Raw genomic sequence first — 113,192 nt, 5'->3', positions numbered from 1 at the left:
ACCCCAGATTCCGCGACTGGCGCGGGCCAGTTCCAGCATCGGCCCCGGCGGCTGGCCGGTGACCAGTGCCTGGCCGAAGTTGCGCACCGAAGCGCCGAAGGGCGTTGCGCTGCGCTCGAAAACCGTGACCTTGAGACCGCGCTTGGCGGCGGCATACGCGTGGGACAAACCCAGGATGCCGGCGCCGACGATCAGCATGTCGTTGTGTTGTGTCATGGAGTCTTGTCCTGAATTTGAAACCGCTTTCGCGAGCAAGCCCGCTCCCACATTGGAATGCGTACTCCTGTGGGAGCGAGCTTGCTCGCGATGAGGCCCTTTCAGCCGATAAAGATCTTACTTGGCCGCCACTTTCTCGGACTTGCCGTCATAGCGCTTGCGCCACTCGGTCAGGATCTCGTCGCGGTTCTTCGAGGCCCAGGCGAAGTCGTTCTTGATCAGGCGCTGTTCGTAGTCGGCCGGCAGTTCGGTCTGTGGCTTGGCGATGCCAGGCTGGGCGAGCACGGCGAAGTTTTCCTTGTAGAGCTCCATCGCCTCAGGGCTGGCCGAGAAGTCAGCCAGTTTCTTCGCCGCCTCTTCGTGGGCAGTGCCCTTGATCACGGCAGTCGCTTCGATCTCCCAACCCAGGCCTTCCTTCGGCAGGATGATGTCCAGCGGTGCGCCCTGGCGTTTCAGTTGAACAGCCGGGTACTCGAAGGAAATACCGATCGGGAATTCACCAGCAGCCGCCAGTTTGCAAGGCTTGGAACCGGAGTGAACGTACTGGCCGATGTTCTGGTGCAGGCCATCCATGTAGGCCCAGCCCTGCTTCTCGCCGAAGGTCTGCAGCCAGGCGCTGACGTCGAGGAAACCGGTGCCGGACGATGCCGGGTTTGGCATGACGATCTTGCCTTTGTACTCAGGCTTGGTCAGGTCCTGCCAGCTCACGGGCTTGGTCAGGCCCTGCTTCTCGGCTTCGACGGTGTTGAAGCAAATGGTCGCGGCCCACACGTCCATGCCGACCCAGGCTGGTGGGTTGGCCGCGTCGCGGTAGTTGGCGCCGATCTTGCCCAGGTCTTTCGGTGCGTAGCTTTGCAGCATGCCTTGCTGATCGAGAATCGCCAGGCTCGAAGCGGCCAGGCCCCACACGGCGTCAGCCTGCGGACGGGCTTTTTCGGCCAGCAGTTTGGCGGTGATGATGCCGGTGGAATCACGCACCCATTTGATTTCGACGTCCGGGTTGGCCTTTTCGAACGCTTGCTTGTAGGTCTTCAGTTGTTCGGCTTCGAGAGCGGTGTACACCGTCAACTCGGTTTTCGCCGCAAAGGCGTTCAGGCTGAAAGCGGTGAGGACAGCAGCGGCCAGGGCCATAGGCTTGAACATGATCTTTTCCTGTTTTTGAGTTGAGGGGGTGTGCAGATTCAATGACCGGGTGTGGTCTGCCGCCAGGCCTGGGAGCGGCGCAGCAAACCGCGCGAGGCCCAGGCCAGCAGCAGGGACACGCCCGCCGAGGTAATCAGGATCAGGGTCGACATCGCTGCCGCACCGCCGACGTTGCCGGCGTCATCCATGTTCAGCACCGCCACTGCCGCGAGGATGGTGTCGGGGCTGTAGAGGAAGATCGCGGCCGAAACGGTGGTCATGGCCGAGACGAACAGGTAGCGCACGATGTCCAGTAGCGCCGGCAGGCAGATCGGCACGGTGACGCGCAGGTAGTGGCGGTACAGCGGCGCCTTGAGCGACAGCGCGGCGGCTTCGAACTCGGCATCGAGTTGACGCAGCGCGGTAGTGGCGGTCATTTGTGCGGTGGTCAAATAGTGAGCAATGGTGCAGACGATCAGCAGTGTCATGCTGCCGTAGAGCACATGCAGCGGGTTGCCGGTGAGGTTGAAGAAGAAGACGTAGCCCAACCCAAGCACCAGGCCCGGCACCGCCATCGGCACGAAACTGAGCATGCGCAGGGTCAGGTTCAGGCCGCGCTGACCCTTGGTTTTTTCCATCAGGTAGGCGCCGGTGAAGATCAGCAGGCTGCCGATCAACGCCGTGCCCAAGGCCATCTTCAGGCTGTTGCCATAGGCCAGCCAGCCACCGCCGGCGGTTTCGTTGAACTGATAATGGTTGAGCGACAGCGACAGGTTGTACGGCCAGAACTTCACCAGGGACGAGAACACCGCCATGCCGAACACCAGCAGCAACGCGGCGCAGATCAGCAGGACGATAGCCAGGTAGCAGCTGTCGCGCAGCTTCGACGGCGCGGGTTTGAACACCTGGGCACGACCGCTCATGGAATCACCGTGACGCCGACGCAACCAGGCATCGACCCCGAAGCTGAACAGCGCCGGTAGCAGCAACACCATGCCGATCAACGCGCCACGACCGAACTGTTGCTGGCCGACCACCGCCTTGTAGGCCTCCAGCGCCAACACTTGATAGTCGCCACCGACAACCACTGGTACGCCGAAATCAGTGATGGTCAGGGTGAACACCAGACAGAATGCGGCGAACACGGCCTGACGGGTCGCCGGCCAGGTGATGCTGCGGAAGGCTTTTGCAGGACTCGCGCCCATGCTGGAGGCGGCATCGAACAGTCGTGCATCGGCCAGGGACAGGGCCGACAGAAGAATCATCAAGGCGTGCGGGAAGGTGTAGATGACTTCACCAAGCACAATGCCCCAGAAGCCGTAGATATTGTCCGAGAGCAGGCCACGCAGCATGCCCTGGTTGCCGAACAGATAAACCAGCGCGATGCCGGGCAACATCGACGGCGCCATCAATGGCAGCAGGGAAATGCCCCGCCAGATGCCTTTGGCGGGAATCAAGGTTCGTTGCAGCGCGTAGGCAAACAGGTAGGCCAGCGGTACGACAATGGCCGCGACACTGAGGGAAACCTTCAGGCTGTTACCGAGCAACCAGTGGAAGTTCTCGCTGGTCACCAGCTCTTTCGCTGCGACCCAGCCACCGCCCTGCCCGGCCTCGGCGCTGAAACCGCGCCAGAAGATCGCCAGCAACGGCATCAATACGGCAACGCCCAACAACACCAGCATGAGGACTTTGCCGCCGACCACGAACAACCGGTCACCGATCTCGGCGCGAGTGGTCTGCCGAACCTGCTTGTGCGGCAGCGGCAGCGCGATGTTCGCACTCATCAGGCAAACACCTGCAGGCTACGCGGCGGCAAGGCGACCATGATCTGCTGGGCACCAAGGCGCGGCATGGCTTCTGGCGCCAACTCCGCCAACAGCGGGTGCCCCGGCAACTGATCGAGCTCGAAGCTCATGCGGCAGCGATTGCCGAGAAAGGTGATTTCACGAACCTTGGCCGGGAACAGGTTTTCCTCGTGGACCAGTGGGTTGACGTTGATCGCTTCCGGACGGCAGAACAAACGGCCCGACGCGGACTTGGCGCTGCCTTCGGCCAGACGCATGTTCATCCCGCCGACCTGGGCGTGGCTGTCGCTGTTGCGCTGGAAGGGTAGCCAGTTACCCTGGCCGACGAACTCCGCCACGAATGGCGTGGCCGGGCGGTTGTAGATTTCCTGCGGCGTGGCGTACTGCTCGACCTTGCCGTTGTTCATCACGGCGATACGGTCGGCCATCAGCATGGCCTCGTCCTGATTATGGGTGACCATCAGGGTAGTGATGCCGAGGTTGCGTTGCAGTTGGCGCAACTCGGTGCACAGATGCTCGCGCACCCGGGCATCGAGGGCCGACATCGGTTCGTCCAGCAGCAATAGCGAAGGTGCCGGGGCCAGGGCGCGAGCCAGTGCAACCCGCTGCTGCTGGCCGCCGGACAACTGGCCGGGATACTTTTTCTCGCTGCCGCCCAGGCCGACCAGTTCCAGCATCTGGCCGACTCGACGGCGCACTTCGTCACGACCGCTGCCGGCAAGGCCGTAGGCAATGTTCGCTTCGACGGTGAGATTGGGAAACAACGCGTAGGACTGGAACAGAATGCCGTAGTCCCGCGCCTGGGGCGCCAGGTGGGAAACGTTGCGATCGCCCAGGTACAACTCGCCGCTGTCCTGCTTCTCCAGACCGGCGATGCAGCGCAGCAAGGTGGTCTTGCCACAGCCCGACGGCCCCAGCAGACACACCAGCTCACCGGCCGCTACGTCGAGGGACACGTTATCCAGCGCGGTGAAGGCGCCAAAACGCTTCTGTACACCGCGCACTTTCATCGGTGCGCCGGGGTTGGTCAGGGCAGTTGCGATCGGGTTGTTCATGGACGGACCTCATCGAGCAGATGGGGGCCATCCTAGAGTTGTAATGAGTCCGTCATGTGGCAGTAAGGCAAAAACTGCCGATAGTGGTATTCGAGGATTTTGGTTTAAGTCTTGTGTTGCCTGAACTGGCCTCATCGCGAGCAAGCTCGCTCCCACAGTGGATTTGAGGTGAAACACAGATTGTGTGAACACCCAAAATCCCTGTGGGAGCGAGCTTGCTCGCGATGAGGCCGGTACAGGCACCACAGAATTCAGGCCGGGGACATTTCCTGCGCCAACCCCAGAAACGCCGCCGGCAGCCGCGCGTTTTTGCGCTCCTTGAGGCAGTACAGGTATTCGGGAATCTGCGGCGCATTCTCGATGGTCAGCACCCGCAGTTGCGGATCATGGGGCACTTCCTGACGGGCAATGATGCTGATACCGATGTTGCGCAGCACTGCTTCGCGGATCGATTCACGACTGCCGATCTCCAGTAGCGGGCCGAAACACACCCCGGCACTGGCCAGCAACTCTTCGGTCAGGCGACGGGTGGTCGAGCCCGGTTCACGCATCAGCAGGGTATGCCCGGCCAAGGCACCGAGCGGTACGTGATCATGAACCGCCAGCGGATGATTGCGATGCACCGCCAGCACCAGCGGATCGCTGCCGAGCACCCGGCGAATCAACCGCGCATCCTCCAGTAACTGCGAAGAGGCGGCGACATCGACACGGTAATCCTCCAATGCTTCGAGCACTTGCTGGGAGTTGCCGATTTCCACTGACACCTCCACCTGCGGCAGGCGCTCGCGGAACGTTTTCACCAGGTCGAGGATGTAATACGGCGCCGTGGCGGCAATACGCAACGTACCCTGGACCTGGCCGCAGTTACGCAGGAAAAACTCGATGTCGGCTTCTTGCTGCATCAGCACCTTGACCATCGGCAGCAGCCGCGCGCCCTCCTCACTGACGCTGAGACGCCGGCCGCCGCGATAGAACAGCTCGACCGAGTACTGACTTTCGAGGTTGCGGATCTGCGTCGTCACCGTCGGCTGGCTCAGGCCGAGCTTTTTGGCAGCCTGGGTAATGCTGCCCAGGCGGGCCACCATGTAAAACGCCTTCAGCTCGGCACTCAGCACAACCGTCCCTCATCCTTTACTTGCGCAGCAGGCGCAAACCGTTGAACACCACCAGCAAACTCACGCCCATATCGGCGAACACTGCCATCCACATGGTAGCGATCCCGGCAAAGGTTACTCCAAGAAAGATCGCCTTGATGACCAAAGCCAGGGCGATGTTCTGTTTGAGGATGCTCGAAGTCTGCCGGGACAGGCGAATGAATGCCGGAACTTTGCGCAGATCGTCGTCCATCAGGGCGACATCGGCGGTTTCGATCGCGGTATCGGTGCCCGCAGCGGCCATGGCGAAGCCGATTTCGGAACGTGCCAGTGCAGGCGCATCATTGATGCCGTCGCCGACCATGCCGACCCGATGCCCTTGAGCATAGAGAGTTTCGATAGCCTGCAATTTGTCCCCCGGCAACAGGTCGCCCTTGGCCTCGTCGATGCCGACTTGTGCTGCAATGGCCTGCGCGGTGTGGACGTTATCGCCCGTGAGCATCAGGGTTTTGATACCCAGGTCATGCAGTTGCCGGATCGCTTCGCGGCTGGACTCTTTTACCGTGTCCGCCACGGCAAACAGCGCCAACGGGCCGGACGAATCAAGCAGCAGCACCACCGACTTGCCCTGCTTTTCCAGGGCAAACAGCTTTTCTTCCAGCGCTGGCGAACACAGGCCCAGATCCTCCACAAGACGATGGTTGCCCAGATGGTAGAGCTGGCCGTTGATCTCGCCGCGCACCCCGCGCCCGCCCAGTGCTTCGAAGTTATCCACAATCAGCGTCGCGGTCTGTTTATCCACAGCCGCCTTGGCGATGGCCAGGGAAACCGGGTGATCCGAGCGCCCGGCCAGCGCGGCGGCAATGGCGGGCGCCGAGTCGTCGGCGGTCGGGTCCAGCGACAGGTAATCGGTCTGCACCGGTTTGCCGTGGGTGATGGTGCCGGTCTTGTCCAGGGCCAGGTAGTCGAGCTTGTAACCGCCCTCCAGATAAACGCCGCCCTTGACCAGAATGCCTTTACGCGCCGCCGCCGCGAGGCCGCTGACGATGGTCACCGGCGTGGAGATCACCAGCGCACACGGGCACGCCACCACCAGCAGCACCAGCGCCCGGTAGATCCAGTCGAACCACAACTCGCCCATGAACAATGGCGGGATCACTGCCACGGCCAGGGCCAGGACGAACACTGTCGGGGTGTAGATTTTCGAGAAACTGTCGACGAAACGCTGGGTCGGCGCCCGCGCGCCCTGGGCCTGCTCGACGGCGTGGATGATGCGGGCCAGGGTCGAGTTATCCGCCGCGGCGGTCACCTCGTACTCCAGGGACCCGGCCTGATTGATGGTGCCGGCGAAGACTTTGTCGCCGACGGTTTTTTCCACCGGCAGGCTTTCACCGGTAATTGGCGCCTGATCGATGGTCGAGCGACCGGACAGCACTTCGCCGTCCAGGCCGATACGCTCGCCGGGGCGCACCCGCACCCGCGCGCCGAGCCCAATGTTTTTGACATCCTGCTCAAGCCAGCTCCCGTCAGCCTGCAACACCGTTGCCGTGTCCGGCGTCATCTGCATCAAACCGCTGATGGCATTGCGCGCGCGGTCAAGGGACCTGGCCTCGATCAACTCGGCCACGGTGAACAGGAACATCACCATCGCCGCTTCCGGCCACTGGCCGATCAGCACCGCGCCGGTCACGGCAATGCTCATCAGCGCGTTGATGTTCAGATTGCGGTTTTTAAGGGCGATCCAGCCTTTTTTGTAAGTACCGAGGCCACCACTGAGAATCGAGACCAGCGCGATAACCGCCACCACCCAGTTCGGCGCGAAACCGGTGAAGTGGATAACTTCTGCCAGCAATGCACCAACACCGGACAGTGCCAGGGGCCACCACGGCTTTTTCCGGGGCGCGGGCGCCGGGGTTTCATCACCCTGGTCCATCGGCTCGGCCTGCATACCCAAGGATTTGATGGCCTCGACGATCGGCTCGATACCGGGCAAATCGTGGGTTACGCCGAGCACCCGATTAATCAGATTGAACTCAAGCTGCTGCACGCCGGTCAGTTTGCTTAGCTTGTTCTGAATCAGCGTCTGTTCAGTTGGACAGTCCATTGCCTCGATGCGGAAACTGCTCAGTCGGGCTCCGGGCGTCGGCGATTCGCTCAGTTTTACCAGCGCAGGCGCTGCCGCTTTAGATGAGCAGCAGGCGTCGCCGTGACCGCCGTGGCCATGTTTTTGCACGGGCTTGAGCTTGTGGCTGTGCTCGTGCTCAGCCCCGGGTTTGTGGGAGTGCAGGGAATCGCTCATTGGTTGCGTCCATAAGAGTGCCTGTTGCCAAGTAAAGACCCTGTAGCCACTATAGGGTCAAGCACCCTTTCTGGAGTTTTGGAGATTGGCGTCATGAAAATTGGAGAGTTGGCGAAACTCACGGACTGCGCCGTGGAAACGATCCGCTACTACGAGCGCGAGAACCTTCTGCCGGAACCGGCCCGCAGTGACGGCAATTATCGCGTCTATACCCAGGCCCACGCCGAGCGCCTGACCTTCATCCGCAACTGTCGCACCCTCGACATGACGCTCGAAGAAATCCGCAGCCTGCTGGCGTTTCGCGACAGTCCGCAGGATCAGTGCGAAAGCGTCAACGCGCTGATTGACGAGCACATCCACCATGTAAAGGCGCGGATCGACGGCTTGCTGGCCTTGCAGACGCAACTGCTCGACCTGCGCCAACGCTGCGGTGAAGGGCCAAGTATCGATCAATGCGGGATTTTGCAGCGGCTGGAAGTGAGCGGCGGGGTGGTGGCGACGGAGGTGGAGCATTCCCATGTGGGCCGTAGTCACGGCCACTGAAAACAACACCTACCCCCTGTAGGAGCGAGCTTGCTCGCGATGGTCGTGAACGATGACGCGTATTGTCTGAAAAAACGCGTCGTCCTTGAGTCCATCGCGAGCAAGCTCGCTCCTACAGGGGGATGGCGTGAAGCGTCAGACCGCCATCGGCGCGGTCATTGGCGCGTGGTGTTCGTAGCCTTCCAGCGAAAAATCGCCCGGTTCCACCAGCTCCAGCCATTCCGGCTGGTAAACACCCGTCTTGGCAAACTCCGGCACACGGTCGGAAATCACCAGTTTCGGCATCGGGAACGGCTCGCGCTTGAGCTGTTCGTTGAGCATGTCCAGGTGGTTTTCGTAGACGTGGGCATCACCGATGAAATAGGTGAACCAGCGCGGCGTGTAGCCGGTCAGGCGACCGATCAGGCTCAGTAGCGCAGCGCCTTCGGTGAGGTTGAACGGCGTGCCCAGGCCCAGGTCGTTGGAGCGGATGTAGAGGGTCAGGGAAATCTCCCTGGTCTCGACATTCGGGTGGAACTGATACAGCAAGTGGCACGGCGGCAAGGCCATTTCATCGAGCTGGGCGCAGTTCCAGCCGTGGAACAGGATGCGGCGGCTGCCCGGGTCCTTGATGATGGTATCGACGCACTGGCGAACCTGGTCGATGGCCTTGTACAGCACCACGTAGGCCTGACCGTCTTCCTCGCCTTCGGCAATCTGGCGATAACCCTGGCTCAGGGTCTGCTCGATGGCAGCCGGGTTGCTGAGCGGAATCTGCTTGTACGCCGGCCATTTGCGCCATTGCACGCCGTAGATTTCGCCGAGGTCGTCTTCGCCCTGGCGGAACGGGTTGGCCAGCCACTGGGCGTTTTCGTTGGCGTTCTGGTCCCAGACCTTGCAGCCCAGGGCGCGGAACTCGGCAGCGTTATTTACGCCACGCAGGAATCCGCACATTTCGCCGATAGCCGATTTGAAGGCCATTTTGCGCGTGGTGATCGCCGGGAAACCTTCCTGCAAGTCATAACGCAGCATCGCACCGGGAAAACTGATGGTGTTCACGCCGGTACGATTGGCCTGTTTGGTGCCGTTCTTGATGACGTGGGCGACCAGTTCGAGATATTGCTTCATGAATTACCTGTGTCCTTGAACCCGCAACCATCGCTGCGGGGTTCGAATTTTATACGGCTGCCGCTGGAGTCGCCGGGGCGCGGTGATACGCCAGCCAGATCAGGAACAGCCCGCCGACGATCATCGGTACGCACAGCACCTGGCCCATGGTCAGCCAGTTCCAGGCCAGATAGCCCAACTGGGCGTCCGGTACGCGGACGAACTCGACGATGAAACGGAAGATGCCATAGAACAGCGCGAACATCCCCGATACCGCCATAGTCGGCCGCGGCTTGCGCGAGAACAGCCACAGGATCAGGAACAGTGCCACGCCTTCGAGGGCGAACTGGTACAGCTGCGACGGATGACGCGCCAGTTGCGCCGGATCGGTCGGAAAGACCATCGCCCACGGCACGTCGGTTGCCTTGCCCCACAACTCGGCGTTGATGAAGTTGCCGATACGCCCGGCGCCCAGGCCAATCGGCACCATCGGCGCAACGAAATCCATCAGCTGGAAGAACGACTTGTTGTTCTTCTTGCCGAACCACAATGCCGCCAGCATCACGCCGATGAAACCGCCGTGGAACGACATACCGCCCTTCCACACTTCGAAGATCAGCGTCGGGTTGGCCAGATAGGCGCCCAGATCGTAGAACAGCACATAACCCAAGCGCCCGCCGACAATCACCCCCATCGACATCCAGAACACCATGTCGGAGAGTTTTTCCTTGGTCCAGGTCGGGTCGAAGCGGTTCAACCGACGGGAGGCCAGCAGCCAGGCGCCGCCGATGCCGATCAGGTACATCAGACCGTACCAGTGGATTTTCAGCGGACCGATGGCCAGGGCCACCGGGTCGATCTGCGGGTAAGGCAGCATTGCGACTCCTCGTTAGAGTTCAAATCTTAAAAATTCCCGGGCGACGCTGCCACCTCAGGATTAAGCCAGGATTGCGCTGCCCGTCAGAGCAGATGCTTCAGACTAGAAAGTTCAGGCCAACGCAGAACAGCAAAGCGGCAAACAGCCGTTTCAGCAACTTCGGCGACAACCTGTGGGCCAATCGCGCGCCCACGCGGGCGAACACCATGCTGGTCAGGGCAACGCCCAGCAACGCCGGCAAATAAATGAAACCGAGACTATGGGCCGGGAGCAACGGATCGTGCCAGCCCAGAATCATGAAACTTAATGCACTGGCCAGGGCAATCGGCAGACCGCAGGCCGATGAAGTGGCCACGGCTTGCTGCATCGGCACACTGCGCCAGGTCAGGAATGGCACGGTCAACGAACCGCCGCCAATGCCGAAAATCGCCGAAGCCCAGCCAATCACGCTGCCGGCCACGGTCAGACCGAGTTTGCCCGGCACGGTTCGGCTGGCCTTGGGTTTGACCTCAAGCGCCAGCTGAGCGGCGATCACCAGGGCGAAAACACCAATGAGCTTCTGCAGGTTGGGGCCGGAAATCGCTTCGGCCGTCAGCGCGCCAAACCCGGCACCGACCAGAATGCCGACGGTCATCCACATGAAGATCGGCCAACGCACGGCGCCACGGCGATGATGCTCGCGTACCGCGTTGACCGAGGTAAAGATGATCGTCGCCAGGGAGGTACCCACCGCCAGATGCGTGAGGATCGACGGATCGAACCCTTGGGCCTTGAAGCTGAAAACCAGCACCGGGACGATGATGATCCCGCCGCCCACGCCAAACAGCCCGGCGAGTACACCTGCACAGGCGCCGAGCGCCAGATAGAGCAGAAATTCCATGTCGTCCCGCCCGCATCCCCAAAACCGGAGCGGCATGGTAACGGATGCATGGCCTCAAGCTCCACTGCGCAAGGCGATGGATCGATGAGCGATGTCTGCGTAGAGTGAGCAAAAAACACACAAGGACAGCCTGATGTGCCTGATTGTTTTTGCCTGGCGACCGGGTCATGCCCAGCCGCTGGTCGTGGCGGCCAATCGCGATGAATTCTACGCCCGCCCCAGCCTGCCCCTGGCGCCATGGCCCGAAGCGCCGCATGTGCATGCCGGGCGCGACCTCGAGGCCGGTGGCACCTGGCTCGGTGTCGGTGCCAACGGACGATTTGCGGCGCTGACCAACATCCGCGATCCCCATCGACCGCCGGGACGCAAGTCTCGTGGGGAGCTGGTCGCGCGATTCCTCGAGGGTGATTGCTCGATTGATGACTATTTGGCCGACGTTGTCAGACGTTCGCCTGAATATGGCGGTTTCAATCTACTGGTTGGTAACAGGAACGAGCTCTGGCACTTCAACGCCCGGGAATCGGAAGCCGTAATGCTGCAACCGGGAGTCTACGGCGTGTCGAACGCCGGGCTGGATACGCCGTGGCCGAAGCTGCTCAAGGCCAAGGCTGCATTGAGCGAAGTGCTGGATGATCCGCAGCCTCAGGCGCTGCTGGCGTTATTGAGCGATGCGCAGACCGCGCCGTTTGCCGAGTTGCCGGATACCGGAGTGGGGCTGGTCACCGAAACGTTGTTGTCGAGCGTGTTCATTGCCAGCCAGAGTTATGGAACGCGGGCGAGTACGGCGTTGATTGTGCAGGCGGATGGGGCGCTGCATATGGTCGAAAGGAGTTTCGGGCCGTATGGCGGGCATCTTGGGGAAGTGGAGATCAGGCTCTAGTCTTGTGTTGCCAGCACAGGCCTCATCGCGAGCAAGCTCGCTCCCACAGGGGATTTGCGTCGTTCACAGATCCAATGTGGGAGCGAGCCTGCTCGCGAATGGGGCGCCGCAGCTCTTAGAGGGGCTTGATTGCTGCCGGATTGATCATCCGCGCCAACCCGAGGTTCTTCAGCGCCAGCTGCAACGAGCTGTGAATCACTTGCGGGTTATCGATGGTCATTAGCTCCGCCAGCAATTCCCTGGCCTTGCTCAGGTTGATCTGGCGCAGCATCCACTTCACTTTCGGCAAGTTGGTGGCGTTCATCGACAGGCTGTCGAACCCCATCGCCATCAACAGCACCGCCGCCGCCGGATCACCGGCCATTTCACCGCAGATGCTCACTGGCTTGCCTTCGGCGTGGGCATCACGCACCACGTTCTGCAACGCCTGAAGCACCGCCGGATGCAGGTAATCGTAAAGGTCGGCCACCCGCGGGTTGTTGCGGTCCACGGCCAGCAGGTACTGGGTCAGGTCGTTGGAACCGACCGACAGGAAATCCACTTGCCGCGCCAGTTCTTTGGTCTGGTACACCGCCGCCGGAATCTCGATCATCACGCCAATCGGCGGCATCGGCACGTCGCAGCCTTCGTCGCGTACTTCGCCCCAGGCGCGGTGGATCAGGTGCAGCGCTTCTTCCAATTCATGGGTGCCGGAGATCATCGGCAGCAGAATCCGCAAGTTGTTCAGGCCTTCGCTGGCCTTGAGCATGGCACGGGTCTGCACCAGGAAGATTTCCGGGTGGTCGAGGGTGACGCGAATGCCGCGCCAGCCGAGGAACGGGTTATCTTCCTTGATCGGGAAGTACGACAGTGACTTGTCGCCGCCGATGTCCAGGGTACGCATGGTGACGGGTTGCGGGTGAAACGCAGACAGTTGCTCGCGGTAGATCGCCAGTTGTTCCTTTTCGCTCGGGAAACGCTGGTTGATCATGAACGGCACTTCGGTGCGGTACAGGCCCACGCCTTCGGCACCACGCTTCTGCGCACGCGCCACATCCGCCAGCAGGCCGGTGTTGACCCACAGCGGCATGCGGTGGCCATCGACCGTCACGCACGGCAGATCGCGCAGCGCATCCAGCCCCAGGGCCAGTTGTTTCTCTTCCTCGACCACCTCGGCGAACTGCTTGCGCAGCACTTCACTCGGGTTGGTGTAGACCTCGCCGTGGTAGCCGTCGACGATCATCTGGATGCCGTCGACCTTGGAGTACGGCAGGTCGACCAGGCCCATCACGGTCGGGATGCCCATGGCGCGGGCCAGGATCGCGACGTGGGAGTTACCGGAACCGAGTACCGACACCAGGCCGGCCAGCTTGCCTTCCGGCACCTCGCCGAGCATCGCCGGCGTCAGTTCTTCGCTGACCAGAATGGTGTTGTCGGGGTAGACCAGGGTTTGCTGGCGCTCTTCCTGCAAATAAGCCAGCAGGCGACGGCCGAGATCCTTGACGTCCGATGCTCGCTCGCGCAGGTAAGCGTCGTCCATCAATTCGAAACGGTTGACGTGATCGGTGACCACCTGGCGCAACGCACCCTGGGCCCACTGGCCGGTCTTGATCACGGTGGTCACTTCGCTGCCCAGCGCAGCATCGTCGAGCATCATCAGGTAGACGTCGAACAAGGCCCGCTCTTCCGGGCGCAACTGCGTGGCAAGCTTGGCGGACAAGGTGCGCATGTCGGCGCGCACGCCCTCGATGGCGGTCTTGAACAGCCCCAGTTCAGCGTCGATGTCGGTGATGGTCTTGTCCGGCACCACGTCCAGGTCAGCGGGCGGCAGCATGACCACCGCAGTACCGACCGCGGCACCCGGCGAGCCCGGCACACCGACGAACTTGGCTTCCTGGATGCCCTTGCCCTGACGACCCAGGCCACGGATGGAGCCTGTGGCCTCGGCATGGGCGATAACGCCGGCCAACTGCGCGCTCATGGTCACGAGGAAGGCTTCTTCCCCTTCATCGAACTGGCGACGCTCTTTTTGCTGGATGACCAACACGCCGACGACGCGACGGTGGTGGATGATCGGCGCCCCGAGGAACGAAGCGAAACGCTCTTCACCGGTTTCGGCGAAGTAGCGATAGCGCGGGTGGTCCGCGGCGTTTTCGAGGTTCAGAGGTTCTTCACGCGTGCCGACCAGCCCCACCAGACCTTCGTTCGGGGCCATGCTGACCTTGCCGATCGAGCGCTTGTTCAAGCCCTCGGTAGCCATCAGTACGAACCGGTTGGTCTCCGGATCAAGCAGGTAGACCGAGCAGACCTGGCTGCCCATGGCCTCTTTGACGCGCAACACAATAATCCCCAACGCCGCCTTGAGATCCTTGGCGGAGTTAACTTCCTGGACGATCTTGCGCAGCGTATTGAGCATGGCTCGGGGTCGAACTCCGTCGTCAGTCGCGCGCTAAAAGGCGCGGGGCAAGCTCTTTGAGAGCGCGTCGATACACCTCGCGCTTGAATGTCACCACCTGGCCCAACGGATACCAATAGCTGACCCAGCGCCAGCCATCGAATTCCGGTTTACCGGTCAAATCCATCCGCACCCGCTGCTCGTTGGAGACCAGGCGCAGGAGAAACCATTTCTGTTTCTGGCCGATGCACAGCGGTTGGCTGTGGGTACGTACCAGACGTTGCGGCAAACGATAGCGCAACCAGCCCCGGGTGCAGGCGAGAATTTCAACATCTTCGCGCTCAAGGCCCACTTCTTCGTTCAGCTCGCGGTACAAGGCGTCTTCTGGCGTCTCTTCGGGGTTGATTCCCCCCTGCGGAAACTGCCAGGCATCTTGATTGATTCGGCGAGCCCATAGCACCTGGCCGGCGTCATTCGTCAGAATGATCCCGACATTGGGGCGAAAACCATCGGGGTCGATCACGGCAACAACCTCGCAAACGCATGTCGCCGCATTGTTCCACAAAGGTTGTGAAGGCGGCAACGAAGGTTCCTACCTTATGTGCACTCTTGTGAAAAGACCGTATTCTTGTCGCCTTTTTACTGACTTTTCAGCGGGTAACTGCAATGCGCCTGGCTTTATTCGATTTGGACAACACCCTACTGGGCGGTGACAGCGATCACGCTTGGGGCGATTACCTGTGCGAGCGCGGCTTTCTCGACGCCGTCGCCTACAAGGCTCGCAACGATGCGTTCTACCAGGATTACCTGGCCGGCAAACTGGATAACGCTGCTTACCTGAACTTCTGCCTGGAAGTACTCGGCCACACCGAAATGGCCACGCTGGATCAGTGGCACAGCGATTACATGCGCGACTGCATCGAACCGATCGTGCTGCCCAAGGGACTTGAGCTGCTGAAGAAGCACCGCGATGCCGGCGACAAACTGGTGATCATCACTGCGACCAATCGCTTCGTCACCGGGCCCATTGCCGAGCGCCTGGGGGTCGAAACCCTGATCGCCACAGAATGCGAAATGGTCGATGGCCGCTACACCGGGCGCAGCACCGACGTGCCGTGCTTCCGCGAGGGCAAGGTAACGCGCTTGAATCGCTGGCTGGAGGAAACCGGGTTTACGCTGGAAGACAGCTATTTCTATAGCGATTCGATGAATGATTTTCCGTTGCTGGAGCAGGTGACCCATCCGGTGGCGGTCGATCCGGATCCGAACCTGCGGGCCGAGGCCGAGAAGCGTGGCTGGCCGGTGATCAGCCTGCGCGGCTGATATCGCCTTACTGTAGGAGCGAGCTTGCTCGCGATGGTCGTTAACGATAACGCGGGGCACCTGATGCCCCGCGGCGATCTTGAGTTTTTCGCGAGCAATCGAGCGTCGACCGGCTGCTCCTACACAGGCTTGGCGCCCATCAACCCCGCAATGGCGACAAAGCAGACAAAGCTGAACAACGCCAAGGCAAAGGTGAATTTCCCCACGCCTCCCGGTGTCTTGCGCAGTTTGTTGAGCCGCACCAGCAGCCAGAACCACGCCAGCGCCGCCACGGTGTAAAGCACGCTGGAGGCCAGCAACCAGGTCTGCCCCAGCGGCCAGCCCACCAGGTGCACCATCCACCAGCCGGTAAACGGCATGCTCAGCAGCGCCAGGCCCATCAGCAGCCAGATAAACACCCTTGGCCGCTGCAAGGTGCGACTACCCGCCGTCGCGTCACCCTTGCGCCGCGCCAGCAAAACCCAGACTCCCAGCCCCAGCGCACAAGCCAGCAGTACAACTGTCGCCACCATGTGCGCCGCTTTCAGAGCAGTTAACGTTTCCATTGTCAGATTTCCTTATTGCCTTGCCCGTCAGCGTAGCCGTTCAGCCAAGAAACAGCTGATAGGCCGGGTTGTCGCTTTCGTCCCAGTACGGGTAACCGATTTCTTCCAGCGCCGCCGGCACCAGGTGGCGCTCGTCGTGGGGCACCTGCAGGCCCGCGACGACCCGGCCATCCGCCGCGCCATGGTTGCGGTAGTGGAACATTGAGATGTTCCAACGCCCGCCCAGCTTGTTGAGGAAGTTGAACAGCGCGCCCGGACGCTCCGGGAATTCGAAACGCAGGATCACTTCGTCGACCACATGCGCCGCACGCCCGCCGACCATGTGGCGGATGTGCAGCTTGGCCAGTTCGTTGTCGGTCAGGTCCAGCACCGGGAAACCCTGCTCGCTCAGGCTGGCGATCAGCGCGCTGCGCGGGTCGTTTTCCGGGTGGGTCTGCACGCCGACAAAGATGTGCGCTTCGCTGCCGGTGTTGTAGCGGTAGTTGAATTCGGTGATCTGGCGCTTGCCTATGGCCTCGCAGAACGCCTTGAAGCTGCCCGGTTTCTCGGGAATGGTCACGGCGATGATCGCTTCGCGGCCCTCGCCCAGCTCCGCACGCTCGGCGACGTGGCGCAGGCGATCGAAGTTGACGTTGGCCCCGGAGTCGATGGCCACGAAGGTCTGGCCGCTGACGCCGCGCTGCTCGACATACTTCTTGATCCCGGCCACGCCCAAGGCGCCGGCAGGTTCGGTGATCGAGCGGGTATCGTCGTAGATATCCTTGATGGCGGCGCAGATTTCATCGGTGCTGACGGTGATCACTTCGTCGACATGGTCTTTGCAGATGTCAAAGGTGTGCTGACCGATCTGGGCCACCGCAACACCGTCGGCGAAGAGGCCTACGGTCGGCAGTACCACGCGCTCGCCGGCCGCCATGGCCGCTTGCAGGCAATTGGAGTCATCCGGTTCGACGCCGATGATCTTGATGTCCGGGCGCAGGTACTTCACGTACGCCGCGATGCCGGCGATCAGGCCGCCGCCACCCACCGGGACGAAAATCGCATCCAATGGCTGCGGGTGCTGGCGCAGAATCTCCATCGCCACGGTGCCCTGCCCGGCAATGGTGTGGGGATCGTCGTACGGGTGAATGTAGACGTAGCCTTTTTCGTCGACCAGTTTCAGCGAGTAGGCCAGGGCTTCCGGGAACGAGTCGCCGTGCAGCACCACTTTGCCGCCACGGGAGCGCACGCCTTCGACCTTGATCTCCGGGGTGGTCTTGGGCATGACGATGGTCGCTTTCACGCCCAACACCTTCGCCGCCAGGGCCAGGCCCTGGGCATGGTTGCCCGCCGACGCGGTGACCACGCCACGAGCGCGTTCTTCGTCGCTCAACTGGGTCAACTTGTTGTAGGCGCCGCGAATCTTGAACGAGAACACCGGCTGCAAGTCTTCGCGCTTGAGCCAAATGCTGTTGCCCAGCCGCTCGGAGAGCTGGCGGGCAGACTGCAACGGAGTTTCTACGGCAACGTCATAAACGCGCGAGGTGAGGATCTTTTTGACGTACTGTTCAAGCATCGGAAAGCATCACTGAGCGGGTTGGGCAGGACCAAGGAGTCTAACCCGGCTTTCAGGCGTGCGACCACCCTGTAGGAGCGAGCCTGCTCGCGAAAAACTCAAGGGCGACGCTGGCTGTCCGGTTTTACGCGTTATCGTTCACGACCATCGCGAGCAGGCTCGCTCCTACAGGGAACAGTCACGACCTGCCAATCGGGCAATGACCTTCCCCGCCCCGAAGCCTATAATGCCGGCCTTTCGTCCCCTCCCAGGCACCCCGGAGCCCGCATGAACCAGGATCAACTCAAACAGGCAGTGGCTCAGGCCGCCGTCGACTTCATCCTTCCGAAACTCGACGACAAGAGCATCGTCGGGGTCGGCACCGGCTCCACCGCCAACTGCTTCATCGACGCCCTGGCCAAGCACAAGGGCGCATTCGACGGCGCCGTCGCCAGTTCCGAAGCCACCGCCGCGCGCCTCAAGGGCCACGGGATTCCGGTGTACGAACTGAACACCGTCAGCGATCTGGAGTTCTACGTCGACGGCGCCGATGAAAGCGACGAGCACCTGAACCTGATCAAGGGCGGCGGCGCTGCCCTGACCCGCGAGAAGATTGTCGCGGCCGTGGCCAAGACCTTCATCTGCATCGCCGACGCCAGCAAACTGGTGCCGGTCCTCGGTACTTTCCCGCTGCCGGTGGAAGTGATCCCGATGGCCCGCAGCCACGTGGCCCGCGAACTGGTGAAGCTCGGCGGCGACCCGGTTTACCGCGAAGGCGTGCTGACCGACAACGGCAACATCATCCTCGACGTGTTCAACATGCAGATCACCAATCCGGTGGAGCTGGAGACACAGATCAATGCGATCGTCGGCGTGGTCACCAACGGTTTGTTCGCGGCACGTCCGGCGGATCTGTTGTTGCTGGGGACCAGCGAAGGCGTGAAGACCCTGCGCGCTGAGTAACCAGGACCGCCCACATTTTTGTGGGCAGATGAAAAAACCTGTGGGAGCGGGCTTGCTCGCGAAAGCGGTCTCTCAGTTGATATCTCTGTCGACTGACACGACCCCTTCGCGAGCAAGCCCGCTCCCACAGTCGTTTTGGGGTGTTAGTCAGAGTTGCGTGGGTTTCTTGAACACGTAGAACAGGTTCGGCTCGCTGACGAGGTACAGCGTACCGTCGTCATCCACGGCGATCCCCTCCGCTTGCGGCACGGTTTTTTGCAGGCCATGGCGCCCCTTGCTCAATGACATTGTGCTCAGCGGCCGCCCATCCACATCCAGCTCCAGAATCAATCGCGACTCATCCGACAGCGCCAGCAAATGCCCGCTGCGCTCATCGTATTGCAGGCTCGACAGATCCCGCACGAACATCCCGGCATCACGCTTGGGGTCGTTGATCACGTGCACCGAGTAGGATTCTTCAGGATTGAAGCGCGGAAAACCGTGCACCTCGTAGATCAGCATCGGGTTGCGCTCCTTGGCGACGAACAGGCGCTTGCCCACTGAATCGTAAGCCAGGCCCTCGAAGCCCTTGTTGCCGCCCATGTGAACGCCAATGGTCATCTGCTCGGCATCTGCCGCATCAACGAAGGTGGTGTCCTGCTCCAGACGAATCTTGATCAGCCGCTGCTGACTTTCGTCAGTGACCACGTAGATGTCTTCGCTGATGAACTCCACCGCCTCCGGATCGCCGAAACCGACCAGCGCCACACGACGCAAGATCCTGCCGTCGAGGGACAACTCGATCAGCTCGCTTCGTTTGTTGGTGACGGTGAACAGGCTTTTGCGTACCGGGTCGTAGGTCAGCGCTGAAACGTTGTCGGCCAGGCCATCGATCACCTGCGCTTCGGTCACGACCTGATACTGGTCCAGGCCCATCGACCGGGAACTCACCGGCTGCCACAGCGTATGCAGATTGAACCAGGTACGCTCGAACAGGCGCATGTACTGGGCGATCGCTATCAATGCGATCAGCAACATCACCAACAGAATCAGAATCAGGGATTTGGGGCGGGCAAATCGACGCATTCGGGTGGGCTCGGGGTCAAAACAGGCGGATGAAATATCACGCCCGTCTGAACTGAAGCTTAATGGCCGCTGGCCTTTTGCGTACAGGCAATCAGCGCAGGCGTTGGTTACTTCTGTTTTTCAAAGCGATAAAACAGGTTCGGTTCACTCACCATGTACAGCGTGCCCGCTTCATCCATGGTCACGCCTTCGGCACGGGGAATGGTATTTTTCAGGCCGTTGAAGCCACGCAGCAGGGTGATGAAACTGACCTGTTCACCCTTCTTGTCCAGCTCCAGCAACAGGTGCGAGTCGGCAGACAACACCAGCATGTGGCCAGTCCGCGGGTCGACGGCCAAGGCAGACAGGTTGCGCATGTCCAGTGCATGGCTGGCCAGCTTCAGCTTGTCGCCGATCAGGACCTTGCCGTCACCTTTCCAGGCAAACAATGCCGGCGGGCGCTCTTCGCCCAGCAGCAGTTGCTGATTGCTCGGGTCCCAGGTGACACCCTCGAACGCCTTGTTCTGGTCGTTGGAAGGCCCGAGGTCGTATTTCGGGAAGTCGGCCATATTCAATTCGCGGGTATCGGCATCAACCTTGACGATAGAGATCAGATGCTCGCGCTCATCGACAATGGCCAGCCGGCCGTCGCCCAGCACGGTGACGCCCTCAGGGTTGCTCCAACCCACCAACGGCATTTTGCGCAGCACATCGCCCTGCAAATTCAATTCGACCAGGAACGGGTTCTTGCCCATGACCGAAAACAGAGTCTTGGTCTGAGGGTCGTAGACCATGTCCGATGCTTCATCCTTCTCCATGCCCGGCAACGGCTTGGCATCGATCACCACCCGGTAGTCCGCAAGCCAGATACTCGCTTGGCGCTCGGCCGGGCTCTTGAATTGTTCCTTCACCCAGAGCACGCCCCGCGAATCCCAGTGCATGGCGAATGCAACGCCGTAGGCGACAACAGCCACCAGCAGCAGCCAGGTGTGCCAACGCAGGGCGAAGCGCGAACGGCGAACAGGTTCAAGCGTGGAAAGCGGAGAAGTGGCCATCGGGGAATGCGTTCCAGAAATTCAGGCTAGGGGTAATAGCACAGTTTGGGGCCGGCTCAGAGGCCAACAGCCCTGAAATTATCCAGACTGGATGTGAAAAAAACGGGAAATGACAGGGTGAGCCATCTACAGGCCACCACAAAACCAATGTGGGAGCGGGCTTGCTCGCGAAAGCGGTGTGTCAGGCAACACTTAGTCGACTGTCACGCCCTCCTCGCGAGCAAGCCCGCTCCCACAGGGTTTGGCGGTGCCTGGACTAGCGAACGCTGCTGGTGAAACTGCTGGCGCCCGGCAATTCCAGAACGATCTCGTCACCGACATTCAGCGGGCCAACGCCCACTGGCGTGCCGGTGAGGATCACGTCCCCGGCCTGCAACGAGAAGCAGCCGGCCATGTGCTGGATCATCGGCACGATCGGGTTGAGCATCGCGCTGCTGTTGCCGTCCTGGCGCACTTCACCGTTGATGGTCAGGCGGATGCCGATGTCGGTCAGGTCGGCAAACGTGCTGCCGGACACGAACGGAGCAAGTACTGCCGCACCGTCGAAGGACTTGGCGATTTCCCAGGGCAGGCCCTTGGATTTCAGCTCGGCCTGCTTGTCGCGCAGGGTCAGGTCCAGGGCTGGAGCGAAACCGGAGATGGCGTCGAGCACTTCTTCGCGGCTCGGTTTGGTCGACAACGGCTTGCCGATCAACACCGCGATTTCCGCTTCGTAGTGCACCGAACCGCGCTCGGTCGGAATGCTGAAACCACCTTCCAGCGGCACCACGCAACTGCCCGGCTTGATGAACAGCAGTGGCTCGGTCGGCACCGGATTGTCCAGTTCCTTGGCGTGTTCGGCGTAGTTACGGCCGATGCACACCACTTTCCCCAACGGGAAGTGAATGCGCGTACCGTCGACATACTGGTGCTGATAGCTCATTACCGACTCCTGCTTCGTTGGCTCTTAAAGTTCGAAAATCAAACAGCGAAAATCTTGCCCGGGTTCATGATGCCGTTCGGGTCGAACACCGCCTTGACCGCTTTCATGTACTCGATCTCGACCGGCGAGCGGCTGTAGGTCAGGTAGTCACGCTTGGTCATGCCCACGCCGTGCTCGGCGGAGATCGAACCGTTGTACTTCTCGACGGTTTCGAACACCCACTTGTTGACGGTGGCGCACTTGGCGAAGAACTCATCCTTGCTCAGGTTATCCGGCTTGAGGATGTTCAAGTGCAGGTTGCCGTCGCCGATGTGGCCGAACCAGACGATTTCGAAATCCGGGTAGTGTTCACCGACGATCGCGTCGATTTCCTTCAGGAATGCCGGAACTTTCGATACGGTGACCGAAATGTCGTTCTTGTACGGCGTCCAGTGGGAAATGGTTTCGGAGATGTATTCGCGCAGCTTCCACAGGTTCTGCAACTGGGTTTCGCTCTGGCTCATCACGCCGTCCAGCACCCAGCCCTGCTCGACGCAGTGTTCGAAGGTTTCCAGGGCGTGGTTGGCCACTTCTTCGGTGGTCGCTTCGAATTCCAGCAGCGCGTAGAACGGGCAATCGGATTCGAACGGCGCCGGCACATCGCCACGTGCCATGACTTTGGCCAGGGCTTTGTCGGAGAAGAATTCGAAGGCGGTCAGGTCAAGCTTGCTCTGGAAGGCGTGCAGCACCGGCATGATCGAGTCGAAATCGGCGGTGCCGAGGACCATGGCGGTGAGGTTTTTCGGCGCGCGGTCCAGGCGCATGGTCGCTTCGACCACGAACCCGAGGGTGCCTTCGGCGCCGATGAACAGCTGACGCATGTCGTAGCCGGTGGCGTTCTTGATCAGGTCGCGGTTCAGTTCCAGCACGTCGCCCTTGCCGGTGACCACTTTCATGCCGGCAACCCAGTTACGGGTCATGCCGTAGCGAATCACCTTGATCCCGCCGGCATTGGTGCCGATATTGCCGCCAATCTGGCTCGAACCTGCCGAAGCGAAGTCCACCGGGTAGTACAGGCCGTTTTCTTCGGCCACGTTCTGCAGGTGCTCGGTGACCACGCCCGGCTGGCAAACGGCCGTGCGGTCAGTGAGGTTCACGTCGAGGATCTGGTTCATGTAGTCGAACGACACGACCACTTCACCATTGGCCGCCACCGCTGCTGCGGAAAGACCGGTACGACCACCGGACGGCACCAGCGCCACCTTGTGTTTGTTGGCCCACAGGACAATGGCCTGGACCTGCTCGGTGGTCTTGGGGAACACGATGGCGGTCGGGGCCGGGGCGAAATGCTTGGTCCAATCCTTTCCGTAAGCATTCAGGGAGTCGGCATCGGTCAGCACCTTGCCAGGCTCAACCAGGGTCTTCAGCTCTTCAATCAGGGCAGGATTGGTCATCGACAGAACTCTCGAACAATTCATGGTCATCCTGAGAACGCTTCACGTCGCAGGAATGAGTGTTTAGCGGGGTGCATATGCTAGCATAACGACCCCGCAGGATAGTGCCCAAGGGCTGTTCTGCGGTGACGGCTTTCCTGCCGTGCGGGTCAGCTCCGGGCTGCTCCCTTTCCTGCCATTTTTCTCCGGGATACAGGTTTACGCAGATGAGCAAGACTTCTCTCGATAAGAGCAAGATCAAGTTCCTTCTTCTCGAAGGCGTCCACCAATCGGCTGTCGACGTCCTCAAGGCGGCGGGCTACACCAGCATCGAGTACCTCACTGGTTCTCTGCCGGAAGCCCAGCTCAAGGAAAAGATCGCCGATGCTCACTTCATCGGCATTCGCTCCCGCACTCAACTGACCGAAGAGATCTTCGATCACGCGAAGAAGCTCGTGGCTGTAGGGTGTTTCTGCATCGGCACCAACCAGGTCGACCTGGACGCGGCCCGCGAACGCGGCATCGCGGTGTTCAACGCGCCGTACTCCAACACCCGTTCCGTCGCGGAGCTGGTGCTGGCCGAAGCGATCCTGCTGCTGCGCGGCATCCCTGAGAAGAACGCTTCCTGCCACCGTGGCGGCTGGATCAAGAGCGCGGCCAATTCCTTCGAGATCCGCGGCAAGAAGCTGGGCATCGTCGGTTACGGCTCGATCGGTACTCAACTGTCGGTCCTGGCGGAAGGCCTGGGCATGCAGGTGTACTTCTACGACACCATCACCAAGCTGCCACTGGGTAACGCCACTCAGGTAGGCAACCTGCACGAGCTGCTGGCGATGTCCGACATCGTTTCGCTGCACGTACCGGAAACCGCCGCCACCCAGTGGATGATGGGCGAGAAGGAAATCCGCGCCATCAAGAAAGGCGGCATCCTGATCAACGCCGCCCGCGGCACCGTGGTCGAACTGGACCACCTGGCGGCTGCCATCAAGGACAAGCACCTGATCGGCGCGGCCATCGACGTATTCCCGGTGGAGCCACGCTCCAACGACGAAGAGTTCGAAAGCCCGCTGCGTGGCCTGGACAACGTGATCCTGACCCCGCACATCGGTGGCTCCACCGCTGAAGCCCAGGCCAACATCGGTCTGGAAGTGGCGGAAAAACTGGTCAAGTACAGCGACAACGGTACTTCGGTATCGTCCGTGAACTTCCCGGAAGTGGCCCTGCCGGCTCACCCTGGCAAGCACCGCCTGCTGCACATCCACGAAAACATTCCGGGCGTGCTCAGCGAGATCAACAAAGTCTTCGCCGAAAACGGCATCAACATCTCCGGTCAGTTCCTGCAGACCAACGAGAAGGTTGGCTACGTGGTAATCGACGTCGACGCCGAGTACTCGGACCTGGCGCAAGAGAAGCTGCAACACGTCAAGGGCACCATCCGTAGCCGGGTGCTGTTCTGATCGCGACTTGAGCGACAAAAAAAGGGAGCCTTCGGGCTCCCTTTTTCATTCACGCTACAACGTTACTTGACGTTGACGGTGATCTTCTCGGAAACGATCGGCGGATCGAACGGCATGTGGTTGCTATCGCCCAGTTCAAGCTGCAAGGTGTGTTTGCCCGGCGTGAGCGTTACTTCAGCCTGGGTCTGCGCGTTGCCGAAATGCTGGTGGTTGGCATCTTTGGGAATCGGCGCACCGGCGGCTGGCAGCTCGTCGACGTCGATCAGCAAGTGGTGATGACCGGTGTTCTTGGTGGTATTGCCCGCCGGTGCCAGGGCAACGTTCTCGACAGCGAACTTGACGACGACCGTCTGTGGAACCGTCGCACCATCCTTGGGAGACACGATGGACACTTCGGCGCCCTTCGGAGCCGGCGTTGCACTGGCCAGCACCGAAACACCCATCAACAGGCCAGCCAAAGCAGCACGTGACATAAAGGTTTTCATTCTCTTCTCCAGTTTTTCCGTAAAATTCGCGTGGCCATGACAACTTCACGGCCATTCGTTGTCGAAGGCACTCGACAACCATAGCAAAGCGAGCCTGAATCAGAGGATCGCGATAATAAATTCAAAGGAGTGACCATGCGCTTTCTGCCTGGCCTGATCTGCCTGCTACCCCTTCTGAGCCCTTTGGCTCATGCCGAATTGATTGATGACGTCAACGACCGGGGCGAATTGCGTATTGCCGTTGAAGCCAACACTCCCCCGTTCAATTTCAAGGATGACGACAAGCTCACCGGCTTCGAAATCGAGTTGGGCCAACTGCTCGCAAGTGAACTCGATGTCCGGGCCGACTTCGTCGTCACCGACGGCAGCGATCTGCTGACCGGCGTCGAAAGCGGCAAATACGACATCGCTATCAACCACATAGCAGTGACCCCGGATCTCAAGGATCGTTTCGACTTCAGCGAACCTTACATTCAAACCAATGCGCAATTGATCGCGCAGAAAGAAGAGCCTCGCTCCATTTTGCTGGTCCAATCGCTGACGGAAGAGAAGCCCAAAACCAACCCGGCCGTGAACCTGGCGATTCCGTTTCAGAAGGGTAATCCGGCGTTCCAAGCCAGCCTGGAAAACGCATTGCAACGAATCAAGGATGACGGGCGACTGCAAGCGCTGGAACAGAAGTGGCTGGGGGCGGATGCGGGTGTGACGCCCAAGCCGAAAGAACAATGAAACCCAACTGTGGGAGCGGGCTTGCTCGCGAAGGCGGTGTATCAGTCAGCATCCCTTTCTACTGACATGCCCCCTTCGCGAGCAAGCCCGCTCCCACATTGGTTTTGTGTTGGTTGTCAGTCCAGCGTCAATAAAGCCTGTGCCGCCTGCGGCAACTCCAGCTCACTGAACACCTGCACCCCGTGACGGTTGAGTAGCGCCGCCGTCACGCCCTCGCCACTGACTTTCACGCCGCTGAACGTCCCGTCATAGGTCAGCAAATTGCCGCAGGACGGGCTGTTGGCCTTGAGGACGGCGATGCGGATGCCATGTTTTTTTACCAGTTCCAGTGCCTGATACGCCCCCGACAGAAACTGCGCACTAACGTCCTCGCCCTCGGTGGTGATCACCAACGCCTGGCCATCGAGGACTTGCGTGCCCTGCCCGTCTGGAATTTCCGCCGCCGCCCGAGGTGTTGGCAATCCACCAGCCACCTCCGGGCACAACGGCACGACCCGCCCCTCATCAAGCCACTGCTGAAGCTGATCGAAAGGCCCGCTGGCCCCGCCGTCGTAACGTACGCGGTGGCCCAACAGGCAGCGGCTGACGAGAATTTTCTGCATGATCAGAACGGCTCGTTGCCGCGCCGGCGGAACCAGCCGGTCAGCGACAGGCGATCCCGGGTCGCGGGCAGGACTTCGTGGGGAACCTCGCCGGAGAGAAACACCACCAGGCAGCCACCGACAGGTTCCACGTCGTAGACGCGATCATTGTCGAGGTACATGCGCAACTGGCCGCCGTGTTCGGGAAGCCAGCCGTCATTGAGATAAACCACCGCCGAAACCATGCGCCGGTCGTCATCGCGAAAACGGTCGACGTGCTTCAGGTAGAAGGCGCCGGGCGGGTACATCGCAAAATGGCTTTCGAAATCCTCCAGGCCGAGAAACAGACCGCGATTGATCGCCTCGCGCAGGCTGTCCATCAAACTCAGATAGCTGTCGCACGCCTCGGCCTGGCCGGGGTCGATCCACTGGATATGGTCGCCACGAATCCCTTCGCGGATCTCCGATGACGGCCCACGGCCCACGGCGGCCGGAGCCAGCTGACCCTCGGCAGCACGTTTGCGACACTCGGCCGCCAGCTCTCGGGTCAAGTCCTGAGGCAGGAAAATATTCTGCTGCGACCAGCCGTGCTCGGCCAGGTCGTCGACGATTCGTAGCAGCAGCGGGTGATCAGAGGATATTTGCATGGCGCGCATAGTATTCCTGTGCCCGGAAATCCGACAGAGCCGCGCAGCGGGTTGATACGAATTCTCGACAAGCAGGGGTGCCACACGGAGAATAGTCGCCTGCTGACTGGAGTCCCTATGCGCCGTTTGCTTTTATCCCTGCTGATGTTCTGCGTTTTGCCCGCCTGGGCAGACGGCCACGATCAGTTGTACAAGGTCGCCGGCTGGCCGGAACAACGCGCGCATTTCAGCGATGCCCTTTCGGCTGCTCAGCAACGCTACCAGGGCAGCCTGCCCCCGGCGGTGTTTCAGGCACTGGTCAGCAACAGCAATCAGCGTTTTTCCCCCCAGGCCGTGGACCAGCGCGCCGAAGCGCAATTGCGCAAGAACCTCGCTGACCCCAAACCCGCGCTGACGTTTTTCCAGTCGCCCCTGGGCAAGAAAATCGTCGCCGCCGAGTTGCTGGCGACCCGTCGCGACCAACTGGCAAAAAACGCCAAGGGTCTGCCGAAGATGCAGGCCAGCGACAGCCGCATGTTGATCATCGGCCATTTGGCACAAGCCCTGCCCGCGCGCGAGGCCGGCGCGGAAGTCAGCCTGGCGATTGCTGGCGTCGCCGCCGATAGCTTGAGTTCAATGATCCCGGGATTGCTCGGTGCCGGTCAGGCCCAGGGCATGCTCAACGGCCAGCGCCAGCGCCTGATGGAGCAGATCGGTAGCGACCTCAACAACACACTGCTGTATGTCTATCGCGACCTGTCGGACAACGAACTGGAAGAGTTCGCGACCTTTGCCGAATCGGCGGAAGGCCAGGCTTATTATCAAGCGGCGCTGGCGGCGATTCGGGCGGGGTTGGCGGTGGGGCAGAGCAATTCGAACCTGACCCAGTGATTTTCGTTTCCAAATAGACCGCTTTCGCGAGCAAGCCCGCTCCCACATTGGATCTGTGCACACCGCCCCTCTGTGGGAGCGGGCTTGCTCGCGAAGGGGCCAGAACAGTCACTAGGGATTGCGACCCTTAATCCGCCTGGTCAAGAACCCGAAATACTCCTGCCGCATCACCAGCGTCTCATTCGCCAGATGATGTCGTGCCTCGGGCAGCATCAGCACCTGAGGCCGATCAAACTTGCCCCGCAACACTTCCAGGTTGTGCTCCCAATCCACCGTCATGTCGGCCTGCCCCTGCACGATCAGCGGCCGGCGGGTGCTCATGGGTGCGGCCTCGATGCGTTTGATCCAGCGCGCCAACGCACCCACCCAGGCTGTCGGCAGGCGCAACGGCTGCAACGGATCGGCCTGCAGAAACGGCAGAAAGGCCGGGTCATTGGAGTTCTCGCTGAAACGCCGGGCGATGGCTTTGACGAAAGGCTTGAGCAGGTAGTAACTCAGTTGCGACCAACCCCACGCCCGCGGCCGCACCAGCGGCGACAGCAAAATCACCTGGCCCTGGGCCGGGCTGCTCGCCCCCGCATTCAACACATGATCGATCACGATCGCCCCGCCGGTGCTCTGCCCGCACAAGTGCCACGGCTGCGGCAAGTCGAGGGATTGCGCCTCGCGGAACAACCCTTGCAACGCGTCCTGATACTCGGCGAAATCCTTGATGCTCGCCCGTTCGCCACTGGACAGGCCATGCCCCGGCAAGTCGCAGGCAATCACCGCAAAGCCCTGGTCCAGCGCCCACTCGATCACATGCCGATAGAGCCCGGTGTGGTCGTAGAAACCGTGGATGACAAACAGCGTCGCCTTGGCTCGCTCGGGCCACCAGAACTGGCTGACCAGCTCATAACCGTCGACCTCGAATCGCCCAAGGCCGCTGCGCACCTGACGCGAGGCAAAATCCAGCCCGTAGAATCGCTGGTAAGCCTGCGCCTGCGCCGACAACGGCTGCCCGGCAGCCAATGGCAGCAGGCTTGCACGTAGAAGATCAGGGTCGAAAGTAGCCGGCATGGACGATTCCAGAACGTGAAACGGACTTTATAGGCCTGCGATATTCATCTGTCGCGGCAAGCATGGCAAGCTAGCCACCCTTCGAGGATTGAACCGATGCGCTCGCCCCTTCGCGCCCCCCTGTTTGCCAGCCTGCTCGCCGTGGTGTGTGCTGGCGTATTGTGGGCGGCCTACGACTGGTTCCAGGGGCGTTACCTGCGGGCGTTCAGCGAGCACACCGCGATGTTTTCCGGTGATCCGCTGCGCCTTCCCGAATCCCTCGCCGGCCCTGGCGCCATCCGCCTTGTGCATTTCTGGGACCCGGCCTGCCCGTGCAATGTCGGCAATCAACAACACCTGACCAAACTGGTCGAGCGCTACGTACCCCATGGCGTGGAATTCTATGCCGTGCAAAAACCCGGTAGCCACGGCCAATTGCCGAGCAACTTGAGCAGCCTCAAAACCATCGACATCCTGCCCGGCTCCGAACAGATCCCCGCCAGCCCGGCCGTGGCGATCTGGGATCGCAGCGGCAAACTGGCGTACTTCGGCCCCTACAGCGAAGGCCTGACCTGTAACTCCAGCAACAGCTTTATCGAGCCGATCCTGCAAGCGCTGGATGAAGGCCGTGCGGTGAGTGCCACACACACACTGGCGGTGGGGTGTTACTGCCCGTGGCCTGTCGATCCAACTAAATAGGGAAAGACGCGGTAATACGAATCCCTCCTACGGGCGATGCGCCAAATCGGCACCCCGTGTTACACAGTGGCATCAGGAATCACAATAACAACAAGGACTCTTATGAAACGCAGCCTGACCGCTCTCGCTCTGCTGATCGTCGTGCTGGCCGCCGGGGCTGGCTGGTACCTCTACAGCAAGCAGCCGTCACGCCAGGGCATGGTGGAACTGCAACACCTGCAAGGCTCCGTCACCGTGCGCTACGACGAGCGTGGCATCCCGCACATCCGCGCCGACAACGAAACCGACCTGTACCGCGCCCTCGGCTACGTGCATGCCCAGGACCGCCTGTTCCAGATGGAAGTCCTGCGTCGCCTGGCCCGTGGCGAACTGGCCGAAGTGCTCGGGCCGAAGCTGCTCGACACCGACAAACTGATGCGCAGCCTGCGCATTCGCGAACGCGCAGAAACTTACCTGGCGAACCTCGACAAGCAGTCGCCCTCCTTCATCGCCATGCAAGCCTATCTGGACGGCATCAACCAGTATCAGGACAGCCACGCCAAACCCGTGGAGTTCGATGTGCTGGGAATTCCAAAACGCCCGTTCACGGCCCAGGACACCATCAGCATCGCCGGCTACATGGCCTACAGTTTTGCTGCGGCATTTCGTACCGAACCCTTGCTGACATTCGTGCGCGACCAACTGGGGCCCCAATACCTGAACATCTTCGATCTCGACTGGCAGCCCAAGGGCGTGCTCAACGGGACCGGCACCACCTTGGCCAGCGCCGACTGGAAAGACCTCAATGCCCTCGCCCGCTTGAGCGAACAAGCCCTGGCTGACAACGGCCTGCCACAGTTCGAGGGCAGCAACGCCTGGGTCGTCGCGGGCAGCCGGACCCAAAGCGGCAAGCCGCTGCTGGCGGGTGATCCGCATATCCGTTTTTCCGCGCCGTCGGTGTGGTACGAAGCGCAGCTCTCGGCGCCCGGCTTCGAACTCTACGGCCACTATCAGGCCTTGATGCCGTTTGCGTCGCTGGGCATGAACCACGACTTCGGCTGGAGCATCACCATGTTCCAGAATGACGACCTCGACCTGATCGCCGAGAAGGTCAACCCGGACAACCCCAATCAGGTCTGGTATCGCGGCAAGTGGGTGGACATGACGACCAGCGAGCAGCAGATCGCAGTCAAGGGCCAGGCGCCAGTCACCCTGGTGTTGCGTCAGTCGCCCCACGGGCCGATCGTCAACGATGCCTTGGGCAGCGGCGTCGGTAAAACGCCGATTGCCATGTGGTGGGCATTTCTCGAAAGCCAGAACCCGATCCTGGAGGGTTTCTACCAGCTCAATCGCGCCGACACCCTGGCCAAGGCCCGTGGTGCCGCGGCAAAAATCCAGGCCCCGGGCCTGAACGTTGTCTGGGCCAATGCCAAGGGAGATATCGGCTGGTGGGCGGCGGCGCAATTGCCTAAACGCCCGGCGGGTGTACGCCCGTGGTTCATCCTCGACGGCAGCACCGCCGAGGCGGACAAGGATGGCTTCTACCCGTTCAGCGCCAACCCTCAGGAAGAAAACCCGGCCCGGGGCTACATCGTCTCGGCCAACTTCCAGCCGGTGTCGCCAACCGGCATGGAGATTCCCGGCTACTACAACCTTGCCGATCGCGGCCAGCAACTCAATCGCCAGCTCAGCGACAAAGCGATCAAATGGGACCTGGAAAACAGCCAGAAACTGCAACTGGGCACCACTACCGCCTACGGCCCGCGCCTGTTGGCACCGCTGTTGCCGGTGTTGCGCGAAGTGGTGAGCGATCCCGCCGAACTCAAACTGGTGGAGCAACTGGCCCAGTGGAAAGGCGATTACCCGCTCGACTCGACCAGCGCCACGCTGTTCAACCAGTTCCTGTTCAACCTGACTGACGCGACGATGCGCGATGAACTGGGTAACGACTTCTTCGAAACGCTGCTCTCGACCCGGGTGATCGACGCCGCGCTCCCCCGCCTGGCCGCCAGCGCCGATTCGCCGTGGTGGGACAACCGCAGCACCCTCGACAAGGAAACCCGTGCCGACACGGTGAAGGCCGCCTGGCAATCCAGCCTCGCGCACCTCAAGAGCACTCTCGGCGCAGACTCCTCGCAATGGCAGTGGGGCAGCGCGCACACATTGACCCATGGCCATCCGCTCGGGCAGCAAAAACCGCTGGACCTGTTCTTCAATGTCGGCCCCTTCGCCGCACCCGGCAGTCATGAAGTGCCGAACAACCTCTCGGCGAAAATCGGACCGGCACCCTGGCCCGTCACCTACGGCCCTTCGACCCGGCGCCTGATCGACTTCGCCGACCCGGCCCACAGCCTGACCATCAACCCGGTCGGCCAGAGCGGAGTCCTGTTCGACAGCCACTATGATGATCAGGCCGAGGCCTACGTCGAGGGGATGTACTTCCAGGCGCATCTCAATGAAGAAGAGGTCACGGCCAATACCCGCAGTACGTTGAAGCTGTTGCCGGCGCGGGTTGTACCATAGATTTTTGCTGGCCGGGCCGGCCTCATCGCGAGCAAGCTCGCTCCCACAAGGATCTGTGTCGAACACAAATTATGTGAACACCAGAGAAACCTGTGGGAGCGAGCTTGCTCGCGATGGGGCCCTGATAGACGCCTACAAATTCAGCTCAAACCATCGCCGCAAAGTTCAGCCGGAACTGCTGCGGCGTCACCCCCAACCTGCGATTGAACACACTGCGCATGTGCTGGGCATCGCGAAAACCGCATTGATAGGCCACGGTCTTGAGCGGCGCGCGGGTGCTTTCCAGCAGCGTGCGCGCCGCATCGACCCTCGCTCGCTCGACGAACTCGGCCGGGGTGATTTTCGCTTCCCTGGCAAACACCCGGGAGAAGTTGCGCGCACTCATGTTGGCGGCATTGGCCAGGTCGGCGATGGCCAGGTCGCCCGTCAGGTTGGCCAGCACGTAATGCTGCACCATCGCTACCGCCGAATCCGCTTCGGCGTGGGGTGTGAGGAACGGGCTGAATTGCGACTGCCCGCCCGAACGCTGGGTGAACACCACCAGCCGCCTGGCGACGCTCAGTGCAACTTCCGGCCCGTGATCCCGGCCCAATAGATACAACGACAGATCGATCCCCGCTGTGACCCCGGCCGAGGTGAACAGCTCGCCGTCCTCAACATACAGTCGATCCGCTTCCACCCGGGAGGAGGGACACAGTGCAGCCAGATCCGATGCGTCCTGCCAATGCGTAGTGACCGTGCGCCCCTCCAGCAATCCGGCCCGGGCGAGCATGAACGCGCCGTTGCAGATCGAGCCGAAGCGCTTGGCCCGCACGCAGGCATCGCGCAACCAGCCGTCGAATGCCATGCCGAAATCCATGAACGGCAACTGCGGCCCGCCCGCCACCAGCAACAGGTCATACGGCTCCAGCGCTTCGCTGAAATGCCGATGGGCATTGAGTGCCAAACCGTTGGAGCACGCCATCATCCCGCGCTCGACGCCGATCACCTCCAGCCGATAGTGATCCTGCGGGGCAAGGAAGCGATTGGCCTCGGAAAACACATCCATGGGGCCGGTGACATCCAGCGACTGAACGCCGGCGAACACCACGATGGCTACGGTTTTACTCATGGTTCGAAGAGCCTCTCATGGCACCGATTGCAACGCTCACCTGTAGGAGCGAGCCTGCTCGCGATGGACGTCAACGATGACGGGAGCTGGCTGGATGTACGCGGTGCCCTCACGTGCATCGCGAGCAAGCTCGCTCCTACAGGGTCTGCATGCACCCTAGCCAATCCACGCCCAACAAGCGAGGTTGGCGCGATATGCACGCTCATTGGCCGGGATCGCAGCCATGGATCGATTGTCCGGTTTCCGGGGCCGGAACAGACTGAAACCCTCAGCGCCGCCAAGGCGTTCACGACGAGGAAAACTCCATGAGCACCACCATCGCCGGCATCAAGATCCCCGACAGCGCACTGGCAAAGGCCACCACCGAATACATCCGCGACATCGAGTCCGACCTGCTCTACCACCACTCGCGCCGGGTCTTCCTGTTTGGTGCTCTGAGCGGCGAGCGCAAGCAACTGGCCTACAACCCGGAGTTGCTGTACGTCGGCGCGATGTTCCATGACCTGGGACTGGTGCAAGGTCATCGCAGCGACAACGAGCGCTTCGAAGTCGACGGTGCCAACGCGGCAGCGGCGTTCCTCAAGCCTTACGGATTGAGCGATGACGACATCGAACAGGTCTGGCTATCGATTGCCCTGCACACCACGCCGGGCGTGCCTCAGCATTTGCGGTCCACCGTGGCACTGGTCACGGCTGGCGTCGAGATGGACGTGCTGGGCATGGACTACGCGGCGTTTTCCAGCGTGCAGCGCGAAGCGGTGGTGCATGCGCATCCACGGGGCGAGGGATTCAAGGAGTGCATCATCTGCGCGTTTGCCGACGGCTTGCGCCATCGTCCGCAGACCACGTTCGGCAATGTGAAGACTGATGTGCTGGTGGATCAGGAGCCGGGGTTCAAGCCGATGAACTTCGTCGAGGTCATTCGTAAATCTCCCTGGGTCGCATAAGCAAATGTGGGAGCGGGCTTGCTCGCGAAGGGGTCGTGTCAGTCTATATCCACATTGACTGACACAACGCTTTCGCGAGCAAGCCCGCTCCCACATTTTGGATTGGGTTGATCACAAGAGCGTGGTCAACCCGACGTCAGGCTCAAGCCGCTTCCGGCGCCTGCGCGCGACGCACGTCCGGTTGCTTCCACGAGTCGGCTGCCGCTTCTTCGATCGCCTGCTGGATCGCACGACGACGGCTTTCTTCGGCGCGACGGCTGAAGAACCAGACCAGGAAGGTCACGATCGACACCGCCAGCAGGATCAGGCTGGCCACGGCGTTGATCTCGGGTTTGACCCCCAGACGGACCGCCGAGAACACTTCCATCGGCAGGGTCGTGGAGCCCGGGCCGGACACGAAGCTCGCCAGCACCAGGTCATCCAGCGACAGGGCGAACGACATCATGCCGCCCGCTGCCAGCGATGGCGCGATCATCGGGATGGTGATCAGGAAGAACACCTTCCACGGCCGTGCACCGAGGTCCATGGCCGCTTCTTCGATGGACAGGTCCAGCTCACGCAAGCGTGCCGAGACCACCACCGCCACATAGGCCGCACAGAACGTGGTGTGGGCGATCCAGATGGTGACGATGCCGCGTTCCTGCGGCCAGCCGATCATCTGCGCCATGGCCACGAACAGTAGCAACAGCGACAGACCGGTGATCACCTCAGGCATGACCAGCGGCGCAGTGACCAGGCCACCGAACAGGGTACGGCCCTTGAAGCGCGTAATGCGTGTCAGGACGAACGCCGCCAATGTACCCAGTGCCACCGCCGCGATGGCGGTGTAGCAGGCGATTTCCAGCGAGCGCACCACCGAGCCCATCAGTTGGCTGTTGTCGAGCAGGCCGACGTACCACTTGATCGACCAGCCGCCCCACACCGTTACCAGTTTGGAGGCGTTGAACGAGTAGATGACCAGGATCAGCATCGGCAGGTAGATGAACAACAGACCCAGTACCAGCATCAGGCTGGAGAAACGGAAGCGCTTCATTCTTTACCCTCCATTTCCTTGGCCTGACTGCGGTTGAACAGGATGATCGGCACAATCAGGATCGCCAGCATCACTACCGCCAGGGCAGACGCCACCGGCCAGTCACGGTTGTTGAAGAACTCTTGCCAGAGCACTTTACCGATCATCAGGGTTTCCGGACCACCGAGCAGTTCCGGGATCACGAACTCACCCACCACCGGGATGAACACCAGCATGCAGCCGGCGATGATGCCGTTTTTCGACAGCGGCACGGTGATTTTCCAGAAGCTGTTGAACGTGCTCGAACCCAGGTCCGACGCAGCTTCCAGCAGGCTCTGGTCGTGCTTCACCAGGTTGGCGTACAGCGGCAGGATCATGAACGGCAGGTAGGAATAAACCACGCCGATGTAGACCGCCAGGTTGGTGTTGAGGATCTGCAGCGGCTCGTCGATCCAGCCCATGCTCATCAGGAACCCGTTGAGCAGGCCGTTATTGCTGAGGATGCCCATCCACGCGTAAACGCGGATCAGGATCGCGGTCCAGGTCGGCATCATGATCAGCAGCACCAGCACCGTTTGCACTTCCTTGCGGGCAACGGAGATGCCGTAGGCCATCGGGTAGCCGATCAGCAGGCAGAGGATGGTGCTGAAAAGCGCCATCTTCAACGAGCCGAGGTAAGCGGCGATGTACAGCTCGTCACCGGCCAGCATCGCGTAGTTGCCCAGGTTAAGCAGCAACTGCAGCTTCTGCTCGGCGTAGCTGTAGATCTCGGTGTATGGCGGAATGGCCACGTCCGCTTCGGCGAAGCTGATCTTCAGTACGATGAAGAACGGCAGCATGAAGAACAGGAACAGCCAGATGAAGGGAACCCCGATGACCATCTGACGGCCACCGGGAATTATTCGATTGAGTCGACGCTTGAATTTGCGCATGTTCATGAGCGCAGCACCACGCCGCTGTCATCTTCCCAGTACACGTAGACCTGATCACCCCAGGTCGGACGCTGCCCGCGACGCTCGGCGTTGGCCACGAACGACTGCACCAGCTTGCCGCTTGGCAATTCGACGTAGAACACCGAGTGCCCACCCAGGTAGGCGATGTCGTGCACTTTGCCGCTGGACCAGTTGTACTGGCAGGTCGGCATGTCGGCGGTGACCAGCAGTTTTTCCGGACGGATCGCGTAGGTGACCGACTTGTCCTGCACCGAAGTGCTGATGCCGTGGCCGACGTAGATCTGACGATCCAGGTCTTTGCAGGTAATGATCGCGTGACCTTCGGCGTCGTCGATCACTTCGCCTTCGAAGATGTTCACGTTGCCGATGAATTCGCAGACCAGGCGACTGGTCGGGGTTTCGTAGATGTCGATCGGGCTGCCGATCTGGGCGATCCAGCCCAGGTGCATGATCGCGATACGCTCGGCCATGGTCATGGCCTCTTCCTGATCGTGGGTCACCATGACGCAGGTTACGCCGACGCGCTCGATAATCTCCACCAGTTCCAGCTGCATTTGCGAACGCAGCTTCTTGTCCAGTGCGCCCATCGGTTCGTCGAGCAACAGCAGCTTCGGACGCTTGGCCAGGGAACGAGCCAGTGCCACGCGCTGACGCTGGCCGCCGGACAGTTGGTGTGGCTTGCGCTTGGCGTACTGGCTCATCTGTACCAGCTTGAGCATTTCGGCCACGCGGGCGTCAACTTCAGCAGCCGGGATCTTGTCCTGCTTGAGGCCAAAGGCGATGTTCTGCGCCACGGTCATATGCGGGAACAAGGCGTAGGACTGGAACATCATGTTGATCGGCCGTTCGTATGGCGGCATATCAGTGATGTCTACGCCATCGAGGAAAATGCGCCCCTCCGTGGGCCGTTCGAAACCTGCGAGCATGCGCAGCAAAGTGGATTTGCCCGATCCCGAACCGCCGAGCAGGGCGAAAATCTCGCCTTTCTTGATTTCCAGGGACACATCGTCCACGGCAATCGTCTCGTCGAACTTCTTCGTGACCCGGTCGATTTTGACCAGCACCTGTTTAGGTGACTGGTCGCCCTCGAGGGCTTTCTTATAGGCGCCGGAGGCAACTGCCATTTACGAAACTCCCAACAAAATTTTCAGTTCGCTCAAGGTGAGCGAACCTTGGATAGTTTGAGCCTTGAAACTATTTACCCGACTTGACCTTGGTCCAGCTGCGGGTCATCAAACGTTGAATATTCGGCGGTAACTCGATCGACACGTAGGTCTTGTCGAGCACCTCTTGCGGTGGATAAACCGCTTCGTCGGTGCGAATGGACTGTTCCATCAGTTTGTCCGACCCCGGGTTAGGGTTGGCATAGCCGACGTAATCGCTGACCTGGGCAATCACCTCAGGCTTGAGCAAATAGTTGATGAAGGCGTGGGCCTGCTTGACGTTGGCCGAGTCCTTCGGAATCGCCAGCATGTCGAACCAGAGCGCACCGCCCTCTTTCGGAATCGAGTAGGCGATGTTCACGCCTTTCTTGGCTTCTTCGGCGCGGTTCTTGGCCTGGAAGATGTCGCCGGAGAAACCGATCGCCACGCAGATATCGCCGTTGGCCAGATCCGCGATGTACTTGGACGAATGGAAGTAGGTCACGTAAGGCCGCACTGCAAGCAACTTGGCGGTGGCCTTTTCGTAGTCCTTGGGATCAGTGCTGTTAGCGTTCAGGCCCATGTAATTGAGCACTGTCGGCATCATTTCATCGGCGGAGTCGAGGAACGCGACGCCACAGCTTTGCAGCTTCTTGATGTTCTGCGGCTCGAACAGCACGCCCCACGAATCAATCGTATCGACGCCCAGCACAGCCTTGACCTTGTCGACGTTGTAACCGATGCCGTTGGTGCCCCACAGGTACGGCACGGCGTACAGGTTGCCCGGATCGTTCTGTTCCAGGCGCTTGAGCAGCACTGGATCGAGGTTCGAATAGTTCGGCAGTTGCGACTTGTCGAGCTTCTGGAATGCCCCGGCCTTGATCTGCTTGCCGAGGAAGTGGTTCGACGGCACGACCACGTCGTAGCCGGTACGCCCGGCCAGCAATTTACCTTCCAGGGTTTCGTTGGAATCGAAGACGTCATAAACCGGCTTGATACCGGTCTCTTTCTGGAAATCGGCCAGGGTGGTCTCGCCGATGTAGTCGGACCAGTTATAAATATGCACGGTACCGGCGGCCTGGACACTGACAGCAACTGTCAGCCCGGCACTCACCAGCATGGCATTGCGCAACATAGAAAAAATAGGCAAGTGGAGGTCCTCTGAAATTAGTTGGGCCCAAGTTGCCCCGCGCTACATGACAACCGTGGTTGCCCGGCAACAAAACCGGCGCGCAACTTACCCTCGAAAAACCGTTCCAGCAAAACTTTCTGTCATTTAATTACACCTGCTGCCGCCACCGCGCGGGTGGCGACAACAGGTTGTTGCATCAAACCGGCTTATTTACCGGATTTGATCTTGGTCCAGCTGCGGGTCATGATCCGCTGGGTCGCGGCCGGCAAGTCGGCAATCGCGTACAGCTTGGCCAACACGTCCGCCGGCGGGTAAACGCCCGGGTCGCTGGTGATGTCTTTATCGACCAACGCAGTTGCAGCCGCGTTACCGTTCGGGAAACGCACGGCGTTGGTGATTTCAGCCATGATTTCCGGCTTCTGCAGGAAGGTCATGAACTTGTAGGCGCCTTCGACGTTTTCGGCATCTTTAGGGATGGCGACCATGTCATAGAAGCTGCCGGCACCTTCTTTGGGAATGTTGTAGCTGACCTTCACCTTGCCACCGGCTTCTTCCGCGCGGGACTTGGCCTGGTAAATGTCACCCGAGTAACCCACGGCCACGCAGATGTTGCCGTTGGCCAGGTCGGAGATGTACTTGGACGAGTGGAAGTAACCTACCGAAGGACGAATTTTCAGGAACAGCGCTTCGGCTTCGGCCAGTTGTTTCTTGTCCTGGCTGTCGGTTGGATAGCCCAGGTAGTGCAATGCCACCGGAATCATCTCGGTTGGCGAATCGAGGAAACTGATACCGCACGCCTTCAACTTCGCGGCGTTTTCAGGTTTGAACAGCAGGTCCCAGGAGTTGGTCGGCGCGTCGGCACCCAGTGCAGCCTTGACCTTCTCGGGGTTGAAGCCGATACCGATCGAACCCCACATGTACGGGAAGGCGTGCTCGTTACCCGGGTCGCTCACGGAAACGGCCTTGAGCAGGTCGGTGTTCAGGTTCTTCCAGTTAGGCAGCTTGGACTTGTCCAGCTTCTGGTAGACGCCAGCCTTGATCTGCTTGGCCAGGAAGTTGTTCGACGGTACAACGATGTCGTAACCGGACTTGCCTGCCAGCAACTTGGCTTCAAGGGTTTCGTTGCTGTCGAAGACGTCATAGACAACCTTGATGCCCGACTCGTCTTCAAACTTCTTGACGGTGTCCGGTGCGATGTAGTCGGACCAGTTGTACACGTGCAGTACTTTGTCATCGGCCTGAACCGCGCCGGCCATCAAACCCATTACGGACATGGCAAGCAGAGTCTTGCCAGCGAGCTTTTTACCTAGTGCCTTCATGCGTAATGCTCCAAATTTTTCTTTTTTGAACCACTTGTTCAGCGACCGAACCCGGGCAACTGGAACCGCGGCTAGTCTGGCAAGATCCACATCGGTCTTTCAAGGAAACGGCCACGCTTTCTGACAGTTCTGAGCGAAAGTTCCTACTTCATATGTAGAACTTTGAACCTCCGCTCAGAGCCTAGCACTTAGCCCCGCAATGCACTCAGGGTCAGGTCAAGACACTTGCGAGCCTTGGTCACCAGTTCATCGATTTCCGCCGGTGTAATCACCAGTGGCGGAGCGATGATCATGGTGTCGCCGACGGCGCGCATGATCAGGCCGTTATCGAAGCAGAACTGACGGCAGATCATGCCGACGCCCTTGCCTTCGAAACGCTTGCGTGTGGCCTTGTCCTGGACCAGTTCGATGGCCCCCAACAGACCCACCCCGCGAACTTCACCCACCAGCGGGTGATCGTTCAGTTCCCGCAGACGCTTTTGCAAATACGGTGCCGTTTCGGACTTCACGCGCTCGACAATTTTTTCGTCGCGCAGGATGCGGATGTTTTCCAGCCCCACAGCCGCCGCCACCGGGTGCCCGGAGTAGGTGAAACCGTGGTTGAAGTCGCCGCCCTCATTGAGCACCTCCACCACTTCGTCACGCACGATCAGACCGCCCATCGGGATGTAGCCCGAGGTCAGCCCCTTGGCGATGGTCATCATGTCTGGCTTGAGGTCGTAGAAATCGCTGCCGAACCACTCGCCGGTACGACCGAAACCGCAAATCACTTCGTCAGCCACGAACAGAATGTCGTACTTGGCGAGGATTTCCTTGATGCGCGGCCAGTAGGTCTCTGGCGGAATGATCACGCCACCGGCACCCTGGATCGGCTCGGCAATAAAGGCACCGACATTGTCGACGCCGACTTCCAGAATCTTTTCTTCCAGCTGATTGGCCGCCCACACGCCGAACTCTTCCGGGGTCATTTCGCCGCCTTCGGCGAACCAGTACGGCTGGGCAATGTGAACGATGCCCGGGATCGGCAAGTCACCCTGTTCGTGCATGTACGTCATACCGCCCAGGCTCGCGCCGGCCACGGTGGAACCGTGATAGCCGTTCTTGCGGCTGATGATGACTTTCTTGTTCGGCTGGCCCTTGATCGCCCAGTAGTGACGAACCATACGCAGCATGGTGTCGTTGCCTTCGGAGCCGGAACCGGTGAAGAACACGTGGTTCATGCCTTCAGGCGCGATATCGGCGATAGCCTTGGCCAGTTCCAGTACCGGCGGATGCGCAGTCTGGAAGAACAGGTTGTAGTAAGGCAGTTCGCGCATCTGTTTGCTGGCGGCATCGGCCAGTTCATCGCGACCATAACCAATTGCGACACACCACAGGCCGGCCATGCCATCGAGGATCTTGTTGCCTTCGCTGTCCCAGAGGTAAACGCCCTTGGCGTTGGTGATGATCCGCGGGCCTTTCTCTTTCAGCTGCTTGAAATCGCTGAACGGAGCCAGGTGGTGATCATTGCTCAGGGTTTGCCATTCACGGGTTTGCGGATTGTTGCTGGTCATACGAATCTCCTAAAAAAATCACGTGAAGGCGCCGCCAGGCAGCGGCGGCGCCCGGCGTATCAGACGGCAAAGAGCAGGAATTCCCTTTCCCACGAACTGATCACGCGCTTGAAGTTTTCATGCTCGGCCCGCTTGACCGCGACGTAGCCAGTGATGAAATTTTTGCCCAGGTACTTCTCGATGGTTGAACTGTGTTCCATGCGTTCCAGCGCATCTTCGATGGTCAGCGGCAGGCGCAGGTTGCGGCGTTCATAGCCACGCCCCACTACCGGCGCACTCGGGTTCAGGCCTTCGACCATGCCGATGTAACCGCAGAGCAGGCTCGCGGCAATCGCCAGGTACGGGTTGGCATCGGCGCCCGGCAGGCGGTTTTCCACCCGACGGTTTTGCGGCCCCGCATCCGGCACCCGCAGGCCCACGGTGCGGTTCTCTTCGCCCCACTCCACGTTCACCGGCGCCGAGGTATCCGGCAGGAAGCGGCGGAACGAGTTGACGTTGGGTGCGAACAGCGGCAAGAGTTCGGGAATGAGTTTCTGCAGACCACCGATGTGGTGCAGGAACAACTGGCTCATGGTCCCGTCTTCATTGGAGAAGATGTTCTTGCCGGTCTCGATGTCGATGACGCTCTGGTGCAAGTGCATGGCACTGCCCGGCTCGCCGGTCATCGGCTTGGCCATGAAGGTCGCGGCGACGTTGTGCTTGAGCGCGGCCTCGCGCATGGTGCGCTTGAACACCAGGATCTGGTCGGCCAGGGACAGGGCATCGCCGTGACGGAAGTTGATTTCCATCTGCGCGGTGCCGTCCTCGTGGATCAGCGTATCGAGGTCAAGGTCCTGCAGTTCACACCAGTCGTAGACGTCTTCGAACAGCGGATCGAACTCGTTCGCCGCTTCAATGGAGAACGACTGACGACCGGTTTCCGGGCGACCGGAGCGGCCGACCGGCGGCTGCAACGGATAGTCCGGGTCGTCACTGCGCTTGGTCAGGTAAAACTCCATTTCCGGCGCCACGATCGGCTGCCAGCCTTTGTCGGTATAGAGTTTCAGGACTTTCTTGAGCACGTTGCGTGGCGACAGCTCGATCGGGTTGCCTTGCTTGTCGTAGGTATCGTGGATGACGATGGCGGTCGGCTCGATGGCCCACGGCACCAGGTACACCGCGCTCTGGTCGGGGCGGCAGATCATGTCGATGTCGGCCGGGTCGAGCAGTTCGTAATAGATGTCGTCTTCGACGTAATCGCCGGTCACTGTCTGCAACAGAACGCTTTCTGGCAGGCGCATGCCTTTTTCGGCGATGAATTTGTTGGTCGGCGAAATCTTGCCCCGGGTAATCCCGGTCAAGTCGGCGATCATGCATTCGACTTCTGTGATCTTGTGGTTTTTCAACCAATCGGTGAGCTGGTCGAGGTTGTTACTCATAAATGCCTCTAGGCTTGAGTTGTCTGACCCTTTTGAGGTCAGGCGTTGTTTGACGCATCGGCGTCGCGTTGTAGGGCGCTTGCGCGGCAGATTATCGTGCCTGGCAACACGGCTGCAGAGGCCGGGCGTGCAAAATCGCGAGCGGTGCCCTGAACAATGGTCAGGCCGCTATTGTGAATCGGTTCTATATTGAATGGAGTAACCGTAATGGGGGTGCCATCGCGACCGTCCAGAATATCGGACGGGGACGGTTGAACCGTCACGGATGGGAGGATCACCAGAACCGCCGGGGCCACGGAACGGACGGACGTGTCATCACTGATGTGACAAGCATGCCGACCGACCTGTCTTGAGCAGTCGGTGACGCCGATTATCGGCAGGCGAGACATGAAGCACCCCGGTATTATTGCTGTTATGGGTTTGATTCGAGCTTAGCCTTGTTCATTTTTTTACACAACACCCCCGTAAAAAATACAACACGGCCCGCTCAAGCCTGCGGGCGCCATAGAGGCCAAGGGCATAAAAACGCCCCAAAGTGCCTCAAAAAAGCCACACGGGCGCTTTTTTAGGGCAAAAAAGGCCTCGCTTGACTTCGGCATGCCGTTCGGGTTGACTGGAATCTGAAAAGATCAATGATTGATATTTTTAACAACAAAGGTGTTGCATCATGTCGGTACCCCCGCGTGCCGTTCAGCTTAACGAAGCGAACGCGTTCCTTAAGGAACATCCTGAGGTTCTGTACGTTGACCTTCTGATTGCGGATATGAATGGTGTGGTGCGCGGCAAGCGCATCGAACGCACCAGCCTCCACAAGGTTTACGAGAAAGGCATCAACCTGCCGGCCTCTCTATTTGCTCTGGATATCAATGGCTCGACGGTGGAAAGCACCGGCCTGGGCCTGGACATCGGCGATGCTGACCGAATCTGCTATCCAATCCCCGATACCCTATGCAACGAGCCATGGCAGAAGCGCCCGACCGCGCAACTGTTGATGACCATGCACGAACTCGAAGGCGAACCATTCTTCGCCGACCCGCGTGAAGTGCTGGCCAATGTGGTGCGCAAGTTCGACGAAATGGGCCTGACCATCTGCGCCGCGTTCGAACTGGAGTTCTACCTGATCGACCAGGAGAACGTGAACGGTCGTCCGCAACCGCCGCGCTCGCCGGTTTCCGGCAAACGTCCGCACTCGACTCAGGTCTACCTGATCGACGACCTCGACGAATATGTCGACTGCCTCCAGGACATTCTGGAGGGTGCCAAAGAGCAAGGCATTCCGGCCGACGCCATCGTCAAGGAAAGTGCCCCGGCGCAGTTCGAAGTCAACCTGCACCACGTGGCTGACCCGATCAAGGCCTGCGACTACGCGGTCCTGCTCAAGCGCCTGATCAAGAACATCGCCTACGACCATGAAATGGACACCACCTTCATGGCCAAGCCTTACCCAGGCCAGGCGGGTAATGGTCTGCACGTCCACATCTCGATTCTCGATAAAGACGGCAAGAACATTTTTGCCAGTGAGGATCCCGAGCAGAACGCCGCACTGCGTCACGCGATCGGCGGTGTGCTCGAGACCCTACCGGCGCAGATGGCTTTCCTCTGCCCGAACGTCAACTCCTACCGTCGTTTCGGCGCACAGTTCTACGTGCCGAACTCGCCGTGCTGGGGCCTGGATAACCGCACTGTGGCGATTCGCGTACCGACCGGCTCCGCCGACGCCGTGCGCATCGAACATCGTGTAGCCGGCGCCGATGCCAACCCGTACCTGCTGATGGCTTCGGTCCTGGCAGGCGTGCACCACGGCCTGACCAACAAAATCGAGCCTGGCGCCCCGGTCGAAGGCAACAGCTACGAGCAGAACGAGCAGAGCCTGCCGAACAACCTGCGCGATGCACTGCGCGAGCTGGACGACAGCGAAGTCATGGCCAAGTACATCGATCCGAAATACATCGATATCTTCGTGGCCTGTAAAGAGAGCGAGCTGGAGGAGTTCGAACACTCCATCTCCGACCTCGAGTACAACTGGTACCTGCATACCGTGTAAGCGGTTGCAGTAAAAAGGAACGCCGCCGGCTGCTGAAGCCTGCGGCGTTTTTTTATGGCGGACCGAGGTGAACTCATCGCGAGCAGGCTCGCTCCCACAGAGATCTTCTGTGAACACAAAATTTGCACTCAACACAGATCCAATATGGGAGCGAGCCTGCTCGCGAAGGCGGCCTGGAAGACAACACACAACCCTGCTCGTACAATGCCCGCAGCCCCGCAGGAGACTCCAATGACACGCGTAGCCACCCCCCGCAAACCCCGCGCACGCAGCCAGGCCCGGATCGATTCGATACTCGATGCGGCCCGCACGCTGCTGGCTGCCGAGGGCGTGGCCAGCCTGTCGATCTACAGCGTCGCCGAGCGCGCGGAGATTCCGCCCTCCTCGGTCTACCACTTCTTCGCCAGCGTGCCGGCGTTGCTCGAAGCCTTGACCGCCGACGTCCATGCGGCCTTCCGCGCCTGCCTGCAAGCCCCTATCGACCACCACGCCTTGAATGGCTGGCGCGATCTGTCGCGACTGGTGGAACAACGCATGCTCGACATCTATGCAGAGGACGCCGCCGCCCGCCAACTCATTCTGGCCCAGCACGGCCTGACCGAAGTCACCCAGGCCGACCGCCAGCACGACATCGAACTGGGCGACCTGATGCACAAGCTGTTCGACCATCACTTCGAGCTGCCGACCTTGCCGAGTGATGTCGATGTGTTCGCTCTGGCCATGGAGCTGGGCGACCGGGTGTATGCGCGCTCGGTACAGCAGCACGGGCAGATTACGCCGCGCATGGCCGAGGAAGGGATGCGGGTGTTTGATGCTTATGTGGGGTTGTATTTGCCACCGTATCTGCCCAAGCGGAACCTCTAGTGCGCTCACTGACCTCATCGCGAGCAAGCTCGCTCCCACAAGGATCTTCAGTGAATTCAGATTCTGTGAACGACAAATAATCCTGTGGGAGCGAGCTTGCTCGCGATGGCCGCACCGCTCAGCTCAAGACAAACACATGAAAAACCCCGAAGGGCTCAAACCCTTCGGGGTTGTTGTTTACGCATGTAGCTTACAACTTGGCGATCGACACCTCGGTGGATTTCACAAACGCGATCACTTCACTGCCGACCGCCAGTTCCAGCTCTTTCACCGAGCGTGTGGTGATCACCGAAGTGACAATGCCGGAGGCGGTCTGCACGTCGATTTCCGACAGCACGTCGCCGAGGACGATTTCCTTGATGGAGCCTTTGAACTGGTTGCGAACGTTGATGGCCTTGATAGTCATGATGTTGATTCCTGTCGTTGGGTAAGACTTGAGTTATTGAGCCCAGCGCAATTGCGTAGGCAAGGGTGAAACAGGTTCCGGTTCCGGCGGTTGGCCGGGCAGCGCCAGCACGCGATTGAGGACTTCGGTTTCCAGTGCCGCCAGCCGATGGGAGCCACGAACCCGAGGGCGCGGCAGTTCCACGTGCAGGTCGAGGCCGACTTCGCCGTCTTCGATCAGGATCACCCGATCGGCAATCGCCACGGCTTCACTGACGTCATGGGTCACCAGCAACACCGTGAAACCGTGCTGCTGCCAGAGCCGTTCAATCAGTTGCTGCATTTCAATTCGGGTCAGGGCATCCAGCGCACCCAAGGGCTCGTCGAGCAGCAGCAGGCGCGGCTGATGAATCAACGCACGGGCCAACGCCACGCGTTGCTTCTGTCCACCGGACAGCGCTGCCGGCCACTCGTGGGCGCGATCGGCCAGGCCCACCGCTTCCAAAGCTGCAAGCGCTTGCGGCCGCCAGTTGCCCTTGAGGCCCAGACCGACGTTGTCGATGATCTTTTTCCAGGGCAGCAAACGCGCTTCCTGGAACATCAGCCGCGTGTCTTCCCGCGCGTCGCTCAATGGCGCGGCACCGGCGAGCAACTCACCGCCGGTTGGTTGATCAAGACCGGCGAGCAAGCGCAGCAAGGTACTTTTGCCGCAGCCACTGCGACCGACCACGGCAACAAACTGGCCCGCCGGAATGTGCAGGTCGATCTCGCGCAGCACCTGCCGCGAGCCGAAGGTCTTTTGCAGCTTGCGCACCGCCAGCGGAATGCCGCGCAGCAGGCGTGGAGGTTGCTCCGCAATCATGCCGCACCTCCCTTGGCAACCTGATAGGCCGGGTGCCAGCGCAGCCAGACACGCTCAAGTCCACGGGCCGCGAGATCGGCCAGTTTGCCGAGCACCGCGTACAGCAGGATCGCCAGCACCACCACGTCGGTCTGCAAGAACTCCCGGGCGTTCATGGCCAGATAGCCGATGCCGGAACTCGCGGAAATGGTTTCCGCCACGATCAAGGTCAGCCACATGAAGCCCAGGGCGAAGCGCACGCCGACCAGAATCGAAGGCAACGCCCCCGGCAGAATCACCTGCCAGAACAGGCTGAAACCGCTCAGGCCATAGCTACGTGCCATCTCCACCAACGCCGGGTCGACGTTGCGGATGCCGTGATAGGTGTTGAGGTAGATCGGGAACAACGTGCCCAGCGCCACCAGGAAAATCTTCGCCGACTCGTCGATGCCGAACCACAGGATCACCAGTGGAATCAGCGCCAGGTGCGGCACATTGCGGATCATCTGCACCGAACTGTCGAGCAGGCGTTCGCCCCACTTCGACAGGCCGGTGATGAAGCCGAGCGTCAGGCCGATACCACCACCGATGGTGAAGCCCAGCGCGGCACGCCAGCCACTGATCGCCAGGTGTGTCCAGATTTCGCCACTGCGCACCAGACTTACACCGGCCTCGATGACGGCGATGGGTGCCGGCAGGATCCGTGTCGACAACCAACCCGCCGACACACTCAGCTGCCATACCGCCAGCAGCAACACCGGCAACGCCCAGGGCGCCAGGCTGTGGATGATTTTCTTCATGACCGCGCCTCAGCTCTGGGACGCGGCTTTGGGAAGAATGTCGTTGGCGACCATCTCGCCGAACGGGCTGACGTAACCGGCGCTCTTCGGCAGTTCAGGACGCTCGACATCGAGGTGCGGGAACAACAACTCGGCCACCCGGTACGACTCTTCCAGGTGTGGATAACCGGAGAAGATGAAGGTATCGATGCCCAGGTCCGCGTACTCCTTCACGCGGGCGGCCACAGTCGGACCATCGCCCACCAGCGCCGTACCGGCACCGCCGCGCACCAGACCGACGCCGGCCCACAGGTTAGGGCTGACCTCCAGGTTGTCGCGGTTGCCGCCGTGCAATGCGGCCATGCGTTGCTGACCGACCGAATCGAAACGCGCCAGCGAAGCCTGGGCACGAGCGATGGTCTCGTCGTCGAGATGGGAGATCAGCCGATCCGCGGCTTTCCAGGCTTCATCGTTGGTTTCGCGCACGATCACATGCAGACGAATGCCGAAGCGCACGGTGCGTCCAAGCTTGGCAGCCTTGGCACGGACCTGTTCGATTTTTTCCGCGACGGCGGCCGGTGGCTCGCCCCAGGTCAGGACCATTTCCACCTGTTCGGCGGCCAGGTCTTGCGCGGCTTCCGAGGAACCGCCGAAGTACAGCGGCGGACGTGGCTGCTGGATCGGCGGATAGAGCAACTTCGCGCCCTTCACGCTGATGTGCTGGCCGTCGTAATCGACGGTTTCACCTTCCAGTACCCGGCGCCAGATGCGGGTGAATTCCACCGAGGCCTGATAGCGTTCTTCGTGGCTGAGGAACAGACCATCGCCAGCCAACTCTTCCGGATCACCGCCCGTCACCAGGTTGAACAGCGCACGACCGCCGGACAGTCGATCCAGGGTCGCGGCCTGACGCGCCGCCACCGTCGGGGAAATGATCCCGGGGCGCAGGGCGACAAGGAACTTCAAACGCTGGGTCACAGGAATCAGCGATGCCGCCACCAACCAAGAGTCTTCGCAGGAGCGTCCGGTCGGAATCAGTACCCCGCCAAAACCCAGGCGGTCAGCGGCTTGCGCGACTTGTTGCAGGTAACCGTGATCAACGGCGCGGGCGCCTTCGGCGGTGCCAAGGTAATGGCCGTCGCCGTGGGTAGGCAGGAACCAGAAAATATTGAGGCTCATGGAGTGGTCTCCTTGGGGAATCGATTTATTGGGCTTTGGCAACGGCGGCCGGCGGCGTCCAGATCACGTCTTTGATGCTCAACGGCTTGGGAATCAGCTTGAGCTGGTAGAAGCTGTCGGCAATTTTCTGCTGTGCTGCGACCACTTCCGGAGTCAGGAACAACGCGCCATAGCCCTGGCGTTTCACCGAGGTCAGGGTGATGTCGGCTGGCAGGCCGAGCAGCGGTGAAACCTGTTGGGTCACCTCTTGCGGGTTAGCCTTGGACCACTCGCCCACCGCGCGCACTTCTTCCACCAGGGTCTTGATCACCTCGGGATTTTTCTGCGCATAAGGTTTGGTCGCCAGGTAGAACTGATGGTTGTCGACGATGCCCTGACCATCGCGCAGGGTGCGCGCTTGCAGCTGTTGTTCGGCGGCGGCCTGGTAGGGGTCCCAGATCACCCAGGCGTCGACACTGCCACGCTCGAACGCGGCGCGGGCATCGGCCGGCGGCAGGAATACGGTCTGGATGTCGGTGTATTTGAGGCCGGCGTCTTCCAGCGCACGCACCAGCAGGTAATGCACGTTGGAACCTTTGTTGAGGACGACTTTCTTGCCCTTGAGGTCCGCCACCGATTTGATCGCCGAGTCCTTCGGCACCAGGATCGCCTCACTGTGCGGCGCTGGCGGTTCATAGGCGACATAGAGCAAATCGGCGCCGGCCGCTTGAGCGAACACGGGCGGCGTCTCACCGGTGACGCCGAAGTCGATGGAACCGACGTTCAAGCCTTCAAGCAGTTGCGGGCCACCGGGGAATTCCGTCCATTGCACGTCCACGCCTTGGGTGGCGAGGCGTTTTTCCAGGGTGCCTTTGGCTTTGAGCAGCACCAGGGTGCCGTATTTCTGATAGCCGATTCGTAAAGTCTCGGCCTGAGCTTGAGTAATGGCGCCGAAGGTGACAGCCGCAGCAAACAGAGCGACCAGACCACGACGCAAAATGACAGGGCGCATGGCGCTCTCCTTTTTGCAGTTGGGTTTTGGCTGCACCTGCTTGCCCGTTGGCGGGCGAGTAAGGCCAGTACTTCAATTTTTCGGTGAGGCTTAAATGCTCCAGCGAGCACTCAACAAACGATCATTCAACAGGTTCGGATCGAGCGGCTTGGGCCGTCGCGCCATGGCGCTGAAAAACAGCTCAAGCGATTCATTCAGTCGTTGTTCCAGCTCCGGCGCCAACTGCGCCAGGGCGCTGCCTTCGCCGTAGGCGATCTGGCTGTCGACGGCGAAAATCCCCTGCAGCATTTCCTGAGCCTTCAATGCCGACAGCACCGGCTTGAGCGCGTAATCCACCGCCAGCATGTGGGCGATGCTGCCGCCAGTGGCCATCGGCAGAACCACCTTGTGGCTCAAGGCGCGTTCGGGCAGCAAATCCAGCACGACCTTCAGTGCTCCGGAAAACGATGCCTTGTAAACCGGTGTGGCGATCAGCAGGCCATCGGCGTTTTCAATTTGTTGCAACAAGTCGATCACCTTGGGGCTGTCGAAGCGTGCGTGCAGCAAGTCCTCGGCCGGGAAGTCCCGTACCTGATAACTCACCACTTCCACGCCCTGCCCCTGTAACCAACGCTGGGAGCGATCCAACAGCACCCCGGATCGAGAGCGCTGACTGGGACTGCCACCGAGTGAGACAACCAACATTCAGACTATTCCTTGCACGGTGTTGGCGATTCGCGGTTTGCGATCTCGCTTCGATGGAGTGACCTTAACAGTTGATTTATATATCCATAAATCATATTTATTCATTTGGTTATACCTTAAAGAAATATAGAAAGCTGTTTCTTCCAGGCAAAAAAACAGGCCGTCGAAACGGCCTGAAATCCCCTGCTTTGTGGATGCTGTTAACTGTGAAACCTGTGGTGTCTGACCCGACGCCTTCGCGAGCAAGCCCGCTCCCACAAGGGGGTACGCGGACAAATGTGGGAGCGGGCTTGCTCGCGAAGGCGGCATCAGCCACACCGTAAATATTGATGACTCACCGATTAGGCTGCGGCGTCAGGCGCAAGTAAGGCTTAACCGCTCGATAGCCCTTGGGAAAACGCTGTTTGATTTCATCCTCATCTTTAAGCGACGGCACGATCACCACCTCATCACCGTCCTGCCAGTTGGCCGGTGTGGCCACCTTGTAGTTGTCGGTGAGTTGCAGCGAGTCGATCACCCGCAGGATTTCATTGAAATTGCGGCCGGTGCTCGCCGGGTAGGTAATCGTCAGCCGGACCTTTTTCTTCGGGTCGATCACGAACAGACTGCGCACGGTCAGGGTGTCGTTGGCGTTGGGGTGGATCAGGTCGTAGAGGTCCGAGACTTTGCGGTCGGCGTCATCCAGGATCGGAAAGTTGACCACGGTGTCCTGGGTTTCGTTGATGTCCTCGATCCACCTGTGGTGCGACTCCACCGGGTCCACCGACAAAGCGATGGCCTTGACGCCGCGCGCTGCGAACTCATCCTTGAGCTTGGCGGTGAAGCCCAATTCAGTCGTGCACACCGGCGTGAAGTCCGCTGGATGGGAAAACAGCACGCCCCAACTATCGCCCAGCCACTGATGGAAACGAATGGTGCCGGCGCTGGAGTTCTGTTCGAAATCGGGGGCGATATCGCCAAGTCTGAGACCCATGGTGCTGCTCCTTGTGAGTGCTTGATGGGTTCAACTGTGCCTGTGTTTTTTATCTATTAAAAAGAATAAATATCGATTTATTTAGATCATAAGGAAATATTAAATATCTATTCACTGGACGTACCCCGCACAACCGGCCGAACATCGCCCCCAAGGTTCGAGAAGGCCTTGAGTTGCTGCAAAGAGAGAAGTTCAAGGCGGGATTACGGGGGTGAACCCGTCTTGAAAATGTAAAAGCCCCGCCCGGTGCAATACCGGGCGGGGCTTTTTTGTCTCGGTTACGCGAGCGCTATTACAACAGCGGGATCGAGTAGCTGACGATCAGGCGGTTTTCGTCCTGCGAACGCGTGTTCGGCAGGTCGGTGCGCCAGGTCGCGTTTTTCCACGCCAGGCCCAGGTTTTTCAGCGGACCTTCCTGAACGACGTAAGCCACGCTCAGATCGCGCTCCCACTCGGAAGCACCATTGGCCGCCTCGCCACCCTTGGCGTTAACGGTATCGATGTTGTCGCCGTGCAGGTAAACCAGACCCGCCGTCAGGCCAGGTACGCCGACCTTGGCGAAGTCATAGGAGTAGCGTGCTTGCCAGGTACGCTCGCCGGCACGGCCGAACTTCTGGATTTGCGCATCGGTGATGGTGTAGTTCGACGAACCGTCGCCCTGGTTCAGCCAAGGGAAATCGCTGCTGCCGTTGCTGACCTGATAACCGCCACCGAAGGTGTGACCGGCAACGGTGTACAGGAACAGGCCGCTGTACAGGTTGTTGTCGACCTTGCCTTTACCGTTTGGCGCGTTGTAGTTGCCAGTGGTGAAGTACAGCGGGTCGTGACCGTTGGCACCATCATCAGAGCTGTTGAAATAACGGAAATCCGACTTCAACACGCCAGGGCCGATTGCCCAGTTGTGCACCAGACCCAGGAAGTGTTGCTTGTAGAACTCTTCCAGGTTGCCGTAGTAGTACTGGGCCGTCAGGTCCTTGGTGATCTTGTAGTCGCCACCGGCATAGATGAACTTGTTGCTGTCGCGGAATTTGGTGCCGCGAGTGTTCGCGCCCGAAATCGACATCTGCTCATTGTTGCTGGAGTTACGGCCTTTAACGGCTTCGATCTGGCCACCAACCAGGGTCAGATCCTTGATGTCGCCGGACGTGATCTGGCCACCCTGCCAGGTTTGCGGCAGCAGACGACCATCGTTGGTCACGATCACCGGGTTTTTCGGCTGCAGGGTGCCCAGTTTCAATTCGGTCTGGGAAACCTTGGCTTTGGCCGTCAGGCCCAGGCTGGAGAAATCATCAACTGCCTCGCCGTTGGATTTGCTCGGGAAAACCGTGCCGCCGTAAGAGGTCGCCGTGGCGCCGTTGGTACCGCCGCCCGAATCCAGTTTCACGCCCAACAGGCCGATCGCATCGATGCCGAAGCCGACGGTGCCCTGGGTGTAACCGGAGATGAAACGCAGATCGAAGCCTTGGCCCCATTCTTCGTTTTTGTTGGCACCGGTTCCGTCACGGTAGTCGGTGTTGATGTAGAAGTTACGCAGCCCCAATGTTGCCTTGCTGTCTTCGATAAAACCCGCGGCGCTTGCCTGCTGGGTCAAAACCCCGACGGCCACAGCCATGGCCAAGGTGGACTTGTTCATGTTTCGCTCCTCTCGTTTCTAGTTCTGATGTTCCTGGTCCCGAATCGATTGCCCGGGATCCTGAATGCATAAATTCGCGGCAAACCGTCTAGGCCGGTCATTTGGCGGGCCGCAGGATACACGGCCTTAAAGCCAAAAAGAATTTTTTGATATTTTTTAATATCGCTTTGGAATATGACTTCCCACGACAGATCCGAGGTATCGGCGGCAAGGCCGATTCCTGCACCTGACCTATTGTCGAGGGACGAAATCGCCAAATCCGGGCTCAGGGATGAGTGCCGGACAGGCGCACTTTAAGCGGGATATTTAAAAACTAAAAAGAATAATAAATAATCAGTAAAGATCTTTATAGAATATAAAAAAACAGGCAAAAAAAACCTCGCCAGCAGGCGAGGCTTTTTTACAAGGCTTGTTACAGGAAGCTGTAGGTGTAGTTGAAGATCAGACGAGTCTGGTCAACATCAGGGTTGTTGGAGACTTCACTGCCGCGGTAGACACCATTACGCAGCGTTACGCCGAAGCCTTTGAGAGCGCCCTGCTGGATGGTGTAGTCGATCCGCATGTCGCGTTCCCACTCGGAGCCATCAGGGCCGCTGCCGTTGGTAGCCTTGATGTTGTCGCCATGCAGGTAGGCGATCGAAGTTTTCAGGCCCGGCACGCCCAGTCCTGCGAAGTCATAGGAGTACTGACCGAAGGTGGTGTTTTCACCGGCACGAACAAATCCGTTGATCATGGAGTCGGTGAACAGGTAGAAGCTGGCGCCGCCGTTGCCTTCCGGACGGCCATTGCCATCAACCACGTTGCCCTGGTTCAGGTAGACAAAACCACCGTCATCGCTGACGCGCTGATGACCGAGCAGGAAGGCGTTGCCACCCAGGGTGTAGGTGAACATGGCGCTCCAGGTCTTGTTATCGACCTCGCCCGGGGTCTTGGCGAAACCGTTGTTATTGTTGAAACGGAAACCCGGATCACCGTTCTTGCCGTCGGAGCTGCTGTCGAAGTAGCGAATATCAGTCTTGAAGGACTGTTTGGCGTCGATCGGAAACACGTGGATCAAGCCCAGGAAGTCCTGCTTGTAGTAGTCCTTCAGATTCGAGTGGTAGTACTGCAGGGTCAGGTCCTTGGTGACCTTCCAGTCAGCACCACCGTAGTAGAACTTGTTGCTGTCCTCTGTGCCGCCAGCCACGGCCAGGCCGGTGGAGTTCGAAGAGGCGCGACCCGCCGAATGCTCCAACTGACCTGCGTTGAAGGTCACGTTGTCGATTTCTTTCGAAGTGATGGTGCCACCGTCAAAGGTCTGTGGCAGCAGACGGCTGTCGTTCGCGACCAGGATCGGCAAGTTGGGTGCCAGGGCGCCACCCAGGTGGGCTTCGGTCTTCGAGAAGCGCGCCTTGACGTTAGCGGCTGCACGGCTCCATTCGGACACGGCCGAACCATCGCTATCGCTTGGGAAGAAGGTGTTGTTGTCCGGGTGGTGACCCTTGCCGCCGTCCAGGTGGATACCCAGCAGTGCCTGGGCGTCGATACCGAAACCGACAGTGCCTTGGGTGAAACCGGACAGATAATCGAATTTCAGGCCTTCTGCGGACTCTTTCTGATCCGCACCGCCTTCACGGTTATCGTTGTTGTAATACATGGTCCGGGAACTGATGGACGCCTTGCTGTCTTCCAGGAAACCTGCGGCGCCTGCCTGCTGCGCCAAAACCCCTACGGCCACGGCCAAAGCCAAGGTGGACTTGTTCATTGTGTAGCTCCTCTCGATTCTAGTTCTTGTATTCCTGGTCTCGAGTCGTCGCCCGAAATCCTAAGATGCGCGATTAGCGCCAGACCGTGACCCACAAGTCAATCGTAACCATGTGTGTCTACGACCTTTGTCTAACCCCCGATTTTTTGGTCCCTGCCGGGTCATGAATTCGTCATGAACCTGAAAAGAATTACCCGATTCTTTTCTAATACCGTTTAGGAATTTAGCTCTCAATTTCCAGCCCCCCAGAACAAAGGGTTCGGCTCATAAGCTAATTCCTAAACGGTATTTATTTTTGCTTTTTTAGATCGATTAGTTTCTGACGCAATCCGGAAACAAATCCTTACCGAAAGGCAGCCCCATGACGATCAAGCGCGCACTATCCAGACCAATTGTTACAGTTTGTGTATCTCTCGCATTTTCTTTCACCGCCCAGGCGGCGAACCTCACCGTCGGTTATCAAACCGGAATCGACCCCAGCAAAGTCCCCCAGGCCGATGGCCTTTATGAAAAAACCATCGGCGAGCCTATCGACTGGCGACGCTTCAACAGCGGCCCGGAAGTGGTCACGGCGATTGCCTCCGGCGATGTACAAATCGGCAATCTCGGCTCCAGTCCGCTGGCCGCTGCCGCTTCGCGCAACCTGCCGATTGTCGCGTTCATCGTCTCGGCGCAGATCAATGCCGCCGAAGCGCTTGTGGTGCGCAATGGCAGCGGCATCGAAAAACCACAAGATCTGATCGGAAAGACCATCGCCACGCCTTTCGTTTCAACCTCCCACTACAGCCTGCTCGGTGCGTTGAAGCACTGGGGCCTGGACAGTTCGAAAGTCAAAGTGGTGAACCTGCAGCCGGCGGAAATCGCGGCAGCCTGGAAGCGGGGAGATATTGATGGCGCGTTTGTCTGGTCGCCCGCCCTGGGGGAAATCCGCAAGAGTGGCAAGACCCTGACCGACGCTGCACAGGTAGGCCAATGGGGAGCCCCCACCTTCGAGGTCTGGGTGGCACGCAAGGATTACGCCGAGAAGCACCCGGAGGTGGTGGCCAGATTCGCCAAGGTCACCCTCGACGCCTTTGCTGATTACGCGGCGCATAAAGCCAGCTGGACTGCCGACTCGGTACCGGTGCAGAAAATCGCCAAACTGACCGGTGCCAATGCCGCCGATGTGCCGGAGTTACTGGCCGGTTCCGCATTCCCGGATGCCAAGGCGCAACAGAGCACCGCGCTGCTGGACGGCGGCACGGCCAAGGCCATTGGCGAGACGGCGAAATTCTTGAAGGAACAAGGGAAGGTGGAGACGGTGCTGCCGGATTACTCGCCGTATGTCAGCGCGAAGTTTGTGCAGGAGTGAATGCAAAAGCTTGTGGCGAGGGGGCTTGCCCCCGTTGGGCTGCGGAGCAGCCCCAAACCTGCCTGACCGAGCCGTATGGTCTTGCGGCCGCTTCGCGACCGAACGGGGCGGTTCGGCACTCCGACAAGCCCCCTCGCCACAGGGACCTCCGCGGCTACAACATCAAAGGGCTTTTTCGAAGATCTTCGAATTACGCTGATAGTTGTACAGCGACGCCCGCGCCGACGGCAGACGGTCAACGCTGCTCGGCACAAAACCACGCTCGCGGAACCAGTGAGCGGTGCGGGTAGTAAGGACGAATAATGTCTTCAAACCCTGAGCCCGGGCGCGGGTCTCGATGCGCTCCAGCAATTCATCACCGCGACCGCCATGGCGATACTCCGGATTCACCGCCAGGCACGCCAGTTCACCGGCATCCGAATCGGCAATCTGATACAGCGCCGCACAGGCGATGATCATGCCTTCGCGCTCGACCACACTGAACTGTTCGATCTCGCGCTCCAGCACCTCGCGGGAACGGCGCACCAGGATGCCCTGCTCTTCCAGCGGGCTGATCAAGTCCAGCAAACCACCGACGTCTTCAATGGCCGCTTCGCGTACGACTTCGAACTGCTCCTGGGCCACCAGCGTACCGCCACCGTCGCGGGTGAACAGCTCGGTCAGCAGTGCACCGTCTTCGGCATAACTGACGATATGGCTGCGGGCCACGCCGCCACGGCAAGCTTCGGCCGCTGCATCGAGCAATTCTGCCTGGTAGTTACTGCCCAACCGTTGCAGATGCGCCGGCACCTGCTGCGGACGCAGTTCACGCACCAGGCGCCCGTGTTCGTCGATCAGGCCCAGGTCGGCGCCGAACAGCAGCAGCTTGTCCGCGCCCAGGTCGATGGCCGCGCGGGTGGCGACGTCTTCGCAGGCCAGATTGAAAATCTCCCCGGTCGGCGAATAGCCCAGCGGCGACAGCAGCACAATGGAACGCTCGTCCAGCAGACGGTTGATGCCCTTGCGGTCGACCCGGCGCACTTCGCCGGTGTGGTGATAGTCGACGCCTTCAAGCACGCCGATCGGCCGTGCCGTCACCAGGTTGCCGCTGGCCACCCGCAGGCGCGAACCCTGCATCGGCGACGAAGCCATGTCCATCGACAGGCGAGCCTCGATGGCAATGCGCAACTGGCCAACCGCGTCGATCACGCACTCCAGGGTCGCGGCATCGGTGATGCGCATCCCGTGGTGGTAATGCGGGGTCAGGCCACGGGCCGCGAGGCGCGCTTCGATTTGCGGGCGGGAACCGTGAACCAGCACCAGACGCACGCCCAGGCTGTGCAACAGCACCAGGTCGTGGACGATATTGCCGAAATTCGGGTGTTCAACGCCGTCGCCGGGCAGCATGACGACAAAGGTGCAATCGCGGTGGGCGTTGATGTAAGGCGAAGCGTGACGAAGCCAATTGACGTATTCGGGCATGAACCTGGGCCTGTAATAAATAGCAGCCGAAAAAAGGGCGAAACTGAAAACGCACAGCGGGCTGATGGTTATCGTCGGAACAGGCTTGGCGACACGCGCGCTCTCCTCATGAATACGGGTTTGGGTACCGGCAATTTATACGGCTTGTCAGGTAAATCACAGACCCCTGTGGGAGCGGACTTGCTCGCGAAAGCGGAGTGTCTGTCGACGCTGGTGCACCTGAGACACCGCCTTCGCGAGCAAGCCCGCTCCCACAGGGTCAAGCCGCCGGTGTCAGGCAATAGTGTTCGATCAGTTGCCTTAATAGATGCACCGTAGGCTGCAAACGTGACATTTCGAGGTATTCCCCCGGCTGATGGGCGCAGGCGATATCACCCGGGCCAAGCACCAGCGTTTCACAGCCAAGACGCTGAAGATAAGGTGCTTCGGTGCCGAACGCCACCGCTTCGGCGCTGTGACCGGTGAGCTTTTCGGCAATGCGCACCAACTCTGCGTCCTCGGCCTGCTCGAACGGCGGCACTTCGGGGAACAACGGCGCGTAATCGATCTTGACCTGATGCCGCTCGGCAACCGGCTTGAGCTTCTGCAGGATCTCGGCGCGCAGGACCTTGGGATCCATGCCGGGCAGCGGCCGCAAATCGAATTCCAGCGAACACTGGCCGCAGATGCGGTTTGGGTTGTCGCCGCCATGGATGCAGCCGAAATTCATCGTTGGCGTCGGCACGCCAAACTGTGGATTGCGGAATTCGCGTTGCCATAACAAGCGCAAGCCACGCAGTTCACCGATGGCATCGTGCATGGCTTCCAGGGCGCTGTGCCCCAGGCGCGGGTCGGAGGAATGACCACTCTGGCCGAGGATGTCGATGCGCTCCATCATGATGCCCTTGTGCATGCGGATCGGCTTGAGTCCTGTCGGCTCGCCGATCACCGCCGCCCGCCCCAGCGGTCGCCCCGCTTCGGCCAGCGCGCGGGCACCGGACATCGAACTTTCTTCATCGCAAGTGGCGAGAATCAGCAACGGCTGTTTGAACGGCTGATCGAGCAGCGGTATGACCGCCTCGATGGCCAGGGCGAAAAAGCCCTTCATGTCGCAACTGCCCAGGCCGACCCAACGACCGTCGACTTCAGTGAGCTTCAGCGGATCGGTTTGCCACAGCGCACCGTCGAACGGCACGGTGTCGCTGTGCCCGGCCAGGACCAGGCCGCCGGGGCCGGAGCCGAAACTGGCCAGCAGGTTGAACTTGCCGGGGCTGACTTGCTGGATATCGCAGGTAAAACCCAGCTCACCGAGCCACGTCGCCAGCAGATCGATGACCGGGCGGTTGGTTTGATCGAGACTGGGTTGGGTGCAACTGACGGACGGTGCAGCGATCAACGCAGCGAATTGTTCTTTCATCGACGGCAATGGCATCGCTGACTCCCGGCACCTGAATTGAAGTCCATCATAGAACCAACCGATGACAGGAATAAACCGTCTCGGCGCGTACTAACCTTGAGTCCTGTACACTGCACGACCTTGGCAGCCACACATTCCCCCGGCTGCGCTCCCGATCCTGGATTTTCCGGCCATGCAGAAAGAAACCGAAATCAAACTCCGCGTCAGCCGCGAAACCCTCGCCGCACTGCGCGAGCACCCGTTACTGAAAAAACGCAACAAAAGTGGCTGGGAACGCCGTGAGTTGATGAATCAGTACTTCGACACGCCCGAGCGCGATCTGGCCCAGGCCAAAGTCGCCCTGCGCCTGCGCAAGGATGGCGAAGAAGTGATTCAGACCCTCAAGACCCGCGGCCAGAGCGTCGTCGGTCTGTCCGTTCGTAACGAATACGACTGGAACCTGCCCAAGGCCAAGCTCGACTTGAAGAAACTCGACGGCGAATGCTGGCCCGAGGAACTGGCCGAGCTGGACAAGAAGACCCTGAAGCCGATCTTCACCACCGACTTCGTCCGCGAGCGCGCGGAAATCGCCTGGGGTCGCGGCAAGACCAAAGTGGTCATCGAAGCCGCGCTGGACCTGGGTCACGTCGTGGTCGGCAAGCAGAAAGAAGAAATCTGCGAGCTGGAACTGGAACTGCGCGAAGGCGAACCGGCAGCCCTGCTGGAACTGGCCGCCGAGCTGGCCGAGAAGCTGGCCTTGATGCCATGCGATATCAGCAAGGCCGAGCGCGGTTATCGCCTGTACGACGCCCACAGCTATTCGTTGAGCCTGCCGGCACCGCAGATCACCGCTGAAACGCCGCTGGACGACGCGTTCGCCGCGCTGAGCTGGCATTTGCTGGGCAGCAGCCAGCGTCTGGCCGAGCAGTATCGCTTCAACGGTCACTGGCGCCTGTTGCAGGACTGGGTCGAGTGCCTCGCGGAAATGCGCGCGCTGATCAGCAGCCTGGGCCAGGCCGCTCCGCGTCAGTCGACCCACGATCTGCGTATCGCCCTCGATGCCTTGCTGGAAGACTGGCGTCCGCTGGTACAAGCCGGCCTGGACGATGAAGACGTGCGCAAAGCCGCGCCCGAGCAGTTCCTCGAAGAACTCGAAGACCCGCGCTGGGGCCTGTTCTCCCTGACCACCTCGCGCTGGCTGCTGGCCCGCACCTGGGCCGCCGACCGCAACACCCGTGGCAATCGCCAGGGCGCTGCGCAACTGGGCAGCTGGTTGCCGCGCCTGCTGGGCGAAGAAGCCACTTCGTTGCAACTGCAACGTTACCAGCAACAACCGGAAGACCTGGCCGAGCAACTGCCGCGCATCGAACGCATCCAGGTCTGGCTGCACCATGCGCGTAACGTGCTGGAGATCCCGGAAATGGATCGCCTGTACGGCGAGTTGAACAAGCTGGCGCAACTGGCCAACGAGTCGATCACCGACGAAGTCCTGGATGCACGTAAGCAGCAGGCGATTGCGGTGTATCAGAACCGCGCCTGGAAAATGTTGCTGCGCCTGTAATACCGCCATCGCGAGCAAGCTCGCTCCCACAGGATTTATGCGGTCCTTGTGGGAGCGAGCTTGCTCGCGATGAGGCCGGCACAGTCACCGCAAAATTTCAGACCGGCAAACTGGTGGTCGACTTGATCTCCGACAACGCCACGATCGAATTGACCTCCTGAATCCCCGGCACCATCGACAGCTTCTCGAAGAAGAAGCGCTCGTACGCCTCGATGTCCGCCGTGACAATCCGCAGCAAGAAATCCACCGCCCCCATCAGCACGTAACACTCCAGCACCTCCGGAAAGCCGCGAATCGCCTCGGTGAATTCGGTGAAGTTCGAACGCCCGTGGGCATTGAGTTTCACCTCCGCGAAGATCTGCGTGTTCAGGCCGATTTTCTTGCGGTCGAGCAAGGTCACCTGGCCGCGAATGATGCCCTCCTCTTTCATCCGCTGAATCCGCCGCCAGCACGGCGATTGCGAGAGCCCCACCTGCTCGGCGATCTGTGCGCTGGAAAGCGAAGCGTCCTCTTGCAGCAAGGCGAGGATCTTGCGGTCGTAGCTGTCCAGTTCGCTATGCATAAAAAAACCCTCAACTGCGTAATATGTGAATTGATTTATTCTTCATTCCTGTAATACAGCCAATCATAGAGAAGAAATACCCGGCACAGGATGTAAACATTTCTCCAATGATTCTGGAGCCTGACCATGCCGTATCTCGAAGCCGTGAACACCCCACCTGCCCGCGCCGATGTCTGGAACGTCGGCAACGCCCATTGCCGGGTTCGCTATCAAATGACGGCCGAGGCTGAACCGGACCTGCTGTGTCGCGCCCTCAATCTGTTCGCCCTGCAATTGCTCACGCCGGAGCAGGTCAGCGCGCAGCGCCAGGACGACTGGCTGACCATCGAAGTTGTCATCGACGGTTTGAGCTGGCACCGCGCGCAAGTGATTGCGGAAAAACTTCGCAACCTGATCAGCGTCTGCTCGGTGGAGCTGCAAGAAGCTGATGCCCCATGGACCGAAGCGGTTCAAGCGGCGGGCTGAAAAACTCCGAAACGGCTTTGTCGGGTAGTGGCCCAGCGGTCAGCCGGGCCACGGCTATCCTTTGCGCACTGTCGTTCAAAAGGAGCCCGCATGTCCGTACAAATCGCCCTTCAGGACCGCTGGCTGGATCTCAATGATCTACTGCGCGAACTCGTCGCCCAGGGCTTTATCAGCCAGGATTCGGCCGAACACGCACTCAATGCCCGCCGCCGCAACGCCTCCCTTGGGCAGATGCATCCGCTGGAGTTCATTGCCAGCCAACAGCTGGACGATCTCAGCCGCCCCGGCAAACCGCTGGACCTCGAGAGCCTGACCCTGTGGCTGTCCCGGCAGGCCGGCCAGCCTTACCTGCGCATCGACCCACTGAAAATCAACGTCGCGGCCGTGACCCCGCTGATGTCCTATGCCTTCGCCCAGCGCCACAAGATCCTCGCGGTAGCCATCGACCGCGAGGCGGTAACCGTGGCCAGCGCCCAGCCTTATGTCAGCGGCTGGGAGGCTGACCTGACCCACGTGCTCAAATTGCCAATCAAGCGTGTAGTGGCCAACCCCGTGGACATCCAGCGCTTGAGCGTCGAATTCTTCCGCCTGGCCAAGTCGGTCACCGGGGCGAACAGCGCCGACCCGCAAGTCAGTACCCTCGGCAATTTCGAACAGCTGCTCAACCTCGGCGCCAGCGACCAGGAGCCGGACGCCAACGACGCACACATCGTCAATATCGTCGACTGGCTGTTCCAGTACGCGTTCCAGCAACGCGCCAGCGACATCCATATCGAGCCCCGGCGCGAGCAAGGCACGGTGCGCTTTCGCATCGACGGCGTGCTGCACAACGTCTATCAATTCCCACCCCAGGTCACCATGGCCATCGTCAGTCGCCTGAAAACCCTGGGGCGCATGAACGTCGCGGAGAAACGCAAACCCCAGGACGGTCGAGTGAAAACCAAGACTCCGGACGGCGGTGAAGTCGAATTGCGTTTGTCGACACTGCCCACGGCCTTCGGCGAAAAAATGGTCATGCGGATCTTCGATCCGGAAGTATTGCTCAAGGACTTCGACCAGCTTGGTTTCTCCGCCGACGACCTGCGCCGCTGGCAAGACATGACCCGCCAGCCCCACGGCATCATCCTCGTTACCGGGCCGACGGGTTCGGGCAAGACCACCACCCTCTACACCACCCTGAAAAAACTGGCGACGCCGGAGGTCAACCTCTGCACCATCGAAGACCCGATTGAAATGGTCGAGCCGGCGTTCAACCAGATGCAGGTCCAGCACAACATCGACCTGACCTTCGCCGCCGGCGTGCGCGCGTTGATGCGGCAAGACCCGGACATCATCATGATCGGCGAGATCCGCGACCTCGAAACCGCGGAAATGGCGATCCAGGCGGCGCTCACCGGGCACCTGGTGCTGTCGACCCTGCACACCAACGACGCGCCCAGCGCCATCAGCCGTCTTCTGGAGCTCGGCGTGCCGCATTACCTGATCAAGGCCACAGTGCTTGGCGTCATGGCCCAGCGACTGGTGCGAACCCTGTGCCCGCACTGCAAGGCGCCGCTGACGCTGGGCGAAGACGACTGGCAAACCCTGACCCGTCCCTGGCAAGCACCGTTGCCGGCCAATGCCCAGCGTGCCATCGGTTGCGTGGAATGCCGCGACACCGGTTATCGCGGTCGCGCCGGGGTCTACGAAATCATGCAACTGAGCGATGGCATCAAGGCGTTGATCAGTCCCGACACCGATCTGCTGGCCGTGCGGCGCCAGGCATTCAAGGAGGGCATGCGCAGCCTGCGGTTGTCAGGAGCGCAAAAGGTCGCCGCCGGGCTGACGACTATCGAGGAGATTCTGCGCGTGACTCCCCAGAGCGAGCAGAACTGAGCCTGGCTGTACTGATCCGGCATCGGCCCAGCTACACTTCAGCCATTGCAACTCCACAGATCCACACATCAACAAGGAATCGTTATGCAGATCGGTAGTGTGCTTTTGCTTTTTGTCGGCCTGGTGGTCGCCATTCTGTTCATGGGTTTCAAGGTCGTGCCCCAAGGCTTTGAATGGACCGTCGAGCGTTTCGGTCGCTACACCAACACGCTCAAGCCGGGGCTGAACGTCATCATTCCGGTCATGGACCGCATCGGTCGCAAGATGAATGTGATGGAAAGCGTGCTGGATATTCCGCCACAGGAAGTCATCACCGCCGACAACGCCACGGTGCAAATCGACGCCGTGTGCTTCTTCCAGGTGGTCAACACCGCCCAGGCGGCCTACGAGGTCAACAACCTCGAACACGCCATCCGCAATCTGCTGCAAACCAACATCCGCACCGTGCTCGGCTCGATGGAGCTCGACGCCATGCTCAGCCAGCGTGACGGGATCAACGAAAAACTGCTGCGCACTGTCGACGAAGCGACCGCGCCTTGGGGCATCAAGATCACCCGGATCGAGATCAAGGACATCAGCCCGCCCGCCGACCTGATGGCGGCGATGTCGGGGCAGATGAAAGCCGAGCGAATCAAGCGTGCGCAGATCCTCGAGGCCGAGGGCCTGCGCGCCGCAGCGATCCTGACCGCCGAAGGCAAGAAGCAGGCGCAGATCCTCGAAGCCGAAGGCAGTCGCCAGGCCGCCTTCCTGGAAGCCGAAGCCCGCGAGCGGCAAGCCGCGGCAGAAGCCCAGGCCACTAAAGTCGTGTCCGAAGCCATCGCCAGCGGCAACGTGCAGGCGGTGAACTACTTCGTGGCGCAGAAGTACATCGATGCGCTGGGCAAGTTGTCCTCGGCCAACAACAGCAAGGTGATCCTGATGCCGCTGGAAGCCAGTTCGATGATCGGCGCGGTGGGTGGCATTGGCGAAATCGTCAAGGCCACTTTCGATAACAAGAAAGCCTGAGGCGCGCCATGTGGGCATTTTTGCAGCATCTTTCGTTCTGGGACTGGTTGGCGCTGGGCACGGTGCTGTTGATTCTCGAAGTGTTCGGCGCCGGCGGTTATCTGCTGTGGATCGGCATGGCCGCGGCAACCGTGGGCGTCTTGACCTTCCTGATGCCGGACCTGTCTTGGGAATGGCAGTTTCTGTTGTTCGGCCTGCTGTCGATCACCACCGCGTTGTACTGGTGGCGGCGTCAGCGCACGGCAATGCGTCCGAGTGATCAGCCGCACCTGAATCTGCGTGGCCAGGAACTCATCGGCAAAACCTTCGTGGTGCATGAAGCGATTGTCGACGGTCGCGGCAAGATCAAGGTGGCTGACGGTGTATGGATGGCCCGCGGGCCGGACACAGCCACTGGCAACCGCGTGCGGGTGGTCGGCCAGCAAGGCGCCATCCTGCTGGTCGAAGCGGCGGATTAAGCGACCACGGAACTCGATTGGGGGTTGGCAATCCAACCGCGTACTCAACCCAGTGGAGTCACCCTGTCATGCGTTTCAAACTTGCTGTCGTTACCGTCGCGCTGTTGTCCCTGCCTGTCGGTTCGGCGATGGCCGATACTTTTTGGCGTAACGTTCTTACGTCCGGTGCAACCACCGGTTCGAGCTATCTGACATCCAAGGATAACAAGCTGGTCGTCGCGGCCCAGGACGATGCCAGCAGCTTCGTCGCCAGTGACGGCGGTATCCGCGGTCCGTACCTGGAAGCGGCCATGCAGAAGGTCCGCGCCGAAAACCCGGGCCTGCAAGCCACGGACATGGAACTGGCGAACGCGATCCTGGCGAAGAATGCCGTGGCTTCGGAGTAACCGTTGCGAACAAAAAATGCCGCTCACATGAGCGGCATTTTTTTGCCTTGCGATCACAAATCTCATGTTCACCGAGCCCCCCTGTGGGAGCGAGCTTGCTCGCGATGGACTCAAGAGCGCTGCGTTTAGTCAGTAAACACACGGCATCGTTAACGACCATCGCGAGCAAGCTCGCTCCTACAGGGGTTATGTGTTGCCTGAGATGTCAGCGGTAATCATCCACCGGCACACACGCACAAAACAGGTTCCGGTCCCCATACACGTTGTCCACCCGGTTCACCACCGGCCAGTATTTGTGAGCCTTGGTGTGCGCGTCCGGCGTGACCGCTTGCACGATGCTGTAGGGTCGTTCCCACACGCCGGTGATATCGGCCAACGTATGCGGCGCACCTTTCAACGGGTTTTCTTCAGCCGGCCAATTACCGTTCTGCACCTCGTTGATTTCCGCGCGGATGCTCAGCATCGCCCCGATGAACCGGTCCAGTTCCGCCTTCGATTCACTTTCGGTCGGCTCGACCATCAGCGTCCCCGGCACGGGAAACGACATGGTCGGGGCATGGAAGCCGTAATCCATCAGACGCTTGGCCACGTCCTCCTCGGTAATGCCGGTCAACGCCTTGAGCGGTCGCAGGTCGAGGATGCATTCGTGGGCCACCCGCTCGTTGCGCCCGGTGTAGAGCACCGGGAAGGCACCGGACAAATGCCGCGCCAGGTAATTCGCGGCCAGGATCGCCACTTCGCTGGCGTCCGCCAGTTGCGGCCCCATCATGGCGATGTACATCCAGCTGATCGGCAGAATGCTTGCGCTGCCCCAAGGCGCTGCGCTGACGGCGCCATTTTGCGGGTGCGGCCCATCGATTGGCACCACCGGATGGTTGGCCACGAACGGCGCCAGATGTGCCCGAACACCAATCGGCCCCATGCCCGGCCCACCGCCACCATGGGGAATGCAGAAGGTCTTGTGCAGGTTCATGTGCGAGACATCGGCACCAATATCGGCCGGCCGCGCCAACCCCACCTGAGCGTTGAGGTTGGCGCCATCCATGTACACCTGCCCCCCGTGCTGGTGGATCACCTCACAGATTTCGCTGATGCCCTCCTCATACACACCATGAGTCGAAGGGTAGGTCGCCATCAGGCAGGCGAGTTTTTCGGCGGCCTGCGCGGCTTTTTCCTTGAGGTCATCCAGGTCGACGTTGCCCGCCTCGTCGCACTCGACGATCACCACGCGCATCCCGGCCATTTGCGCCGACGCGGGATTGGTGCCGTGAGCCGACGAAGGAATCAGGCAGATATCACGGCCGCCCTGTTGCTGGCTCTCATGGTATTTGCGGATCGCCAGCAGCCCGGCGTATTCGCCCTGGGCACCGGAGTTGGGTTGCATGCAGATCGCGTCGAAACCGGTGATCGCGCACAACCAGCGCTCCAGTTCCTCGATCATCAGCCCATAACCGGCGGCCTGTTCCTTGGGCACGAACGGGTGCAGGTTGGCGAACTGCGGCCAGGTAATCGGGATCATCTCGCTGGTGGCGTTGAGCTTCATGGTGCAGGAGCCCAATGGGATCATCGATTGATTGAGCGCCAGGTCCTTGTTTTCCAGCTGCTTGAGGTAGCGCAGCATCTCGGTTTCGCTGTGATGGGCGCTGAACACGGGGTGACGCAGATAAGGTGAGGTTCGCGCCAGCCCCTGGGGAATTCCGCCAGGCAAGACTTCGGCATCCAGGTCGTCGATGCTGAGCCCGTGATCGGCCCCCAGGAACACGTCGAACAGCTTCGCCACGGTGCCTTCGTCGCAGGTCTCGTCGAGACTCAAGCCCAATTGGCCGCGCCCGAGAATGCGCAGGTTGATCTGCGCAGCCCGGGCACTTTCGATGATGGCGGTCTGGGTCCCGCCGACTTCCAGCGTCAGGGTGTCGAAGAAGTGCCGGTTGACCCGGACGATACCGTTGCGCTCAAGCCCGGCGGCAAGGATGCAGGTCAGCCGATGAACCCGCTGGGCAATCCGCTTGAGCCCTTCGGGACCGTGGTAGACCGCATAGAAACTGGCGATATTGGCCAGCAGCACCTGGGCCGTGCAGATGTTGGAGTTGGCCTTCTCCCGGCGAATGTGTTGCTCGCGGGTTTGCAGGGCCATGCGCAGGGCGGTGTTGCCCCGCGCATCTTTCGAAACACCGATGATCCGCCCGGGAATCGCGCGCTTGTATTCATCGCGGCTGGCAAAAAATGCCGCATGAGGCCCGCCGTAGCCCATGGGCACGCCAAATCGCTGGGACGAGCCGAACACCACATCGGCACCCAGTTCACCCGGCGGAGTCAACAACAACAGGCTCAGCAAATCCGTGGCGACACAGGCCAGGGCCTGTTGCGCGTGCAGGTGATCAATCAGCGGTCGCAGGTCGTGGATTTCACCGTGGGTGTCAGGGTATTGCAGCAGCGCGCCGAACACCTGGTGCCGCTTCAAGTTATCCACAGTGTCGACGATCAGATCGAAGCCGAAACCTTCAGCGCGGGTCTGCACCACGGAAATGGTTTGCGGGTGGCAGTTTTCGTCGACAAAGAACAGGTTGCTTTTGGACTTGGCGACCCGCTTGGCCAGGGCCATGGCCTCCGCCGCGGCGGTGGCTTCATCGAGCAGCGAGGCATTGGCCAGTTCCAGGCCGGTCAGGTCGATGGTCAGTTGCTGGAAGTTCAGCAGCGCTTCAAGTCGCCCTTGGGCGATCTCTGGCTGATAGGGGGTGTATGCGGTGTACCAGCCGGGATTTTCCAGCACATTACGCAGAATGACCGCCGGTGTGAGGGTGCCGTGGTAGCCCATGCCGATCAGGCTGGTCCAGACCTGGTTCTGCTCGGCATAACCGCGCAGCTTGGCCAGCGCGGCCTCTTCATCGAGTGCCGGGGGCAGGTCCAACGGTCGGTTGAGGCGGATGCCCGGCGGCACCGTCTGCTCGATCAAATCGACCCGACTGCCCAGGCCGAGGCTGTCGAGCATCGCCTGTTGCTCGGCGGCATCGGGCCCGAGGTGGCGGCGCAGAAAGGCATTGGGGTCGCGTAACTGGCTCAGGGACGGCAATTGGGACATGACGGGCTCTCTCTTGACTGGCGCTCAGCGTCGATGCAACACGGTCAAACCAGCATAGCAGCCACTCTGTAGGAGCGAGCTTGCTCGCGATGACCCCGAGTGCGCCGCGGGGTCTCAGGTTGCAGCGTTATCGTTAACAACCATCGCGAGCAAGCTCGCTCCTACAAGGGAAATTCGCCAGACAACAAAAAGCCCCGACGAGTCGGGGCTTTGGATGACGCTGAAGGCTTACTCGCCGATGGCGGCCTTGTAGCCGGCGGCATCCAGCAGTTTTTCAAGTTCGGCGGTGTCGCTTGGCTTGAGCTTGAAGATCCACGCGCCGTACGGGTCGCTGTTGAGCAGTTCCGGCGAAGCGCTCAAGTCTTCGTTGACCGCGATCACTTCACCGGCAATCGGGGAGTAGATGTCGGAAGCGGCTTTGACCGATTCAACGACACCCGACTGATCACCGGCAGCAAACACGTTGCCGACTTCAGTCAGCTCGACGAACACCACATCACCCAGCGCTTCCTGCGCGTGATCGCTGATGCCCACGGTGACGGTGCCATCGGCTTCCAGACGTGCCCATTCGTGACTTTCGGCAAAACGCAGGTCGGCAGGGATATCGCTCATGTTCTGTGTCCTCAGGAAATGGTCGGCGGTCATGTCCGCCAGAAAAGATTAGATCAAGGTTTTGCCGTGGCGTACGAAGGTCGGTTTGACCACCCGGACCGGGTACCACTTGCCACGGATTTCCACTTCAGCGCGGTCGGCTGTTGCCATCGGCACGCGCGCCAGTGCAATCGACTTGCTTAGCGTAGGAGAGAAACTACCACTGGTGATCTCCCCTTCGCCAACATCGGCGATGCGGACCACCTGATGAGCACGCAAAACACCACGCTCCTCAAGGACCAGACCGACCAGTTTTTGCTGTACACCGGCAGCCTGCTCGGCTTCCAGCGCCTTGCGCCCGATGAACTGCCGGGTGGCAGGTTCCCAGGCAATACTCCAGGCCATATTGGAGGCCAAGGGTGAAATATCCTGCTGGATGTCCTGACCGTAAAGGTTCATGCCGGCTTCGACCCGCAAGGTATCCCGCGCGCCGAGGCCGATGGGAGAAATCCCGGCTCCGACCAGATCGTTGAAAAAGCCTGGCGCCTGATCGGCCGGCAGAATGATTTCCAGGCCGTCTTCGCCGGTATAACCGGTGCGTGCGATGAACCAGTCACCATCGGACAGGCCTTCGAAAGGCTTGAGGAGCTGGATCAGGTTGCCGCGGGACTGACTGACCAATTCGGCAATTTTCTGCCGGGCGTGGGGGCCCTGGATGGCCAGCATCGCCAACTCGGTACGCTCGCGAAGTTGCACATCGAAACCGTCGAGATGCGCTTGCATCCAGGCCATGTCCTGATCGCGGGTGGAGGCGTTGACCACCAGGCGATAACCCTCATCGAGACGGTAGACGATCATGTCGTCGACAATCCCGCCCTGCTGGTTGAGCATGGTGCTGTACAACGCACGGCCTGGGCTGTGCAGGCGTTCGACATCATTGGCCAGTAAATGCCGGAGCCAGGCTTTGGCCTGGGCGCCACCGACATCGATTACGGTCATGTGGGATACATCGAAGACACCGCAATCGCGGCGCACCTGATGGTGTTCCTCGACCTGCGATCCATAATGCAGAGGCATGTCCCAACCGCCAAAATCGACCATCTTCGCGCCGAGTGCGAGATGAAGGTCATACAGAGGCGTACGCTGTCCCATGGGTTTCTCCTTCCGGGCGTGGCGAAGATGCGGGCAGGTGCTGCACGGACTGAATGCCTTGAAACAAAGGGCCTTCAGCCGATTTCAACTACCTGGTCTGTCAGACGGACCGCACCGAATGCCGCGCATTGTAGCCGCAAGGTGTAGGACTGACACCTAGCTGTTTCGATGTGCTGAGCGTCGGATCAATCCGATGACCGGTAACAGCCCGACCAGTACCAGAGTCAATGCCGGCAAAGACGCTCGCGCCCATTCGCCTTCGCTGGTCATTTCGAAGATTCGCACCGCCAGCGTGTCCCAGCCAAACGGGCGCATCAGCAAGGTTGCGGGCATTTCCTTGAGCACATCGACGAACACCAGCAGCGCGGCGCTCAACGTGCCGGGTAGCAATAATGGCAGATACACTTTGAAAAACAGTCGTGGCCCACTGACGCCAAGGCTACGTGCCGCTTCGGGCAAAGATGGCCGTATACGCGCCAGGCTGCTTTCCAGCGGTCCGTAAGCCACCGCAATGAATCGCACCAGATAGGCCAGCAACAATGCCGACAGGCTGCCCAACAGCAGCGGCTTGCCCGCACCACCGAGCCAACTCGAGAGCGGGATCACCAGTTCGCGGTCCAGGTAACTGAACGCGAGCATGATCGACACCGCCAGCACCGAACCGGGCAAGGCGTAGCCCAGGTTGGCCAGACTGACCCCGGAACGAATGACCCGGGTGGGCGCCAGTCGTCGGGCAAACGCCAGTAACAAGGCGACGCTGACGGTGATCAACGCCGCCATACCCCCCAGGTACAAGGTATGGACGATCAACCCGGTGTAGCGCTCGTCGAGATCGAAGCGCCCACGCAGCCAGAACCACACCACCAATTGCAGCATCGGGATAACGAAAGCACAGGCGAACACCAGGCAGCACCACGTCGTGGCCGCCAGCGCCTTGACGCCTCGCAGGTGATACAGCGCCTTGACCCGTGGTCGCTCGTTACTTGCCCTGTTCGCCCCACGGGCACGCCGTTCGCCGTAGAGCACGAGCATCACCACCAGCAGTAAAAGGCTGGCCAGTTGCGCGGCGGACGACAGGCTGAAAAAACCGTACCAGGTCTTGTAGATGGCCGTGGTGAAGGTATCGAAGTTGAACACCGACACTGCGCCGAAGTCCGCCAGGGTTTCCATCAGTGCCAATGCCACGCCCGCACCGATGGCTGGCCGCGCCATGGGCAATGCCACCCGCCAGAACGCTTGCCAGGGCGATTGACCAAGGACCCGCGCGGCTTCCATCAGGCCTTTGCCCTGGGCGAGGAAGGCGGTGCGCGCCAGCAGGTAAACATAGGGATAAAAGACCAGCACGAGCACGACGATCACGCCACCCGTGGAACGCACGCGTGGCAGCCGCAGGCCACTGCCAAACCACTCGCGCAGCAAGGTTTGCACGGGCCCGGCAAAATCCAGCAGGCCGACGAAGACGAAGGCCAGCACATAGGCCGGGATCGCGAAGGGCAGCATCAATGCCCAGTCCAGCCAGCGCCGACCGGGGAATTCGCAAAGGCTGGTAAGCCAGGCCAGGCTGACACCCAGGACTGTCACGCCGACACCGACGCCTAGCACCAGGGTCAGGGTATTGCCCAGCAAACGCGGCATCTGCGTGTCCCAGAGATGAGACCAGATCTGTTGATCGATAGTTTGCCAGGACAGCAGCAGCACGCTCAGGGGCAACAGGACCAGCGCAGCAATGGCGAAGACGACTGGATACCAGCGGCGTTGGGCGGGATGGGCCACAGGCTTGGTTCTCTACTATCTAATGGATGAGATCGACACTGGCAGGAGCGAGCTCGCTTGCGAAAAACGTCAACGATAATGCGGGAAGCCTGACGGTCCGCGGCGCCCTGACGTTCATCGCGAGCAAGCTCGCTCCTACAGCGTCAGGGGTGCGTAACGCAAAAACAAACGCCCCGCCTAGGCGGGGCGCAGCATAACAGCTGGCTCAGTTCCAGCCAGCCTTGTCCATCATGCGAATCGCCTCAGCCTGGCGCTTGCCGGCGATTTCCACAGGCAAGGTATCAGCAATGAACTTGCCCCATGCGGCGACTTCAGCCGATGGCTGCACGGCCGGATTCGCCGGGAACTCCTGGTTCACGTCGGCAAAGATTTTCTGCGCTTCAGGGGTGGTCATCCACTCCACCAGAGCCTTGGCCGCTTCCGGGTGTGGCGCGTGTTGTGTCAGGCCGATACCCGACAGGTTGATGTGTACGCCACGGTCAGCCTGGTTCGGCCAGAACAGTTTCACCGGCAGGTCTGGCTTCTGCTTGTGCAGGCGGCCGTAGTAGTAGGTGTTGACGATACCGACGTCACACTGACCGGCGTTGATCGCTTCCAGCACGGCGGTGTCGTCGGAGAACACGTCAGTGGACAGGTTCCTGACCCAGCCCTTGAGGATTTCCTCGGTCTTCCCGGCGCCGTGCACTTCGATCATGGTCGCGGTCAGGGACTGGTTGTAGACCTTCTTCGCCGTGCGCAGGCACAGGCGGCCTTCCCATTGCTTGTCGGCCAGCGCTTCGTAGGTGGTCAGTTCACCCGGCTTCACCCGATCTGTGGAGTAGGCAATGGTCCGCGCCCGCAGGCTCAGGCCGGTCCAGGCGTGGGAGGCTGCCCGGTATTGCAGCGGAATATTGGTGTCGATGGTTTTCGAGGTGAACGGCTGGAGGATGCCCATCTGCTCGGCTTGCCAGAGGTTGCCGGCATCGACGGTGAGCAGCAGGTCGGCCGGCGTATTCGCGCCCTCGGCCTTGAGCCGCTGCATCAGCGGCGCTTCCTTGTCGGTGATGAACTTCACCTTCACGCCGGTCTTGGCGGTGTAGGCATCGAATACTGGCTTGATCAGCTCGTCGATTCGCGAGGAGTAGACCACCACTTCGTCAGCGGCCTGGGCGGCGGTGCTGCCGATCAGGGTCAAGGCCAGTGCAGTCAGTAGACGCTTCGGTGCCAACATGGGAGCGGTCTCTCGATTGAAAAATGAGGACAAATGATAAGGACTCACATTTAGCTTCTCAATCGAACCCGCTTGCGGAGGAGTTACCAGATGTTGCACAAGCTGGAATATTGGGTGGCCGAACTGCCGCCATCGCGAGCAAGCTCGCTCCCACAGGGTTCTTCAGCGTTCACACAAATTGCATTAACACCTGAATTCCTGTGGGAGCGAGCTTGCTCGCGAAGGGGCCCTTAACCTCAACAAAAATCTCAGGCCTTGGCGAGTGCCGGTAAATCCCCGATCAACCCCAGCGCTTCACGCACGAACAACGCCTTGGCTTCCGGCATTTTCTCCACCATTTTCAATCCGGTATTACGCAACCAGCGCACCGGCAACGGATCGGCCTGGAACAACCGCTCGAAGCCTTCCATCGCCGCCATCAACGCCAGGTTGTGGGGCATGCGTCGACGCTCGTAACGGCTGAGGACTTTCACATCCGCCAGGCGTTCGCCACGTGTTGCCGCTTGCAGCAACACTTCGGCCAGCACGGCGGCATCGAGGAATCCGAGATTCACCCCCTGCCCGGCCAACGGGTGAATGGTGTGGGCCGCGTCGCCGATCAATGCCAGGCCTTCAGCCACATACCGCTTGGCATGCCGCTGACGCAGGGGCACACACAGGCGCGGATCGGCGCTCAGTACTTCGCCGAGCCGACCTTCAAAGGCCCGCTCCAATGCCTTGCAGAAACCTTGCTCATCCATCGCCATCAGGCGTTCGGCTTCGCCGGGTGTGGTCGACCAGACGATCGAACACCAATCCTGTTGGCCGTCCCGCTCAAGGGGCAGAAACGCCAACGGACCGTTATCGGTGAAGCGCTGCCACGCGGTCATCTGATGCGGTTTGGTGCAACGCACGCTGGTGACGATGGCATGGTGCATATAATCCCATTCGCGGGTCGCCACTCCGGCCAGGCGTCGCACCGCCGAGTTGGCGCCATCTGCCGCGATCACCAGCGGCGCGCGCAGGGTGCGGCCATCGGCCAGGGTCAGCAGCCAGTCATCGCCGGAGCGGCGCATCTGCTCCAGGCGAGCATTGGCCAGCAACCCCAGGTCGCAATCGTGCAGGCGCTCGAGCAAGGCATCCTGGACCACGCGGTTCTCGACGATATGCCCCAGCACCTCGGCATGCACGCTGGCCGCCGAGAAGTGGATTTGCCCGGTGCCGCTGCCATCCCAGACCTGCATGTCGGTGTAGGGGCTGCTGCGCCGCCCGGCGATGCCGTCCCACACGCCCAGGCGCTCGAGAATCCGCTGGCTGGCAGTCGACAAGGCGCTCACCCGTGGCTCAAACGCTGCCTGAGCGTTGAACGGTTTGACGCTCATGGGGCTGCCGTCCAGCAGCAGGACTTCCAGCCCGCTGTCCTGCAACGCCAGCGCCAGGGCGCTGCCGACCATTCCGGCCCCGACAATCAGCAGATCTGCGCGCATTTCCATGCTTTAAGCCTGTCTCTCTTGCGGCTCGAGCCGCACGTAAAGGGGTTTCCCGACCCGCGCCACCAAGTGGCCGGCGCTGTCATGAATGTCGAACCTGCAAGGCAGGTATTTTATCAATCGCGCCTTGCCGAATCGGCGGATCAGCCAGTTACGCATCTGGACGCGTACCCAGCCCCATCGCCTGCCGGGCAAACCAGCGTTTGGCCGGTGGCAGCAGATCGAGGCCGAGCAAGCCGATGTTGCGCCCCAGGGAGACCAGCGGCTGGGTACTGCCGAACAGGCGCGTAACCTGATCGGAGAAGCCCACGGTGAGGTCCTGATCGAGTCGCTGGTGTTCGCGATAGGCCTGCAACGTGGCGAAGTCGCCCAATGGTTTTTCACTGGCGAGCAAGGCATTGGCCAAAGCCTGGGCATCGCGCAGGGACAGGTTGAATCCCTGGCCGGCAATCGGATGCAGGCTGTGCGCCGCGTTGCCGAGGACCGCCAGATGCGGACGCACCTGTTCTTCGGCCTCGACCAGTGTCAGCGGATACAGATGCCGCGCACCCACCTGCTTCAATGTGCCAAGGCGATAACCGAACACACCCTGCAACTCGCTGAGGAAGCTGCGCTCGTCGAGGGCTGCCAGGCGTTGCGCGTCCATGCCCAGGCGGGTCCAGACCAATGCGCAGCGATTATCCGGAAGCGGCAGCAACGCCATCGGGCCTTCGTCGGTGAAGCGCTCGAAAGCCATGCCGTTGTGGGCTTCGCTCGGGGTGATGTTGGCGATCAGCGCGCTCTGGTTGTATGGACGCTTGCGGATGCCGATCCCAAGTTGCTCGCGCAGGCCGGAGCGGCCACCATCGGCGAGCACCGCGAGGTCGCATTCCAGGGTGGTTTCATCATTGAGGGTCAGGCGGTAGCCGTCGGTCAGCGGCTCCATGCGGGTGACTTCTGCCGGGCAGTGCCATCTGATCACGTCCTTGTCCAGGCCTTGCCACAGGCATTGGCCGAGCCAGGCGTTTTCAACGACATAACCCAGCGCTGGAACACCCTCTTCCATCGCCGACAACCGCGCCGTCGAGAATCGACCACGGTCGGAAACATGAATCTGCTTGATCGGCTCGGCTCGGCGCGAGACTTCCTGCCAGACACCCAACCGTTGATAGATTTGCCGCGAGCCGAAGGACAACGCCGAGGAACGGGCATCGTAACTCGGTTGCCAGGTGTCGCCAGGAGCAAACGGCTCGATCAACACGATCTTCCAGCCTCGGGCTTTGGCCCCGGCCTGAAGCGCCAGTGCCAGGCTTGCACCGACCAGCCCGCCACCAATGATTGCCAGATTGACTCGACTCATGCTGCCTGTGTCCGCGCGGCGGCCATCAGGGCCTCTATCTCGGCGACGGTTTTCGGCACGCCGCTCGTCAATATTTCACAGCCGGTTTTGGTAACCACTACGTCGTCCTCGATGCGCACGCCGATGCCGCGCCATTTCTTCGCAACATTCTGGTTGTCCGGGGCGATATAGATCCCCGGCTCAACGGTCAGCGCCATGCCGACTTCCAGCACGCGCCACTCGCCGCCGACCTTGTATTCGCCGACGTCATGCACATCCATGCCCAACCAATGGCCGGCGCGGTGCATGTAAAACGCCTTGTAGGCTTCACTGGCGATCAGTTCGTCAACGTCACCACGCAGCAGACCCAGCTCGACCAGCCCGGCCGTGATGACCCGGACCGTGGCCTCGTGCGCCTGATTCCAGTGCTTGTTCGGGGCGATTTCGGCAAAGGCGGCTTCCTGGGAGGCCAGCACCAATTCGTAGATCGCTTTCTGTTCCGCTGAATATTTGCCGCTGACCGGAAAGGTCCGGGTGATGTCGCTGGCGTAGCAATCGATCTCGCAACCGGCATCGATCAGCACCAGATCACCGTCCTTGAGCAGCGCGTCATTCTGCTGGTAATGCAGGATGCAGCTGTTGCGCCCCGCCGCGACGATCGACCCGTAGGCCGGCATCTTCGCCCCGCCCTTGCGGAACTCGTAATCGAGCTCGGCTTCCAGGCTGAATTCGTGTAATCCGGCGCGACAGGCCTGCATTGCCCGTACATGCGCCTGGGCGGAAATCCGCGCCGCCTCGCGCATCACTTTCACTTCTGCCGCCGATTTATACAGGCGCATGTCGTGCAGCAGATGATCCAGGGCAACGAATTCGTTCGGCGGCTGGGCACCGAGGTTGGCCTTGGAGCGGATCACGTTGATCCACTCCATCAGGTGGCGATCGAATTCGGGGTTGCTGCCCATGGCCGAATATACCCGGTCACGGCCTTCGATCAGGCCCGGCAGGATGTCGTCGATATCAGTGATCGGAAAGGCGTCGTCGGCGCCGAAGTCGCGAATCGCGCCTTCCTGCCCGGCACGCAGGCCATCCCACAGCTCGCGCTCGGCATTGCGTTCGCGGCAGAACAGGATGTATTCGCCATGCACGCGCCCCGGCATCAATACCAGTACGGCCTGGGGCTCGGGAAAGCCGCTGAGGTACTGGAAGTCGCTGTCCTGGCGGTAAACGTGCTCGACGTCGCGGTTACGAATAGCCACCGCGGCGGCGGGCAGGATGGCGATGCTGTTGGGTTCCATCTGCGCCATCAGGGCCTTGCGGCGACGGCTGTATTCCGATTTCGGGATATGGATCATGGGCAGATGGCGTTCCCTGGCAAACGATTAGTGCAGCGACGGTTTGGCGGCGGCCGGTACGTCTTTTTTGGTCTCGGAGAACAGCAGCAGCGGAGCGACGCGCAGGTATTCCATGACTTCCATGTAGTCGTTTTCGCCGTCGTCGGACTCTTCCAGGGCATCCTGCACCTGGGAAATGGCCGCCAGATCCTGCAGCACCTCGGTGGCCTCGGTGCTCAGGGCGCTGCTGTCACGGCAGTTCAGGCCGAAGCCGCTGAGGAAACCCTGGCACCACTGGCCCAGTGCGACAGCACGGTCGGTGAGGGGGGCGTCATCGGTCGGCAACAGCAGAACGACGGTCACGTCATCGCCCGTTAGCTCGCCCTTGACCATCTCTTGCAAGCCGATCAAGGCGTTGCGAACGTTGTCCTGCGGCTCGCTTTCGAGCAGTTCGGCGGCATCGATCAACCACTCTTCGGCATTGAAACCGGCGCCGGCACAGCTGCGGCCGAGCAGCAGGCCATGCAGTTCGGCAGGCGAGACGTTATGACCGCTGGAAGTCAGCAGGGTGGCGAAGGCTTGGTACGGGGAATTCTGAATGGTCATGGGCAGCTAGGCGCCAGACGGCGCTATGTCTAGAATGAAGGCCTTGTATCCTACATCGACTACCCCTGTAGGAGCGAGCTTGCTCGCGATGGTCGCCAACGATAACGTTGGGTACCTGACACCCTGCGGCGTTCTCGGGTTCATCGCGAGCGAGCTCGCTCCTACAGTCCGTCACCCATCAGACAGTGAAGACAATGGAAGACACCGACCTGCAAGCGCTGATGGCCAGACTCGAACTGCTGATTACCCGAGTCGAGCAACTTAAGAGTCAAAACGGACTCTTACTAGCTCAGGAAAAGACCTGGCGCGAGGAACGCGCGCACCTCATTGAAAAAAACGAAATCGCCCGGCGTAAGGTCGAATCGATGATTTCGCGCCTCAAGGCCCTGGAGCAAGACTCATGAGTTCAAGCAATAGCGTCACCGTGCAGATCCTCGACAAAGAGTATTCGATCATCTGCCCTCAGGAAGAGCGCAGTAATCTGATCAGCGCCGCCCGTTATCTGGACGGCAAGATGCGCGAGATCCGCAGCAGCGGCAAAGTCATCGGCGCCGACCGTATCGCCGTGATGGCCGCGCTGAACATCACCCACGACCTGTTGCACAAGGAAGAACGGCCGGATATCCAGGCCAGCGGCTCGACCCGCGAACAAGTGCGTGACCTGCTCGATCGCGTCGATCTGGCGCTCGCCACCGATCCGGATGTCACCAAAGGCTGATTCGCGCCGCCGCTTGCGGTATAATCCCCTCACTCCCTGGGGTGCTTGCCAGTTGGCGATGTCCCTGAGCCGATTTGCTATACCCTGGAGGTTGCACGTTGGGCTGGTGTGCATGTCCGCTAGACGGAAAGCCTTAAAGCCTACTGCATCTTCCACCTTGAACTTTCGGGTTCAAGGGCTAAGTCGACAGCGGCACATTCGGGGAGCCTGATTTCAGTCCAATGCCGGTTTTGATACCGGCATTGGCGTTTTTACGGGTACGCTTCACGTATCCGCATTGTTGAAGCCCGAATACATGACCGAACCTGCGCTGCTCCCCCGCCCGCAACTTCGACGCATGCTGCGCAAGGCCCGCCGCGCACTGACACCCAGTCAGCAACGCCAGGCCGCTCGCGGGCTGTACAAGCAATTGGCCCAGCAACCGCTGTTCCGCCGCGCCCGGCACATCTCGCTCTATCTACCGACCGATGGTGAAATCGATCCGCGTCTGTTGCTGCGCGCCGCGCAACGCCGGGGCAAAGCCACCTATCTACCGGTGCTGAGCGCCTGGCCGCGAACCAAAATGGTGTTCCAGCGCATCCGTCCCGGGGAAAAACTCAAACCCAACCGTTTCCGTATTCTCGAACCACGGGCCAACCTCGCCCGGCAGCGCAAGATCTGGGCGCTGGATCTGGTGCTGTTGCCATTGGTGGGTTTTGACGATGTCGGCGGACGCCTGGGAATGGGCGGTGGTTTCTACGACCGGAGCCTGGCCTACCTGGCGCGACGAAATGACTGGCGCAAGCCGACGCTGTTGGGGCTGGCCCATGAATGTCAGAAAGTGGCGCGATTGGCTCAGGCGAGCTGGGATGTGCCGCTGCAAGGAACGGTGACGGACAAGGCCTGGTATTACGCAGGCTAGGCGCCACTTCGATCAGTGGCGCCGAGACAACAGGATCAGCGCTTGAAGGCTGTCGACTGTTGCTGCAACTGGGCGAGTTCGACCGGCGCATCGGTCTTGTTGGCCCATAGGCTTTGGGCATAGCCAGTGGTCACGACGCCAAGGCCAAACAAAATGACCAAAATCCATAGTAAATCCGGTTTGCGTTTCATCGATTGCCCCCCAAAGGCACATCAACACGATGACAGCAGCGGTTTCCGTTTGTAGGCCGTGCAGCAGCGTCAAGCTTTAAAGGCCGGCATTTTGCGACAACCTGAACCGCTGCGCAAATGCTGACGTCAACCGACTGTCGGTTTGTCATAAAATCGCCAACAAGCTGCTCAATCACCACGCAAGGAGCAAAAGACATGGCCTATTGGCTGATGAAATCCGAGCCCGACGAACTCTCGATCAAAGGGCTGGAAAAGCTCGGCAAAGCGCGCTGGGACGGGGTTCGCAACTATCAGGCACGCAATTTCCTGCGGACCATGGCGGTGGGGGATGAGTTCTTTTTCTATCATTCCAGCTGCCCCGAGCCTGGCATCGCCGGAATCGGCAAGATTGTCGAAGCCGCGTATCCGGACCCGACGGCGCTGGAGCCAGAGAGCCATTATTTTGACCCAAAGGCCACTCCGGAGAAAAACGCCTGGAGTGCGATCGATGTCGCGCATGTCGAGACGTTTGCCCGGGTGCTGAAACTGGATTATCTGAAACAGCAGACGGCGCTGGCCGAGTTGCCGTTGGTGCAGAAAGGCTCGCGACTGTCGGTGATGCCCGTAACCCCGGAGCAGTGGGCGGCGGTGATTGCTTTAAAGCCTTGAGTCATTCATTGCCTGTACCGGCCTCTTCGCGGGCAAGCCCGCTCCCACAATGGATTTGTGTTGGAAAACGATCACGTATACACCAAAGAAAACTGTGGGAGCGGGCTTGCCCGCGAAGAGGCCGGCCCGGACAGCAGAGTTCTTACTGAATGATCAGGTTGTTGAACAACAAATCCTCAACCACCGGCTTACCGGTTTCGTCGCTCATCACCTGTTGGGTCTGTTTCAGGGCTTCCTGACGCAGCTTTTCCTTGGCCTCGACGTTGTTCATCGTCTCGGTGGTCTGCTGGGCGAACAGTGCGACCAATTGATTGCGGATCAAGGGTTCATTGGCCTTCACCGCCTTGGCGGCCTCGTCACCGGTCACCCGCAACGCCACATCGGCCTTGTAGACCTTGAGTTTCGGCGTGCCGTCCAGCCCGTAGTTACCCACGAACGGCGGGCTCAGGGTGATGTAACTGACCTTCGGAGCTGCATCTTCTTTGGCTTCTTCGGCCACCGCTGCCACAGGCAGAGACAGGGCCAGCATCAACATGATCCACGCTTTCAAAATTCGCTCCTTATCCGGTTTGCGGCCTAGCATAACGACCCGCCGCGCAAGCACAAGCTTATGGCTGACTATCAGGGCCGGGCATGCTCGTTGACCCATCGACCCACACACCTACACTTATCGGCCATCACTCCCAAAGGAATAGCCCTGATGAAAGCCGTGCTGTGCAAAGCCTTCGGCCCTGCCGAATCGCTGGTGCTGGAAGACGTCGCCAGTCCTGTCGCGAAGAAGAATGAAATCCTGCTGGACGTGCACGCCGCCGGGGTGAACTTCCCCGATACGTTGATCATCGAAGGCAAATACCAGTTCAAGCCGCCCTTCCCGTTTTCGCCGGGTGGTGAAGCGGCCGGCGTGGTCAGCGCAGTGGGTGAAAAAGTCAGCCACTTGAAAGTCGGTGACCGGGTCATGGCCCTGACCGGCTGGGGCAGCTTTGCCGAGCAGGTCGCCGTGCCGGGCTACAACGCACTGCCGATCCCGCCATCGATGGACTTCAACACCGCCGCCGCCTTCAGCATGACCTACGGCACCTCGATGCATGCCCTCAAGCAGCGCGGTAACCTGCAACCGGGCGAAACCCTGCTGGTACTGGGTGCTTCCGGCGGTGTCGGCCTGGCGGCGGTGGAAATCGGCAAAGCCATGGGCGCCCGGGTGATCGCGGCGGCCAGCAGCGCAGAGAAACTCGCCGTGGCCAAGGCCGCCGGCGCCGACGAACTGATCAACTACAGCGAAACCAGCCTGAAGGACGAAATCAAGCGTCTGACCGACGGCCAGGGTGCCGACGTGATCTACGACCCGGTCGGCGGTGACCTGTTCGACCAGGCCATCCGCGCCATCGCCTGGAACGGCCGCTTGCTGGTGGTCGGCTTCGCCAGCGGACGCATTCCCGAATTGCCGGTCAACCTGGCCTTGCTTAAAGGTGCGGCAGTGCTCGGCGTGTTCTGGGGCTCGTTCGCCCAACGCCAGCCGCAGGACAACGCGGCGAACTTCCAGCAGTTGTTTGGCTGGTTTGCCGAAGGCAAGCTCAAGCCTCTGGTGTCCCAGGTGTATCCGCTGAGCAATGCGGCGCAGGCGATCAATGACCTTGGCCAGCGTAAAGCGGTGGGGAAAGTGGTGGTGCAGGTTCGCTGAATTTCTCTGCAAACAAGCGCGGCCATGTAGCCGCGCTTTTATTGCCGTCAAAGCAACACCCGAATCTCCTCCGGCAAAAACCGCACATACCGACTCGCCGGATGTGCGCTACACCGCTGTACAATCGAACGGACGCTGGCATTGAGCTTGGCAATCAGAGCCAGACGTTTCTCTTCCGGCAATTGAGTCGGTGAAAGCGAGTGGGTCAGGTAACTGCGGGTCCAGCTGAAAACCGGCAGGTCCACCCACGAGGAAGTGGCGATGCTCAACGATGCCCGTGCGATAGCACTGCATTTCAGCCGCTCCAGCTCCTTGTTGACGTGGAAGGGATGTTCGCTGTCCAGCCTGTATTCCATGGGTGCGACCACGATGATTTGCGCAGGTTGACCCTTGGTAATTGTCCACGGCTTGAATCGCCATTGGTTGACTGCGGCCAATGACGCCTCTTCGAGTTCGGGATGTGCACTTTGCGCAATCCCGGCATTACTGACTGATCCATCGGCCTTCACAGTCATGCTGACACGCACCATGCCAGTGACACCCGCCCGATGCAGCGCCTTCGGATAAATCGGCTTTGGGTTGTTCTCGGGTATCAGAAATACCTCCCCGGCCCTGATATCCGCAGAGACCAGCAACAAAATTCCAACCAACCACCACCGCATGTCCCTCTCCCTTCGTCTGCAACGCCAGACTTGGCAACAGCACAAAGGTTAAAGCGCCGGGCCATTCGACATAACGCCATGACTTCTGCTTTAAACGAAGGATCTTTCCTAAAGTCCTGCCCCATTCCGGGCAGATCAAATGCCCCAAACGAAAACAGGTAACGCTTCCTACAACGCCCTTCACTTACATCTGAGCGACATGTTCATAAAGGAATGCGCGACTTCCAACATTTCCGCTGTTTTGCCGATGAGAACCGGTGCTATTTTCGGTAACGAAACTGTAACATTCGTATCCGCAGTCAAAACAAGAAATCTGGAGCTCTTGAATGTTTGCTTTCTTTCGTCCTGCCGCACATCAGGCTCCATTGCCTGAAGAAAAAATAGACAGCACCTACCGACGCCTTCGCTGGCAGATTTTCGCCGGCATTTTCATTGGCTATGCCGGTTACTACCTGCTGCGCAAAAACTTCTCCCTGGCCATGCCGTATCTGATCGATGAGGGCTACTCCCGTGGCCAGCTGGGTCTGGCGATGTCCGCCATCGCGATTGCCTACGGTCTGTCGAAGTTTCTCATGGGCCTGGTGTCCGACCGTTCCAACCCGCGCTTCTTCCTGCCATTCGGTCTTCTGGTGTCGGCTGGGGTGATGTTCATTTTCGGTTTCGCGCCTTGGGCGACGTCCAGCGTGACCATGATGTTCATTTTGCTGTTCATCAACGGCTGGGCGCAGGGCATGGGTTGGCCGCCGAGTGGCCGGACCATGGTGCACTGGTGGTCGCAGAAGGAACGTGGCGGCGTGGTGTCCGTCTGGAACGTGGCGCACAACGTCGGCGGTGGCCTGATCGGCCCGTTGTTCCTGATCGGCATGGGGCTGTTCAATGACTGGCACGCCGCGTTCTACGTACCGGCAGCCGTGGCGCTGGCAGTAGCGGTGTTTGCCTTTGTGACCATGCGCGACACCCCGCAATCGGTTGGCCTGCCGCCGATCGAGCAATACAAGAACGACTACCCGGAAGGCTACGACGCCAGCCACGAAGAGGAATTCAGCGCCAAGGAAATCTTCGTCAAATACGTGCTGCGCAACAAAATGCTCTGGTACATCGCCTTGGCCAACGTCTTTGTCTATCTGCTGCGCTACGGCGTGCTGGACTGGGCACCGACCTACCTGAAGGAAGCCAAGGGTTTCACTGTGGATAAAACCTCGTGGGCGTACTTCTTCTACGAGTGGGCAGGTATCCCGGGCACGCTGCTGTGCGGCTGGATGTCGGACAAGATCTTCCGTGGCAACCGTGGCCTGACCGGCATGGTGTTCATGGCGTTGGTGACGGTCGCGACGCTGGTTTACTGGCTCAACCCGGCCGGCAATCCGATGGTCGACATGATCGCGCTGCTTTCCATTGGCTTCCTGATCTACGGCCCGGTGATGCTGATCGGCCTGCAGGCGCTGGAACTGGCACCGAAGAAAGCTGCCGGTACGGCGGCGGGCTTTACCGGTCTGTTCGGTTACTTGGGCGGTTCGGTCGCGGCCAGTGCAGCGATGGGCTACACCGTGGACCATTTCGGTTGGGACGGCGGTTTCGTGCTGCTGGTCGGTGCCTGCCTGTTGGCGATGGCCTTCCTGGCCCCGACACTACGGCACAAACAAATCGCCAGTCAGGGCCGCGAAGCACTCGCTTGATCGGCCTTTGATTTACAGCGCTTGAGCCGCGCCTCCAGATTCCGGTCTGGCATGGCGTGGCTACGAAGGGCGTGCGCGGTCTGCTCGACATAATCGCGAGTGGTGCCGTAGCGCCCGCAGGCGTTTTCGAACACATGGCTCAGCACATGGTCCGGCAAGTTGCCGGCATAGCTGGGCAGGTGTCGTTCCAGCACAAAACCCAATGCCTGAACCTGGCTGCCATCGTCGAGGCGGCAGTTGAGCCAGTGCGGGCGGTAGGAAGGGAAAGGCATCTCGCGCTGCCAAAGTGCGTAGAGCGAGGCTTCGAGTTGCTCTTCGGGCAAGCGATAGGCGAAACCGCTGCAAGAACCGCCGCGATCCAGGCCAAACACCAGGCCGGGCATTTCCGGGGTGCCGCGATGTTCGTGGGACCAAAGGTACAACCCGCGATGGTAGCCATGCACCCGGCCGCGAACCCGCTCAACCGCCGTGCATTCAGGGCGCCAGATCAGCGAGCCATACGCAAACAGCCACACCGGCCCGCCCTTGTGGCGCGCCATGGTCGATTGCATCGAGCTGAGCAGTTGTTCGTGAGTGAGCTGCGGCCCCAGATCGAGCCGCGGAGGGTAAGCCAGATTCAAAAAAGCAGATTCAATGGCGCTCATGGCGAATAGCGTTCAGCTCCCCGCGGGTGAAGAATTACTTAATAGAACGCACGGCTGTAACAATAAGGCACATAAGTTTTAAGGCAATTTGAGTGCCATGGCACAGTTCTTAATGAATTGCCTGGATGGAATATAACCTACCGGCATTTACATACTTTTATAAATACCGATGGGCTATATAGAGAGTTATAACAGGATAACCTGTAGGAGCGAGCCTGCTCGCGATGGTCGTTAACGATTACGCGGGAAGTCAGGCTGCCCGCGGTGTTCTTGGGCCCATCGCGAGCAAGCTCGCTCCTACAGGGTGTGCAGCATCAGGATCTTGGTGCGTAGGCAAATACGTCGGCACGCATCTGGTGGGCATCCATTCCCGCTTCCACCAGCGCATCCAGCGTGCCGTAGACCATGGCCGGAGAGCCACTGGCGTACACGTGTAGCGGCTTGAGGTCAGGGAAGTCTTCACAGACCGCTTCATGCAACATGCCGCACCGCCCTTCCCAACCGCATTGATCGCTGACGACCTTGTGCAGGAACAGGTTGGGCAACTTCAGCCATTCGTCCCAATGCTCGATTTGATAAAAATCTTCAGGACGACGCACGCCCCAATACAGATGCACCGGGTGCTTGAAACCTGAGGCCCGGCAATGCTCGATCAGACTATGGATCTGGCCCATGCCGGTACCCGCGGCGATCAGCACGAGAGAACCTTCCGGCAACTCCTCCAGGTGGGTATCGCCGAACGGCAATTCGACCCGCACCATGCTGTTGCGCTGGAGCTGTTCGATCAGGCTCAGCGCACTGGATTCGCGCGCCAGTACGTGGATTTCCAGGTCGCGCCCCGCATGCGGTGCCGAGGCGAGGGAGAATGCGGACTTTTCGCCGCTCTCCCGTTCGATCATCAGGTACTGGCCAGCGTGGTAGCGCGGCGGTTTGCCGGCCGGAGCCCGCAGACGCACGCGCCAGGTGTCGCCGCCCACCTCCTTACACTCAATGACCTGACACGACACGCTGCGCACCGGCAGTTCTCCCAGCGCGAGCACGCCATCCCACAGCACGATGCAGTCTTCCAGCGGCTCCGCTATGCAAGTGTAGAACTCGCCATGGTCACGCACATTGCCAGCCTGCTCGACCCGGCCTTCCACCAGCAGCGCCGCGCACACGTGGCAATTGCCGTTGCGGCAGCTTTGCGGGCATTCGTAGCCCAGACGTCGTGCGCCATCGAGAATCCGCTCGCCGGGCAATATCTCAAGTACTGCTCCGGAGGGCTGCAAGGTTACACGCATCAATCTATTCCTAACTGATTCCAGATGGCATCGATCCGCTGGGTCACGGCATCGTCCTTGACGATGACCCGGCCCCATTCGCGAGTAGTTTCGCCCGGCCATTTATGCGTGGCATCGAGGCCCATTTTCGACCCCAGGCCGGAAACCGGCGAGGCGAAGTCGAGGTAGTCGATCGGCGTGTTGTCGATCATCACGGTGTCCCGCTTGGGGTCCATGCGCGTGGTGATGGCCCAGATCACGTCGTTCCAGTCCCGGGCGTTGATATCGTCGTCGGTGACGATAACGAACTTGGTGTACATGAACTGTCGCAAAAACGACCAGACACCCAGCATTACCCGCTTGGCATGACCCGGATACGACTTTTTCATGGTCACGATGGCCATGCGGTACGAGCAACCTTCCGGCGGCAGGTAGAAATCGGTGATCTCCGGGAACTGCTTCTGCAGGATCGGCACGAACACTTCGTTCAATGCCACGCCGAGGATCGCCGGCTCATCCGGCGGACGGCCGGTGTAGGTACTGTGGTAGATCGGCTTGATCCGATGGGTAATGCGCTCGACGGTGAACACCGGGAAGCTGTCGACTTCGTTGTAGTAACCGGTGTGGTCGCCGTATGGGCCTTCATCGGCCATCTCGCCCGGATGGATCACGCCTTCGAGGATGATTTCGGCGGTGGCCGGCACTTGCAGGTCGTTGCCGCGACACTTCACCAACTCAGTGCGGTTACCGCGCAGGAGGCCTGCGAAGGCGTATTCGGAAAGGCTGTCGGGCACCGGGGTCACGGCACCGAGGATGGTCGCCGGGTCAGCGCCCAGGGCCACGGAAACCGGGAACGGCTGGCCCGGATGCTTTTCGCACCACTCGCGGTAATCCAGCGCGCCGCCACGGTGGCTCAGCCAGCGCATGATGACCTTGTTGCGACCGATCACTTGCTGACGGTAGATTCCGAGGTTCTGGCGATCCTTGTTCGGGCCTTTGGTGACGGTCAGGCCCCAGGTGATCAGCGGACCGACATCGCCCGGCCAGCAGGTCTGCACCGGCAGCATGGCCAGGTCGACGTCGTCGCCTTCGATGACCACTTCCTGGCACACCGCGTCCTTGACGACTTTCGGCGCCATCGAAATGATCTTGCGGAAGATCGGCAGCTTGGACCAGGCATCCTTCAAGCCTTTGGGCGGCTCGGGTTCCTTTAGGAACGCCAGCAGCTTGCCGATCTCGCGCAGCTCGCTGACCGACTCGGCACCCATGCCCATGGCGACCCGCTCGGGGGTACCGAACAGGTTGCCGAGTACCGGGATGTCATAGCCTGTCGGCTTTTCGAACAACAGCGCCGGGCCTTTGGCACGCAGCGTGCGATCACACACCTCGGTCATCTCCAGCACTGGAGAGACGGGGATCTGGATGCGTTTCAACTCTCCGCGCTGCTCAAGCTGCTGCACGAAATCCCGAAGATCCTTGAATTTCATTGATGATGGCACCCGAAAAATAGGCGTACATCCTACCTGCTCTGCCGGCCGCTGGCAGCTTATCGCTGCTTATCTGGATGCATTCACCTGCGGTTTCCCCTCGTTTGCCCTGGCTTGCAGACTGACAAACAGCGGTTCGAGGATCGGCGCCACGAACCGCGCACCGACTTCCGAGAGGTGATTGTCATCGGTGTACAACGAGTAGCCGCCGCGTTCGGCGCGGCACAGGCCGCTGGCATCACACAGTCTTGGCGCCGGGTCCACCACCTGTACCGCCGGGTCCTGCGCCAATTGTGCGAACAATTGACTGATGAATGCCTGGCGCTTGTGATGCTCTGCGAGCGCCAGCCCGACATCGTCGACCGGACGGGCCAGCATTGCCAGACGGGTGAGGCGATACGGTGGGCTGAAGGCCTGCAACGGCGCCTCTTTTACCAGCCAGACCCGATGCCCGCCGGCACGCAATTGCGCGACTCGGGTACGCAAGCCATCGGCCAGACGTTGTTCGGCAATTGCGCGGTCGTAATGCCCGTCAGCGCTTTTCAGAACGTGGCCCAGATCACCTTTGGCATCGCCATAGAGGTATAGGCTCCAGTGCGCGACCAGCACCACATCGCTGACAGCTTGCGGCTTCAGGGCCTGTTCAACACGTCGATTGAACCGCGCACAACGCGCATCGTGCTCCAGGCCTTCGACAGGCAAACAGCCAGCAGAACTGGCGAGCATCACATTGACGCCATGGGCCTTGGCACCCTCGTCGAAAACCGGAATCAACGCCGTGGCATGGCTATCGCCCCAGACAAGCGCTGGGGGCAGGCGGTTTTGCGCGCCATAACGGCAGAACAACTTGTCATCCGGCGTCTTGTCATCGGCCAGGCAGGCCATCAGCTCTGGCCGCCATTCGCGACCCTTGGCGTATTGCAGGGCCTGGTCAGACAGACGCCATGGCAAGCCGTCGGTCCATCGCAAGGCTTGTCCGGCCAGGCCGAGCACCAGGACGCCGCAGGCACCAGCGAGCAGAATCTGCCGGCGCCCGGCGAGCAGGCGACGCTCACGAAACGGGGTTTCGACGAATTTCCACGACAGATAACCCAGCAACAGCGTCAGTAAAATCAACCCGACACTGTCGAAAACACTCGTTTCACCGACGCTGGCATAGCTGGAGAATACGAACACCGGCCAGTGCCACAGGTACCAGGAGTATGAAATCAGACCGAGGCCGACCATTATCCGACTGCTCAAAAACTGACCAACCCAGGTTTCACGATGACCGTTGGCCAGAATCAACAGCACCACACCCGGCACGGGCAGCAACGCCGCGACACCCGGGAATGGCGTGGCCTTGTCATAACCGAACACCGCCAACAAGATCAGCAACATACCGAGCAGACTCAGCCATTGCGCTGCCATCGGCTTGAGACGCCATGCAGACCTGGGCGCTACCGCCAGCATCGCACCGGCCAATAGCTCCCACGCACGCATAGGCAACAGGAAGAAAGCTTTTTCCGGATGATGGGCGACAGCCCACACGCTCAAACCAAAGGACAGCAGCAATACGCTGAACAGCGCCAGTCGCCAATGCTTGAGACGGCTCGACAGCAGTGTGAGCAGCAACGGGAAGACGATGTAAAACTGCTCCTCCACCGCCAGCGACCAGGTGTGCAGCAGGGGCTTGAGATCGGAGGCGACGTCGAAATAGCCGTCCTGGCGCATGAACAGGATGTTGGAGACGAACATCACCTGGTAACGCACCGATCGTCCCAGCTCTTCGTAATCCTTCGGTGCCAGCAAAAACCAGCCGACCGCCAGCACCGCAATGACCATCGCGAACAACGCCGGCAAAATCCGCCGCGCACGCCGGGCCCAGAAATCGACGAAGCTGAATTGCCCGGCCTGGCGCTGACTCCAGATGATCGACGTGATCAGGTAACCGGAAATCACGAAAAACACGTCCACGCCGACAAAGCCGCCGGTAACCCCAGGAACGCCAAAGTGAAACAGCACGACGGCGATCACCGCCACTGCGCGCAAGCCGTCGATATCCCTTCGATAAGCCAGTGAGCTCATAAACATTAAACCGGTCAGATCGTTATTTTCAGCGCGCTTGAGCATCGCCCCCGGAGATGACCGCAAACGCGGCTGGTTGAAGTGCTAACCAACTGACCTTGGCCAATCAAAAACCTCCCATGGCCCAGGCAAAAAAAAGGCGCCCCACCGGGGCGCCATTCTCTTGAACTCAACGGGCGATGTTACTTGCGCTTCATCGACAGGAAGAATTCGTCGTTGGTCTTGGTCGTTTTCAGCTTGTCGACCAGGAACTCGATGGCAGCAATTTCATCCATCGGGTGCAGCAGTTTGCGCAGAATCCACATGCGCTGCAGCTCGTCGTCGGCGGTCAGCAACTCTTCGCGGCGGGTGCCGGAACGGTTGATGTTGATGGCCGGGAACACACGTTTTTCAGCGATGCGGCGATCCAGAGGCAGCTCCATGTTGCCGGTGCCTTTGAATTCCTCGTAGATCACTTCGTCCATCTTCGAACCGGTTTCAACCAGCGCGGTGGCGATGATGGTCAGCGAGCCGCCTTCTTCGATGTTCCGCGCGGCGCCGAAGAAACGCTTCGGTTTCTCCAGGGCGTGGGCATCGACACCACCGGTCAGTACCTTGCCGGAGCTCGGGATCACGGTGTTGTAGGCGCGCGCCAGACGAGTGATGGAGTCGAGCAGGATCACCACGTCTTTCTTGTGCTCGACCAGGCGCTTGGCCTTCTCGATCACCATTTCGGCAACCTGCACGTGACGGGTTGGCGGCTCGTCGAACGTCGAGGCAACCACTTCACCGCGCACGGTGCGCTGCATTTCGGTTACTTCTTCCGGACGTTCGTCGATCAGCAGCACGATCAGGTGAACTTCAGGGTTGTTACGCGCGATGTTCGCGGCAATGTTCTGCAGCATGATCGTCTTGCCGGCTTTCGGCGGTGCAACGATCAGACCGCGCTGGCCTTTACCGATCGGGGCGCACAGGTCGATGACACGACCGGTCAAGTCTTCGGTGGAACCGTTACCGGCTTCCATCTTCATGCGCACGGTCGGGAACAGCGGGGTCAGGTTCTCGAAGAGAATCTTGTTCTTCGCGTTTTCCGGACGGTCGAAGTTGATCGTGTCGACCTTGAGCAGCGCGAAATAACGCTCGCCTTCCTTTGGAGGGCGGATCTTGCCAACGATGGTGTCACCGGTGCGCAAGTTGAAACGACGGATCTGGCTCGGCGAGACGTAGATATCGTCCGGACCTGCGAGATAGGAAGCGTCAGCGGAGCGCAGGAAGCCGAAGCCGTCCTGGAGAATCTCCAGCACGCCATCACCGGAGATTTCCTCACCGCTTTTCGCGTGCTTCTTGAGCAGGGAGAAAATCACGTCCTGCTTGCGCGAACGGGCCATATTTTCTATGCCCATCTGTTCGGCCAATTCGAGCAGTTCGGTAATCGGCTTTTGCTTGAGTTCAGTCAGATTCATATAGGAATGACGTAATCATTTATGGAGGGGGGAAATTAAGCTTTTGGCTTAATGAGGCCGCGCCGCAGAGAAGGCGACAGGATCGCGTACTTATTCGAAAAGGAGTGCGTCGGCGACGGCTAGCAGGGGGCAATGGAGAAACCAGTGCGGGGCCGAATGTACCACCTGAGTTTAGGAGCGTCTAGCCCTGAATACGCAAAAAGCCCCGCTATTTGCGGGGCTTTTTCAGGACACTTTGCAACGACGCTTAGATGTTGGCGTCGAGGAAGGCAGCCAGTTGCGACTTCGACAGTGCGCCGACCTTGGTCGCTTCAACGTTGCCGTTCTTGAACAGCATCAGGGTCGGGATACCGCGCACGCCGTGCTTGGCCGGGGTTTCCTGGTTTTCGTCGATGTTCAGCTTGGCAACGGTCAGCTTGCCTTTGTAAGTCTCGGCAATTTCGTCCAGAACCGGAGCGATCATTTTGCAAGGGCCGCACCATTCAGCCCAGTAGTCGACCAGTACAGCGCCTTCGGCCTTGAGTACGTCGGCCTCGAAGCTAGCGTCGCTAACGTGTTTGATAAGATCGCTGCTCATGGAATTCTCCAGGTTGTAAGCAAAAAAACGTGGCCCATCATAGCGGTCCTTCCCTCGTTCAGGAAGGTGCAGATGATTGAGTCTCGCTATGGTGATCCATGAGTTTGGGTATAGCTCAGGTCATGAAGTGGCGGGAGCGATGAACGCGATTCCGGTGCGCAACGCGGCGTTACGTACGTGCTCTTGCATGGCCTTTTGCGCGGCGCCAGACGCTCGGCGAGCCAGCGCACGAAGGATTTTGCGGTGTTCCTGCCAGGTTTCCATGGCCCGCTCGACCCGGATGAACGGTAGCTTCTGGCTTTCCAGGAAGATGTCGGCGCTGGCGGTCAGGATGCTCAGCATCGCCTGATTGCCGCTGGCCAGCAGGATGCGGCGGTGGAATTCGAAATCCAGGCGGGCCGCGGCTTCGAAGTCGCCGGACTTCAGCTCATTGCGCATGGCGGCGACATTGTCTTCCAGCGCATCGAGTTCGTCGGTGCTCAAGGTTACGGCCGCCAACCCCGCAGCAAAACCTTCCAGCGCATAGCGCAACTGAAAGATGTCCAACGGCGAAGCCTGCGCCGCGAACGGCCAGCCCGGCGCCGCATCGCCCCGCGGTAGCTCCACGGGCGATTGCACGAATACGCCTTTGCCCGGCTGGATACTGATGACCCCCAGCGCACTCAGCGATGACAACGCCTCGCGCAACGACGCCCGACTGACCCCCAATTGCACCGCCAGGTCCCGTTGCGAGGGCAAGGCATCCCCCGGCCCGAAGCCCTGTTCGGTAATCAGTTTGCGGATGGCTTGCAGCGCCACTTCAGGTACGGCGCGGGAGATCGAGTTCATGGTTTTCCAGACGAACCAGGCCAATGTGCGCTCAGTTGTAAAGCTATTCGCGACGCCCGGCAAGTCGTGCCCCATGGGGGTTCGGAGATTTTCACGGCTGCGCCATCGGGGTGCGAAAAGCAACCTGACTGTTCAGACCAGTAAGACCGTGCGACGCCAGCAAAACCGTGCCCTGGCGCCCTCAAAACCCCATGTTGGCATGGCCCATGCTCTGTCGATCCGCAGAAATCACTTCTTGCCGATCCGGAGATTTGCCATGACCCAGCGTTACAGCGCCCTCCTCGCAGCCTTGTTCACCAGCCTGATGCTGAGCCAGGCACCCGCCCACGCCGATGGTCTGGAGGATGTGGTCAAGCGCGGCGTCCTCAAGGTGGCCGTGCCCCAGGACTTCCCGCCATTCGGCTCGGTCGGCCCGGACATGAAACCCCGCGGCCTCGATATCGACACCGCGAAACTGCTGGCCGACCAACTCAAGGTCAAACTCGAACTGACGCCAGTCAACAGCACCAACCGCATCCCGTTCCTCACCACCGGCAAGGTCGACCTGGTGATCTCCAGCCTCGGCAAGAACCCGGAGCGCGAAAAAGTCATCGACTTCTCCCGCGCCTACGCGCCGTTCTACCTTGCCGTGTTCGGTCCGCCAGACGCCGACATCAAGGGCCTGGACGATCTCAAGGGCAAGACCATCAGCGTCACCCGTGGTGCCATCGAAGATATCGAGCTGACCAAGGTCGCCCCCGAAGGCGTGACCATCAAGCGTTTCGAAGACAACAACTCGACCATTGCCGCGTACCTGGCCGGGCAAGTCGACCTGATCGCCAGCGGCAACGTGGTGATGGTCGCCATCAGCGAGAAGAGCCCGAAACGCGTGCCGGCGCTGAAAGTGAAGCTCAAGGACTCACCGGTCTACGTCGGCGTGAACAAGAACGAGTCGGCGCTGCTGGACAAGGTCAACCAGATTCTGGTGACCGCCAAGAGCGACGGCGCGCTGGAAAAGAACGCCCTGACCTGGCTGAAAGAACCGCTGCCGGCCGATCTCTGATTCGGCGCGCTGGAGACGTTTTATGGCTTATCAGTTCGATTTCCTGCCGGTGGTGGACAACACCGATCTGTTGCTGCGCGGTGCGCTGTTCACCCTTGAGCTGACCGCCATCGGCGCTGTGCTCGGCGTGGGGCTGGGCATCGTCGGGGCGCTGGTGCGGGCGTGGAACATCCGGCCTTTCGCGGGGATTTTCGCGGTTTACGTCGAGTTGATCCGCAACACGCCATTTCTGGTGCAGTTGTTTTTCATCTTCTTCGGCTTGCCGTCCCTGGGCGTGCAGATTTCCGAATGGCAGGCGGCGGTGCTGGCGATGGTCATCAACCTCGGCGCCTATTCCACCGAGATCATCCGCGCCGGCATCCAGGCGATCCCTCGGGGTCAGCTGGAAGCCGCAGCGGCACTGGCGATGACGCGCTTCGAAGCGTTCCGTCATGTGGTGCTGCTGCCAGCACTGGGCAAAGTCTGGCCAGCCCTGAGCAGCCAGATCATCATCGTGATGCTCGGCTCGGCGGTGTGTTCGCAAATCGCGACGGAGGAGCTGAGCTTCGCCGCCAACTTCATTCAGTCGCGCAACTTCCGCGCCTTTGAAACCTACGCCCTGACCACACTGCTGTACCTGTGCATGGCGCTGCTGATCCGTCAGTTGCTGAACTGGCTTGGCCACCGCTTCATCGCAAGGAGCAGCCGATGAGCGACTTCACTTTCTGGGACATCGTGCGCAACCTGCTCACGGGCCTGCAATGGACGCTGGCGCTGTCGCTGGTGGCGTTCATTGGCGGCGGACTGATTGGCTTGCTGATCATGGTCATGCGCATCTCGAAAAAATCCCTGCCGCGCAGTTTCGCCCGCACTTACATCGAACTGTTTCAGGGCACACCGCTATTGATGCAGCTGTTCCTGGTGTTTTTCGGCGTGGCATTGGCCGGGATCGAGATTTCGCCGTGGATGGCCGCGGCGATTGCACTGACGTTGTTCACCAGTGCTTATCTGGCGGAGATCTGGCGCGGTTGCGTCGATTCGATTCCCAACGGTCAGTGGGAAGCCTCATCGAGCCTGGCGCTGAACCCGCTGGAACAATTGCGCTATGTGATCCTGCCCCAGGCCCTGCGCATCGCCGTGGCGCCGACAGTGGGGTTTTCGGTGCAAGTGGTCAAAGGCACCGCCGTCACCTCGATCATCGGCTTCACCGAGCTGACCAAGACCGGCGGCATGCTCGCCAACGCCACCTTCGAACCGTTCATGGTCTACGGCCTCGTCGCCCTCGGCTACTTCCTGCTCTGCTACCCCTTGTCGCTCAGTGCGCGATACCTGGAAAGGAGACTGCATGCCTCTGCTTAGAATTTCCGCCCTGCATAAATACTATGGCGATCACCATGTGCTCAAAGGCATCGACCTGAGCATCGAGGAAGGCCAGGTGGTGGCGATCATCGGCCGTAGTGGCTCGGGCAAGTCCACCTTGCTGCGCACCCTCAACGGCCTGGAGTCAATCAACGACGGAGTGATCGAAGTCGACGGCGAGTACCTCGACGCCGCCCGCGCCGACCTGCGCAGCCTGCGGCAGAAAGTCGGCATGGTGTTCCAACAGTTCAATCTGTTCCCGCACCTGACCGTGGGCGAAAACGTCATGCTCGCGCCGCAAGTGGTGCAAAAAGTGCCGAAAGCCAAGGCCGCCGAACTGGCGCGGCAGATGCTGGAAAGGGTCGGACTGGGGGAAAAGTTCGATGCATTCCCTGATCGGCTGTCGGGCGGGCAGCAACAGCGGGTAGCGATTGCCCGGGCACTGGCGATGTCGCCGAAGGTTTTGCTATGTGACGAAATCACCTCGGCACTGGACCCGGAACTGGTCAACGAAGTGCTGAGCGTGGTCCGGCAACTGACCAGGGAAGGCATGACGCTGATCATGGTCACCCACGAAATGCGCTTCGCCCGGGAGGTTGGGGATAAGTTGGTGTTCATGCACCAGGGCAAGGTGCATGAGGTTGGGGATCCGAAAGTACTGTTCGCCAACCCGCAGACGGCGGAGCTGGCGAATTTCATTGGGACCGTGGAGGCGACAGCCTGAAAGAGCTCAAGTGTCTGTGATGCCCTCTTCGCGAGCAGGCTCGCTCCCACAGGATGGCGAAATTCTTGTGGGAGCGAGCCTGCTCGCGATTGACCGCGCAGCGGTCACCGTCTTTGCTGTGCTGGATCAAGGCTTTGAACACTGCGCGTTGGCGCCAGCCGTTGATCGTGGCACGATGTCGAGGTTATCGACCGAGACCCCAGACCATGCCGCAATCCCAAGCCAAGAATCTGTCCCTGATCGCCGCAATCGACCTGGGCTCCAACAGTTTTCACATGGTCGTGGCCAAGGCCCAGAACGCTGAAATCCGCATTCTCGAGCGCCTCGGGGAGAAGGTTCAGCTGGCCGCCGGCATCGACGAAGAGCGCCATCTCAACGAAGAATCGATGCAACGCGGGCTCGATTGCCTCAAGCGTTTCGCCCAACTGATCAGCGGTATGCCCACCGGCGCCGTGCGAATCGTGGGCACCAACGCATTGCGTGAAGCCCGCAACCGCGCCGAATTCATCCGTCGCGCCGAAGAAATTCTCGGCCACCCGGTGGAAGTCATTTCCGGTCGTGAAGAAGCGCGCCTGATCTATCTCGGCGTGTCCCACACCCTCGCCGACACCCCGGGCAAGCGCCTGGTGGCCGACATCGGTGGCGGCAGTACCGAGTTCATCATTGGCCAGCGCTTCGAACCGCTGCTGCGCGAAAGCCTGCAGATGGGTTGCGTCAGCTACACCCAGCGCTATTTCAAGGACGGCAAGATCACCCCGGCCCGTTACGCCCAGGCGTACACGGCAGCACGGCTGGAGATCATGAGCATCGAGCATGCCCTGCATCGCCTGACCTGGGATGAAGCCATCGGCTCCTCGGGCACCATCCGCGCCATCGGCCTGGCGCTGAAGGCTGGCGGCTACGGCACCGGCGAGGTCAACGCCGAGGGCCTGGCCTGGCTCAAGCGCAAACTGATCAAGCTGGGCGACGTCGAAAAAATCGATTTCGAAGGTATCAAGCCGGATCGCCGGGCGATCTTTCCGGCGGGCCTGGCGATCCTCGAGGCGATCTTCGACTCCCTGGAACTGCAACGCATGGATCACTGCGAAGGTGCCCTGCGCGAAGGCGTGCTCTATGACCTGCTGGGCCGCCATCATCACGAAGACGTGCGCGAACGCACCCTCACTTCGCTGATGGAACGCTACCACGTCGACCAGGAACAGGCGGTACGGGTCGAGCGCAAGGCACTGCATGCGTTCGATCAGGTGGCCGAGGACTGGGATCTGGAAGACGGCGTCTGGCGCGAATTGCTCGGCTGGGCGGCCAAGGTCCATGAGGTGGGCCTGGACATCGCTCACTACCAGTACCACAAGCACGGCGCCTACCTGATCGAGCACTCGGACCTCGCCGGGTTCTCCCGCGAAGACCAGTTGATGCTCGCGCTGTTGGTACGCGGTCACCGACGCAACATTCCCAAGGACAAGTTCGCCGATTTCGGCGATGACGGCATCAAGCTGATTCGCCTGTGCGTACTGCTGCGCTTTGCGATCCTGTTCCACCACATCCGTGGCACCCAGCAAATGCCCCAGGTGGAACTGAATGCCAATGGCAATAGCCTGGAAGTGGTGTTCCCGGAGAACTGGCTGGACGAAAACCAGCTGACCCAGGCCGACTTCGAAATCGAAGCGCAATGGCTGACCCGGGTCGACATCGTGTTGAGCGCTCGCTGAAATTGAAAAAAGGCCTTCTTCGGAAGGCCTTTTTTTGTCTGCGATTCTGCAAACGCCACTATTCCCCTGTGGGAGCGAGCTTGCTCGCGATGGCGGATGGTCAATCAACACATCGTTGCCTGACACACCGTCATCGCGAGCAAGCTCGCTCCCACAGGTTGCAGTCGTTACCGGACGGCCAGGATCGGACTGCCCAAACGCTCCAGCAATGTCGCCTGGGCGCTGCGCGGGTTCTGGTTGCCGGTCGGAGTGTTACGGATGTAACGGCCGTCCGACTGCAGGCTCCAACTGTGGGTGTTATCGGTCAGATACAACTCCAGCTCTTTCTTGACCCGCATGATCAGCTTCTTGCCCTCCACCGGGAAGCAAGTCTCGACGCGCTTGTCGAGGTTGCGCTCCATCCAGTCGGCACTGGACAGGAACATCTGCTCGTCGCCACCGTTGAGGAAATAGAAGACCCGGGTGTGTTCCAGGAAGCGGCCGATGATCGAACGCACGTGGATGTTGTGGGAAACCCCGGCGATGCCCGGTCGCAGGCAGCACATGCCACGCACCACCAGATCGATACGCACGCCCGACTGGCTGGCCTTGTACAGTGCGCGGATGATCTTCGGATCGGTCAGCGAGTTGAACTTGGCAATGATGTGCGCCGGTTTGCCGTCGAGGGCGAACTGGGTTTCGCGGGCAATCATGTCGAGCATGCCCTTTTTCAGGGTGAACGGCGCATGCAGCAGTTTTTTCATGCGCAGCGTCTTACCCATGCCGATCAACTGACTGAACAGTTTGCCGACGTCTTCGCACAAGGCGTCGTCGGAGGTCAGCAGGCTGTAGTCGGTATACAGGCGGGCGTTGCCGGCGTGGTAGTTACCCGTACCGAGGTGCGCATAACGCACGATTTCACCCGCTTCGCGCCGCAAAATCAGCATCATCTTGGCGTGGGTCTTGAAGCCGACCACACCATAGATCACCACCGCACCGGCCGCTTGCAGACGGCTGGCCAGTTGCAGGTTGGACTCTTCGTCGAACCGTGCGCGCAGTTCGATCACCGCGGTGACCTCTTTGCCGTTACGCGCCGCATCCACCAGCGCATCGACGATTTCCGAGTTCGCGCCGGAGCGGTACAAGGTCTGGCGCACCGCCAGCACGTGCGGGTCCTTGGCGGCCTGGCGCAGCAGGTCGACCACCGGAGTGAACGACTCGAACGGGTGCAGCAACAGGATGTCCTGCTTGCTGATCACGCTGAAAATGTTCTCGCTGTTCTGCAGCAGTTTTGGAATCTGCGGGGTGAACGGCAGGTATTGCAGCTCGCGCTGGCTGTCCAGGCCGGTAATGCTGAACAGCCGCGTCAGGTTCACCGGACCGTTGACCTGATACAACTCCGTCTCGCTCAGGTTGAATTGCTTGAGCAGGTAGTCGGACAGGTGTTTCGGGCAGGTGTCGGCCACTTCCAGACGCACCGCATCGCCATAGCGACGGGAGAACAGTTCGCCGCGCAAGGCACGGGCCAGGTCTTCGACGTCTTCGGAGTCCAGCGCCAGGTCGGCGTTACGGGTCAGGCGGAACTGGTAGCAGCCCTTGACCTTCATCCCCTGGAACAGGTCATCGGCGTGGGCGTGGATCATCGACGACAGGAAGACATAGTTGTCGCCGGCGCCGCCGACTTCTTCCGGCACCTTGATGATGCGCGGCAACAGGCGTGGCGCCGGGATGATCGCCAGACCGGAATCGCGGCCAAAGGCGTCGATGCCTTCGAGCTCGACGATGAAGTTCAGGCTCTTGTTCACCAGCAACGGGAACGGGTGCGTCGGGTCGAGGCCGATCGGGGTGATGATCGGCGCGATCTCGTCACGGAAATAGCGACGGACCCAGGTCTTGAGCTTGGCCGTCCAGTTACGGCGACGGATGAAGCGGACCTGATGCTTTTCCAGTTCCGGCAACAGGATGTCGTTGAGGATCGCGTACTGGCGATCGACGTGACCATGGACCAGTTCGCTGATGCGGGCCAGGGCCTGATGCGGTTGCAGACCATCGGCGCCGGCCTGTTCACGGGCGAAGGTGATCTGCTTCTTGAGGCCGGCGACACGAATTTCGAAGAACTCGTCCAGGTTGCTGGAGAAGATCAACAGAAACTTCAGCCGCTCCAGCAATGGATAGGACTCGTCCAGCGCCTGCTCCAGCACGCGGATGTTGAACTGCAGTTGCGAGAGCTCGCGGTGGATGTACAGGCTGCTGTCATCCAGGCCGGGAATGGCCAGCGCTGGCGCCGGCGCTGTCACGGCGGTTTCGACGACCGCCGCGGGCGGAGCTGGCTCCAGCTCCGGCGGGGTCTCGTCGACTTGCTCCACCACAGGTTGAGCGTCTTTTACGGCAACTTCAGTGAGCACTTCGGTATTCATCGAATGTTCCTGGGAGGGCTATTTTTGCTCTCGTAACAATTGAGCGGCACGAACGGCGAAATACGTCAGGATGCCATCAGCCCCTGCACGTTTGAAAGCGGTCAGGGACTCGAGGATAACCCCTTCGCTCAACCAGCCATTCTGGATCGCCGCCATGTGCATGGCGTATTCGCCGCTGACTTGATAAACAAAAGTCGGCACTTTGAATTCTTCTTTTACCCGGCACAGGATGTCCAGGTACGGCATGCCTGGCTTGACCATGACCATGTCTGCACCTTCTGACAAGTCCGCCGCCACTTCGTGCAGGGCTTCGTTGCTGTTGGCCGGGTCCATCTGATAGGAGGCCTTGTTGGCCTTGCCCAGATTCAGCGCCGAACCGACGGCATCACGGAACGGGCCGTAATAGGCACTGGCGTACTTGGCCGAGTAGGCCATGATCCGCACATTGACGTGACCGGCCACTTCGAGAGCTTCGCGGATCGCCTGGATGCGACCGTCCATCATGTCCGATGGAGCCACGACCTGAGCGCCGGCTTCAGCGTGGGACAGGGCTTGCCTGACCAGTGCGTCGACGGTGATGTCGTTCTGCACGTAGCCTTCTTCATCAAGAATGCCGTCCTGGCCGTGGGTGGTGAACGGGTCCAGGGCAACGTCGGTGATCACGCCCAGCTCAGGGAATCGTGCACGCAGCGCACGGGTCGCGCGTTGGGCGATGCCTTCGGGGTTCCACGCCTCGGCGGCGTCCAGCGACTTGAGTTCCGCTGGTGTCACCGGGAACAGCGCCAGCGCCGGAATCCCCAACTCGACCCACTTGGCCGCTTCTTCCAGCAACAGGTCGATGGTCAGGCGTTCGACGCCCGGCATCGAAGCCACCGCTTCGCGACGGTTTTCGCCGTCCAGAACGAACACCGGCAGGATCAGGTCATCGACGGTCAGGACGTTTTCACGGACCAGACGACGCGAGAAGTCGTCACGACGATTGCGGCGCAGGCGGGTTGCTGGGAACAAACGGTTGGCGGGGGTAAAGCTCACGGCAGACTCCTGAGCCCGCAGGCGTGCGAGCGTGACAGTTATAAGCGGCCATTATGACGAACGTATTACAGTTGTGTGCACCCCTGTGACAGGTAGCCGCATTCCATTGTCGTTGTAGGAAATGTTCACGTCGAGACACATTTGGACACTTTCCTGAATGTGTCCGAAGGGTTAGGCTGCGCGTTCATTTCGCCAGCACCCAGACAATGCTCCAACAATTTCTGCATGACTTCGGCTATTTTGCCCTTTTTCTAGGCACGTTCTTCGAAGGCGAAACCATCCTGGTACTCGCGGGCTTCCTCGCGTTCCGTGGATACATGGACATCAACCTGGTGGTGGTCGTGGCCTTCTTCGGCAGCTATGCCGGCGACCAACTGTGGTATTTCCTGGGACGCAAACACGGCCGCAAACTGCTGGCGCGCAAACCCCGCTGGCAGATGATGGGTGACCGGGCGCTGGAACACATTCGCAAGCATCCGGACATCTGGGTATTGAGCTTCCGCTTCGTCTACGGTTTGCGCACGGTCATGCCGGTGGCCATCGGGCTGTCGGGCTATCCGCCGGGCCGTTACCTGCTGCTCAACGGCATTGGCGCAGCGATCTGGGCCACAGCCCTGGCGGCCGCCGCGTACCATTTCGGCACGGTGCTCGAAGGCATGCTCGGCAGTGTGAAGAAGTATGAACTCTGGGTGCTCGGTGCGCTGCTGGTCCTGGGCTTCGTGCTGTGGCTGCGTCGGCGCTTCAAGAATGCCCGCCTGGCCAAGCAGGTCTACGCCGACGAACAAGCCCTGAAGGCCGAACGAACCAAAGCCGAAGGCCCTACTACGCCAGCCGAGTGATGCGGTTTCTGCAACAGTAGAGACCGATGCCGCTCAACAGACTGTAACTGAACAGGCCGACCCAGCCCACGGCGCTGGCCGGCCACAGCCCCACCATCGGGGCCAGCCATACCAATGGCAGATTCGACGCCAGCCGCACCAGCTCCAGCTTCAACGCCCACGGGCGATTCTCCAGAGCCACGCCCAGCACAAACAGACCGAACGCCACCGCTCCCCAGCCCAACGCCAGGGCGACGACGGACAGCTTCGGCTCAAGATTCATCAAGTAACTGCCCAGCGCGATATAGACGCAGAACTGCAGGAGGACGTAGAGCTGCTGACGCCCGTCCAGCGCCACCTCGAATTTGCGAAACTGGCTCAGGTCCGGCTTGTTCATCGGGTATCTGGCAGCCACCTCCGCCGGGCGCCAGCCGGTGCGCATGAACCAGATCCGCAGCTTGTCCCAGGTGCTTTCGGCACGACGCGTATCTGCCCACAACTGCGCGTAGAACTGCACGTTCGCCCACACGGGGTTCCAGCTCGCCAGTGGCGTGGTCACGCCGAAGATCACCGGCTCGTTGTCGTCTTCTTCCTGGAACGAGCCGAACAGACGGTCCCAAATAATGAACACGCCGCCGTAGTTGCGATCCATGTAGAGAGCGTTCTGTGCATGGTGAGCCCGATGATTGGACGGCGTGACAAAGAACCATTCGAACCAGCCAAGCTTGGGAATGTGCCGCGTGTGCACCCAGAACTGGTACAGCAGGTTCAGCGCCGCGACGCTGACGAACACCAGCAGCGGCACGCCGGACACTGCCATCGGCAGATAGAAGATCCAGCCCAGCAGGAAGCCGGTACTGGACTGGCGCAAGGCCGTGGACAGGTTGTAGTCCTCGCTCTGGTGATGCACCGAATGGGCGGCCCAGAGGATGTTGCGCTCGTGACCCATGCGATGCAGCCAGTAGTAGCAGAAATCGTAGAAGACAAAGGCAAACACCCAGGTCCAGATGCTGTCGGCCGACAACTCGAACAACGCCAAGTGCTTGAGGGCAAAGGCGTAGGTCACCACCCCCACCCCCTTGGTCAACAGACCCGTAGTGGTCGACAGCACGCCGGTACTGATGCTGTTGATCGCGTCTGCCACCCGATAATTGCTCACCCCGCGCCAACGGTCGGCCAACAGCTCGGCGGCGATCAGCACAAAGAAAAACGGCACCGCATACAGAATGAAGTCCATGACGCGCCCTGATCGGAATCTTGAGGACAGATGCTATGTGCAGCCGTGAATTAACCCTATGGCAACGCGGGACAAATTAGTGGACATTTAACGCCATGAATCTGGAGAAAAGCCCATGAGCAAAAAAGTTGCAGTGATCCTTTCCGGTTGTGGCGTGTACGACGGCGCCGAGCTCCACGAGAGCGTCATCACCCTGCTGCGCCTGGACCAGCGCGGGGCCCAGGTGCAGTGTTTCGCACCTGACATCGCGCAGTTGCATGTGATCAACCACCTGACCGGCGAAGAAATGCCCGAATCGCGCAACGTGCTGGTGGAGTCGGCGCGGATTGCCCGGGGCAACATCAAGGATATCCGAGACGCGAACGTCGATGAGTTCGATGCGCTGATCGTGCCCGGCGGCTTCGGCTCGGCCAAGAACCTGTCCAGCTTCGCCATCGAAGGTGCCGCCTGCACCGTTCAACCGGATGTCCTGGCACTGACCGAAGCCTTTGCCGAGGCCGGCAAACCGGTGGGGTTGATGTGCATCTCCCCTGCCCTGGCGGCAAAGATCTACGGCCCTGGCGTCACCTGCACCATAGGCAACGACACCGACACGGCAGCTGCGATGAACAAGATGGGCGCGACCCATACCGATTGCGCGGTCAGTGACATCGTCGAGGACAAGGCGCGCAAACTGGTGAGCACACCGGCTTACATGCTGGCGCAATCGATCAGTGAAGCGGCTTCAGGCATCAACAAACTGGTAGACCGGGTACTGGAACTGACCCACGAAAACGACGCCTGACACACTATAGGAGAGAGCTTGCTGGCGATGGATGTGAGAGCGCCGCGTTCATCCAGTCAGCACTCGTCATCGTTGACGTCCATCGCGAGCAAGCTCGCTCCTACAGTTTGCGCGTCAGACGAGTGAGAATCCGGTCCAGCGCATTGGCAAACGCCTGCTTCTCACGGTCGCCAAACGGCGCTGGCCCTCCGCCCATTTGCCCCTGTTCGCGCAAATCGGTGAACAGGTTGCGAACCGCCAGCCGCTCGCCCATGTTCTGCGCATCAAACTCCTTGCCCCGTGGGTCGAGCGCTGCCACGCCCTTCTTCACCAGACGATCGGCCAGCGGCACATCGCTGCAGATCACCAGCTCACCAGGTACCGCGTGTTCCACCAGGTAGTCATCGGCCGCATCCGGGCCGCTCGGCACCACGATCAGCTTGACCAGTGCCAGCCCCGGTTTGGTCTGCGGTTGCCCGGCCACCAGCACCACTTCGAACTGGCGCTTGAGAGCGAACTTCACCACCAGATCCTTGGCTGCCCGAGGACAGGCGTCGGCATCGATCCACACACGCATTGAATTTTCCTCTGTTGAAAAGCATCGCGGGCAAGCCACGCTCCCACAGGTTAACGCGAAACCTGTGGGAGCGTGGCTTGCCCGCGAAAGTGAGCGAAGCGAATGCCGTTTAAGAAACCTGCACCCGCTGCCTCTCAACTACCCGGCTACGACCGTACAACACGACAATCGAAATGATCGCCACAGCCTGGGCGCTCAACGAATAGGCATCGGCATGGATCCCCAGCCATTCAAAGTCAAAGAACGGCACCGGCCGCGTACCGAAGATCCCGGCTTCCTGCAGCGCTTTCACGCCGTGCCCGGCAAACACCACCGACAAGGCGCACAAAAGACCGGCGTTGATGCTGAAGAACAACGCCAGCGGCAACTTCGCCGAACCGCGCAAAATCACCCAGGCCAGGCCGATCAGCAACACCAGCGCCGTGGCCCCACCGGCCAGCACCGCGTTGTGCCCCGCGGGACCTGCCTGCAACCACAGGGTTTCGTAGAACAGGATCACTTCGAACAGTTCGCGATACACCGAGAAGAACGCCAGGGTCGCAAAACCGAAACGCCCGCCACCGCCCACCAGGCTGGTCTTGATGTAATCCTGCCAGGCCGCGGCGTGACGACGGTCATGCATCCACACGCCCAGCCACAGCACCATGACGCTGGCAAACAACGCCGTCGCACCTTCCAGCAATTCGCGTTGGGAACCGCTGACATCAATCACATAGGCTGCCAGCGCCCAGGTGCCCAGCCCCGCCACAAACGCCAGGCCCCAGCCGACGTTAACGCTGCGCACCGCCGCCTGTTGATCCGTGTTACGCAGGAAAGCAAGGATCGCCGCCAGCACCAGAATCGCTTCCAGACCTTCGCGCAGCAGAATCAGCAGGCCGGAAATGTAACTCAGCGACCAGCTCAAACCCTCGTTGCCCAACAGGCCGGCCGATGCCTTCAACTTGTCCTTGGCCACGTCCAGGCGCTGCTCGACCTCGCTCACCGGCAAGCCGTCCTGCAACGACTGACGGTAGGCCATCAGGGATTTTTCAGTGTCTTTACGCACGTTGGCGTCAATGTTATCCAGCGAGCTCTCAACCAGCTCGAAGCCTTCCAGATACGCCGCTACCGATAAGTCATAAGCCTGATCATGCTCACCGGCACGATACGCCGCGATGCTCTTGTCCAAAGTGGCCGCGGTGTAGTCGAGCAGTTGCGCCGGACCACGCTTGACCTGCGGCGGTTGCGCTCGCTGGGCACGGAAGGTCGCGGCGGCTTGCAGGCCTTCGACGGCCTGTACTTCGGCCGGGGTCTGACGAGCGAGGTCGGCGATGTTGTAGGTCTTTTCAGCCTTGGCCGTCGCCGGGTCGACACTGAAGCTGGCGATATAGGTGGCCAGGTCCCAACGCTGACGATCATCCAGTTGATCGGCAAAGGCCGGCATGTCAGTCCCTTCGACCCCCAGGCCCAGGGTGCTGTAGACCGCGTAGAGGCTCAGTCGATCCAGTCGTGTGGTATCACGCAGATTGGATGGCGGCGGCGTCATGCCGACACCTGCCGGGCCGTCGCCGGCCCCTGTATCGCCATGGCAGACCGAGCAATGCTGAGCGTACAGCGGCGCACCACGCACCGGGTCCGGCGTAATGACCGGGGCCTGGCTGACTTCATAGGCCACGGCCAGCTTCGCACCCAGTTGCCGGGCCTGGCGCGCGACGTCGGCACCGTCCTGATGGGCGTCAATGGAATTTCCCAGCGCGGCCAGGCTTTGCTCCAGAGCGGCTTTTTCCGGCTTGGCCGGCATGGCTGCAATCAGACTTCCCAGCGTCTTGACCGAGTCTTGCTGCGCGCGAAATCCGGCCTGGTCCGTGATGCTGCCCACCTGCACCGTGTCCGGGTAATCCGCGCCGATGTAATCGAGCAAGTGCAGCGCCTGCGGCGCACCTTCGGCGGGAGCGGCCAGTAGCTGAAAACTGCACGCAGCCAACAGCGGCAGCAACAGCCAGGCCAGGAAACGGGAGGGGGCAGTCATGAATGAATCTCAATTGGAAATACGAAGTTACATATTGTTAACGCCAGACGGGTTTCGCTCAAGCTTTGTTGATATCTCTTCGTAATTGCATCAGTTTCGAGAGCGGCTCCTCCAAACAAAAAAGGCGACCTCCAGGGTCGCCTTTTTTGTATATCGCCGATTTACACAGCAGCTTTGCGCAACGTCGCCATGAACGCCGCCGCCCCAATGAACAGCCCGGCAAAGGTCCGGTTCATGCGCTTTTGCTGTTTCGGTGTGCGCAACAGACGCAGCACTTTGGACGCCAGACCGGTGTAGCCGGCCATGACGATCAGGTCGACGCAAACCATGGTCACACCGATTATCAGATACTGAATCAGCAGTGGCGCATGGGGGTCGATGAACTGCGGCAACACCGCCAGCATGAACACCAGCGCCTTGGGGTTGCTGATGTTCACCAGAAAACCACGGAACACCAGGGCCATCGGCTTGCCGATCTGGCGCAGCGCCGCGTCATCGCTCATATCGCTGGGCAGCGCACGCCATTGCTTGATCGCGAGGTAAACCAGATACGCCACGCCAAACCATTTGATGGCGTAGAAGGCCGTGGCCGACGCCGTGAGAATGGCGCCGACACCGGCGCCGACGATGGCGATCTGCAAAGCCAGGCCCAGTTGCAGGCCCAGGGCGTTCCAGTAGCCGCGCCAGAAACCGTATTGCAAGCCGCTGGACATCGACGCAATGGCGCCGGCACCGGGGGACAGGCTGATCACCCAGCAGGCGGCAAAAAACGCCAGCCATGTTTGAAGCTCCATTGCACACCTCGACTCAGACTCGTGACAGATGTCTAAGCTAATGCGGCTTTGATTGGATGACTACCGATTTTTTGCAGGACATGACGACTGCCGACCAGCGTGCTCGGCGTTATGACCCCTTCGCGAGCAAGCCCGCTCCCACACTGGATCTACGCTGCTCACAAAGTTTTGTGTCCACCGAAGAGCAAATGTGGGAGCGGGCTTGCTCGCGAAGGCAATCTATCAGACAGCAGAAGGCTTACTTTTCAAACCCGCTGGAAGGAAACACATCCGTCCCGCGCCAGCGTCGTACCGAACGCTGGAAGAACAAACTGTTGGGCACCTGCACCATGGCGCTGCCAGTGCCGAGTTCTTCGGCCTCGACCAGCGTGGTGTAAAGAAGATTGATCGCCACTACCCGGCCTTTGACGCCGGGCTTGTCGGTGGTGTCCACCAACTCGACTACGTCACCTATGCGAAACGGGCCGACGGTAAAGATCAGGATCGCGCACAGCAGGTTCGAGAGCACGCTCCACATGGCGAAAAACGCCACCGCCGCGACTGCGACGAAACCGGACAACGCGGTCCAGAGCACCGTGGCCGAAACACCGAGGCGCTCCAGCACGAAAATCAATGCACTGCCCATGATGAGCCAGCGCAGACCACCGCGCAGCGGCATCAGCAACTGCGGCGGAAACGGGTAGCGCTCGCCGAGACGGGTCAGGCATTTGGCGACGAAACGCTGGGCGATGTATCCGGCCAGCAGGATCAGCAGGATTTGTACGCCGAGCCAGATCGGCTCGACCCACACCGCCGGCAGCGGCAGCTTGAAGGCGTCCATCAGGACAGCTCCTCCAGCTCCGCCTGCATGTTTTCCAGCAACTCCAGGGCTTCCATCCAGGCTTCTTCCAGCTCCGCCTCACGCACCTTCAGCTTGGCCTGTTCGGCCAGCAGATCCCGCAATTCGTTCTTGCGCGCCGGCTCGTAGATGTCGCTGTCGCCGAGGCTGGCATCGATCTTCGCCAGCTTTTCGTGGAGCTTGCCGAGTTCGGCTTCAAGCTTGTCAGCTTCGCGCTTGTGCGGCGCCAGTTGCTGACGCAACGCAGCAGCGGCCTGACGCTGGGCTTTCTTGTCGGTCTTGTCCGGGTTGACCGGCGTGTTGCTGACCGGTGCGTTGCGCTGGCGATACTCCACCAGCCAGCGGGTGTAGTCCTCCAGGTCGCCGTCGAATTCCTCGACCTTGCCGTCCGCCACCAGATAGAAATTGTCGGTGGTGCTTTTGAGCAAGTGGCGATCGTGAGAGACCACCAATACCGCACCACTGAATTCCTGCAGGGCCATGGTCAGCGCCAGACGCATTTCCAGGTCCAGGTGGTTGGTCGGTTCGTCGAGCAGCAACAGGTTCGGTCGGTCCCAGGCGATCAAGGCCAACGCCAGGCGCGCCTTTTCGCCACCGGAGAAATTCAGTACCGGCTCGTCGATTCGCGCACCACGGAAGTCGAAACCGCCGAGGAAGTCGCGCAGGGTCTGCTCACGCTCGGTCGGTGCCAGGCGTTGCAGGTGCAGCAACGGGCTGGCCTTGGAGTCCAGCGAATCCAGCTGATGCTGGGCGAAGTAACCGACAACGGTGTTCTCGCCACGGGTCAAGCGGCCGGCCAATGGCGAGAGCTCACCGGCAAGGTTCTTGATCAGGGTCGATTTACCGGCGCCATTCGGGCCGAGCAGACCGATTCGCGCACCCGGGGTCAGTTGCAGCTTGACCTTCTCCAGCACGGCCTTGTCGCCGTAACCCAGGCGGGCATCGGACAGGTCGATCAGCGGGCTGGAAATCTTCTGCGATTCACGGAAGACAAAGTCGAACGGCGAATCGACGTGGGCAGCGGTCAGCTCTTCCATCCGCTCCAGTGCCTTGATCCGGCTCTGGGCCTGACGGGCCTTGGTAGCCTGGGCCTTGAAGCGGGCGATGTAGCTTTCCATGTGCGCACGTTGCACCTGCTGCTTCTCGTACGCCTGCTGTTGCTGGGCCAGGCGTTCGGCACGGGCACGCTCGAAAGCGCTGTAGCCACCGCGGTACAGGGTGATCTTGCGCTGATCGACGTGGGCCACGTGGTCGACCACGGCATCGAGGAAGTCCCGGTCGTGGGAAATCAGCATCAAAGTGCCGGGATAACTCTTGAGCCACTCTTCGAGCCAGATGATGGCGTCGAGGTCCAGGTGGTTGGTCGGTTCGTCGAGCAGCAGCAGGTCCGATGGGCACATCAAGGCCTGCGCCAGGTTCAGGCGCATCCGCCAGCCACCGGAGAAATCCCCGACCTGGCGATCCATCTGCTCGTTGGTGAATCCAAGTCCGGCCAGCAGCTTGCGCGCCCGGGCATCGGCGGTGTAACCGTCGGCGCTGTCGAGTTCTGAGTGCAGTCGGGCCTGAGCGGCACCGTCATGGGCCGCTTCGGCTGCCGCCAGGTCGCGTTGCACCTGGCGCAGGCGCAGGTCGCCATCGAGCACGTAGTCGACCGCCAGTCGTTCGAGGGTGTCGACCTCCTGGCGCATGTGGGCGATACGCCAGTCGGCCGGCAGGAAGCAATCACCCGAGTCCGGGTGCAGCTCACCCCGAAGCAAGGCGAACAGGCTCGATTTGCCGGCGCCGTTGGCACCGATGAGGCCGGCTTTCTGGCCGGCGTGCAGGGTCAGCTCGGCGTCTTCTAGCAGACGTTGCGGGCCACGCTGTAAAGTCAGGTTCTGAAGTCGAATCATAATGGCGGCGGAGTCTACCAGCTTCGCTCGCAACTGGCGCGAGTAGCACTATGTCCTCTGACCTGTGGAGCTTTTCCCTAAGTACTTATGCCCAGCCCGGCGTTGAACCCGCATGCCTGCAATTGCAGTCGGCGGGCATCAATGTGTGCTTGCTACTCTGCGGACTGTGGCTGGGAGAACGTGGCGTCGCCTTTAACGAACACCGATTGCAGCAACTGCGTAGCGTGGCCGAGCCATGGGACGCAGACGTGGTGCGACCGCTGCGAGCCTTGCGGGTGAATTGGAAGGTCGTTGCCGCCGACGACGGCGAACTGAATGCTTTGCGCGAGCAAGTGAAAGCACTCGAACTGGAAGCCGAGCGACATCTGTTGGTACGACTGGAACGAACGGCGTTGAGTTGGCCGCAAGGTGAGGCGACCGATCTATCGGCCTGGCTCAATGGTGTGGCGGCAGGCGCCGCCCACCTGGACCGCGACGCGCTGCATCAGCTGCGCGTCGCGGTAACCGGCACTTAGGAAGCGCTGGTTGGGGTGGTTGCTGCGATCGATGCGGCGGCCGGCGTTGGCGCTGGCGTGCCTGTCGAGGTGGCTGCTGCTAAAGCAGACGGTGCACCCGGAGCCGGATTGGCTGGCTTGGCAACTGGCGCGGCGGCCGGCTTGGCGGCAACAGGTTTCACTGCTGGTTTTGCAGCTGGCTTCGCCGCCGCTGGCTTGGCAGCGGGCTTGGCGGTGGCCGGTTTGGCAGCAGCGGCTGGTTTAGCCGCAGCAGGTTTGGCTGCCGGTTTAGCGGCTGGTTTAGCGGCCGGCTTGGCCGCTGCTTTTACAGCGGGTTTGGCCGCAGGTTTGGCCGCAGGTTTTGCAGCAGGTTTTGCAGCGGTTTTAGCCGCGACAGATTTGGCGGCCGGCTTCGCAGCAGGTTTCGCTGCTGCAGTTTTGGTTGCTGGTTTTGCTGCGGGTTTAGCGGCTGGTTTTGCAGCCGGTTTAGCGGCGGCGGTTTTAGCCACGGCTGGCTTGGCAGCAGCGGCTCTTGCAGCGGTAGGTCGTGCGGCGGCTGGTTTGGCAGCCGTGGTTTTAGCCGCAGGTTTTGCAGCGCTGGCAGCAACCGGTTTTCTCGCAGCCGGTTTGGCTGCAGGTTTGGCTGCGGCAGCTTTAGCTGCTGGCTTGGCAGCTGCAGGTTTTGCGGCAGGTTTGGCCGGTGCTTTTGCAGCAGCCGGTTTGGCAGCGGCTTTCTTCACAGGTGCCGCAGCAGGCTTGGCCGCACGCAAGGACAACACCTTGCCGACAGCCTCTTGTACACGACCGACGCCCTGGGCCAGTTTCAGGCTTTCCTGAGCATCGCGCTTGAGTTGCAGAATGTAGCCGCGGGTTTCCGATTGACGATCCTTGAGGGCATCGAGCAGCTCCTCAAGATCGGCCACTGCGCCCTTGGCCTTGGCTTGTGCCTTGGCTTTTCCGGCCGCCGCAGCGTCCTGCAATTTGGTGCGGGATTTGTGCAGTTTTTCTTGCGCTTTTCCGCGCTGCTTTTCCAGCTTGGCGAGCAGTTTTTCAGCATCAGCCAAGGCTTCGGAACAAGCGGTTTCCAGATGCTCGAGCAGGCTGCTCGAGAGTTGTTGGAGCAAGTGCAACGGAGTGTTTACTGGCTTCTTGGTGGCCGACATGGTTTACCTCCTGGCTGAAGTGAGTGCGGCTCATACTAGACCTCTGCTGCAACCGCCGCTAGGGCATGTTGACACTATCGAAAGCGCTGTGTTGCAAAGGATTGAAAAACTTCTGCCTCGGCGCAAAAGCAGTTCACCGTTGCGCGCATTCTCACTGGCATAATCGCCCGCAATTCAGGTCGGAGAGTGCTCATGTCGCGCTACCTTTTTTTATCGCTGTGCGTGTTTTTTTCGGTGGCCCAGGCCGGCGAAACAACGCAGGAAAATGAAGCCCACGATCTCGCTTACAGCCTCGGTGCAAGCCTTGGCGAACGCTTGCGCCAGGAGGTTCCCGACCTGCAACTCCAGGCATTGGTCGAAGGATTGCAGCAAGCCTATCAGGGCAAACCGCTGGCGCTGAAGGACGAGCAGATCCAACAGATACTGACCGAGCATGAAGCCCGCATCGCCATGCAGTCCGACGAGCCGCAAAGCGAAATGGCACTGGAAAAAGAACAGCGTTTTCTCACCACAGAAAAAGCCAGGCCCGGCGTGCGCGAACTGGCTGATGGCGTGTTGCTGACCGAGTTGACGCCAGGTACCGGCGCCAAGGCCGGACCGAACGGCAAGGTGCAGGTGCTGTATATCGGTCGATTGCCCGACGGCACTGTGTTCGATCAGAACAGTCAGCCACAGTGGTTCAGTCTCGACAGCGTGATCGCCGGATGGCGCAGTGCACTGCAAAACATGCCGGTCGGGGCGAAATGGCGACTGGTGATTCCATCGGCTCAGGCCTATGGCGCCGACGGTGCCGGTGACGTGATCGCACCATTCACACCACTGGTGTTCGAAGTCGAACTGCGCGGTGCCACCAGCTGACGATGCAAACGAAAAACGGCGTGCCTTGGCACGCCGTTTCGGGATCTTGCAGGAAGTGCTTCAGGCCTGAACCGAGTCGGCTTCCTTGTGGGCAGTGTGCAGCACTTCGATCAGGCAGTCTTCGAGTTCAAAGCGCTCATGCAACAGTCCGCCGAGTGTCTTGAACTCTTCGGCGACACACTTACCTGCGTCACACAGGTCATTGAAGGCGAGCAGCTTTTCGGTGATGACGTCGATACGCGGGTAGATGGTCTCGGCGAGCTCCAGGCCACGCTTGTCGTTGAAGGCCTTGGCCTCCCCCGTCAGCTGCTCGTAGATCTCGAAGTGCCCGGCCGATACATAATCGACCAGCACGCCGCAGAATTCCTGCAAGGGCTTGCGGTTCTCACCCAGCGCCTCAGGCTTTGCGCCGAGAGCGTCATAGGCCCCGATCAGTTCGTGTCGTTCCTGCAACCAGCGATCGATCAGCAGGTGCACTCCGCCCCAGCGTTCCTGAGCATTCTGACAACTTTCGAGCATGGTGATCTCTCTTCCCTTGTGGGTCAGCTGCTCTATGCCCGCTCGCCTCTTGTAACGTCGGTGGGCGGTCAGGCAGAGCGTCATCGAGCAACATAATTCCAATGACACGTGCGGGCCAGATTATGCCCGCACGACACTGGCTTCAAGGTACGCAGGCGATAAAGTTCATACAAGTGTTTAATCACCCGCAAAGGCCCGGTGCGACGACTCGCCGCTGAGTGGTCGCTGATAGCCGGTCCAGACCAGTCGCAGCGACTGGTAAACGGCCAGAATCATCATCGCGACGAAGAGCAGCAGGCTCCACTCGGTGAGACTCAGATCGAACAGCGTCCAGGAAATTTCCACACAATCGGCAGCGCCCTTGAACATTTTCAGTACGACTGAAAGCCACGGAGAATTGGCCAACAGGTCCGCCAGATGAGTCGAGCACGCCGCTACCTG

105 protein-coding genes and 1 other RNA gene (2 of these 106 cut by a window edge) are annotated in these 113,192 nt (G+C 60.4%); 35 read left to right on the top strand and 71 right to left on the bottom strand.

Annotated features, from left to right (window positions below; translation table 11 throughout):
- From KGA98_RS02345 to KGA98_RS02320, 6 genes are all read right to left on the bottom strand, one after another.
- On the bottom strand, nt 1-216 hold the beginning of the coding sequence (locus KGA98_RS02345) for a TIGR03364 family FAD-dependent oxidoreductase (RefSeq protein ID WP_223500769.1). 918 nt of this gene lie to the left of the window's left edge; the window shows 216 of its 1,134 coding nt (coding positions 1-216); its start codon is at nt 214-216; its stop codon lies beyond the left edge, outside the window.
- Between the two features lie 117 nt (nt 217-333).
- A complete protein-coding gene (locus KGA98_RS02340) occupies nt 334-1,359 on the bottom strand; it encodes a putative 2-aminoethylphosphonate ABC transporter substrate-binding protein (RefSeq protein WP_057712880.1) in 1,026 nt (341 codons plus the stop codon).
- A gap of 38 nt (nt 1,360-1,397) precedes the next feature.
- On the bottom strand, nt 1,398-3,122 hold the full coding sequence (locus KGA98_RS02335) for a putative 2-aminoethylphosphonate ABC transporter permease subunit (RefSeq protein ID WP_223500760.1): 1,725 nt from the start codon (nt 3,120-3,122) through the stop codon (nt 1,398-1,400).
- Complete coding sequence (locus KGA98_RS02330) at nt 3,122-4,198, bottom strand: putative 2-aminoethylphosphonate ABC transporter ATP-binding protein (RefSeq protein WP_218494679.1); 1,077 nt, start codon at nt 4,196-4,198, stop codon at nt 3,122-3,124. Before KGA98_RS02330 ends, KGA98_RS02335 begins: the two co-directional genes overlap by 1 nt.
- 251 nt (nt 4,199-4,449) lie before the next feature.
- Nucleotides 4,450-5,313: a LysR family transcriptional regulator gene (locus tag KGA98_RS02325; protein ID WP_150815359.1), complete on the bottom strand. Its 864-nt coding sequence runs from the start codon at nt 5,311-5,313 to the stop codon at nt 4,450-4,452.
- Nucleotides 5,314-5,329: 16 nt separating this feature from the next.
- On the bottom strand, nt 5,330-7,591 hold the full coding sequence (locus tag KGA98_RS02320) for a heavy metal translocating P-type ATPase (RefSeq protein WP_223500753.1): 2,262 nt from the start codon (nt 7,589-7,591) through the stop codon (nt 5,330-5,332).
- 93 nt (nt 7,592-7,684) lie between these two features.
- Between KGA98_RS02320 and cadR the strand changes: the two genes are divergently transcribed.
- Nucleotides 7,685-8,134: a Cd(II)/Pb(II)-responsive transcriptional regulator gene (gene cadR, locus KGA98_RS02315; protein ID WP_057712875.1), complete on the top strand. Its 450-nt coding sequence runs from the start codon at nt 7,685-7,687 to the stop codon at nt 8,132-8,134.
- Nucleotides 8,135-8,269: 135 nt separating this feature from the next.
- Here the strand turns inward: cadR and KGA98_RS02310 are convergent, their stop codons facing one another.
- The 3 genes from KGA98_RS02310 to KGA98_RS02300 form a co-directional block, all read right to left on the bottom strand.
- Nucleotides 8,270-9,241, bottom strand: a complete 972-nt coding sequence (locus KGA98_RS02310; RefSeq protein WP_154947449.1) for a thymidylate synthase — start codon at nt 9,239-9,241, stop codon at nt 8,270-8,272.
- Between the two features lie 49 nt (nt 9,242-9,290).
- Complete coding sequence (lgt, locus tag KGA98_RS02305) at nt 9,291-10,097, bottom strand: prolipoprotein diacylglyceryl transferase (RefSeq protein ID WP_057712873.1); 807 nt, start codon at nt 10,095-10,097, stop codon at nt 9,291-9,293.
- A gap of 97 nt (nt 10,098-10,194) precedes the next feature.
- On the bottom strand, nt 10,195-10,977 hold the full coding sequence (locus KGA98_RS02300; RefSeq protein WP_223500750.1) for a sulfite exporter TauE/SafE family protein: 783 nt from the start codon (nt 10,975-10,977) through the stop codon (nt 10,195-10,197).
- A 133-nt stretch (nt 10,978-11,110) separates the two neighbouring features.
- Between KGA98_RS02300 and KGA98_RS02295 the strand changes: the two genes are divergently transcribed.
- Nucleotides 11,111-11,857, top strand: a complete 747-nt coding sequence (locus tag KGA98_RS02295; RefSeq protein ID WP_218494675.1) for an NRDE family protein — start codon at nt 11,111-11,113, stop codon at nt 11,855-11,857.
- A gap of 115 nt (nt 11,858-11,972) precedes the next feature.
- On the opposite strand, the gene ptsP is transcribed toward KGA98_RS02295, so the two are convergent.
- Both ptsP and KGA98_RS02285 read right to left on the bottom strand, forming a co-directional pair.
- Nucleotides 11,973-14,252: a phosphoenolpyruvate--protein phosphotransferase gene (gene ptsP / locus KGA98_RS02290; protein ID WP_057712870.1), complete on the bottom strand. Its 2,280-nt coding sequence runs from the start codon at nt 14,250-14,252 to the stop codon at nt 11,973-11,975.
- Between the two features lie 22 nt (nt 14,253-14,274).
- Nucleotides 14,275-14,754, bottom strand: coding sequence for an RNA pyrophosphohydrolase (locus KGA98_RS02285; protein ID WP_053163553.1), 480 nt, complete (start codon nt 14,752-14,754; stop codon nt 14,275-14,277).
- A gap of 143 nt (nt 14,755-14,897) precedes the next feature.
- Between KGA98_RS02285 and KGA98_RS02280 the strand changes: the two genes are divergently transcribed.
- Nucleotides 14,898-15,554 carry an HAD family hydrolase gene (locus tag KGA98_RS02280; RefSeq protein WP_223500748.1) on the top strand — a complete coding sequence of 219 codons (657 nt, stop codon included), beginning with the start codon at nt 14,898-14,900 and terminating at the stop codon, nt 15,552-15,554.
- Nucleotides 15,555-15,673: 119 nt separating this feature from the next.
- Here the strand turns inward: KGA98_RS02280 and KGA98_RS02275 are convergent, their stop codons facing one another.
- Both KGA98_RS02275 and ilvA read right to left on the bottom strand, forming a co-directional pair.
- Complete coding sequence (locus KGA98_RS02275) at nt 15,674-16,099, bottom strand: DUF2269 domain-containing protein (protein WP_154860938.1); 426 nt, start codon at nt 16,097-16,099, stop codon at nt 15,674-15,676.
- Between the two features lie 40 nt (nt 16,100-16,139).
- Nucleotides 16,140-17,654: a threonine ammonia-lyase, biosynthetic gene (ilvA, locus tag KGA98_RS02270; protein WP_057712867.1), complete on the bottom strand. Its 1,515-nt coding sequence runs from the start codon at nt 17,652-17,654 to the stop codon at nt 16,140-16,142.
- Nucleotides 17,655-17,921: 267 nt separating this feature from the next.
- Here ilvA and rpiA point away from each other — a divergent pair, with 267 nt between their 5' ends.
- Nucleotides 17,922-18,596, top strand: a complete 675-nt coding sequence (gene rpiA, locus KGA98_RS02265; protein WP_046039153.1) for a ribose-5-phosphate isomerase RpiA — start codon at nt 17,922-17,924, stop codon at nt 18,594-18,596.
- 147 nt (nt 18,597-18,743) lie between these two features.
- Here the strand turns inward: rpiA and KGA98_RS02260 are convergent, their stop codons facing one another.
- The 4 genes from KGA98_RS02260 to KGA98_RS02245 all read right to left on the bottom strand — a co-directional run bounded on the left by KGA98_RS02260 (nt 18,744) and on the right by KGA98_RS02245 (nt 23,050).
- Nucleotides 18,744-19,661: an SdiA-regulated domain-containing protein gene (locus KGA98_RS02260; protein ID WP_223500746.1), complete on the bottom strand. Its 918-nt coding sequence runs from the start codon at nt 19,659-19,661 to the stop codon at nt 18,744-18,746.
- A gap of 107 nt (nt 19,662-19,768) precedes the next feature.
- Nucleotides 19,769-20,695, bottom strand: a complete 927-nt coding sequence (locus tag KGA98_RS02255; RefSeq protein ID WP_223500744.1) for an SdiA-regulated domain-containing protein — start codon at nt 20,693-20,695, stop codon at nt 19,769-19,771.
- Nucleotides 20,696-20,951: 256 nt separating this feature from the next.
- Nucleotides 20,952-21,617 carry a fumarylacetoacetate hydrolase family protein gene (locus KGA98_RS02250; RefSeq protein WP_056726437.1) on the bottom strand — a complete coding sequence of 222 codons (666 nt, stop codon included), beginning with the start codon at nt 21,615-21,617 and terminating at the stop codon, nt 20,952-20,954.
- Nucleotides 21,618-21,655: 38 nt separating this feature from the next.
- Nucleotides 21,656-23,050, bottom strand: a complete 1,395-nt coding sequence (locus KGA98_RS02245) for an FAD-binding oxidoreductase (RefSeq protein WP_032829505.1) — start codon at nt 23,048-23,050, stop codon at nt 21,656-21,658.
- 206 nt (nt 23,051-23,256) lie between these two features.
- Here KGA98_RS02245 and serA point away from each other — a divergent pair, with 206 nt between their 5' ends.
- A complete protein-coding gene (gene serA, locus KGA98_RS02240; protein ID WP_007976393.1) occupies nt 23,257-24,486 on the top strand; it encodes a phosphoglycerate dehydrogenase in 1,230 nt (409 codons plus the stop codon).
- 62 nt (nt 24,487-24,548) lie between these two features.
- On the opposite strand, the gene KGA98_RS02235 is transcribed toward serA, so the two are convergent.
- Nucleotides 24,549-24,971 (bottom strand): DUF4399 domain-containing protein, encoded by a 423-nt coding sequence (locus KGA98_RS02235; protein ID WP_057712864.1) that lies wholly within the window; start codon nt 24,969-24,971, stop codon nt 24,549-24,551.
- A 135-nt stretch (nt 24,972-25,106) separates the two neighbouring features.
- Between KGA98_RS02235 and KGA98_RS02230 the strand changes: the two genes are divergently transcribed.
- Complete coding sequence (locus tag KGA98_RS02230) at nt 25,107-25,700, top strand: transporter substrate-binding domain-containing protein (RefSeq protein ID WP_154860936.1); 594 nt, start codon at nt 25,107-25,109, stop codon at nt 25,698-25,700.
- Between the two features lie 116 nt (nt 25,701-25,816).
- Here KGA98_RS02230 and KGA98_RS02225 read toward each other — a convergent pair whose 3' ends face one another.
- Nucleotides 25,817-26,302, bottom strand: a complete 486-nt coding sequence (locus KGA98_RS02225; RefSeq protein WP_223500735.1) for a DUF523 domain-containing protein — start codon at nt 26,300-26,302, stop codon at nt 25,817-25,819.
- Nucleotides 26,303-26,304: 2 nt separating this feature from the next.
- Complete coding sequence (locus tag KGA98_RS02220; RefSeq protein ID WP_218494670.1) at nt 26,305-26,937, bottom strand: 2OG-Fe(II) oxygenase; 633 nt, start codon at nt 26,935-26,937, stop codon at nt 26,305-26,307.
- A gap of 108 nt (nt 26,938-27,045) precedes the next feature.
- On the opposite strand from KGA98_RS02220, the gene KGA98_RS02215 reads away from it, so the two are divergent.
- Nucleotides 27,046-27,798 (top strand): DUF2059 domain-containing protein, encoded by a 753-nt coding sequence (locus KGA98_RS02215; protein ID WP_223500734.1) that lies wholly within the window; start codon nt 27,046-27,048, stop codon nt 27,796-27,798.
- 111 nt (nt 27,799-27,909) lie between these two features.
- Here the strand turns inward: KGA98_RS02215 and KGA98_RS02210 are convergent, their stop codons facing one another.
- Complete coding sequence (locus tag KGA98_RS02210; RefSeq protein ID WP_223500732.1) at nt 27,910-28,857, bottom strand: alpha/beta hydrolase; 948 nt, start codon at nt 28,855-28,857, stop codon at nt 27,910-27,912.
- A gap of 96 nt (nt 28,858-28,953) precedes the next feature.
- Between KGA98_RS02210 and KGA98_RS02205 the strand changes: the two genes are divergently transcribed.
- A complete protein-coding gene (locus KGA98_RS02205) occupies nt 28,954-29,535 on the top strand; it encodes a DUF6436 domain-containing protein (protein ID WP_223500730.1) in 582 nt (193 codons plus the stop codon).
- A 102-nt stretch (nt 29,536-29,637) separates the two neighbouring features.
- Complete coding sequence (locus KGA98_RS02200; protein ID WP_223500728.1) at nt 29,638-32,037, top strand: penicillin acylase family protein; 2,400 nt, start codon at nt 29,638-29,640, stop codon at nt 32,035-32,037.
- 145 nt (nt 32,038-32,182) lie between these two features.
- On the opposite strand, the gene KGA98_RS02195 is transcribed toward KGA98_RS02200, so the two are convergent.
- Nucleotides 32,183-33,148 carry a GlxA family transcriptional regulator gene (locus KGA98_RS02195; protein ID WP_223500720.1) on the bottom strand — a complete coding sequence of 322 codons (966 nt, stop codon included), beginning with the start codon at nt 33,146-33,148 and terminating at the stop codon, nt 32,183-32,185.
- A gap of 305 nt (nt 33,149-33,453) precedes the next feature.
- On the opposite strand from KGA98_RS02195, the gene KGA98_RS02190 reads away from it, so the two are divergent.
- Entirely contained in the window at nt 33,454-34,095 is a 642-nt protein-coding gene (locus tag KGA98_RS02190; RefSeq protein ID WP_223500712.1) for an HD domain-containing protein, read from the top strand.
- A 142-nt stretch (nt 34,096-34,237) separates the two neighbouring features.
- Here the strand turns inward: KGA98_RS02190 and KGA98_RS02185 are convergent, their stop codons facing one another.
- The 7 genes from KGA98_RS02185 to KGA98_RS02155 all read right to left on the bottom strand — a co-directional run bounded on the left by KGA98_RS02185 (nt 34,238) and on the right by KGA98_RS02155 (nt 42,624).
- Nucleotides 34,238-35,128: an ABC transporter permease subunit gene (locus KGA98_RS02185; RefSeq protein WP_057712854.1), complete on the bottom strand. Its 891-nt coding sequence runs from the start codon at nt 35,126-35,128 to the stop codon at nt 34,238-34,240.
- A complete protein-coding gene (locus KGA98_RS02180) occupies nt 35,125-36,006 on the bottom strand; it encodes an ABC transporter permease subunit (RefSeq protein ID WP_191622238.1) in 882 nt (293 codons plus the stop codon). The genes KGA98_RS02185 and KGA98_RS02180 overlap by 4 nt, the downstream gene beginning before the upstream one ends.
- A gap of 35 nt (nt 36,007-36,041) precedes the next feature.
- Entirely contained in the window at nt 36,042-37,184 is a 1,143-nt protein-coding gene (locus tag KGA98_RS02175) for an ABC transporter ATP-binding protein (RefSeq protein WP_057712853.1), read from the bottom strand.
- Nucleotides 37,185-37,254: 70 nt separating this feature from the next.
- Nucleotides 37,255-38,352, bottom strand: coding sequence for a polyamine ABC transporter substrate-binding protein (locus KGA98_RS02170; RefSeq protein WP_317848779.1), 1,098 nt, complete (start codon nt 38,350-38,352; stop codon nt 37,255-37,257).
- A gap of 188 nt (nt 38,353-38,540) precedes the next feature.
- On the bottom strand, nt 38,541-39,653 hold the full coding sequence (locus KGA98_RS02165) for a polyamine ABC transporter substrate-binding protein (RefSeq protein WP_090452031.1): 1,113 nt from the start codon (nt 39,651-39,653) through the stop codon (nt 38,541-38,543).
- A 188-nt stretch (nt 39,654-39,841) separates the two neighbouring features.
- The gene (locus tag KGA98_RS02160; protein WP_223500698.1) at nt 39,842-41,206 is read right to left on the bottom strand and encodes an aspartate aminotransferase family protein; all 1,365 of its coding nucleotides are present in this window, start codon (nt 41,204-41,206) and stop codon (nt 39,842-39,844) included.
- Between the two features lie 59 nt (nt 41,207-41,265).
- On the bottom strand, nt 41,266-42,624 hold the full coding sequence (locus KGA98_RS02155) for a glutamine synthetase family protein (RefSeq protein ID WP_223500696.1): 1,359 nt from the start codon (nt 42,622-42,624) through the stop codon (nt 41,266-41,268).
- Nucleotides 42,625-43,291: 667 nt separating this feature from the next.
- Here KGA98_RS02155 and KGA98_RS02150 point away from each other — a divergent pair.
- The gene (locus KGA98_RS02150; RefSeq protein WP_053163627.1) at nt 43,292-44,668 is read left to right on the top strand and encodes a glutamine synthetase family protein; all 1,377 of its coding nucleotides are present in this window, start codon (nt 43,292-43,294) and stop codon (nt 44,666-44,668) included.
- A gap of 231 nt (nt 44,669-44,899) precedes the next feature.
- Nucleotides 44,900-45,532, top strand: coding sequence for a TetR/AcrR family transcriptional regulator (locus KGA98_RS02145; RefSeq protein WP_057712848.1), 633 nt, complete (start codon nt 44,900-44,902; stop codon nt 45,530-45,532).
- Between the two features lie 190 nt (nt 45,533-45,722).
- Here KGA98_RS02145 and KGA98_RS02140 read toward each other — a convergent pair whose 3' ends face one another.
- The 9 genes from KGA98_RS02140 to KGA98_RS02100 all read right to left on the bottom strand — a co-directional run bounded on the left by KGA98_RS02140 (nt 45,723) and on the right by KGA98_RS02100 (nt 54,740).
- Entirely contained in the window at nt 45,723-45,938 is a 216-nt protein-coding gene (locus KGA98_RS02140) for a molybdopterin-binding protein (RefSeq protein WP_007967989.1), read from the bottom strand.
- A gap of 33 nt (nt 45,939-45,971) precedes the next feature.
- On the bottom strand, nt 45,972-46,778 hold the full coding sequence (ssuB, locus tag KGA98_RS02135) for an aliphatic sulfonates ABC transporter ATP-binding protein (protein ID WP_090452038.1): 807 nt from the start codon (nt 46,776-46,778) through the stop codon (nt 45,972-45,974).
- Nucleotides 46,775-47,557 (bottom strand): aliphatic sulfonate ABC transporter permease SsuC, encoded by a 783-nt coding sequence (gene ssuC, locus KGA98_RS02130; RefSeq protein ID WP_057712846.1) that lies wholly within the window; start codon nt 47,555-47,557, stop codon nt 46,775-46,777. The genes ssuB and ssuC overlap by 4 nt, the downstream gene beginning before the upstream one ends.
- A gap of 9 nt (nt 47,558-47,566) precedes the next feature.
- Entirely contained in the window at nt 47,567-48,715 is a 1,149-nt protein-coding gene (ssuD, locus tag KGA98_RS02125; RefSeq protein WP_090452041.1) for an FMNH2-dependent alkanesulfonate monooxygenase, read from the bottom strand.
- A gap of 25 nt (nt 48,716-48,740) precedes the next feature.
- The gene (locus tag KGA98_RS02120) at nt 48,741-49,706 is read right to left on the bottom strand and encodes a sulfonate ABC transporter substrate-binding protein (RefSeq protein ID WP_223500694.1); all 966 of its coding nucleotides are present in this window, start codon (nt 49,704-49,706) and stop codon (nt 48,741-48,743) included.
- Between the two features lie 90 nt (nt 49,707-49,796).
- Nucleotides 49,797-50,390 carry an NADPH-dependent FMN reductase gene (ssuE, locus tag KGA98_RS02115; protein ID WP_007993145.1) on the bottom strand — a complete coding sequence of 198 codons (594 nt, stop codon included), beginning with the start codon at nt 50,388-50,390 and terminating at the stop codon, nt 49,797-49,799.
- Between the two features lie 334 nt (nt 50,391-50,724).
- Nucleotides 50,725-51,363: a peroxiredoxin gene (locus KGA98_RS02110; protein WP_057712843.1), complete on the bottom strand. Its 639-nt coding sequence runs from the start codon at nt 51,361-51,363 to the stop codon at nt 50,725-50,727.
- Between the two features lie 292 nt (nt 51,364-51,655).
- On the bottom strand, nt 51,656-52,996 hold the full coding sequence (locus KGA98_RS02105) for an OprD family porin (protein ID WP_223500692.1): 1,341 nt from the start codon (nt 52,994-52,996) through the stop codon (nt 51,656-51,658).
- A 412-nt stretch (nt 52,997-53,408) separates the two neighbouring features.
- On the bottom strand, nt 53,409-54,740 hold the full coding sequence (locus tag KGA98_RS02100) for an OprD family porin (protein WP_150813751.1): 1,332 nt from the start codon (nt 54,738-54,740) through the stop codon (nt 53,409-53,411).
- A 361-nt stretch (nt 54,741-55,101) separates the two neighbouring features.
- Between KGA98_RS02100 and tauA the strand changes: the two genes are divergently transcribed.
- Entirely contained in the window at nt 55,102-56,091 is a 990-nt protein-coding gene (gene tauA, locus KGA98_RS02095; RefSeq protein WP_223500690.1) for a taurine ABC transporter substrate-binding protein, read from the top strand.
- A gap of 162 nt (nt 56,092-56,253) precedes the next feature.
- Here tauA and argA read toward each other — a convergent pair whose 3' ends face one another.
- Together argA and argE are read right to left on the bottom strand one after the other, a co-directional pair.
- Nucleotides 56,254-57,552, bottom strand: a complete 1,299-nt coding sequence (argA, locus tag KGA98_RS02090) for an amino-acid N-acetyltransferase (RefSeq protein WP_057712838.1) — start codon at nt 57,550-57,552, stop codon at nt 56,254-56,256.
- 259 nt (nt 57,553-57,811) lie between these two features.
- Complete coding sequence (argE, locus tag KGA98_RS02085) at nt 57,812-58,963, bottom strand: acetylornithine deacetylase (RefSeq protein WP_223500682.1); 1,152 nt, start codon at nt 58,961-58,963, stop codon at nt 57,812-57,814.
- Nucleotides 58,964-59,120: 157 nt separating this feature from the next.
- On the opposite strand from argE, the gene KGA98_RS02080 reads away from it, so the two are divergent.
- On the top strand, nt 59,121-60,488 hold the full coding sequence (locus tag KGA98_RS02080; protein WP_223500680.1) for an inorganic triphosphatase: 1,368 nt from the start codon (nt 59,121-59,123) through the stop codon (nt 60,486-60,488).
- 97 nt (nt 60,489-60,585) lie between these two features.
- On the opposite strand, the gene KGA98_RS02075 is transcribed toward KGA98_RS02080, so the two are convergent.
- Nucleotides 60,586-61,050: an Lrp/AsnC family transcriptional regulator gene (locus KGA98_RS02075; protein ID WP_007978926.1), complete on the bottom strand. Its 465-nt coding sequence runs from the start codon at nt 61,048-61,050 to the stop codon at nt 60,586-60,588.
- A gap of 126 nt (nt 61,051-61,176) precedes the next feature.
- Between KGA98_RS02075 and KGA98_RS02070 the strand changes: the two genes are divergently transcribed.
- The 5 genes from KGA98_RS02070 to KGA98_RS02050 all read left to right on the top strand — a co-directional run bounded on the left by KGA98_RS02070 (nt 61,177) and on the right by KGA98_RS02050 (nt 65,239).
- A complete protein-coding gene (locus tag KGA98_RS02070) occupies nt 61,177-61,515 on the top strand; it encodes a hypothetical protein (protein WP_150813747.1) in 339 nt (112 codons plus the stop codon).
- A 90-nt stretch (nt 61,516-61,605) separates the two neighbouring features.
- Complete coding sequence (locus KGA98_RS02065) at nt 61,606-63,390, top strand: GspE/PulE family protein (RefSeq protein ID WP_090452058.1); 1,785 nt, start codon at nt 61,606-61,608, stop codon at nt 63,388-63,390.
- A gap of 84 nt (nt 63,391-63,474) precedes the next feature.
- Complete coding sequence (locus KGA98_RS02060) at nt 63,475-64,395, top strand: SPFH domain-containing protein (RefSeq protein WP_057712833.1); 921 nt, start codon at nt 63,475-63,477, stop codon at nt 64,393-64,395.
- Nucleotides 64,396-64,403: 8 nt separating this feature from the next.
- Complete coding sequence (locus tag KGA98_RS02055) at nt 64,404-64,853, top strand: NfeD family protein (RefSeq protein WP_223500671.1); 450 nt, start codon at nt 64,404-64,406, stop codon at nt 64,851-64,853.
- Between the two features lie 68 nt (nt 64,854-64,921).
- A complete protein-coding gene (locus tag KGA98_RS02050; RefSeq protein ID WP_223500669.1) occupies nt 64,922-65,239 on the top strand; it encodes a DUF2388 domain-containing protein in 318 nt (105 codons plus the stop codon).
- Nucleotides 65,240-65,444: 205 nt separating this feature from the next.
- Here the strand turns inward: KGA98_RS02050 and gcvP are convergent, their stop codons facing one another.
- The 9 genes from gcvP to KGA98_RS01995 form a co-directional block, all read right to left on the bottom strand.
- Nucleotides 65,445-68,318 (bottom strand): aminomethyl-transferring glycine dehydrogenase, encoded by a 2,874-nt coding sequence (gcvP, locus tag KGA98_RS02045; protein WP_223500667.1) that lies wholly within the window; start codon nt 68,316-68,318, stop codon nt 65,445-65,447.
- Between the two features lie 228 nt (nt 68,319-68,546).
- Nucleotides 68,547-68,930 (bottom strand): glycine cleavage system protein GcvH, encoded by a 384-nt coding sequence (gene gcvH / locus KGA98_RS02040; RefSeq protein ID WP_223500658.1) that lies wholly within the window; start codon nt 68,928-68,930, stop codon nt 68,547-68,549.
- A gap of 48 nt (nt 68,931-68,978) precedes the next feature.
- Complete coding sequence (gcvT, locus tag KGA98_RS02035) at nt 68,979-70,061, bottom strand: glycine cleavage system aminomethyltransferase GcvT (protein ID WP_223500655.1); 1,083 nt, start codon at nt 70,059-70,061, stop codon at nt 68,979-68,981.
- A 156-nt stretch (nt 70,062-70,217) separates the two neighbouring features.
- Entirely contained in the window at nt 70,218-71,834 is a 1,617-nt protein-coding gene (locus tag KGA98_RS02030; RefSeq protein ID WP_223500645.1) for an ABC transporter permease, read from the bottom strand.
- Nucleotides 71,835-72,039: 205 nt separating this feature from the next.
- The gene (locus KGA98_RS02020) at nt 72,040-73,044 is read right to left on the bottom strand and encodes an extracellular solute-binding protein (RefSeq protein ID WP_057712826.1); all 1,005 of its coding nucleotides are present in this window, start codon (nt 73,042-73,044) and stop codon (nt 72,040-72,042) included.
- A gap of 248 nt (nt 73,045-73,292) precedes the next feature.
- Entirely contained in the window at nt 73,293-74,510 is a 1,218-nt protein-coding gene (locus KGA98_RS02015; RefSeq protein ID WP_223500993.1) for a 2-octaprenyl-3-methyl-6-methoxy-1,4-benzoquinol hydroxylase, read from the bottom strand.
- A gap of 154 nt (nt 74,511-74,664) precedes the next feature.
- Entirely contained in the window at nt 74,665-75,852 is a 1,188-nt protein-coding gene (gene ubiH, locus KGA98_RS02005) for a 2-octaprenyl-6-methoxyphenyl hydroxylase (RefSeq protein ID WP_150813740.1), read from the bottom strand.
- Nucleotides 75,849-77,183, bottom strand: coding sequence for a Xaa-Pro aminopeptidase (gene pepP, locus KGA98_RS02000; RefSeq protein WP_154860922.1), 1,335 nt, complete (start codon nt 77,181-77,183; stop codon nt 75,849-75,851). The genes ubiH and pepP overlap by 4 nt, the downstream gene beginning before the upstream one ends.
- A gap of 27 nt (nt 77,184-77,210) precedes the next feature.
- Nucleotides 77,211-77,768: a YecA family protein gene (locus tag KGA98_RS01995; protein ID WP_057712822.1), complete on the bottom strand. Its 558-nt coding sequence runs from the start codon at nt 77,766-77,768 to the stop codon at nt 77,211-77,213.
- A gap of 194 nt (nt 77,769-77,962) precedes the next feature.
- On the opposite strand from KGA98_RS01995, the gene KGA98_RS01990 reads away from it, so the two are divergent.
- The 4 genes from KGA98_RS01990 to KGA98_RS01975 all read left to right on the top strand — a co-directional run bounded on the left by KGA98_RS01990 (nt 77,963) and on the right by KGA98_RS01975 (nt 79,387).
- Nucleotides 77,963-78,172, top strand: a complete 210-nt coding sequence (locus tag KGA98_RS01990) for a TIGR02449 family protein (RefSeq protein ID WP_007982902.1) — start codon at nt 77,963-77,965, stop codon at nt 78,170-78,172.
- On the top strand, nt 78,169-78,486 hold the full coding sequence (locus tag KGA98_RS01985; protein ID WP_057712821.1) for a cell division protein ZapA: 318 nt from the start codon (nt 78,169-78,171) through the stop codon (nt 78,484-78,486). The genes KGA98_RS01990 and KGA98_RS01985 overlap by 4 nt, the downstream gene beginning before the upstream one ends.
- A gap of 30 nt (nt 78,487-78,516) precedes the next feature.
- A non-coding RNA gene (gene ssrS, locus KGA98_RS01980) (6S RNA) lies at nt 78,517-78,695 on the top strand.
- Between the two features lie 86 nt (nt 78,696-78,781).
- A complete protein-coding gene (locus KGA98_RS01975; RefSeq protein ID WP_008048703.1) occupies nt 78,782-79,387 on the top strand; it encodes a 5-formyltetrahydrofolate cyclo-ligase in 606 nt (201 codons plus the stop codon).
- 35 nt (nt 79,388-79,422) lie between these two features.
- On the opposite strand, the gene KGA98_RS01970 is transcribed toward KGA98_RS01975, so the two are convergent.
- The gene (locus tag KGA98_RS01970) at nt 79,423-79,578 is read right to left on the bottom strand and encodes a hypothetical protein (RefSeq protein WP_007982896.1); all 156 of its coding nucleotides are present in this window, start codon (nt 79,576-79,578) and stop codon (nt 79,423-79,425) included.
- A 195-nt stretch (nt 79,579-79,773) separates the two neighbouring features.
- Here KGA98_RS01970 and KGA98_RS01965 point away from each other — a divergent pair, with 195 nt between their 5' ends.
- Nucleotides 79,774-80,226, top strand: coding sequence for an EVE domain-containing protein (locus tag KGA98_RS01965; protein ID WP_154909843.1), 453 nt, complete (start codon nt 79,774-79,776; stop codon nt 80,224-80,226).
- A 142-nt stretch (nt 80,227-80,368) separates the two neighbouring features.
- Here the strand turns inward: KGA98_RS01965 and KGA98_RS01960 are convergent, their stop codons facing one another.
- Nucleotides 80,369-80,776: a flagellar basal body-associated protein FliL gene (locus KGA98_RS01960; RefSeq protein ID WP_223500643.1), complete on the bottom strand. Its 408-nt coding sequence runs from the start codon at nt 80,774-80,776 to the stop codon at nt 80,369-80,371.
- 150 nt (nt 80,777-80,926) lie between these two features.
- On the opposite strand from KGA98_RS01960, the gene KGA98_RS01955 reads away from it, so the two are divergent.
- Nucleotides 80,927-81,904 carry an NADPH:quinone oxidoreductase family protein gene (locus tag KGA98_RS01955; protein WP_056726390.1) on the top strand — a complete coding sequence of 326 codons (978 nt, stop codon included), beginning with the start codon at nt 80,927-80,929 and terminating at the stop codon, nt 81,902-81,904.
- 47 nt (nt 81,905-81,951) lie between these two features.
- Here KGA98_RS01955 and KGA98_RS01950 read toward each other — a convergent pair whose 3' ends face one another.
- The gene (locus KGA98_RS01950; RefSeq protein WP_223500634.1) at nt 81,952-82,566 is read right to left on the bottom strand and encodes an energy transducer TonB; all 615 of its coding nucleotides are present in this window, start codon (nt 82,564-82,566) and stop codon (nt 81,952-81,954) included.
- Between the two features lie 326 nt (nt 82,567-82,892).
- Here KGA98_RS01950 and glpT point away from each other — a divergent pair, with 326 nt between their 5' ends.
- A complete protein-coding gene (gene glpT / locus KGA98_RS01945) occupies nt 82,893-84,242 on the top strand; it encodes a glycerol-3-phosphate transporter (protein ID WP_008048696.1) in 1,350 nt (449 codons plus the stop codon).
- Here glpT and KGA98_RS01940 read toward each other — a convergent pair.
- The 7 genes from KGA98_RS01940 to KGA98_RS01910 all read right to left on the bottom strand — a co-directional run bounded on the left by KGA98_RS01940 (nt 84,218) and on the right by KGA98_RS01910 (nt 92,549).
- A complete protein-coding gene (locus KGA98_RS01940) occupies nt 84,218-84,886 on the bottom strand; it encodes a gamma-glutamylcyclotransferase (protein ID WP_090452075.1) in 669 nt (222 codons plus the stop codon). The two genes, glpT and KGA98_RS01940, sit on opposite strands and share 25 nt — an antisense overlap.
- 314 nt (nt 84,887-85,200) lie before the next feature.
- On the bottom strand, nt 85,201-86,169 hold the full coding sequence (locus KGA98_RS01935; protein ID WP_223500632.1) for a CDP-6-deoxy-delta-3,4-glucoseen reductase: 969 nt from the start codon (nt 86,167-86,169) through the stop codon (nt 85,201-85,203).
- Nucleotides 86,169-87,635: a 4-hydroxy-3-polyprenylbenzoate decarboxylase gene (gene ubiD / locus KGA98_RS01930; RefSeq protein ID WP_008048693.1), complete on the bottom strand. Its 1,467-nt coding sequence runs from the start codon at nt 87,633-87,635 to the stop codon at nt 86,169-86,171. Before ubiD ends, KGA98_RS01935 begins: the two co-directional genes overlap by 1 nt.
- Nucleotides 87,636-87,704: 69 nt before the next feature.
- Nucleotides 87,705-89,702, bottom strand: coding sequence for an acyltransferase family protein (locus tag KGA98_RS01925; protein ID WP_223500630.1), 1,998 nt, complete (start codon nt 89,700-89,702; stop codon nt 87,705-87,707).
- Between the two features lie 182 nt (nt 89,703-89,884).
- The gene (gene rho / locus KGA98_RS01920) at nt 89,885-91,144 is read right to left on the bottom strand and encodes a transcription termination factor Rho (protein WP_057712815.1); all 1,260 of its coding nucleotides are present in this window, start codon (nt 91,142-91,144) and stop codon (nt 89,885-89,887) included.
- A gap of 247 nt (nt 91,145-91,391) precedes the next feature.
- Complete coding sequence (trxA, locus tag KGA98_RS01915) at nt 91,392-91,721, bottom strand: thioredoxin TrxA (protein ID WP_003206727.1); 330 nt, start codon at nt 91,719-91,721, stop codon at nt 91,392-91,394.
- A gap of 120 nt (nt 91,722-91,841) precedes the next feature.
- Nucleotides 91,842-92,549 carry a FadR/GntR family transcriptional regulator gene (locus KGA98_RS01910; RefSeq protein WP_154909838.1) on the bottom strand — a complete coding sequence of 236 codons (708 nt, stop codon included), beginning with the start codon at nt 92,547-92,549 and terminating at the stop codon, nt 91,842-91,844.
- Nucleotides 92,550-92,805: 256 nt separating this feature from the next.
- Between KGA98_RS01910 and KGA98_RS01905 the strand changes: the two genes are divergently transcribed.
- The 5 genes from KGA98_RS01905 to ppx all read left to right on the top strand — a co-directional run bounded on the left by KGA98_RS01905 (nt 92,806) and on the right by ppx (nt 97,362).
- Nucleotides 92,806-93,591 carry a transporter substrate-binding domain-containing protein gene (locus KGA98_RS01905; RefSeq protein ID WP_223500628.1) on the top strand — a complete coding sequence of 262 codons (786 nt, stop codon included), beginning with the start codon at nt 92,806-92,808 and terminating at the stop codon, nt 93,589-93,591.
- Nucleotides 93,592-93,613: 22 nt separating this feature from the next.
- On the top strand, nt 93,614-94,282 hold the full coding sequence (locus KGA98_RS01900; RefSeq protein ID WP_223500626.1) for an amino acid ABC transporter permease: 669 nt from the start codon (nt 93,614-93,616) through the stop codon (nt 94,280-94,282).
- Nucleotides 94,279-94,929: an amino acid ABC transporter permease gene (locus KGA98_RS01895; RefSeq protein ID WP_150701863.1), complete on the top strand. Its 651-nt coding sequence runs from the start codon at nt 94,279-94,281 to the stop codon at nt 94,927-94,929. The genes KGA98_RS01900 and KGA98_RS01895 overlap by 4 nt, the downstream gene beginning before the upstream one ends.
- Entirely contained in the window at nt 94,916-95,653 is a 738-nt protein-coding gene (locus KGA98_RS01890; RefSeq protein WP_223500624.1) for an amino acid ABC transporter ATP-binding protein, read from the top strand. The genes KGA98_RS01895 and KGA98_RS01890 overlap by 14 nt, the downstream gene beginning before the upstream one ends.
- 206 nt (nt 95,654-95,859) lie before the next feature.
- Nucleotides 95,860-97,362, top strand: a complete 1,503-nt coding sequence (gene ppx / locus KGA98_RS01885; RefSeq protein WP_223500622.1) for an exopolyphosphatase — start codon at nt 95,860-95,862, stop codon at nt 97,360-97,362.
- Between the two features lie 167 nt (nt 97,363-97,529).
- On the opposite strand, the gene ppk1 is transcribed toward ppx, so the two are convergent.
- Nucleotides 97,530-99,758 carry a polyphosphate kinase 1 gene (gene ppk1, locus KGA98_RS01880; protein ID WP_150813728.1) on the bottom strand — a complete coding sequence of 743 codons (2,229 nt, stop codon included), beginning with the start codon at nt 99,756-99,758 and terminating at the stop codon, nt 97,530-97,532.
- Nucleotides 99,759-99,776: 18 nt separating this feature from the next.
- Complete coding sequence (gene hemB / locus KGA98_RS01875) at nt 99,777-100,790, bottom strand: porphobilinogen synthase (RefSeq protein WP_046039035.1); 1,014 nt, start codon at nt 100,788-100,790, stop codon at nt 99,777-99,779.
- A 206-nt stretch (nt 100,791-100,996) separates the two neighbouring features.
- Here hemB and KGA98_RS01870 point away from each other — a divergent pair, with 206 nt between their 5' ends.
- Nucleotides 100,997-101,629, top strand: coding sequence for a DedA family protein (locus KGA98_RS01870; protein ID WP_223500620.1), 633 nt, complete (start codon nt 100,997-100,999; stop codon nt 101,627-101,629).
- Here the strand turns inward: KGA98_RS01870 and KGA98_RS01865 are convergent.
- Complete coding sequence (locus KGA98_RS01865) at nt 101,613-102,845, bottom strand: sterol desaturase family protein (RefSeq protein ID WP_223500613.1); 1,233 nt, start codon at nt 102,843-102,845, stop codon at nt 101,613-101,615. The genes KGA98_RS01870 and KGA98_RS01865 overlap by 17 nt on opposite strands.
- A gap of 115 nt (nt 102,846-102,960) precedes the next feature.
- Between KGA98_RS01865 and elbB the strand changes: the two genes are divergently transcribed.
- Nucleotides 102,961-103,629 carry an isoprenoid biosynthesis glyoxalase ElbB gene (elbB, locus tag KGA98_RS01860; protein ID WP_057712804.1) on the top strand — a complete coding sequence of 223 codons (669 nt, stop codon included), beginning with the start codon at nt 102,961-102,963 and terminating at the stop codon, nt 103,627-103,629.
- Between the two features lie 100 nt (nt 103,630-103,729).
- Here elbB and KGA98_RS01855 read toward each other — a convergent pair whose 3' ends face one another.
- The 5 genes from KGA98_RS01855 to KGA98_RS01835 form a co-directional block, all read right to left on the bottom strand.
- Nucleotides 103,730-104,185 (bottom strand): YaiI/YqxD family protein, encoded by a 456-nt coding sequence (locus tag KGA98_RS01855; protein WP_223500611.1) that lies wholly within the window; start codon nt 104,183-104,185, stop codon nt 103,730-103,732.
- A gap of 109 nt (nt 104,186-104,294) precedes the next feature.
- A complete protein-coding gene (locus KGA98_RS01850) occupies nt 104,295-106,193 on the bottom strand; it encodes a cytochrome c/FTR1 family iron permease (RefSeq protein WP_223500609.1) in 1,899 nt (632 codons plus the stop codon).
- Between the two features lie 161 nt (nt 106,194-106,354).
- Nucleotides 106,355-106,987: a homoserine/homoserine lactone efflux protein gene (gene rhtB / locus KGA98_RS01845; protein WP_057712801.1), complete on the bottom strand. Its 633-nt coding sequence runs from the start codon at nt 106,985-106,987 to the stop codon at nt 106,355-106,357.
- A gap of 238 nt (nt 106,988-107,225) precedes the next feature.
- Entirely contained in the window at nt 107,226-107,807 is a 582-nt protein-coding gene (locus tag KGA98_RS01840; protein ID WP_223500601.1) for a mechanosensitive ion channel family protein, read from the bottom strand.
- Nucleotides 107,807-109,717 carry an ATP-binding cassette domain-containing protein gene (locus KGA98_RS01835; RefSeq protein ID WP_090452095.1) on the bottom strand — a complete coding sequence of 637 codons (1,911 nt, stop codon included), beginning with the start codon at nt 109,715-109,717 and terminating at the stop codon, nt 107,807-107,809. Before KGA98_RS01835 ends, KGA98_RS01840 begins: the two co-directional genes overlap by 1 nt.
- 50 nt (nt 109,718-109,767) lie before the next feature.
- On the opposite strand from KGA98_RS01835, the gene KGA98_RS01830 reads away from it, so the two are divergent.
- Nucleotides 109,768-110,232 carry a TIGR02444 family protein gene (locus KGA98_RS01830; RefSeq protein ID WP_150814553.1) on the top strand — a complete coding sequence of 155 codons (465 nt, stop codon included), beginning with the start codon at nt 109,768-109,770 and terminating at the stop codon, nt 110,230-110,232.
- Here the strand turns inward: KGA98_RS01830 and KGA98_RS01825 are convergent.
- Nucleotides 110,229-111,374, bottom strand: coding sequence for an AlgP family protein (locus tag KGA98_RS01825; protein ID WP_223500598.1), 1,146 nt, complete (start codon nt 111,372-111,374; stop codon nt 110,229-110,231). The genes KGA98_RS01830 and KGA98_RS01825 overlap by 4 nt on opposite strands.
- A gap of 192 nt (nt 111,375-111,566) precedes the next feature.
- On the opposite strand from KGA98_RS01825, the gene KGA98_RS01820 reads away from it, so the two are divergent.
- On the top strand, nt 111,567-112,232 hold the full coding sequence (locus KGA98_RS01820; protein WP_223500596.1) for an FKBP-type peptidyl-prolyl cis-trans isomerase: 666 nt from the start codon (nt 111,567-111,569) through the stop codon (nt 112,230-112,232).
- A 60-nt stretch (nt 112,233-112,292) separates the two neighbouring features.
- Here the strand turns inward: KGA98_RS01820 and KGA98_RS01815 are convergent, their stop codons facing one another.
- Together KGA98_RS01815 and KGA98_RS01810 are read right to left on the bottom strand one after the other, a co-directional pair.
- Nucleotides 112,293-112,751: an Rsd/AlgQ family anti-sigma factor gene (locus KGA98_RS01815; RefSeq protein WP_057712794.1), complete on the bottom strand. Its 459-nt coding sequence runs from the start codon at nt 112,749-112,751 to the stop codon at nt 112,293-112,295.
- 177 nt (nt 112,752-112,928) lie between these two features.
- Nucleotides 112,929-113,192 carry the 3' end of a disulfide bond formation protein B gene (locus KGA98_RS01810; protein WP_223500594.1) on the bottom strand. It continues 288 nt past the right edge of the window, so 264 of the gene's 552 nt are visible here — the last part of the coding sequence; its start codon lies off the right edge, out of view — the gene reads right to left on this strand; the stop codon is at nt 112,929-112,931.

The organism is Pseudomonas sp. BF-R-24 (assembly GCF_019947335.1).
In the GTDB taxonomy this organism is placed as follows: domain Bacteria; phylum Pseudomonadota; class Gammaproteobacteria; order Pseudomonadales; family Pseudomonadaceae; genus Aquipseudomonas; species Aquipseudomonas jessenii.
The sequence above is the reverse complement of the archived record's forward strand: the minus strand, read 5'-3'. Positions and strand labels throughout refer to the sequence as shown.

What these genes read in the sequence shown, in the direction of transcription:
- KGA98_RS02280 (WP_223500748.1), top strand. Translation starts at nt 14,898, where the DNA reads ATGCGCCTGGCTTTATTCGATTTGGACAACACCCTACTGGGCGGTGAC.
- KGA98_RS02110 (WP_057712843.1), bottom strand. Translation starts at nt 51,363, where the DNA reads ATGGGTCTCAGACTTGGCGATATCGCCCCCGATTTCGAACAGAACTCC.
- KGA98_RS02105 (WP_223500692.1), bottom strand. Translation starts at nt 52,996, where the DNA reads ATGAACAAGTCCACCTTGGCCATGGCTGTGGCCGTCGGGGTTTTGACC.
- KGA98_RS01835 (WP_090452095.1), bottom strand. Translation starts at nt 109,717, where the DNA reads ATGATTCGACTTCAGAACCTGACTTTACAGCGTGGCCCGCAACGTCTG.
- KGA98_RS01990 (WP_007982902.1), top strand. Translation starts at nt 77,963, where the DNA reads ATGGAAGACACCGACCTGCAAGCGCTGATGGCCAGACTCGAACTGCTG.
- KGA98_RS02295 (WP_218494675.1), top strand. Translation starts at nt 11,111, where the DNA reads ATGTGCCTGATTGTTTTTGCCTGGCGACCGGGTCATGCCCAGCCGCTG.
- KGA98_RS01940 (WP_090452075.1), bottom strand. Translation starts at nt 84,886, where the DNA reads ATGAGCGCCATTGAATCTGCTTTTTTGAATCTGGCTTACCCTCCGCGG.
- KGA98_RS02215 (WP_223500734.1), top strand. Translation starts at nt 27,046, where the DNA reads ATGCGCCGTTTGCTTTTATCCCTGCTGATGTTCTGCGTTTTGCCCGCC.
- KGA98_RS02165 (WP_090452031.1), bottom strand. Translation starts at nt 39,653, where the DNA reads ATGAAGGCACTAGGTAAAAAGCTCGCTGGCAAGACTCTGCTTGCCATG.
- KGA98_RS02330 (WP_218494679.1), bottom strand. Translation starts at nt 4,198, where the DNA reads ATGAACAACCCGATCGCAACTGCCCTGACCAACCCCGGCGCACCGATG.
- KGA98_RS01985 (WP_057712821.1), top strand. Translation starts at nt 78,169, where the DNA reads ATGAGTTCAAGCAATAGCGTCACCGTGCAGATCCTCGACAAAGAGTAT.
- ssuB (WP_090452038.1), bottom strand. Translation starts at nt 46,778, where the DNA reads ATGATTGCGGAGCAACCTCCACGCCTGCTGCGCGGCATTCCGCTGGCG.
- rhtB (WP_057712801.1), bottom strand. Translation starts at nt 106,987, where the DNA reads ATGGAGCTTCAAACATGGCTGGCGTTTTTTGCCGCCTGCTGGGTGATC.
- tauA (WP_223500690.1), top strand. Translation starts at nt 55,102, where the DNA reads ATGACGATCAAGCGCGCACTATCCAGACCAATTGTTACAGTTTGTGTA.
- KGA98_RS02195 (WP_223500720.1), bottom strand. Translation starts at nt 33,148, where the DNA reads ATGAGTAAAACCGTAGCCATCGTGGTGTTCGCCGGCGTTCAGTCGCTG.
- KGA98_RS02310 (WP_154947449.1), bottom strand. Translation starts at nt 9,241, where the DNA reads ATGAAGCAATATCTCGAACTGGTCGCCCACGTCATCAAGAACGGCACC.
- KGA98_RS01970 (WP_007982896.1), bottom strand. Translation starts at nt 79,578, where the DNA reads ATGAAACGCAAACCGGATTTACTATGGATTTTGGTCATTTTGTTTGGC.
- KGA98_RS02120 (WP_223500694.1), bottom strand. Translation starts at nt 49,706, where the DNA reads ATGCGCCCTGTCATTTTGCGTCGTGGTCTGGTCGCTCTGTTTGCTGCG.
- KGA98_RS02200 (WP_223500728.1), top strand. Translation starts at nt 29,638, where the DNA reads ATGAAACGCAGCCTGACCGCTCTCGCTCTGCTGATCGTCGTGCTGGCC.
- ubiH (WP_150813740.1), bottom strand. Translation starts at nt 75,852, where the DNA reads ATGAGTCGAGTCAATCTGGCAATCATTGGTGGCGGGCTGGTCGGTGCA.
- KGA98_RS02275 (WP_154860938.1), bottom strand. Translation starts at nt 16,099, where the DNA reads ATGGAAACGTTAACTGCTCTGAAAGCGGCGCACATGGTGGCGACAGTT.
- KGA98_RS02300 (WP_223500750.1), bottom strand. Translation starts at nt 10,977, where the DNA reads ATGGAATTTCTGCTCTATCTGGCGCTCGGCGCCTGTGCAGGTGTACTC.
- KGA98_RS01895 (WP_150701863.1), top strand. Translation starts at nt 94,279, where the DNA reads ATGAGCGACTTCACTTTCTGGGACATCGTGCGCAACCTGCTCACGGGC.
- KGA98_RS02060 (WP_057712833.1), top strand. Translation starts at nt 63,475, where the DNA reads ATGCAGATCGGTAGTGTGCTTTTGCTTTTTGTCGGCCTGGTGGTCGCC.
- KGA98_RS01830 (WP_150814553.1), top strand. Translation starts at nt 109,768, where the DNA reads ATGTCCTCTGACCTGTGGAGCTTTTCCCTAAGTACTTATGCCCAGCCC.
- KGA98_RS01965 (WP_154909843.1), top strand. Translation starts at nt 79,774, where the DNA reads ATGGCCTATTGGCTGATGAAATCCGAGCCCGACGAACTCTCGATCAAA.
- KGA98_RS02140 (WP_007967989.1), bottom strand. Translation starts at nt 45,938, where the DNA reads ATGACTATCAAGGCCATCAACGTTCGCAACCAGTTCAAAGGCTCCATC.
- KGA98_RS02015 (WP_223500993.1), bottom strand. Translation starts at nt 74,510, where the DNA reads ATGCGCGCAGATCTGCTGATTGTCGGGGCCGGAATGGTCGGCAGCGCC.
- KGA98_RS02340 (WP_057712880.1), bottom strand. Translation starts at nt 1,359, where the DNA reads ATGTTCAAGCCTATGGCCCTGGCCGCTGCTGTCCTCACCGCTTTCAGC.
- KGA98_RS02320 (WP_223500753.1), bottom strand. Translation starts at nt 7,591, where the DNA reads ATGAGCGATTCCCTGCACTCCCACAAACCCGGGGCTGAGCACGAGCAC.
- ubiD (WP_008048693.1), bottom strand. Translation starts at nt 87,635, where the DNA reads ATGAAATTCAAGGATCTTCGGGATTTCGTGCAGCAGCTTGAGCAGCGC.
- KGA98_RS02190 (WP_223500712.1), top strand. Translation starts at nt 33,454, where the DNA reads ATGAGCACCACCATCGCCGGCATCAAGATCCCCGACAGCGCACTGGCA.
- KGA98_RS02155 (WP_223500696.1), bottom strand. Translation starts at nt 42,624, where the DNA reads ATGAGTAACAACCTCGACCAGCTCACCGATTGGTTGAAAAACCACAAG.
- KGA98_RS01950 (WP_223500634.1), bottom strand. Translation starts at nt 82,566, where the DNA reads ATGCGGTGGTGGTTGGTTGGAATTTTGTTGCTGGTCTCTGCGGATATC.
- trxA (WP_003206727.1), bottom strand. Translation starts at nt 91,721, where the DNA reads ATGAGCAGCGATCTTATCAAACACGTTAGCGACGCTAGCTTCGAGGCC.
- KGA98_RS01955 (WP_056726390.1), top strand. Translation starts at nt 80,927, where the DNA reads ATGAAAGCCGTGCTGTGCAAAGCCTTCGGCCCTGCCGAATCGCTGGTG.
- KGA98_RS01820 (WP_223500596.1), top strand. Translation starts at nt 111,567, where the DNA reads ATGTCGCGCTACCTTTTTTTATCGCTGTGCGTGTTTTTTTCGGTGGCC.
- KGA98_RS02150 (WP_053163627.1), top strand. Translation starts at nt 43,292, where the DNA reads ATGTCGGTACCCCCGCGTGCCGTTCAGCTTAACGAAGCGAACGCGTTC.
- KGA98_RS02335 (WP_223500760.1), bottom strand. Translation starts at nt 3,122, where the DNA reads ATGAGTGCGAACATCGCGCTGCCGCTGCCGCACAAGCAGGTTCGGCAG.
- KGA98_RS01850 (WP_223500609.1), bottom strand. Translation starts at nt 106,193, where the DNA reads ATGACTGCCCCCTCCCGTTTCCTGGCCTGGCTGTTGCTGCCGCTGTTG.
- KGA98_RS01905 (WP_223500628.1), top strand. Translation starts at nt 92,806, where the DNA reads ATGACCCAGCGTTACAGCGCCCTCCTCGCAGCCTTGTTCACCAGCCTG.
- KGA98_RS02205 (WP_223500730.1), top strand. Translation starts at nt 28,954, where the DNA reads ATGCGCTCGCCCCTTCGCGCCCCCCTGTTTGCCAGCCTGCTCGCCGTG.
- KGA98_RS01910 (WP_154909838.1), bottom strand. Translation starts at nt 92,549, where the DNA reads ATGAACTCGATCTCCCGCGCCGTACCTGAAGTGGCGCTGCAAGCCATC.
- gcvT (WP_223500655.1), bottom strand. Translation starts at nt 70,061, where the DNA reads ATGGGACAGCGTACGCCTCTGTATGACCTTCATCTCGCACTCGGCGCG.
- KGA98_RS02055 (WP_223500671.1), top strand. Translation starts at nt 64,404, where the DNA reads ATGTGGGCATTTTTGCAGCATCTTTCGTTCTGGGACTGGTTGGCGCTG.
- KGA98_RS01815 (WP_057712794.1), bottom strand. Translation starts at nt 112,751, where the DNA reads ATGCTCGAAAGTTGTCAGAATGCTCAGGAACGCTGGGGCGGAGTGCAC.
- KGA98_RS01995 (WP_057712822.1), bottom strand. Translation starts at nt 77,768, where the DNA reads ATGACCATTCAGAATTCCCCGTACCAAGCCTTCGCCACCCTGCTGACT.
- KGA98_RS02235 (WP_057712864.1), bottom strand. Translation starts at nt 24,971, where the DNA reads ATGAAAACCTTTATGTCACGTGCTGCTTTGGCTGGCCTGTTGATGGGT.
- KGA98_RS02245 (WP_032829505.1), bottom strand. Translation starts at nt 23,050, where the DNA reads ATGACCAATCCTGCCCTGATTGAAGAGCTGAAGACCCTGGTTGAGCCT.
- pepP (WP_154860922.1), bottom strand. Translation starts at nt 77,183, where the DNA reads ATGATCCATATCCCGAAATCGGAATACAGCCGTCGCCGCAAGGCCCTG.
- argA (WP_057712838.1), bottom strand. Translation starts at nt 57,552, where the DNA reads ATGCCCGAATACGTCAATTGGCTTCGTCACGCTTCGCCTTACATCAAC.
- ssuC (WP_057712846.1), bottom strand. Translation starts at nt 47,557, where the DNA reads ATGAAGAAAATCATCCACAGCCTGGCGCCCTGGGCGTTGCCGGTGTTG.
- KGA98_RS02050 (WP_223500669.1), top strand. Translation starts at nt 64,922, where the DNA reads ATGCGTTTCAAACTTGCTGTCGTTACCGTCGCGCTGTTGTCCCTGCCT.
- KGA98_RS02220 (WP_218494670.1), bottom strand. Translation starts at nt 26,937, where the DNA reads ATGCGCGCCATGCAAATATCCTCTGATCACCCGCTGCTGCTACGAATC.
- gcvH (WP_223500658.1), bottom strand. Translation starts at nt 68,930, where the DNA reads ATGAGCGATATCCCTGCCGACCTGCGTTTTGCCGAAAGTCACGAATGG.
- KGA98_RS02255 (WP_223500744.1), bottom strand. Translation starts at nt 20,695, where the DNA reads ATGGCCACTTCTCCGCTTTCCACGCTTGAACCTGTTCGCCGTTCGCGC.
- ppk1 (WP_150813728.1), bottom strand. Translation starts at nt 99,758, where the DNA reads ATGAATACCGAAGTGCTCACTGAAGTTGCCGTAAAAGACGCTCAACCT.
- KGA98_RS02075 (WP_007978926.1), bottom strand. Translation starts at nt 61,050, where the DNA reads ATGCATAGCGAACTGGACAGCTACGACCGCAAGATCCTCGCCTTGCTG.
- KGA98_RS02145 (WP_057712848.1), top strand. Translation starts at nt 44,900, where the DNA reads ATGACACGCGTAGCCACCCCCCGCAAACCCCGCGCACGCAGCCAGGCC.
- KGA98_RS02065 (WP_090452058.1), top strand. Translation starts at nt 61,606, where the DNA reads ATGTCCGTACAAATCGCCCTTCAGGACCGCTGGCTGGATCTCAATGAT.
- KGA98_RS02070 (WP_150813747.1), top strand. Translation starts at nt 61,177, where the DNA reads ATGCCGTATCTCGAAGCCGTGAACACCCCACCTGCCCGCGCCGATGTC.
- ppx (WP_223500622.1), top strand. Translation starts at nt 95,860, where the DNA reads ATGCCGCAATCCCAAGCCAAGAATCTGTCCCTGATCGCCGCAATCGAC.
- KGA98_RS01870 (WP_223500620.1), top strand. Translation starts at nt 100,997, where the DNA reads ATGCTCCAACAATTTCTGCATGACTTCGGCTATTTTGCCCTTTTTCTA.
- ssuE (WP_007993145.1), bottom strand. Translation starts at nt 50,390, where the DNA reads ATGTTGGTTGTCTCACTCGGTGGCAGTCCCAGTCAGCGCTCTCGATCC.
- KGA98_RS01975 (WP_008048703.1), top strand. Translation starts at nt 78,782, where the DNA reads ATGACCGAACCTGCGCTGCTCCCCCGCCCGCAACTTCGACGCATGCTG.
- argE (WP_223500682.1), bottom strand. Translation starts at nt 58,963, where the DNA reads ATGCCATTGCCGTCGATGAAAGAACAATTCGCTGCGTTGATCGCTGCA.
- KGA98_RS01900 (WP_223500626.1), top strand. Translation starts at nt 93,614, where the DNA reads ATGGCTTATCAGTTCGATTTCCTGCCGGTGGTGGACAACACCGATCTG.
- KGA98_RS02160 (WP_223500698.1), bottom strand. Translation starts at nt 41,206, where the DNA reads ATGACCAGCAACAATCCGCAAACCCGTGAATGGCAAACCCTGAGCAAT.
- elbB (WP_057712804.1), top strand. Translation starts at nt 102,961, where the DNA reads ATGAGCAAAAAAGTTGCAGTGATCCTTTCCGGTTGTGGCGTGTACGAC.
- ilvA (WP_057712867.1), bottom strand. Translation starts at nt 17,654, where the DNA reads ATGCTTGAACAGTACGTCAAAAAGATCCTCACCTCGCGCGTTTATGAC.
- gcvP (WP_223500667.1), bottom strand. Translation starts at nt 68,318, where the DNA reads ATGTCCCAATTGCCGTCCCTGAGCCAGTTACGCGACCCCAATGCCTTT.
- cadR (WP_057712875.1), top strand. Translation starts at nt 7,685, where the DNA reads ATGAAAATTGGAGAGTTGGCGAAACTCACGGACTGCGCCGTGGAAACG.
- KGA98_RS01865 (WP_223500613.1), bottom strand. Translation starts at nt 102,845, where the DNA reads ATGGACTTCATTCTGTATGCGGTGCCGTTTTTCTTTGTGCTGATCGCC.
- KGA98_RS01935 (WP_223500632.1), bottom strand. Translation starts at nt 86,169, where the DNA reads ATGCGTGTAACCTTGCAGCCCTCCGGAGCAGTACTTGAGATATTGCCC.
- KGA98_RS02020 (WP_057712826.1), bottom strand. Translation starts at nt 73,044, where the DNA reads ATGTTGGCACCGAAGCGTCTACTGACTGCACTGGCCTTGACCCTGATC.
- KGA98_RS02185 (WP_057712854.1), bottom strand. Translation starts at nt 35,128, where the DNA reads ATGAAGCGCTTCCGTTTCTCCAGCCTGATGCTGGTACTGGGTCTGTTG.
- KGA98_RS02260 (WP_223500746.1), bottom strand. Translation starts at nt 19,661, where the DNA reads ATGCGTCGATTTGCCCGCCCCAAATCCCTGATTCTGATTCTGTTGGTG.
- KGA98_RS02175 (WP_057712853.1), bottom strand. Translation starts at nt 37,184, where the DNA reads ATGGCAGTTGCCTCCGGCGCCTATAAGAAAGCCCTCGAGGGCGACCAG.
- ptsP (WP_057712870.1), bottom strand. Translation starts at nt 14,252, where the DNA reads ATGCTCAATACGCTGCGCAAGATCGTCCAGGAAGTTAACTCCGCCAAG.
- KGA98_RS01840 (WP_223500601.1), bottom strand. Translation starts at nt 107,807, where the DNA reads ATGGACGCCTTCAAGCTGCCGCTGCCGGCGGTGTGGGTCGAGCCGATC.
- KGA98_RS01890 (WP_223500624.1), top strand. Translation starts at nt 94,916, where the DNA reads ATGCCTCTGCTTAGAATTTCCGCCCTGCATAAATACTATGGCGATCAC.
- KGA98_RS02225 (WP_223500735.1), bottom strand. Translation starts at nt 26,302, where the DNA reads ATGCAGAAAATTCTCGTCAGCCGCTGCCTGTTGGGCCACCGCGTACGT.
- lgt (WP_057712873.1), bottom strand. Translation starts at nt 10,097, where the DNA reads ATGCTGCCTTACCCGCAGATCGACCCGGTGGCCCTGGCCATCGGTCCG.
- rho (WP_057712815.1), bottom strand. Translation starts at nt 91,144, where the DNA reads ATGAATCTGACTGAACTCAAGCAAAAGCCGATTACCGAACTGCTCGAA.
- glpT (WP_008048696.1), top strand. Translation starts at nt 82,893, where the DNA reads ATGTTTGCTTTCTTTCGTCCTGCCGCACATCAGGCTCCATTGCCTGAA.
- KGA98_RS02250 (WP_056726437.1), bottom strand. Translation starts at nt 21,617, where the DNA reads ATGAGCTATCAGCACCAGTATGTCGACGGTACGCGCATTCACTTCCCG.
- ssuD (WP_090452041.1), bottom strand. Translation starts at nt 48,715, where the DNA reads ATGAGCCTCAATATTTTCTGGTTCCTGCCTACCCACGGCGACGGCCAT.
- KGA98_RS02210 (WP_223500732.1), bottom strand. Translation starts at nt 28,857, where the DNA reads ATGCCGGCTACTTTCGACCCTGATCTTCTACGTGCAAGCCTGCTGCCA.
- KGA98_RS01825 (WP_223500598.1), bottom strand. Translation starts at nt 111,374, where the DNA reads ATGTCGGCCACCAAGAAGCCAGTAAACACTCCGTTGCACTTGCTCCAA.
- KGA98_RS02230 (WP_154860936.1), top strand. Translation starts at nt 25,107, where the DNA reads ATGCGCTTTCTGCCTGGCCTGATCTGCCTGCTACCCCTTCTGAGCCCT.
- KGA98_RS02100 (WP_150813751.1), bottom strand. Translation starts at nt 54,740, where the DNA reads ATGAACAAGTCCACCTTGGCTTTGGCCGTGGCCGTAGGGGTTTTGGCG.
- KGA98_RS01855 (WP_223500611.1), bottom strand. Translation starts at nt 104,185, where the DNA reads ATGCGTGTGTGGATCGATGCCGACGCCTGTCCTCGGGCAGCCAAGGAT.
- KGA98_RS01925 (WP_223500630.1), bottom strand. Translation starts at nt 89,702, where the DNA reads ATGAGCTCACTGGCTTATCGAAGGGATATCGACGGCTTGCGCGCAGTG.
- KGA98_RS02080 (WP_223500680.1), top strand. Translation starts at nt 59,121, where the DNA reads ATGCAGAAAGAAACCGAAATCAAACTCCGCGTCAGCCGCGAAACCCTC.
- serA (WP_007976393.1), top strand. Translation starts at nt 23,257, where the DNA reads ATGAGCAAGACTTCTCTCGATAAGAGCAAGATCAAGTTCCTTCTTCTC.
- rpiA (WP_046039153.1), top strand. Translation starts at nt 17,922, where the DNA reads ATGAACCAGGATCAACTCAAACAGGCAGTGGCTCAGGCCGCCGTCGAC.